Here is a 113,185-nt window from a genome sequence, read left to right on the forward strand (position 1 = left end):
CCGTACCAGCGGTCCTTGAAGAAAATGTGGCCGCTCATTTCGCCGCCCAGCGGGGCGCCGGTTTCCTTCAGCTTGGCCTTCACCAGCGAGTGGCCGGTCTTGTACATCAGCGGCACGCCGCCGCTCTTCTCGATGAACGGCGCCAGGTGGCGCGTGCATTTCACGTCGTACAGGATCTGCTCGCCCGGATGGCGGCTCAGCACGTCCTGCGCGAACAGCATCATCTGGCGGTCCGGGTAGATGATCTGGCCGTCCTTGGTGACGATGCCCAGGCGGTCGCCGTCGCCGTCGAAGGCCAGGCCGATTTCAGCGTCGGTCTCTTGCAGCGCGCGGATCAGGTCCTGCAGGTTCTCGGGATGGGCCGGGTCCGGGTGGTGGTTGGGGAAGGTGCCGTCCACTTCGCAGAACAGCTCCACCACCTCGCAGCCCATGCCGCGGTACAGGTCGCCGGCGAAGGCGCCGGCCACGCCGTTGCCGCAGTCGACCGCGATCTTGATCGGACGCGCAAGCTTCACGTCGCCGATGATGCGCGCCAGGTATTCGGCGCGGATGTCGTAGGTGCTGTAGGCGCCCGGCTCGGCGGCGACTTTATCGGCATTGGCCAGGATGGAGTCGTACAGGCCGGTGATGGACTCGCCGTGGATCGCCTCGCCCGCCAGCACCATCTTGAAGCCGTTGTAGTCCGGCGGGTTGTGGCTGCCGGTGACCATGATGCCCGAGGCGGCGTCCAGCACGTTGGTGCCGAAGTACACCATGGGCGTGGCCACCACGCCCAGGTCGATCACGTCCACGCCGGCCGACTGCAGGCCCTGCGCCAGCGCGGCGGTCAGCTCGGGGCCGGACAGGCGGCCGTCGCGGCCGATCACCACGCGGCGCTCGCCCTTGGCGGCGGCGGCCAGGCCGAAAGCGTGGCCGATCTGGCGGGCGACGCCCGCGTCCAGGGTTTTGCCGATGATGCCGCGGATATCGTAAGCTTTGAAGATCGATTTAGACAGGGAGACCATAGATGAGTTCGCGTGGTGCCGCCGCCGGGCGCGGACGCCAGCCGGTTGCGTTGTAGGGAATGAGTTGCGCCAAAAAAGCAGCCCGCACAAGTGCGGGCACGGTGACCAGTATAACAAGTATACCCGGTATGGTAAGGGCGATGCTGGCGGCAGGCAAGTACCGGCCATCCGCGCCGCCTTGGCGGCGGGCCAGGCCCGCCTGGAAGCGTGGTAAGCCTTAGATACGCAGACCGTCCAGCGCCTTGCCGGAATCGACCCATTCCTTGACCCATTTCGGCTGGCGGCCGCGGCCGGTCCATTGCTGGGTCGCGTCGGCCGGATTGCGATAGCGCGCCGCCACCGTATTGCCGGTTTTCACGCGCACCGCATTGCCGATCAGGTCTTTCACCGGAACGCCCACGGATTGGGCGATGGCCAATATCTGCTCGCGGGCTTTTGCCAGGTCTTCGCTTTCGCGTTTTTTTAATTCGCGCTCCAGTTGCTTCTGCAAGTCGCGCAATTGGGCGGAAGACAGATTCGACAGATCCATGACTTTATCCTTTTTAATGAGGTAATGAGATTCTGATCGAAATATACTACAACCACGATTTTTTTCTAGTGTTTCTTGTGCCGTATCATCCAGCGTGGCGCTTTAAATCGGACAATGCGCACATATAACCAAATGTAGCTAATCATAAACAACAGGCAGAAGAACATCAGCACCCAGGTGTGACGCCAGAACATGGTGGCCGGAATTACCGCCATCAGCGAAAACATCCACAGATAAGGCGACGTCAATGAATTGCGGCGCAATAAGGCGCGCCCTTCCTTGCGGCCCACCGCCCATTGCACGATGCGGCGGAATATCAGGCTGTGTAAATGTATGCCGTCCGGCATGGTGGGCGATTTGCCGCGCACGAACATGCGGCGGTAGGCCGAGAACAGGGTCTCAAAGGCCGGATAGATCAGCAGCAGCGCGGCATACCAGGTCGACACCTGCGGGTTGCGCACGACCAGCAGCAGCGCCAGCTCGCCCAGCATGAAGCCGATGAAATAGGCGCCGCCGTCGCCCAGGAAAATCAGCCCGACCGGGTAGTTCCAGACCAGGAAGCCGGCCGTGGCGCCGGCTACCATCAGGGCCGCCACCAGCACGAACATGTCGTTCACCTGCAAGGCCACATAACCGAGCGAGAGCAGCATGCAGATCGTGACCACGCTGGCGAGGCCATTGAAACCATCGATAATATTAATCGCATTGGCAATGCCGGCCACCGCCAGCACGGAAATCGGCAGCGCCAGCCAGATATACGGCACCGACCAGACCGAGAATGGCCAATCGATGCGGTCGATGCGGGCGTCGAGCAGGAAATAGGCCAGCAAGGCGGCCGCCATGGTCAGCACCAGGCGGCGCATGGCGCTCACCTTGCCGGTATAGTCTTCAACGATGCCGCCGGCGAAGGCGATAAAGGAGCAAGCCATCAGCGACAGCATCCAGCTGGTCATGGCGGGTACGCGCCAAATGGAAATGCAGGCGCTGATCGCAACCGCGAAGAATATCGACAGGCCGCCGATGCGGGCCACTGAATGCACGTGGTTCTTCTGCACGCCGCCGAAATCGGAATCGAGCGCCGGTCCGTGCAATTTGACCTCTTTAATGACCAGCAGAGTCAAGAGCGCGGACGCGATAAAGCTCACTAAGAATGAAAACATTATTATTTATCAATACAAGATACCGGAGCGTGTGATATTCCGCCGCGCGGCAGTAGCATCACCTTATCTGCACGCCAACCCGCGATTGTACCGGATTCAGCGCAGGCACAGGCCGAGTGCATCGCGCCAGTGCGGCAATTGGCAGAACTGCTCCATCAGGCGCTGCGAGGACAGTACCGAATACTGCGGACGGCGCGCCGGCACCGGGTAGTCGGCGCTGGTGATGGGCTGCAGGCGGCACTCGATGCCGGCTTCTTCGATAATGGCCCGGGTAAAATCGAACCAGGTGGTCTGGCCCTGGCTGCTCAGGTGGTAGACGCCGCTGTGTTGCGCCCACCAGCCGGCGCCGGCTTCGCTGGCCGGCGAACCTGCCCGGGCCAGCGTCAGCGCGGTGGCGTCGGCGATGGTGCGGCTCCACGTGGGCGCGCCGTGCTGGTCGGCCACGATGCGCAGTTCGTCGCGCTCGCGCGCCAGCTTGAGCATGGTCAGCAGGAAGTTCTTGCCGCGCATGCCGTACACCCAGCTGGTGCGGAAGATCAGGTGCGGCACGCCGGCCGCCGCGATGGCTTGCTCGCCGGCCAGCTTGCTGGCGCCGTACACGTTGACGGGCGCGGTGGCGTCGGTTTCCACGCGCGGGGCCGGATCGTCGCCGGGAAACACATAGTCGGTGGAATAGTGCACCAGCGCCGCGCCCAGCTTTTTCGCCTCCCCGGCCATGACGGCGGGCGCCTCGGCGTTGATGCGGTAGGCCAGCGCCGCTTCGCTTTCGGCCTTGTCGACCGCCGTGTAGGCGGCCGGATTGACGATCAGCCCGGGCCGCACCGCGCGGATCACGGCGCGCACCTGGTCCAGGTCGGCCAGGTCCATGCGGCTGCGGTCCACTGCCACCACCTGGCCCAGGCCCTGCAGGCTGCGCTCCAGCTCGTAACCGACCTGGCCGCTGCATCCCGTCAGCAGGATTTTCATGCGAACAGTTCCGCCTGCGCCAGCGGCACCCCGGCCCTGTCCTTGGCCGACAGCAGCGGCTCGCCGTCCAGCGGCCATCGCACCCCCACCGCCGGATCGTTCCAGATGATGGAGCGCTCGAATTCCGGGGCCCAGTAGTCGGTGGTCTTGTACTGCACTTCGGCGATCTCGCTGGTGACCACGAAACCGTGCGCAAAGCCCGGCGGCACCCACAGCTCGTGCTTGTTCTCGGCCGTCAGCGGCACGCCGTGCCACTGGCCGAAGGTGGGCGAACTCTTGCGGATGTCCAGCACCACGTCGAAAATGGCGCCTGCCGTCACGCGCACCAGCTTGCCCTGCGACTGCTGGATCTGGTAATGCAGGCCGCGCAGCACACCCTTGGCCGAGCGCGAATGGTTGTCCTGCACGAACTGCGCGCTAACGCCGGTCAGCTCGGCGAAACGGCGTGCGTTGAAACTCTCGTAGAAGTAGCCGCGCTGGTCGCCGAACACGGTCGGCTCGATCAGCAGCAAACCGGCCAGGGGCGTCTGGACAACTTTCATCGCGAAATCACCTTGTCTTCCAGGATGCCCAGCAGGTACTGGCCGTAGTTGTTCTTCTTCAGCGGTTCTGCCAGGCGGCGCAGCTGGGCGGCGTCGATATAGCCCTTGCGGAAGGCGATCTCTTCCGGACAAGCCACTTTCAGGCCCTGGCGTTTCTCGATGGTGGCAATGAATTGCGAGGCGTCCAGCAGCGAATCGTGGGTGCCGGTGTCGAGCCAGGCCATGCCGCGCCCCATCACCTCCACGTTGAGCTGCTTCGCTTCCAGATAGGCGCGGTTGACGTCGGTGATCTCCAGCTCGCCGCGCGGCGACGGCTTGATGCCCGCGGCGATGTCGCACACCTGGCTGTCATAGAAATACAGGCCGGTGACGGCATAGCTGGACTTCGGCTTGAGCGGTTTTTCCTCGATGCTGACGGCTTGCTGCTGGTCGTCGAAATCGACCACGCCGTAGCGTTCCGGATCCTGCACGTGGTAGGCGAACACGGTGGCGCCCTCGGTGCGCTCGGAGGCGTTGCGCAGGATGCCTTCCAGATAGGCGCCGTAGTAAATATTATCGCCGAGGATCAGCGCCGACGGCGCATCGCCGACGAACTCGCGGCCGATGATGAAGGCTTGCGCCAGGCCGTCCGGGGACGGCTGCACCGCATAGCTCAGCTGCAGGCCCCATTGGCTGCCGTCGCCCAGCAGTTCTTCGAAACGCGGCGTGTCCTGCGGCGTGGAAATGATCAGGATCTCGCGGATACCGGCCAGCATCAAGGTCGTCAGCGGATGGTAGATCATCGGCTTGTCGTAGATCGGCAGCAGCTGCTTGGAGATGCTCATGGTAATCGGATACAGCCGGGTGCCCGAGCCGCCGGCCAGGATGATGCCTTTGCGATTGCCTGCCGCTTTGCTGCCGGTATTGTTCATTGCCTTGCTCATTGCGCGCCGTCCCGGTTGAAGTAATTGGTTTCCACCCACTTGGCGTAGCTGCCCGACTGCACATCGGCCACCCAGGCGTGGTTCTCGAGATACCACTGCACGGTTTTCTTGATGCCGCTCTGAAAGGTCTCGGCCGGTTTCCAGCCCAGTTCGCGCTCCAGCTTGCGCGCGTCGATCGCGTAGCGGCGGTCGTGGCCCGGACGGTCTTTGACGTAGGTGATCTGGTCGCGGTAGCTGCCGGCCGCCTTCGGCCGCAGCTGGTCCAGCATGTCGCACAGCGTGTGCACCACGTCCAGGTTGGCCATCTCGTTCCAGCCGCCCACGTTGTAGGTCTCGCCCAGGCGGCCGGCGTCCAGCACCCGGCGGATGGCGGCGCAGTGGTCGCTCACATACAGCCAGTCGCGCACCTGCTGGCCATCGCCGTAGATGGGCAGCGGCTTGCCGGCCTGCGCGTTGGCGATGATCAGCGGGATCAGCTTTTCCGGGAAATGGTAGGGGCCGTAGTTGTTCGAGCAGTTGGTGGTCAGCGTCGGGAAGCCGTAGGTGTGGTGGTAGGACCGCACCAGGTGGTCCGAGGCCGCCTTCGAGGCCGAGTACGGGCTGTTCGGCGCGTAGGCCGTGGTTTCGCTGAAGGGCGCGTCGTCCGGGCCCAGGGTGCCGTACACCTCGTCGGTGGACACGTGCAGGAAGCGGAACGCTGCGCGCTCGGCCTCCGGCAACTCGTTCCAGTAGCTGCGCGACGCTTCGAGCAGGCTGAAGGTGCCGTTGATGTTGGTGTTGATGAATTCGCCCGGACCGTGGATGGAGCGGTCCACATGGCTTTCGGCCGCGAAATGGACGATGGCGCGCGGGCGGTGTGCGCGCAGCAGTTCCAGCACCTGGGCCTGGTCGCAGATATCGCCGCGCACGAACACGTGGCGGCTGTCGTTTTTCAGCGTCGCCAGATTGTTCACATTGCCCGCATAGGTGAGTTTGTCGAAATTCAATACCGGCTCGTCGGACTGGGCCAGCCAATCGAGCACGAAGTTGGAACCGATAAAGCCTGCACCGCCTGTCACAAAAATCATTGAGCGTCCCGCGTAGAGCGTTGAATTAGTCGTAGGCATGATTTTATGTGAAACTCGCTGCATTCCGCGAGAAATAAGCATCGCTTACAATTTAATTTTTCGATTGCAACACTTATGAAAACCTATGTTATCGGCGACCTGCAAGGCTGCCACGACCAGACGGTGGCGCTGGTCGACCGCATCCTGGCCGAGGAAGGGCAAGCTCCGTCCATCCTGTTCACGGGCGACCTGATCAACCGTGGTCCGGAGTCGCTGGCCACTTTGCGCTATGTGCACGCGCTGGCGGTGGCCAGCGGCGGGCGCGTCGACACCGTGCTGGGCAACCACGACCTGCACCTGCTGGCGGTGGCCACGGGCATCCGCCCGGCATCGGCCTCGGACACGCTGAGCCACATCCTGGAAGCGCCGGACGGCGCCGAGCTGCTGGAATGGCTGCGCACGCGGCCCATGGCCATCTTGCGCAAGGGCCACTTGCTGGTGCACGGCGGCGTCCTGCCGCAATGGGACGCGCAGCAGGTGATGGCGCTGGCCGGCGAAGTGGAGACGGCGCTGCGCGGGCCGGGCTGGACCGCCTTCCTGGCGCAGATGTACGGCAACGAACCGAACGCCTGGGACGACAGCCTGCAAGGACCGGCGCGGCTGCGCTGCATCGTCAACGCGCTGACGCGGCTGCGCTTTTGCAGCATGGACGGCGTGATGGATTTCAAGCTGAAGGAAAGCGCCAAGGCCGATCCGGCCAGCGGCCTGATGCCGTGGTTCGACGTGCCTGGCCGGCGCACGCAGGACGTGACGCTGGTGTTCGGGCACTGGTCGGCGCTGGGACTGCTGCTGCGGCCTAACTTGATCGCGCTCGACACCGGCTGCGTTTGGGGCGGCTACCTGTCGGCCGTGTGCCTGGACGACCGGTCGCTGATGCAGGTGCAGTGCCCGGAGTTCCGGGAGCACGCGGGCAAATCTGCAACATAGCGGCGCCGCTCCGCATCGGCGGACCGCCGCGCATGCGGGAAGCCATACTCAGCGGATCAGGACGCGGCCTATGGGTCCCCGCGTGCGCGAGGACGACACGCCAGCGACACGGCCAACGTCGGCGGCGCGGTCAAGGACTCCGCGAGTGCGAGGACGACCCTCTTGGCACCGGGCAGCTTGTCCGAATGCCCCCTTGCGCGAGGGCGGCGCGGCTGCGCTTACGCGGCCGGGGCGATGCCCAGGCCGGCGGCGACCGCGTCGTGCGCCGCTTGCGCCAGGTCGCGGCGGTGGGCGCCGGTGGCGTCCATGGCCGGCATGCACTTCAGGCGCGCGGTCACCGGGGCGCCGTTCAATATCCTCACCACGCTCTCGGCGAAGGACATCTCGCCGATGAACTCCACGCTCGGATGCAGTGCGCCGGCGGCGTCCACATAGCTGAGCGCGAAGGGCTGCACCATCACCTTGGCGTCCACCGCCGCCTCGAACAGGTTGGCGTGGAAAGGCAGCACCGTGCCCTGCGGCGCCGTGGTGCCCTCGGGGAAGAAGGCCACGCGCTCGCCGGCTTGCAGGCTGTGCACCAGGCCTTTAAAAATATGGCGCAGGTCGCGCTTGCTGCCGCGCGCGATGAACACGGTGCCGGCCTTGGCCGCCAGCCAGCCCGCCAGCGGCCAGGCCCGGATCTCGGCCTTGGCGACGAAGCGGCACGGGTACAGCGCGTCGACCACGAAGATATCGAGCCATGACACGTGGTTGGCGACGATCATCGCGTGTTCCAGCGGCGCTGCGCTGCCGGGCGCGATTTCGACGGTGACGTTGCAGATGCGCAGCAGTTTGCGCGACCAGCGCCGGGTATGGCGCTGGCGCGCCTCGGCGCCGCTCAAGGGGAACACGGTGGCGCAGATCGCCATGCCGAGCAAGACGTGCAGCAGCACCCGCAACACGCGGAAAATGAGAAATGGATTCACTGTGGGGAAAGCGAGGAAGCGGGGCTGGCTGGCCCCGCGGGGGTTAGCGTGCGTTGCGCTGATAAGCGACGTGGCCGGCGACGACCGTGGCTTGCACCTGGCCGGCCAGTTCGTAGCCGAGGAATGGCGTGTGCTTGCCCTGGCTGGCCAGGGCCTTGCCTTCCACGGTCCAGCGCACGGCCGGGTCGAAGATGCAGATGTCGGCCACGCTGCCCACGCCGAGCTGGCCGGCGTTCAGGCCGCCCAGGCCGGACACGCGCGCGGCGTCTGCGCTGATGCGGCTGACGGCCAGCGCCAGCGCCTGCCCTTCGCTCACGCCGGGCTGCGCCGCGGCGTATTCGTGGGCCCATTTCAGCGCCAGCGACAGCAGCAGTTCCAGGCCGGTGGCCCCGGGCGACGCTTCGCCGAACGGCAGCAGCTTCTCGTCGTCGTCGACCGGCGTGTGGTCGGAGCAGATCGCGTCCACCGTGCCGTCCAGCAGGCCGGCGCGGATGGCGTCGCGGTCGCGCTGGCTGCGGAACGGCGGCGTGACGCGCGCGTTGGAGTCGAAGAAGCCGATGTCGGCGTCGGTCAGGTGCACGTGGTGGGCGCCGACGTCGCAGCTGACCGGCAGGCCTTCGGCTTTCGCCGCGCGCACCAGCTCCAGGCCGGCGGCCGAGGAGATGCGGCACAGGTGCACGCGGGCGCCGGTGGCGCGCATCAGTTCGAAGATGGTGTGCAGCGCGATGGTCTCTGCCATCACCGGCACGCCCGACAGGCCCAGGCGCGAGGCCAGCGGGCCGCTGTGGGCCACGCCGCCACGGCCGATGTGCGCGTCCTGCGGGCGCAGCCAGGTGGTGTAGCCGTAGGTCTTGGCGTACTGCAGCGCGCGCAGCAGCACGGTGGTGTCCTCCATCGGCACTTCGGCCTGCGAGAAGCCGATGCAGCCGGAGCCGGTCAGCTCGGCCATTTCGGTCAGCGCCTGGCCCTTCAGGCCCATGGTCAGCGCGCCCAGCGGATGCACATGCGCCTGGTTCAGGCGGCGCGCGCGGTGCTTGAGCATTTCGACCAGGCCCGGTTCGTCGAGCACCGGATCGGTGTCCGGCGGGCACACCAGGCTGGTGACCCCGCCCTGCATGGCGGCCTGCATTTCCGATTCCAGCGTGGCCTTGTATTCGTAGCCCGGCTCGCGCAGGCGCACCGCCAGGTCGACCAGGCCGGGCGCGACCACCAGGCCGCTGGCGTCGATGGTCCGACCGGCAGTGAAGCCGGCCGCGAACTCAGCCGATACGGAACCCAGCGCGGCCACTTTTCCGTCCTCGATATACAGGTCTTGCACCGCGTCCACGCCATTGGCCGGATCGATCACGCGGCCGTTCTTGATAACCAGTTTCATGCCCATCCCGTTCATTCCTTCGCCCCTGCCAGAATACTCATCACCGCCATGCGCACCGCGATGCCGTAGGTCACCTGCGGCAGGATCACCGCCTGCGGACCGTCGGCCACCGCCGAGTCGATCTCCACGCCGCGGTTCATCGGGCCCGGATGCATGACGATGGCGTCCGGCCTGGCCAGCGCCAGGCGCTCCGGCGTCAGGCCGTAGTTCTTGAAGTACTCCTGCGCCGACGGCAGCAGCGCCCCGTTCATGCGCTCGTTCTGCAGGCGCAGCATGATGATCACGTCCACGCCCTTCAGGCCTTCGTCCATATTGGTGAAGGTGCGCACGCCCATCTGGTCCAGGCCGCCGGGCAGCAGCGTGTGCGGGCCGATGGCGCGCACTTCGGGCACGCCCAGGGTGGTCAGGGCGTGGATGTCGGAACGCGCCACCCGGCTGTGCAGGATGTCGCCGACGATGGCCACCGTCAGATTGGTGAAATCCTTCTTGTAGTGGCGGATGGTGTACATGTCCAGCAGGCCCTGGGTCGGGTGCGCGTGGCGGCCGTCGCCCGCGTTCACCACGTGCACGTGGTGCTGCTTGTGGTCGTTCAGGTGCTTGGCGATCAGGTAGGGCGCGCCCGACTGCGAGTGGCGCACCACGAACATGTCGGCGTGCATGGCCGACAGGTTGTCGATGGTGTCGAGCAGCGATTCGCCCTTGCTGGCCGAGGACGCCTGGATGTTCAGGTTGATCACGTCGGCCGACAGGCGCTTCGAGGCGATCTCGAAGGTGGTGCGGGTGCGCGTGGAGTTTTCGAAGAACAGGTTGAACACGCTTTTGCCGCGCATCAGCGGCACTTTCTTCACTTCGCGGTCGGACACGCCGACGAAGGAGGACGCGGTGTCCAGAATGTGGTTGACGATGGACTTGGGCAGTCCTTCGATCGACAGCAAGTGCTGCAGCTCGCCGTGTTTGTTCAGTTGCGGATTAAGCATGGTCGTTTTCGATGGTAAGCGTGAATTGTCCGGCATCGCTGCGTTTCAGCGCCAGCGCCTGCCCCGGCTGCACCGTGACCTTGGCGGCCACGAAATCGGCCGCGACGGGCAGCTGGCGTTCGCCCCGGTCGACCAGCGCGGCCAGCATGATCTTGGCCGGGCGCCCGTAGTCGAACAGCTCGTTGATGGCGGCGCGGGTGGTGCGGCCCGTGTAGAGCACGTCGTCCACCAGCAGCAGGGTGGCGCCGGCCACGTCGAAGCCGATCTGGGTCGGCTTCACTTCGGCCGGCAGGCCCTTCTTGGCAAAGTCGTCGCGGTAGAAGGACACGTCGAGCACGCCGCAGCGCGCGGACAGGCCCAGGTCGGCCGCCAGCCGCTCGGCCAGCCAGGCGCCGCCGGAGTGGATGCCGACAATGGCCGGCTCGTGCGCGTCGGCCAGGCCGGCCTGCACCTGCCGCAGCAGTTCGGCGTACAGGGCTTCCGCGTCCAGCGCGGAAGGGGCGGAGGAGTTAGTTGGATGGGACATATTCGTCAAAGTATTGTTGCAAAATGATGGAGGCGGCGCGGTCGTCGATGACGTCCCCGCGCTTGGCCGAAATGACGGCCGACGAGTAGCGCTCGTCAACCAGCACCACCGGCAGGTTGAAGCGGCCGTTCAATTGGTTGGCGAACTTGCGGCAGCGCGCCGTCATCTCGTGCGGCGTGCCGTCCGGATGCATGGGCAGGCCGACCACGAACAGCGTCGGTTCCCATTGCTTGATCAGCGCGCCGATCTCGGCGAAGCGCACGTCGTTGCCGATGCTGGAAATGACGGCCAGCGGCGAGGCCTGCCGCAGCACGCCGTTGCCCATGGCGACGCCGATGCGCTTGATGCCGAAGTCGAAGCCGAGGATGGTGTCGAGCTGGTCCACGCTCAGGTCCGCATCAGGCGTGGCCCGCTTCGGACGCGAGCATCAGCGGGTCGAAACCGAGCAGTTTCATGGCGGCGAAATAGCGCTCTTCCACCGGCATGTCGAACAGGATGGCCGCATCGGCGCCCACCGTCAGCCAGCCGTTGCGGCTGATCTCGTCTTCCAGCTGGCCCGGGCTCCAGCCCGAGTAGCCGATCGACACCAGCATGCGCTCGGGACCGTCGCCGCGCGCCACCGCTTCCAGCACGTCGATGGAGGTGGTGAAGGCGACCTCCTCGGTCACCGTCAGCGACGAGGAATAGCGCGCCCCGGGGGTGTGCAGCACGAAGCCGCGGTCGTCCTGCACCGGGCCGCCGAACATGATGGGTTCGTCGACGATGGCGGGCGACAGGTGCGCCTCGGGCTCCAGATCGATGCGCTCGAACAGCACTTGCATCGTCATGTCGGTCGGCTTGTTGATGACCACGCCCAGCACGCCGTTCTCGTTGTGCTCGCACACATAGACCACGGTGCCGCCGAAGACGGGGTCTTGCATGGCGGGCATGGCGATCAGGAAGTGGTTCGCCAGGTTCAGCGCGGATGCGTCCCCGCCTGCGGCGGGCGCCAAGGGGTCGGTGGCCTCCTGGATCAGGCCAGGTGCGGGCAGAGGGTGACCGGCTTTAGTTTTCTTCATACGCGTAGCTCTCTCTGCTGGTCTGCGGGTGTTCTTTTATAGTCTTTACGGTAATATCGCACGGCGGATAGCTGTCGTTCAGGTGACAGTTTACTATGAATTGCCGTTGCGGCCACTTCCGGCGCCGCCGCGCGCGGCCATCAGCCCTATATTAGGCCGGAAATCGGCCCCGATCTTGACCCTGCACACGCATATTTCCTTCCCATGTCCTTGAATGCCACCCTGGTCTGGTTCCGGCGCGACTTGCGCGTCTTCGACCACGCCGCCCTGCACCACGCCCTGCAGCGCAGCCGGCGCGTGTATTGCGCTTTCATTTTTGACAAGGCCATCCTGGACGGCCTGCCGCGCGCCGACCGGCGGGTGGAATTCATCCACGCTTGCATAGCGGAATTGTCGGCGGAATTACAACAGCTGGGCGGGCATTTGATCGTCAGCCATGCGGTGGCCGAAAGGGAGATTCCGCGCCTGGCGGCGGCGCTGGAAGTCGATGCCGTGTTTGCCAACCACGACTACGAGCCGGCCGCCATCGCGCGCGACGGCACGGTGGCCAAGGCGCTGGCAGCGGACGCGCGATCCTTCTTCACGTTCAAGGACCAGGTGGTGTTCGAGAAGCGCGAGGTGCTGTCGCAGTCGGGCACACCGTTCTCGGTGTTCACGCCCTACAAGAATGCCTGGATGCGGAAGATGCTGGCCGAGCCTGCTTGCCTGGCGGCGCTGCCAGTCGAGCCGCTGGCGGCCCGCCTGGCCCCGCCCCCTGCCCGGACCGCCGTTGACGCCGTTGACGCCGTGCCGACGCTGGCGCAGCTCGGCTTCGAGCGCACCAACCTGGCGGAGTTGAAAATCCCTGCGGGGATGAGCGGCGGCGCGCAGCTGTTCGACGACTTCCTGACGCGGATTGCCGACTACGGCAGCGCGCGCGATTTCCCGGCGGTGAAGGGGCCGTCGTATCTGTCGCTGCACCTGCGCCACGGCACGGTGTCGATCCGGCACCTGGTGCGCACCGTGTCCGAGCTGGCGGCGCGCGGGCAGGCCGGCGAAGGCGGCGCGGTGTGGCTGTCCGAGCTGATCTGGCGCGAGTTCTACATGATGATTTTGTACCACCATCCGCATGTGGCCGGCGCGTCCTTCAAGCCGGCCTATGACGCCATTGAATGGGAGACCGGGCCGCAGGCCGATGCGCTGTTCGCGGCCTGGTGCGAAGGCCGCACCGGCTATCCGCTGGTGGACGCGGCAATGCTGCAGCTGAACCGCACGGGGTATATGCACAACCGCCTGCGCATGGTGGCGGCCTGCTTCCTGATCAAGGACCTGGGCCTGGACTGGCGGCGCGGGGAGGCGTATTTCGCGCGGCAGTTGAACGACTTCGACCTAGCGGCCAACAATGGCGGCTGGCAGTGGGCGTCCTCGTCGGGATGCGACGCGCAGCCCTACTTCCGCATCTTCAACCCGGTGACCCAGTCGCAGAAGTTCGACAGTGCGGGGCGCTTCATCCGGCGCTATCTGCCGCAGTTGAAGGAGCTGGACGACAAGGAAATCCACGCGCCGTGGCTAGTGCCGCGCATGCTGCTCGAGCAGAAGGGTGTGCGGCTCGGCGATAACTATCCCGAGCCGTTGGTGATGCACGACGAGGCGCGCAAGCGCACCCTGGCGCGCTACGCGGTGGTCAAGGCAGGGTGATGGCGGGGTGATGCTGGATGAGGTGATGGCGGGTTATACGGGGGCGCCGAGCTGGGGGCGCCGAGCCGGGGGCGCCGAGCTGGGGGCGCCGAGCCGGGGGCGCCGAGCCACTCCGTGCTGAGCCGCCCGACGAACCACCTTCCCTATGTGACCGTAGCGCGGGTCGGCACACCGTGCGTAGCCCGCCGCTGGTCCGCCAGCAGCCCTTCGATCGCGCCCAGCAGCACAGGTTCCTGGAAGGGCTTGCCGAAATAGGCATTCACGCCGAGCTGCATGGCGTAGTTGCGGTGCTTGTCGGCGCTGCGCGAGGTGATCATGATGATGGGGATATCCCTGGTGCGCTCGTCGCCGCGCACGTTGCGGGTCAGGTCGAAGCCGTCCATGCGCGGCATTTCGATATCGACCAGCATCAAGTCCGGGCGGCTTTCCTGGATCTGCTCCAGCGCGTCCACGCCGTCCTTGGCCAGCAGCACCCGGTAGCCTTCGCGCTCCAGCAGCCGCTGCGACACCTTGCGCACGGTGAGCGAATCGTCCACCACCATGATGACGCTGCCTGTCGTCGGCAATGCGGCCGGCGCGGCTTGCGCTCCCGTCCCGTCGGCACGCGCGGCCAGTTCCGGCCGGTGCGCCAGGTGCTGCGCCAGCGCCACCGGATTCAGGATCAGCACGATCTCGCCCGACCCGAGCACCGTGGCGCCCGAGATGCCGGGCATGCGCGCAAGCTGCTGGCCGATGTTCTTGATGACGACCTCGCGGTTGCCCACCACCTCATCGACCTGCAGCGCCACGCGCTCGTTGCCGCTGCGTAGCATCAGCACCGGCGCCGAACGCTGCGCCGGCGGCTGGGCGTTCGCCAGCCGCAGCATCGCGGGCAGATAGTGCAGCGGCGCTTGCTGTCCAAGCACCGTTACGTGGCCGTGGCCGCGCGCTTCGACCAGTGCATGCTCCTTCATCTGCAGCACCTGCTCGACCAGGGTCGACGGCAGCGCGTAGGTGCGTCCGCCAGCGGCCAGCAGTACCACTTGCGTCACCGCCAGCGTGAGCGGCAGGTGGATGGTGAAGCGCGCTCCCTTGCCGCTTTCGGTCGCGGTTTCAACCCGGCCGCCCAGCGCCTGCGCTTCGGATCGCACGATGTCCATGCCCACGCCGCGCCCGGCCAGCTCGGTCAGCGCGTCGGCGGTGGAGAAGCCGGCTTCGAAAATCAGGCCGGCGGTGTCGGCATCGTTCAGCGTTTCCCCTTCCTGCAGCAGGCCGATGCGGCGGGCCTTGTCGCGGATGCGGTCCAGGTCCAGTCCGGCGCCGTCGTCGCTGAATTCCAGTACCACTTCGTTGCCTTGCTGGCTGACCTGCACCAGCAGTTCCCCGGTTTCGTCCTTGCCGGCGGCGGCGCGCTGGGCGCGGCTTTCCACCCCGTGCACGATGGCGTTGCGCAGCAGGTGTTCGAACGGCGCGGCCATGCGTTCCAGCACGCTGCGGTCGATCTCGACGCTGCCGCCACGGATGTCCAGGTTGACGCGTTTGTCCACTTCCTTGGCGCTCTGGCGCGCGACACGGAACAGGCGCTCGGAGATGCTGGCGAAAGGCACCATGCGCACACGCATCAGATCGCGCTGCAGGTCGCGCGTCATGCGAGCTTGCTGGGCCAGGTCGCCGCTGGCGGTGTCCACGCTGCGGGTCAGGCTTTCGTGGAAGGAAGCAACGTCGTTGACACTTTCGGCCATCATGCGCGTCAGTTCCTGCAGCCGCGTGAAGCGGTCGAATTCAAGCGGGTCGAACTCGCGCTCGCTGGAGATGGCCATCCGGGAGGCGATCTGCGACTCGGCCTGCATTTCGATTTCGCGCAATTGGCGGCGCAGGCGGGCCAGGTTGTCCGAGAAGTCGCTCAGCGAGGTGCGCAGCGTACCGACTTCGTTTTCCAGGCGCGAACGCGAGATGGAGACTTCGCCGGCCTGGTTGACCAGGCGATCCAGGATGTCGGCCCGCACCCGCACCAGCGGCGAGCGGGCGGTGGCATCGGCTTCGTCGGCGATTGCGGGGCGAGGGGCGGCGGGACGCACTGCTGCGGCTTGCACCGTACCGGCGCTTCCCGGAGCCGTCAGGCCGGCGGCGTTGATTGTGTCGGCTGTGCCGGCGGTGCCGGCTGCCTCGGCACTGGCATCGGCGCTCGCCCCAACAGCGCCGGCGGCGGCGTCAATTGCCTGGACGGGGTCAAGCAGGCCGCGCGATAACGCTTCGCCGCCAGCATCGGCACCGACCGGCTGAGGCGGCGTACCGCTTGCGCCGTTTAGCGCGTCCGGATGCTGCAGGTATTCGAACAGCAGCAGCGCGTGGTCGTAGTGCGCGAGCAGCTCTTCGAAAGCTTGCGGCGTGGCGCTGTTGGCGTGCACCATGTTTTCGATGTGCGTCTCGATCTCGTGCGCGTGTTGGCCAAGGCGCATTGCGCCGGCCATGCGGGCACTGCCCTTCACGGTGTGCAGCACGCGCTGCAGCATGTGGGCGTGGCTGAAATCGGCGGGGTTGCGCTGCCAGGTACGCAGCGATTTGCCGATCTGCGGCAGCAGGTCGGCGCCCTCTTCCAGGAATACCGGCAGCAGGTCCGCGTCCAACTCGTCGTGGTAAATGCCGGGGACGGCCGCCGACAGTTCGGACGGCGCTTCCGGCAGCGTGACGATGGTGACGTCGGGCTCTGGTTCGGACATCGTCGGCTCGGCGGGGCCGACCGGCTCCAGCAGCTCGGCGCTGTCCGGCACTTCGCTAAGGTCAGGTTCAAGCTCGGCCAGTGCTTGCAGCTGGTCTTCCAAAGCAGGGATGGATTCCGGTGCGATGGGCGCCAGCGCTTCGAGTTCCGGCCCGGGTCCCGGCTCGGCTGCGGGCGCAGACTCCGGTTCAGGCTCTGGCCATGGCTCCGGTTCCAGCTCCGACTCAAGCTCCGACTTAGGCTCCGGCGCCGACGCCGGCTCTGGCTCTGGCTCTGGCTCTGGCTCTGGCTCTGGCTCTGGCTCTGCCTCTGCCTCTGGCAGTGGCTCTGGCTCCGGCGCGAGCGCGGGAACCAGCGTCAGCACGGGGTCGGGGACTGGTTCGGGCGTGGCGAAGGCCAGCAGTTCGGCTTCGGCTTGCGCATCTGCTTCCGTTGGCGCGGTGATCTGCGATAGCGGCGCGGCGAAGGCGTCGTCGAACAGATCATCGAAATCGTCGCTGGCGGCCGGTGTGGACGGTTTGGCGGCCGACAGGCTTTCAAGCGGCGCGCGGGTGGCGAAATCGGATGCGGGCGGCGGGCTGTCGAGCATGCTCTGATAAGTTGCGACAAACAGCGCATCCAGCCGCGTGGCCAAGTCGGCGCCGCTTTCGGCTGCCGGAGCTGGTGCTTCCGCGATCGCTTCAGGCACCGGGGCAGACGTGGCGGCAGGCAGGCCGGCATCGCCGACAATACTGTCCAGCGTCTCGGAGAACAGATTATCGAGGCGCGCATCGAGCTCGCTGCCGGCGTCTTGCGAGGCGGCCAGTTCCTCCCGCAGCTTGTGCAGGGACTTGATCAGTTCGGGCTGTGCGGGCGCAACTTCCCCCAGGGCGAAGCTTTGCAGCATCTGACGGATGCGTTCGACCGTGAAGTCGAGCAGGTCGTGCTGGGCGTGGTCGAGTTGCGGCGCGGGGGCCTGCAGGGTTTCCAGCGTTTGTTCCAGCGCGTGCGCAAGGTCGCGCAGCGACTTGAAGCCGACGGTGCCGGAAGTGCCGGTCAGCGTGTGGGCCGCGTGCAGCGCTTCCGGATTGACAGGCCGGCGCGCTTCGTGGCGCCATTCGCCGAAGTCGCGCGTCAGCACGCGCACCAGTTCGTCGGTTTCGGCGAGGTAGATGTTGTACAGCGGCAGAGGGATGGACAGGGCGCCGATGTGTTTGAGGTTGTCTTCCTCGGGCGGCACCAGCGGCTGCGCGGAGGTGGGGAATTCGATGACGTTACCGCTCGATTGCGGCGCTGCGGGCGGCGCCTCGGCGACGTGATCTACGAGAATCGTGGCCTCGACCAGCTCGCCGGCAGCGTCCCCGTCCGCAGGCGCGTCGACGCCGGCGGGTACGGCAGCCGGGATCTCGGACGGGGCGTCGAACAGCGCTGCAGCGCCGGCTGGGATGTCGAGTGGCGCGCCCGCACTGGAGGCGGCCGGGACGTCGCGCTGGGCGGCGGCACCGGCGCCGGCGTGGATGTCGGTATCGGCGGCCGTGCCGGCGGAGATGCCGGCGTTGGCGGCGGCGGCGTCGCCCAGCGCGGCGGCGGCGGCGGCCGGCGCTTCGAAGGCGCCCCCTTCCTGGACGCGCGCGGCGGCGGCGGCGATGGCGTCGCCGGTGCGGGCCGAGACGCTGCGGGCGATCAATTCTTCAACCCATGCCGACATGTCCTGCTCGGCGTACTCCAGCAAGCCGAACAGAGCGTCGTTGGCGGCGCGTTCGTCGGCCAGCCAGGTGTTCATGGTGCGTTCGACGCCGGCGGCGGCGTCGGCGAACTGGTTCAGGCCGACCATGCGGCCACTGCCCTTGAGCGTGTGGAAGGACCGGCGCAGCATGGTCAGGTTTTCCTGGCTGCCGGCCACCTCGCGCGGCTTGCCCAGGGTCTCGCGCACAAACACGAGCACGTCCTGTGCCTCGGCGATGAAGATCTCCAGCAGCTCGGCTTCAACGGCGGCGTCGGTCGCTTCCGGCACCGCTTCCGGCTCGGGTTCGGGCGTCGGCGAGGTGGTCGGCGAGACCTGCTCTTCGAGCACAGGCACCGGCACCGTGCCGGCGGCGGCCAATTTCTTGAACGGCACGGCGCGGAAGGCGCCCTGCTCCGCGTCGAAGGCGAAACGTTCGCGCGCGCCGGCCGGGTTCTGCGCCAGCATGTCGACAAAGAAGCCCAGCGCACCGACGTTCTGCGCGATCTCGTCCAGCACCCTGGGTTCCTGCGCGGTGTCGCACAGGCCTGCGGCCAGGGTGCGGATTTCGCTGCGCACCTGGCCGGCGGCCTGCGTGGCGTCGTCCTGGTCCAGGATGGCGAGCGCGCCTTGCATCTGGTGCAGCACGCGGTCCAGCTCCTCCAGCGACGGGCGCAGCGACGGGTCGCCGTAGTATTCGTCCAGCACTTTCTCGACCTGGCGCAGGCCGGTCTTCATTTCCATCGCCAGCGCCACCACGGTGTCGTCCTGCTGCATCTGCTGCATTTGCTGAACGATGCCACCCTGCCACTGCGCCGGTTCGGGCGGGGCGTCACCGGCCAGCAGCGCTTGCAGGCGCTCGGCGATGGTGTCGGCGTGGGCCGAGAAGTCGTCCGGCAGATGGCGGATCTGGTCCAGCCCGTGCTCGGCGAACAACAGCGCGGTCGTCATCTCCAGCGACAGCGCTTCGCTGCGGCCGGCCGTGACGGCGGCATTGGCCACCTCGGCCAGTTTGCGCATCAGCGCGGCCAGTCCGGCCATGCCCAGCTTGTCGCTGGCGACGGCCACCAGCGCCAGCGCCTGGCCGAAGGCCGCGTCCAGCGCCGGGTCGATCACCACTTCCGACAATTTGTGCCAGGCCGCCTTGGCGTCGGCCATGCCCTCCCTGGCGCGCGCCAGCACGTCGGCGTCGATCTGGCCATAGCGTTTCGCCTCATAGTCCTTGGGTACGGTGCCTTCCAGCGCGAACACGCTGCCCAGGTGCAGCACCAGCGGCGAGACCTCGTCCGCGTGCTCACCGGCCAGCGCGCCGGCGATGAAGAACAGCGCTTCGCGCAGCATGGCATCCGGCTGCGCCGCGTTGCCTTGCGTGAGGCGGCGCATCTGCAGGTTGACCAGGCCAAAGAGCTGTTTCACATACAAGCCGCCTTCCACGTGGCCGGCGGCGACCAGTTCGGCGAAGGCCTGCAGCGCCAGCCAGAAGGTGCGCGCCTTCGGCTCCTGCTGCGCGTCCGCCACCTGGGCCACCGCGTCGCGCAGGGACGCCGCGTGCGTCCGCTGGGCCGCCGCGTCGGCGCTTTTCAGGTAGGGTAGCAAGGCGCGTTCGAAGCGCTGGCGGCAGGCCGTGTAGTCCGGCGCGGCGGCGGCGAGCGGCGCGGGCATGCGGGCCTGCAGCGTCACATCCGGGAAGAACAGGTCGGCCGGGTGGATGCGCTCGGCGCCCAGCATCTCCTGCAGCGCGCGGTAGTAAGGGAACAGGCGCACCGGCTGGAAGGGCGCGCCCGCCAGCAGCTCCTCCAGGAACTCCGTCACGGCCTGGTACAGATTGGCCACCACCTGCGCGTTGTCGGTGCTGCACTTCAGGGCGCCGGACTTGAAGCGCTCCAGCGCCTCCTCGGCGATCTGGGTCATCATCACCACGCCGTCGGCGTCGACCATCTGCAGCGCGCCATGCGCCTGGTGCAGATGGGACTTGGCGTGCTGCAGCGACGTGGACTGGTCTTCCGGGGCCCGCCCGCCCGCTTCGAACAGGGCGGTCCTGGAGCGGCCCAGCGCCTCGCGGATTTCCACCATCACCCAGGACAACGGGCCGGTGTCGAATTGCGCTGCGGTCGGAAAATCAGGTTTGGTCATGCTGGGACTTTCTATGTGATCAGGATGCCGAGATGCGGAAGCGCGACACCGAATTTTTCAGTTCCTGCGCCAGCACGGACAGTTTGTGGATCGACTGCGCCGTTTGCTGGGTGCCGTCCTGCGCGTGCTCGGTGACCGACAGGATGTGCTGGATATTCTGCGCCACGCCGCTGGCCGATGTCGCCTGCATGCCGGTGGCATAGGAAATACCCTGGATCAGTTCCGCCAGGCGGTTCGACACCTGCGAAATGTCCGACAGCGCCGCGCCGGCCGCGTCGGACAGGCGCGCCCCTTCGACCACGCCCTGGGTCGATTTTTCCATCGCCGCCACCGCGTCGTGGGTGTCGGTCTGGATGGTGCGCACCAGCGCGCCGATCTGCTTGGCCGCCTCGCCCGAACGCTCGGCCAGGCGCTGCACCTCCTCGGCCACCACGGAGAAGCCGCGTCCCGCCTCGCCGGCCGACGCGGCCTGGATCGCCGCGTTCAGCGCCAGCACGTTGGTCTGCTCGGTGATGTCGGAAATCAGTTCGGTGATCTCGCCGATCTCCTGCGACGATTCGCCCAGGCGCTTGATGCGCTTGGACGTCTCCTGGATCTGCTCGCGGATCTCGTGCATGCCCTTGATGGCGTTTTCCACCGCCGTCGAACCCTGGCGCGCCGCCGCCACCGACTGGCGCGCCACGTCGGCCGACTCGGAGGCGGACTTCGACACCTCGGTGATCTCGTTGGCCATTTTCACCACGGTGGCGCTGGCGTCCTGGATTTCGCGCGACTGCTGCTGCGAGGCGAGCAGCAGGTCGCTGGAGATGCTCTGCGCATGGCTGGAGGCCGAGGTGACCTGTTCGGCGGTGGTGGTGACGCGGCCGACCAGCCCGCGCAGCTCTTCCACCGTGTAATTGACCGAGTCGGCGATGGCGCCGGTAATGTCCTCGGACACCGTGGCCTGCACCGTCAAGTCGCCGTCCGCCACTTCCTGCAGCTCGTTCATCAGGCGCAGAATCGCGGCCTGGTTCTGGTCGTTCATGGACTTGGCTTCCTCTTCCTTGCGCTGCGCCTGCTGGCGCATGGCTTCCGCTTCCTGGCGGCGGCGGTCGGCGCCACGGGTGCGGTTGTAGGAGTCCTGCAGCAGCACGCGGCCGATGGCGGCCGCCGCCATCAGGGTCAGCAGGCCGCCGGCCACCATCAGCCAGAAGCTCAGGTTGAGCGAATCCTGCTGCACGCGGTAGGCAGCCAGCACCACGCCCAGGCGTTCGCGCAGGGCCTCGTTTTCGCTGAAGATCTGCTGCTCGGCCACCTTGGCCGCCGTGTAGCGGTCCAGTTTGTCGAGCACCGAGCCGACCAGGGTCTGGTAAGTCTCGAACGGCGTTTTCAATTCCGTAAACAGCGTGCGCAGCTCGGGGTCGCGGGTGACCGGCAGCGCCAAGGTCGTGCTGCCGTTCAGGAAGCCGTCCACGGTGTTGCGGAACACGGTGATGTCGCGTCCCAGCTGGAAAGCGGTTTCCGCGCTGATGCCGCCGGCGGTGACGAATTCGCTCACGCTGCGGTTCATGCGCTGGGTCAGCATGGTCAGCTTGCCGAGGGCGGCCATCTCGCGCGCGCTGCCGCCGCGCAGCAGCTTGAGGGCGGCGATGGTTTCGGTCTGCTCCAGCAGGTCGGGCGACAGGCGGTCGAGCTGCCTGAGCGTTTTTTCCAGGCCGGTCAGCTCGGGTTTCAGGCGCAGGATGGTGTCGGCCGAACGGTCGGCCGCGCTCCACACCTTGCGCGCGGCCGCCACCGCGCTGGCCAGCGATTCGCCGGGCGAACCGATGGTGCGCCCGTGGTAGTCGCCGCCGGACTGCATCAGCTTGATATCCTGGTTCAGCTCCTTGCGGCTGTCCTCGAGCTGGCGGAAGGCTTCGACATTGCCCTGCACCGCGTTCGGTGCGGCCTTGCCGATGCGCTGCGAGTGCATCAGCGCGTCGCTGGCGATCTGGGTCTGGGCCGAGGTGACGCTGCTGTTGCGGATGTTCAGGCCGACTGCGGCGATGCTGAGCAGCAGGCTCAGGCCGAGGGCGGTGGACAGGATGCTCAGCTGGCGCTGCGCGGGCATGTGGCCGATCAGGGGCAGCTTGACGCCGGGGCCGCTGTCGCCGGCCGGGCCGGCGCCACGGCGGCGCAGGGCGTCGCGCAGGCGCAGCGGCGCGCTGGCCTCGCCGCTGTCGGCGGCGGACGGTGCGGCGGCGAGCGAGGAAGCTGCGGCGGCCGTGGTTGCGGCCACGGCCGCGGCGGCGGCGGCAAGCTCCGCCGCGGACGGCGCGCCCACGCCGGCGGCCGTGCTGCCATAGCTGGCGAATTCCGAATCAGGGCCCGCTTCCTGATGAGCGTCCTGCCTGGAGCGTGCGAACAAATTCTTAATGAATCCCATTACACCGTCCCTTATTTGCAAAATGATTACAGACCGACTTGCAGGAACCTTTCTTCCCGCACCAGCAGCGTCAGGTCGAGGCGCGACCAGAGCTGCCCCTCCTGGTCCAGGAACTGCTGCACGCACCAGGCCGGCACGTCCTCCGCCAGCGGGGCCGGCGCCATGTCGTCCAGCTTGCGCAGCCCAAGCACGCGCGCCGCCAGCAGCGCGCAGTTGAAGCCCAGGCCGGGCGAGAAAGTAATGATGCGGCTGTCGGCCGCCGGCGGCGTGGCCGGGTAGTCGAGGTAGCGCGCGAAGTCGATCACGCCGCACAGGTTGCCGCGGATATTGGCCAGGCCCAGATACCAGTCCTGCGCCAGCGGCACCACGCTGACCGCCTGCCACGGCACGATCTCGCCGATCTGGGTCAGGTCCAGCAGGCAGCGGCTGGCGCCGAACTGCACGCCCAACTCGCGCCCGGCGGCCTGGCTGCCGCTCTTGGCGTCGTGCATGCGTTCAAGCAGCTGGGCCTGGTAGCGGCGCAAACGGCTGCGGCGCTCGGCGCCGGCGGGCTCGGCCGAAGGCGCCGGCACGGGATCGAGGGGCAGACCGCTCTCGGCGTTGCTCATCGCTCAGCCGCCGAGGGCGGCGATCTTGGCCAGCAGCGCGGCCGCGTCGACCGGTTTGACCAGGTAGTCCTTGGCGCCCTGGCGCAAGCCCCAGATGCGGTCGGTCTCCTGGTTCTTGCTGGAGCAGATGATGACCGGCACGTCCTGCAGCTCCGGGTCGCGCGCGATGGAGCGCGTGACCTGGAAGCCGTTCGCGCCCGGCATCACCACATCCATCAGGATCAGCTGCGGCTTGTCGGCCTTGATCTTGGCCAGCGCCTCCTCGCCGTTTTCGGCGGTGGAGACGGAAAAGCCGTTCTTGACCAGGATGTCGGTCAGGTAATAGCGCTCGGTCGGCGAATCGTCGACGATCAGTATTCTTTGTATGGCCATGATGCCCTCGCTATGCGTACGATACTCAGACCCCCGCCGCGCCTGCGGTATGCTCGCGCACGGCCGCCAGCAGGCTGTCTTTGGTAAATGGTTTGGTCAGGTAGGCGGCCGAGCCGACCATGGCGCCGCGCGCGCGGTCGAACAGGCCGTCCTTGGAGGACAGCATGAGCACGGGCGTGGCGTGGAATTTGGTGCTTTTCTTGATCAGGGCGCAGGTCTGGTAGCCGTCCAGGCGCGGCATCAGGATGTCGCAGAAGATCAGCGACGGGTGGTGGTCGTTGATCTTGGCCAGCGCGTCGAAGCCGTCTTCGGCCAGCACCACCTGGTAGCCGGCCTGGCTCAGGAAGATCTCGGCCGACCGGCGGATGGTGCTGCTGTCGTCGATCACCATGATTTTCAAACCAGTCGCTTGCGGCGTATTAGTCATATTTACTCACCGATATGTATCGATACGATAGCATAGCGCGCCGCGCCAGCACAGTAATTGCTTTACAGAAATTTTATTACAGCGCCACCATTTCGAAATCGTCCTTGCGGGCGCCGCATTCCGGGCAGGTCCAGTTGATCGGCACGTCGGCCCAACGGGTGCCGGGGGCGATGCCTTCTTCGGGCAGGCCGGCTTCTTCATCGTAGATCCAGCCGCAGATCAGGCACATCCAGGTTTGGAACGGCTGCGTTGTTTCATTGCTACTCACGTTGTATCACCTTCTATAAAGTAAAATGCCGAATCAGGTATCTTAATCTACCAGCCGTGCAAAACCAAACTTCTCCCCTTATCCTGACCTTTGGCGCCGCCGACCCGGTCGGCGCCACCGGCGTCACCGCCGACCTGGCCGTGTTCTCCGCCCTCGCCTGCCAAGGCCTCGCCGTCACCACCGCGTTGCTGATCGGCGACAGCGCACGCATCGAAGACTTGCAGGAGACCGATCCGGACTGGGTATCCGACCAGGCCCGCGTGCTGCTGGAGGACGCCCAGGTGGCGGCCTTCAAGATCGGCGCGCTGCAAAACATGGAGCACGCCTCGGCCATCGCGGAAATCGTGTCCGATTATCCGGACGCGCCGCTGGTGCTGGACCCGTTCAGCTCGCGCCTGCCGGAACCGGGCGAGGACGCCGAGGAACTGCTGACCATCGTGCGCCAGTTGCTGGTGCCGCAAACTTCGGTGCTGGTGCTGTCGCAGGTGGAGCTGGGCCGCATGGCCGAAACCTGGCGCGACACGGACAACAGCGAGGCCGGCAGCGAGACCGACCCGGACGTGGGCGGCGACGCCGGCAGCCCGGGCGCGCTCGAGGAAGACGTGGCCTACCTGATCGAACTGGGATGCGAGTTCGTGCTGGTGACCGGCACCCCGGCCGGCCCCGGCCACGGCGACGCGGTGCGCGCCAACACCCTGTACGGCGCCGACGGCGTGGTGCGCCACGACGCCTGGCAGCACCTGCCCGGCCCCTTCCTCGGCGCCGGCGGCACGCTGTCGGCCGCCATCGCGGCCTACCTGGCGCGCGGCGCGGACACGCCGCAGGCGGTGGGATTGGCGCAGGACTACGTCCAGGGCGCGCTGGCCAACGCCCAGCGCTACGGCATGGGCAAGCTGGTCCCCAACCGTTTTTTCCGCATGCAGTTCACGCCCGACCAGTAAGGCGCGGGCCACCACAACTTACCAAAGAGACATCATGACGACTGAATCGAAGAACGACACGCTGTTCGCACGCGCCCAGAAAACCACGCCCGGCGGCGTCAACTCCCCGGTGCGCGCCTTCCGCTCGGTGGGCGGCACGCCGCGCTTCATCACCCGGGCCGAAGGTCCTTACTTCTGGGACGCGGACGGCAAGCGTTATATCGATTACATCGGTTCCTGGGGCCCCGCCATCGTCGGCCACGCGCACCCGGAAGTGGTGAAGGCGGTGCAGGAAGCGGCCACCCGCGGTTTATCTTTCGGCGCGCCGACGGAAGCGGAAATCGACATGGCAGAGGAAATCTGCCGCCTGGTGCCGTCGATAGAACAAGTGCGCCTGGTATCGTCCGGCACCGAGGCGACCATGAGCGCTTTGCGTTTGGCGCGCGGCGCCACTGGCCGCGACAAGATTATTAAATTCGAAGGCTGTTATCACGGCCACGCCGATTCCTTATTAGTCAAAGCCGGCAGCGGCTTGCTGACTTTCGGCAATCCGACCTCGGCCGGCGTACCGGAAGACTTCGTCAAACACACGCTGGTGCTGGACTATAACAATGTGGAACAGATCAGCGTAGCGTTCGCCAATTTCGGTTCCGAGATAGCCTGCGTTATTGTCGAGCCAGTGGCCGGCAATATGAATCTGATCAAAGGCACGCCGGCATTCCTGCAAGCCCTGCGCGAGCTGTGCACCAAGCACGGCGCTATTCTGATCTTCGATGAAGTGATGTGCGGTTTCCGCGTGGGCCTGGGCGGCGCGCAGGAATTGTATGGTATTAAACCGGACTTGACCGCGCTGGGTAAAGTTATCGGCGGCGGTTTGCCGGTCGCGGCATTTGGCGGCAGCGCTGAATTGATGAGCCAGATGGCGCCGCTGGGTGCGGTTTATCAGGCCGGCACCTTATCCGGCAATCCGGTAGCGGTAGCGGCAGGCATGACGACGCTGAAGATCATTCAACAGCCGGGCTTCTACGACAAGCTGGCCGCATCGGCGAAACGCCTGGCCGCTGGATTAACCGCGGCGGCGAAAGAAGCCGGCGTCACTTTCTGCGCCGATGCCGAAGGCGGCATGTTCGGTTTATATTTCAGTGAAGTACCGCCGAATAACTACGCCGAAATGATGGCCGGCGACCGCGCCAAGTTCAATACCTTCTTCCACGCCATGCTGGACGAGGGCGTCTATTTCGCGCCGGCCGCTTTCGAGGCAGGCTTTGTTTCGGCGCAGCACGACGACACGGTGATCGACGCGACCATCGAAGCGGCCCGCAAGGTATTCGCGACACTGAAGTAATTCATTCCCCAAAACAGCCGCCGCAACGCCTTTCCGGGCTGCGGCGGCTTTTTTTCGCCGCTTTTAAGCCAGGTTTTGGCTTGATCACGCCAAAACCCGGCTCGTATTGCGGCTTGCCCCACCAGTGCGCGCAGCGGCTTCCCTGCAGAGCAATTACCGTATTCACCAGGGAGAGCCCGGCATGGCCGTCGCACGGCGAAGGCAGCACCGGTTCGCGCCGATACTGCTGGCTATGACGGCCAGCTATTATCTCGTTTGCAGTTCCGCCCCGCCTCGGAATGGATGCTACTGCTCGATTTTCACCGTTACCCCGCCGCTGATCCACTGGCGGCTGCAGCGCCCCAAGAAGATATGGTGCACAGCTAATCAGTGGCGATGCTGTTCATTGGGCACTATATTTATCCGGTAACAAAACAAGGAAATAATCTCGCATTCAGAAGGGGCAGCGCGATATTTCACTAGTGCTTGGCGCAGCCGAGATTGTGTTGGGAACGTACCTGACTTCGAATGGCACCTCTAAATACCCGTCACCCCTCACCGGCGGGACTGCCGCATAAGCTTGAACCCATACGTCGCATGCTCAGATGTGCAATATGGGAATCCCGCGGGGCACCGAACCTTGTGCGGTGATTCGCCGGTGTGAAGGAAACATTGGCGATTATTTGAGGCACCCGGAGTTATAGAACATGATGTGCTTGCGGCCGGCGCCCCTTATTTCAGGCGGAGGCTTGGTATTACAGGGCACCTCGAAATACCTGTCGTTCCGTATCGGCGGACCGCCGCGCAGGGTGTAGCAGGGAATTCGTGGGGCACGCCCCACGCCTGCGGAACGACTTGCGGCAGCAAGGGGAACCCATACTTCGCATGCTCAGAGGCGCAGCATGGATTCGCGCGGGGGCGCCGAGCCCTGCGCGGGAATGACAATTTAGCGGTTATTCGAGGTTCCCTACACTATTTGTACGTAATGGAAGGCACCGGCATTTTTCGGTGAACGTCATTTCAACTATGCGGATAATGGACAGTCGCCGATTACAGCTCTACTTTATCGCCCTGTATCCCGAGCAGGGCTCGGCGCCCCCGCGCGAATCTATGCTACGCCTCCGAGCATGCGATGTATGGGTTCCCGCCTACGCGGGAACGACAGGATTTTCGGGGCGGTGGAGAGATTCAAGCGAGTGCTGCGGCGCAAAGCGGGCGTCCGGCGCCATGTCCGACCGTGCCGGGCGCATATCGCCATCCGCCTGAAAACGGGCTGCGAACTGCCCGATCTGTTTGGCCGCCGGTAGCCGCTGAGCAAAATTTACCCGTGTTTGGAGCAAGCGAGAGTGTTTCGTGACTGTTGGATAGAATTCAACAATGTTGGGAAAGGCATACTATCGGAATGAAATTAATTGCCGAAAAACGCTCCAGCAACGACAAGTACGACGTACTTCGCTTCGTCCGCAACAACGGCAGCGCCACCGACGCGCTGATGCCGCGCCAGGGCATCCTGCCGCACGACCTGATCCATTACGTGGTGGAATCCGCCCTGCCCCTGCGCCACGGTTTCCTCAGCCAGGTCGCACTCGGGGCCGACGCCGGTTTTGTCGTGCAGGCCGTGCATGACTCCGGCAACCCTGCCGTGCAGCAGGAGGCGGTGCAGGTGGAAGCCATCGTCGAGGGGCTGCAAACCCAGCTTTGGGCCGGCAGTTTCGACCTCGACGCCTTCCTGCTTGCAGCCAATTCGGCCTGCGAAGCGCGCGGCAAGCCGCCTTTCGACCTGAGCGGCATAGACGTCCACGCCTGCCTCTACCAGCGCGCCCAGGCCCTGCACGCTAAATGGCAGGAAACGCCCTATCACCGCTTCCTGACCCTCGACTTCAGCCCGCGCTTCACATAAAAGGATAAAGGGGCCAGGGTTAATTAATTTGTAATCACAAATTAATTAACCCTGGCCCCTAATGAGATGGTCACCCTCCACCCTATAAGTTACTAAGCTTATAGGGTGTTTTCACTTCTGAAGGAGGCCATCATGGAGAACGTTACCCTCATCGGCATTGACCTTGGCAAGCACAGCTTTCATGTCCATGGTCAGGATCGGCATGGCAAAGCATTGCTGCGCAAGAAGTTCAGTCGCAGTCAGTTGATGGAATTTCTCGCCAAATTTCATCCGTGTACCATTGTCATGGAAGCTTGCGCGGGAGCGCATTTCATGGCCAGGCAGTTGGCGGCGTTCGGTCATGAGGCCAAGCTGATTTCGCCGCAGTTCGTCCGCCCCTTCGTCAAGAGCAACAAGAACGACTTCATCGATGCTGAAGCCATTTGCGAGGCGGCTTGCCGCCCCGCCATGCGCTTTGTCACGCCAAAGAATGAAGCCCAGCAGACATTGTCGGCACTGCACCGTGTGCGCGAATCGCTGGTGCGCGACCGAGTCAAGGCCAGCAACCAGATCCATGGTTTTCTACTCGAATTCGGGATCAGCCTGCCGGTGGGCTACGCAGCGATTCGGCGTTTGCCGGCCATCCTTTCCGAGCGTCCATTGCCGCCACGGCTGGTCGATGTGCTAACCCGGCTGCAAGCTCATTTCAAGTATCTCGACGAACAGATCGCTGACATGGAAAAGGAACTGACGCGTCAAGTGACCGATGACGACCTGGGCCAGCGGCTCATGACAGTGCCCGGAATCGGCCCGATCACGGCCAGCGTGCTCGCGGCCGAAGTGGGCGATGGCAAGCATTACCGTTGCGGCCGCGACTTCGCTGCCGCCGTCGGCTTGGTGCCGCGCCAGTACAGCACCGGCGGCAGAAATAAGCTGCTGGGCATCAGCAAGCGGGGCGACAAGAATCTGCGGCGCCTACTGGTCCAATGCGCCCGGGCGTACATGTTGCACCTGGAGCGCCAGCGAGGACGGCTGGCCGAGTGGGTGCGCGCCATGCTCACGCGGCGCCACTCCAACGTGGTGGCCTGTGCCTTGGCCAATAAATTGGCACGCACAGCCTGGGCCATCGCGGCTCACCATACTGAATTTAAAACGAAAGAGGCCCCCATGGCAACATGAGGGCCCTTTGAGACTCACCGCTTTACAGCACACCTACCGGTTTTGCGACTGCTGACATTGGATGACGTGAACGGCACACCGGCCTGACGGAAACCTGGTACGAAAATCGGCATCGCAGGCCGAGCCCCTTTTTAGGACCGACAGGCGCGACTCTCATCGTGGCGCGGAGACCATCTCCAACCAGACGCCGGATAGATTTAAGCGAGCCTACTCACATCATACAAAATCAGCTTGCAAAAGCGAGGGTGACCATAGATTTTTGCCTTCTGCGTTTTTGAGATTATTTCAGCCAGCCGCGGTGGCGGAAGTAGAGGAAGGGGGCGATGGCGCTGGTGATCATCAGCGCCCAGGCCCAGGGGTAGCCCAGGGCCCATTTCAGCTCAGGGATGTTGTCGAAGTTCATGCCGTAGACGCTGGCGATCAGGGTCGGCGGCAGGAAGGCGACGCTGGCCACCGAGAAGATCTTGATGATCTTGTTCTGGTTGATGTTGATGAAGCCGACCGTGGCGTCCATCAGGAAGTTGATCTTATCGAACAGGAAAGAGGTGTGGCCGTCCAGCGATTCGATGTCGCGCAGAATCTGGCGCGCTTCTTCAAACTGCTCGGAATTGAGCAGCCGGCCGCGCATCAGGAAGCTGACCGCGCGCCGCGTGTCCATCATGTTGCGGCGGATGCGGCCGTTCAAGTCTTCCTCGTGGGCGATGGCGCTCAGCGCGTCGGCCGCGTCCCGGTCGGTGAATTCTTCCTGCAGCACGCGGCCGGACACTTCTTCCAGGTTCTGGTAGATGCCTTCGAGCGCGTCGGCCGAATATTCGGCGTCGGTGGCGTACAGGTCGAGCAGCACGTCCATGTAGTCGACGATGGAGCCGGGACGCGAACGGGCGCGCATGCGCACCAGGCGGAACACCGGCAAGTCGTCGGTATGGACCGAGAACAGCATTTTCTTGGCCAGGATGAAGGCCACGGTGACGATGCGCGACGGGCCGTCGTCCTCTTCGAGCAGGAAGTCGGTGCGCAGGTGCAGGTCGCCGTTTTCCGCTTCGTAGTAGCGGGCCGAGGCTTCGATGTCTTTTACTTCGTCTTCGCCCGGCAGGGTCACGCCGTAGATGGCTTTGACCCACTGGCGCTCGTCGTCGTTGGGGTCGGTCAGATCGACCCAGACCGGTTCGAGCTTCTCCAGGTCTCCCCGGGATTCGATGGGAACCTGGTTGAGACGGCCATTTTGTAAGACGAAGACATTGATCATAGGCACTCTCAGCCGGCGGTGGGAACGAAACAGCGCAAGTGTACCCGCAAGCCCCTTATTCGGCCACCTCTGCGTGCTGTTTTTTGCCCTAGCGGGTGGCCTTTTCTATCATTTTCGCGCGCAGGTCCTGCGGCGCGGCGTCGGCCGGGTCCGGCTTGGGCGCCTTGGGCGCTTCGATGCCCTTTGTTTCATGCACGACAACGTTTTTGGTGGTCGCGTTGCGGTCGCCGCATTCGGTGTCGGAAAACACGGTTTTGCCGTTGATGATGCAGCGGCGCAGCTGGTTGCCCGGGGCTGCGGCCGGCAACACCGGCAACGCGGAAGCCGACGGCATGGCTGCCGGCGGGCTCTTGCCGGTCAACTTGTTGATGCCCTCTGCGAACAGGTTGCGCTCGTAGCGCATCGAGAACAGGGCTGCCATCGCCAACGCGGCCACGCCCGCCATCAGCACCGCCACCAGGATCAGACTCACACCGCGCTGCCGCTGAAGCATGCCGCCTCCGAAACAAATAGATGCCCTATGGTAACTCAGCCGAGCCCATGCGCCTCAAAATAACGCCGGTGCGGCGCGCGAGGTAGCTGGAATCGCGGTGCTTGTCGTAGAAACGGGGGTTGGGCAGCATGACGGCCAGCTTGGCGGCCTGCGCCGCGCCCAGCCTGGCGGCGCTGATGCCGTAATAGTGCTTGGCGGCCGCTTCGGCGCCGAAGATGCCTTTGCCGAACTCGACCACGTTGAGGTAGATCTCGAAGATGCGCTCCTTGTCCATCAGCGCTTCCAGCATATAGGTGATGATCAGTTCCTGGCCCTTGCGCAGATAGCTGCGCGAACCGGACAGGAAGAGGTTCTTGGCCAGCTGCTGGGTGATGGTGGAGCCGCCCGAGACCAGCTTTTTCCTTCTGTTGTTTTTTTCATAAGCCAATTGCAAGGCCACCCAGTCCACGCCTTCATGTTCGGAGAAATTGCTATCTTCCGAGGCGATAATCGCGCGCTTCAGGTTGCTGGAGATGCGCGCGTACGGCACCCATTGCTGCTGGATGTTGGCCGTGGGGTTGACCTCGCGCAGCGCAGCCTGCTGGGCGCGCATGAAGGAGGTGGTGGCCGGATTGTGGCCGACCCACCACCAGATCTGCAGCAGGAAATACAGCTGGACGGCGATGAACAGCAGCACCGGCGCAATGAAGAGCCATTTGACCCACCGCCACTTGCCGCCGGCCGCCGCCGGCTTGCGCGCTTTTGTCATAGTGTTGAACGCAGATGAGCCAGTAATGCCGTCGTTTGCGGACGCATGCCGCGCCAGGCCAGGAAGGCCTCGGCGGCCTGCTCTACCAGCATGCCCAGGCCATCACGCGCGATCGCGCCGTGATCGGCCGCGAACTGCATGAAAACGGTCGGCTCTTTGCCGTACATCATGTCCAGCGCCAGGGTGCCGGGGCCGAACACCGCGGCCGGCACCGGCGGCAGTTCCGAGCTCAGGCTGGCCGAAGTGGCGTTGATGACGATGTCGTAGCGCCCTTGCGGCTCGGTGTAGCCGCAGGCGGACAAGGCGCAGCCGCCGGACAGCGCGGCGAACTGCGCCACCAGCGCGTCGGCGGTCGCCACGGTGCGGTTGGCGATGGTGAGCTGGGCGGGATGATGCTCCAGCAGCGGCAGCACGACGCCGCGCGCGGCGCCGCCGGCGCCCAGCAGCAGCACGCGCTTGCCGGTGACGGCCACGCCGGCGTTGCCGACGATGTCGTTGACCAGGCCGGCGCCATCGGTGTTGTCGCCTATGGTGCCGTCCTCGGTAAACAGCAAGGTGTTGACGGCGCCGGCGGCCTGGGCGCGCATGGTCAGCGCGCCGCACAGCTTGTGGGCCTCCAGCTTGAAGGGGACGGTGACATTGGCGCCCTTGCCGCCTTCGGCGATGAAGCCGCGCACGGCGGCGGCGAAGCCGTCCAGCGGGGCCAGGCGCTTTTCATAGGTCAGCTGCTGGCCGGTCTGCTGCGCGTAGGCGGCGTGGATGTCGGGCGATTTGCTGTGGGCGATGGGGTTGCCGAAGACGCAGTACTTGTCCATGTAATTAATTCGTTCCGCTCAGGTTGGATTCCAGTTTTTCTTCGCGCGTGAATTTGAAACGCGTGATGATGACCCACAGATCGTCGCGCTCGCTCGACAGCATATTGGGCGGGAAACGGCCGAAAGGCGCGGCGCGGCGCACGATGGCCAGCGCGGCGGCGTCCAATGCGTCGTTGCCGGAGCTTTTCTCGATGCGCACGCCGCCATCCTTCTGGTAGATGGTGCCGTCCTGGAAGATGGGGATGTACACCACCAGCTCGCCGTACAGCTTGCGGCCGTTCTTTTGCGGGAAGTTCAGCGTGCCGATCTCTTCGACGCGGCGCTGCAGTTCCTTGTAATAGTTGGCGTAGCCGACTTCGCGCGTGGTCGGGGTGATGAAGGTTTTCTTGGGGCGCTTGTTCTGGTCGTCGATGGTTTGCGTGATCTCGGCGGCCATGCGGGCGATGGCCTTGCTGCTTTCGAGCAGGTCGGCGCCGGTCGGCATCGGGTCGGGCTTGGCTTTTTCGGTCACCGGGGCGGCGGCCAGCGGGCTGGGCTTGACGGCCTGGGTCAGCAGTTTTTTCTGCGTCTCCTCCAGCTCGGCGATGCGGCGCTTGGTCGCTTTCACGCTTTCGCCTGTTTCGTTCTTGCGCATGTCCGGCAGCGGCGACTTGGCGCGGCCGGCATCGGCCTTGCCGCCGCCTTCCAGGTTGGCTTGCGCCAGCGCCTCGGCCTTCAGCGGCGCCTTGTCGTGCTTGGCGTTCACCAGGATCACTTCCAGGCCGGGGTCGGTCGGCTCGACCTTGAAGTTCTTCGGCGCGACAAAGTTCACCGCCAGCAAAACGCCGTGCGCCAGCAGGGAAATGCCAGTTGCAAGATACAGGAAGCGGTTTTCTTGGAAAGACTTCACGCAGGGACCGTCGGCGACATCAAAGGATTGCACATTCTACGACAAGCGCAGGCTCGCGGGGCTGTCGTCGGCGGCCCGGCGCCTTGTCATTCCGGACCGCAGGCCCGCCGCGGCAAGCGGAATCCATGCGTCCGGGCCGCAGCATGCGGCGTATGGACTGCACCGGCGGACCGTCCCGCCTGCGCGGGAACGACAATCGGGGGTCAGGAGGCCTGCTCGGGGGCGGGCTCGGTGACCACCGTTTCGCTGGCCAGTTCGGCCACTTCGGCTTGCTCGTCGGCCGGGGCGACGGCGGGGCCGGCTGCGGCTTCCTCGCCTTCGGCCACGGTTTCTTCCTCGTCCTCGTAGTCCATTTCGGCGTCGGCCGCCGCCGGGGCGGTGACGATTTCGATCAGGCGCGCTTCGATGCCGAGGTCCACTTCGTCCCAGCGCAGGATGTCGAGCTTGACCTGCGCGCCGCGCGCGGCCGGCGGCATGCCGGGCATGCGGATGATCAGCGGGATGTCGGTCAGGCGCAACACTTCATCCTTGAGCACCACCGCTTCGACCTGGCGCTGCTCCTGCTGGCCCAGCCAGCGCAAGCACCAGTAGCGTTCCATATTGCCCTGGTGGTCGTTATAGGCCGAGTAGGCCGCGTCGAACTGGGACACGATGGCGAACAGGTTGGCATCCTTGTGCTTGAACGGCGCCACGAAGGGCGCGGCCACGCCCTTCTCGGCCACGGCCAGGATCTGCCACTGGTTGACCAGGTCGGTGTAGCGGCGCAGCGGCGAGGTGCTCCACGCGTACTGGTCCACGCCCAGGCCCTGGTGCGGCGCGGCGTGCGTGAGCATGCGCACCTGCATCTTGGCGGCCCAGCCGCCCACGCCCTGCCCCTGGCTGCGGTAAATGCCGGGCACGCCGTGGTCGTGCATCAGCTTGCCCCAGGTGCTGTTGGCGAAGATCATCAGCTCGGCGACGATCTTGTCGAGCGGCGCGCCGCGCTTGCGGCGCGTGACGGTGACGACGTCGTCCTCGACATAGAAGTTGTAGTCGACGCGGTTGTTCTGTTCCGGCTTCAGGCCGAAGCCTTCGCGCTTGACCATGCGGCCCGCCTCGAGCTGCAGCGCCCATTGCCACAGCAGCGCCAGCTCGGCCTTGCGCGGATACTCGCCCGCGCCGCTGGCCAGCGTTTCTTCATTGACCAGCTCGTCGAGCGTGTTGTGGCGCAGGTTGTTGGCGATCGGCACCATCTCGGCGCGCGTCTCGGTGGCCACCACGCTCCAGTCGGCCGGGTCCAGCGTGGCGTACAGCGACAGCGCCGGGCAGGTCTTCCCTTCGGCCAGGGTGAACGCTTCGACCACGGCGTCCGGCAACATGGTGATTTTGTCGCCCGGCATATAGACGGTGGACATGCGCGCGCGCGCCATCTTGTCGACCGCGTCGTCCGGGCGGATGCCCAGGCCGGGCGCGGCGATGTGGATGCCGACCTTGACCTTGCCGTCGGCCAGGTGGGTGACCGAGAAGGCATCGTCGATCTCGGTGGTGGTGACGTCGTCGATGGAGAACGCTTCGACGGCCGCCAGCGGCAGGCCGGACGGCGTGGCCGGCACCGGCACGTCGGGGAAGCCCGCGCCTTTCGGGAAATTCTCGAACAGGAACTTGGACATGTGCAAGTCCTTCGGCGTGGCGACGCCGCCCACGGCCAGCATCAGGCGCTGCGGGCTCTGGTGCAGTTCGTTGCAGGCCGCCTCCAGCGCCTTGTATTCGATGGTGTTCTTGTCCGGCTTGAACAGCAGCTGCTGGACCATGGACTTCATGCTGTCGGGCAGCTTGTTGGCCTTCAGCTCTTCCACGTACTGCGCTTGCACCAGCGCCTGCTGCTTCTTCTTCTCGATGCCGGCCAGCGCGGCGCGCAGCGATTGCTCGGGCGCCTTCTTGTAGCGGCCGCGGCCTTTCTTGTAGAAATAGACCGGCGCGTTGTGCAGGCCCAGGATCAGGCCGGCCGCCTCGTGCGGCAGCGGCGCGTGGCCGAAATACTCGGCGCCCAGCTCGGCGAAGCCGAACTCCTCTTCGCCCGCCACTTCCCACAGGAATTCCAGGTCGATGTCGGCGGCCACCGCCTTGGCCTGCTCCAGCAGCTCGGCCGGGGCCGGTTTTTCGTACTGCAGCAGCACGTCCTTGGCTTTGACCTTGTTGCGCTTGCCGCTGGCCATTTCAATCTGGTAAGCCTCGCCAGCGTGGGACATGACGGAGCCGACCTTGAAGTCGCCCGATTCTTCGAAAAATACGTTCATTTTTTATGTTCTGTTCTCTAAAGTCGCGTTTGCCGTGGCTTGCACCAGGTCCAGCACCGCGGGCAGGAAGACCTCGGTGACCAGCAGCAATCCATTGTGGCGCTGGTACAAGCAGCGCCGTGCATACAATATCTGTTCGTCCGGCATGCCGGTGGCCGCGCGCGCGCGCAGCGACAGCGGATGGGTGGCGCGCAGGCGCGCAAACTCCAGTGCGCCGCGCCGCACTTGCGGGTCGCCGAACAAGGTCGAGCCCAGCGAGCGTTCGCCCAGCGCGCTGAACAAGGGCCAGTCGCCGGCGTCCGCCGACATCGGCACCACCGTGTGGCCGAACACCACAGGCGTATTATCACACCGCAGCAGCACCTCGCGTTCCACCACGCGGCTGCCGCGGTGCAGGCCGATGGCGGCCGCCTCGTCGTTCAGGCACGGCGCGGGGTTCTGGTGCAGGCGCTGCACGCGGAAGGCGCCGCTGTGCGCTTTCAGCTTGCCGGTCAGCGAACCGCGGCCGCTGAGCCAGTGGCGCATGGCCGGCGGCGCGTTGACGGCGTTCACGTGGCTGTGCCAGAGCGCGAGCCGCAGCGTGCGGCCCTTCACCGGGAACCGCCGCCGTCCGCGCCGGCGCCGCCTGCACCGATGCGCACGCCGCAGAACGCCAGCACGCCATCCATATAGTCGGCAAATTCGCTGATGCCGTGGTCGCTGCCCTGTATCACCAGCTGGCGCGCATCCCGATAGTGCTCCACCATGTCGCGGTAGTCCAGCACTTCGTCGCCGGTGGCGGCGATCAGGTAGTAGCGCTCCGGCCTGCTGATCCTGGCCACGTCGAGCGCGCGCAGTTCGTCTATATATTCAGGCTTGAACTCGAAGGGGCGGTCCGAATGGTATTCGGTGCTGACGCCGACGTGTTTTTGCAAATCCTGGCGCGGCACGATGGCCGGGTTCAGCAACACGGCGCGGCAGCCCAGGCGCTCGGCCAGCCAGGTGGCGTAATAGCCGCCCAGCGAGGAGCCGACCACGGTCAGCTCCTCGGCCAGCTGCGCGGCAGGCACGCCCGCCACCAGCGACAGCGCCAGTTCCATCGCCAGCCTGGGCGAGGCCGGCAATTGCGGGCAGAGGTAGTCGGCGCTGCGGCCCAGCGCGGCCATGCGCTCGCCCATCAGGCGCGCCTTCATCGATTGCGGCGACGAGCGGAAGCCATGCAGATACAAAATCATCGGGCCAGCGCCTCCAGCAATTTCTGGTGCACGCCGCCGAAGCCGCCGTTGCTCATGACAACGATGTGGTCGCCCGGCTGCGCCCGGGCGGTGATGGCCTGCACCATGGCGTCGATGTCGTCGTGCGCGCTGGCGAGCTCGCCCATGGGCGCGAGCGCGGCGCCCAGGCTCCAGCCCAGCGACTGCTCGCTGCCGTAGCCGAACACCAGGTCGGCCTCGGCCAGGCTGCCGGGCAGCGCGTCCTTCATCGCCCCCAGCTTCATGGTGTTGGAGCGCGGCTCCAGCACAGCCAGGATGCGCCCCGCCGCGCCCAGCTTCTGGCGCAGGCCGCCGACCGTGGTGGCGATGGCGGTCGGATGGTGGGCGAAGTCGTCGTAGACGGTGATGTTGTGCACCACGCCGCGCACTTCCATGCGGCGCTTGACGCTTTCAAATCTGGCCAGCGACTCGGCCGCCTGCGCGACCGGCACGCCGACGTGGCGGGCGGCGGCGATCGCGGCCAGCGCGTTCGAGCGGTTGTGCTTGCCGGTCAGCTGCCATTGCACCTTGCCGGCCACCGCGCCGTTGAAGACGACGTCGAAGCTGCCGTCCGCGTATTCCTGCATGGCCCAATTGGCGCCGGCCTGGCCGCCGAAGGACTCCTGTTCGCTCCAGCAGCCGCGTTTGAGCACGCGCCCCAGCGCGGCCTCGTCGGCGTTGGCGATGACGCGGCCGATGCCGGGCACGGTGCGCACAAGGTGGTGGAATTGGGTCTCGATGGCGGCCAGATCGGGGAAGATGTCGGCGTGGTCATACTCGAGGTTGTTGAGCACGGCGGTTTTCGCGTGGTAGTGCACGAACTTGCTGCGCTTGTCGAAGAAGGCGGTGTCGTACTCGTCCGCTTCGATGACGAAGAAGCCGGAACCGGCTTCTTTTCCGGACAGGCGGGCCGAGATGCCGAAGTTCATCGGCACGCCGCCGATCAGGAAGCCGGGCGCGTAGCCGGCGTCTTCCAGTATCCAGGCCAGCATGGCCGAGGTGGTGGTCTTGCCGTGGGTGCCGGCCACGGCCAGCACCCATTTGTTACGCAATATGTGTTCACCCATCCATTGCGGGCCGGACACGTAGGGCAGGCTGCGGTCCAGGATGGCTTCGACCAGCGGGTTGCCGCGCGAGACAACGTTGCCTATTACATACAGATCGGGATTGAGCGCGAGCTGTTCCGGGCCGAAGCCCTGTATCAGCTCGATGCCTTGCGCTTCGAGCTGGGTGCTCATCGGCGGATAGACATTGGCGTCGCAGCCGGTGACGCGGTGGCCCGCTTCCTTCGCCAGCACGGCCAGGCCGCCCATGAAGGTGCCGCAAATACCTAATATATGAATATGCATGTTGAGAGTGCGCAGGCCTGAGCCGTTAATCGCTGAAATCGTTGGGGCAAGGTGGTGATTTTACCTGAGACGTGGCCTCTTCCGGTTCAGAGTATGATCTCGGACATGACGCTGCCCCCAAACGACGAACTCCAGCTGCTGCGCGCGCAGATCGCGGCGGCGGCCGCGCGCCTGATCGCGCAGGACGGCGCCGACTACGGCTCGGCCAAGCGCAAGGCTGCGCGGCAGATCCTGGGCGAGGCCAGCAACACCGGCGCCAGCATCTTGCCCGACAACAGCCAGGTCGAGGAGGAAGTGCGCCTGTACCACGCGCTGTTCAACGCGGCCACGCAGCCGGCGCGGCTGTTCCAGCTGCGCACCGTCGCCTTGCAGGTGATGGAGGCGCTGGAGCAGTACCACCCCTTCCTGACCGGCGCCGTGCTCAACGGCACCGCCGGGCCGCACGACGACATCCACCTGCAGCTGTTCGCCGACAGCGCCAAGGAAGTCGAGATCTTCCTGCTGAACAAAAACATCAACATCGACATTTCGGAGACGCCGCACTTCAAGGGGCCGCGCTTCGATCCGGTCGAGACGGTCAGCTTCCTGTGGCACAAGGAGGGCGTGCACGCGGCGCTGTACGAGCTGGACGACATGCGCGGCGCCCTGAAGGCGCGCAGCGACGGCAAGGCCATCCGCGCCGACAGCGCCGGCGTGCGCGCCCTCCTACTATCTAGTAGCCACGATATTTAATACTACGAATCAATATAATGTTTAATAAGAAATACTTTGTATACGCGGCAGTCGCTATCGCCTGCGGCGCCGGCGGTGCCTGGTTCAGCGACATGCAGGCGCAGCAGGCGCTGGCCGAGGCCAGCGCGGCCAAGGCGGCCAGCATGGCCGCCCTGCCGCCCCCGGTGGCGGCCCTGTTCCGGCAGCAACTGAAGGACGTCAAGGGCGCGGACCAGTCGCTGGGGCAGTGGCGCGGCAAGGGCCTGCTGGTCAACTTCTGGGCCACCTGGTGCGCCCCTTGCGTGCAGGAAATGCCGGAGCTGTCCGCCCTGCAGGCCGAAATCCAGGACAAGAAACTGCAAATCATTGGCATCGGCATCGATAGTCCCTCCAATATCGCCGAATTCGCCGAAAAGCATAAAATCGCCTATCCTGTGTACGTGGGCGGCATGAGCGGCACCGACTTGTCGCGCGAACTGGGCAACGCCCATGGCGGGTTGCCGTTCACCGTGCTGATCGGGGCCGACGGCCGGGTCAAAAAGACCTATCTCGGCCGCTTGAAGTTCGACGAGTTGCGTGCGGATCTTGCAAGTATGTAAGAATTTCGACAAATTATTTTTACTTGCCAAGGGTCGCTGTTGGCGGCAAAATGCGAAACTTTCGCTGAAAACGGTCTGAACACATGGCAAAAAACCTCCTGCTACTGAATGGCCCCAACCTGAATTTGCTGGGGACGCGCGAGCCCGAGGTCTATGGCGCCAGTACGCTGGCGGACGTGGAACAGGCGGCCCAGGCGCAAGCGGCAGAGGCCGGCGCACAGCTGTCTTGTTTCCAAAGCAACCACGAGGGGGCGCTGATCGACCGCATCCACGCCGCGCGCGGCGAAGGCGTCGACCTGATCGTCATCAACCCGGGCGGGCTGACGCACACCAGCGTGGCCCTGCGCGATGCGCTGGCCGGGGTGGCCATCCCCTTCGTGGAAGTGCACATTTCGAACATTTATCAACGCGAAGAATTTCGCCACCATTCTTTTCTCAGCGCGGTCGCGCAAGGGACGATCTGCGGGCTCGGCATCGACGGGTATCGCTTAGCCATCGACTTTGCACTTAAAAAACGTTAATCTACGCGATCTGCGCGCATTTATCGCGGCCACGCCCCACAAGGGGCCGCCGCCCACAATCATAAACAAAGCTACACAGGGAGTCTCAGATGGATCTACGCAAGCTCAAGACGTTGATTGACTTGGTCGCTGAATCGGATATCGCAGAGCTGGAAGTGACGGAAGGCGAGAGCAAAGTACGCATCGTCAAGTCGTCGGCCATGCCGCAAAACCAGGTTGTGATGATGCAACCGCAAGGCATGCAGCCGCAGTACCAGCATGCCGCGCCGATGGCCGCCGCCCCAGTCGCCAGCGTTCCAGCTGCCCCTCCTGAGCCTACCGGCCACGTGGTGAAGTCGCCGATGGTCGGCACCTTCTACCGTTCCTCGGCCCCGGGCGCCGCCGCTTTCGTCGAAATCGGCCAGTCCATCAAGGAAGGCGACACCCTGTGCATCATCGAAGCGATGAAGCTGCTCAATGAGATCGACGCGGACGTGTCCGGCGTGGTGACCCAGGTGCTGGTGGAAAACGGCCAGCCGGTCGAATTCGGTCAACCGCTGTTTGTGATCGGCTGATCCCCGCCATGTTTGAGAAAATCCTTATTGCCAATCGCGGCGAAATCGCGCTGCGCATCCAGCGCGCCTGCCGTGAAATGGGCATCAAGACGGTGGTGGTCCACTCCGAAGCGGACAAGGACGCCAAATACGTGAAGCTGGCCGACGAGTCGGTCTGCATCGGCCCGGCCGCTTCCGCGCTGAGCTACCTGAACATGCCGGCCATCATCAGTGCGGCCGAGGTGACCGACGCCGAGGCGATCCACCCCGGCTACGGCTTCCTGTCCGAAAATGCCAACTTCGCCGAACGCGTCGAGAAATCCGGCTTCGTCTTCATCGGCCCGCGCGCCGAGTCGATCCGCCTGATGGGCGACAAGGTCTCGGCCAAGCAAGCCATGATCCGTACCGGCGTGCCCTGCGTGCCCGGTTCGGAAGGCGCGCTGCCGGAAGACCCGAAGGCGATCGTGCAGATCGCGCGCAAGGTCGGCTACCCGGTCATCATCAAGGCCGCCGGCGGCGGCGGCGGGCGCGGCATGCGCGTGGTGCACACCGAGGCGGCGTTGATCAACGCGGTGGCCATGACCAAGGCGGAAGCCGGCGCGGCCTTCGGCAACCCGGAAGTCTACATGGAGAAATACCTGGAGAATCCGCGCCACGTGGAGATCCAGATCCTGGCCGACGAACACAAGAACGCCGTCTGGCTGGGCGAGCGCGACTGTTCCATGCAGCGCCGCCACCAGAAGGTGATCGAGGAAGCACCGGCGCCGGGCATCCCGCGCAAGCTGATCGAGAAGATCGGCGACCGCTGCGCCGAGGCTTGCCGCAAGATCGGCTACCGCGGCGCCGGCACCTTCGAGTTCCTGTACGAGAACGGCGAGTTCTATTTCATTGAAATGAACACCCGCGTGCAGGTGGAGCATCCGGTTACCGAAATGATCACCGGCATCGACATCGTGCAGGAGCAGATCCGCATCGCCGCCGGCGAGAAGCTGCGCTTCCGCCAGCGCGACGTGATGCTGGCCGGCCACGCCATCGAGTGCCGCATCAACGCCGAGGACCCGTTCAAGTTCACGCCGTCGCCGGGCCGCATCACGTCCTGGCACGCGCCGGGCGGCCCCGGCGTGCGCGTCGACTCGCATTCCTACGCCGGTTACTACGTGCCGCCGCACTACGATTCGATGATAGGCAAGGTCATCACCTACGGCGCGACCCGCGAGCAGGCCATCCGCCGCATGCAGATCGCGCTGTCGGAAATGGTGGTCGAGGGTATTTCGACCAACATCCCGCTGCACCGCGAACTGATGGTGGACGCGCGCTTCATCGAGGGCGGCACCAACATCCATTACCTGGAACAGAAACTGGCAGCGATGCCCAAGGCGGGCGCATGAACTACGTAGAAATCGTCATCGAGGTCGCGCGCGACCATGCCGAGGCGCTGTCGGACGCGCTGATGGAAGCGGGCGCGCTGTCGGTCTCGGTGGAAGATGCCGATGAGGGCACCGACGCCGAGAAGCCGCTGTTCGGCGAACCGGGCATGGAGCCGGAAGAAGCGGCGTGGGACCATTCCCGCGTCGTGGCGCTGACCGGCGAGGACGCCGACCAGGCGGCCATCGTCGCCGAAGCGGCGGCGGCCATCAGCCTGGCCGCAGTGCCGAAGTTCACGCTGCGCGGCGTGGAGGAGCAGGACTGGGTGCGTTTGACCCAGTCGCAGTTCGAGCCCATCCACATCGGCAAGAACATCTGGGTGGTGCCGAGCTGGCACGAGGCGCCGGATCCGGACGCGCTGATCCTGGAGCTGGACCCGGGCCTGGCGTTCGGCACCGGTTCGCACCCGACCACGCGCTTGTGCATGGAGTGGCTGGAGGCGCACCCGGCGCCGGGCAAGACGGTGCTGGACTACGGCTGCGGCTCGGGCATCCTGGCGATGGTGGCCAGGAAGCTGGGCGCGGGCGCGGTGGCCGGGGTCGACATCGACCCGCAGGCGATCGAATCGGCGCGCGCGAACGCCGAACGCAACCAGGTCGGCGAGATCGAGTACTTCCTGCCCGACACCTTCGCCGTCTCGGCGCACGCCGAGGCCCGTTTCGACGTGGTGGTGGCCAACATCCTGTCCAGCCCGTTGAAGGTGATGGCGCCGATGCTGTCGGGCCGCGTGGCCGACGGCGGCGCGCTGATCCTGTCCGGCGTGCTGGCGCGCCAGGCCGAGGAAGTGGCGGCGGCGTATGCGCCCTTCATCAAGCTGGGCGTCTGGGCAGAGCTCGATGGCTGGGTCGCGCTGCACGGCGTCCTGGGCAGTGATACCGCACCGCCCGCACGCTGAGCCCCCGCTAGCACGATGGCGCTCGCCACCAAATGCCCCCACTGCAGCACGATATTTCGGGTCGCCCACGACCAGTTGAAATTACGTGGGGGCATAGTGCGCTGCGGCGCCTGCAATGAAGTCTTCGACGGCAATGCCGCGCTGGTGGAGCCGGCGCTCAAGCAGCCCGTCATCATCGACCTGCCGGCGTCGTCCCTCGCCGCGCCCACCACCTCCCCCGAACTCGAAGCCCTGATCACCACGCTCGACGCGCGCCATGCGGCTGCGCCGGACTGGCAGGACGACGAGCATGAACCCGGCCGCGATACCGACGCCGGTGCCGATGCCTTGGCAGATGCCGATGCCGATGTTGCAGCCGAATCAGCGGCGCAGTCCCTCGCTGCATCGGAGGACGCCGGCGCGAATGCCGCGGCGGTGCCTGAGGCATCGGCCGACACGCCTGTACCCGCCGCCGAGGACGCGTTCGATCTCGATCTCGACGTGGACCTGGAGGCGCTGGATGGCGAGCCGGCTCCCGCAAATGCCGAAGCGCGTCCCCCGCTGCCATGGGAGGACGATACGGCATCCGGCGCCGACGGCGGCTACGGCCTTCCGGGCGACGACGAAGAGTCTTCCGACGCGCTTTCCATCGGAGACGACGATGCGGCCGAGCCGGCCCGTGCGCCCGAAGCTGAACCGCAACGCCCCGCTTATCCGCCGCTGTCCGCGCTGGACGACGAGGACGCGCCCGCCCCGGCTCAGGAATCCGAATACAGCGACGGTCGCCGCGAGCCCACGCTGGATCTGCCCGACGAGCACCTGACCGCCGTCGCGCTGCACGACAGCTTCGAACTGGACGCCTACCCGCGCAAGACTGGCGACGCCGGGCATGAGGCCGACGGCGATGCCGACGGCGATGCCGATGCCGATGACGATGACGACGATGTCGTCACGCTGTCCAGCGCCGCTGCGGGCTTCGCCGGGACCGGGGCCGGCGGCAGCGCGCTGACAACAGACTCCAACGAGGACGCCGACGGCCGCGGCGATGGCGAAGGCAAGGACGCCGACGACAGCAACGGTGGCAACGGCGCCGCCAGGGACGGCAAGGATGTCGCCAGCGGCCCTGCCACGCCGGTGTCGGCCGGCCTGCCCGGCGCCGACGACGAGCCGGGCTTCGTCAAACGCGACCGCCGCCGCCAGCAGTTCGGCAAGGCGGCCCGCGCCGGCATGGCGCTCGGCATCCCGCTGCTGCTGGCCGCGCTGACCGCGCAGGTGGTGGGCACCTTCCGCAACCCGCTGGCCGCCGCCGTGCCGGCGCTGAAGCCGGCGCTGGTGTCGGCCTGCCAGCTGGCCGGCTGCAAGGTCGACCTGCCGGCGCAGATCGACGCGCTGAGCATCGAGCAGGGCGAGCTGCAGACGCTGGCGGAAAACGTGTTCAGCTTCTCGACCACGCTGCGCAACCAGTCGCGCAGCGCGCAGGCCTGGCCGCACATAGAACTGATCCTCAACGACGCGGCCGACAAGCCGGTGCTGCGCCGCGTGTTCGCGCCGCGCGAGTATCTGGCCAATTCCGTGACCAATGCCGCCGACGTCGACAAGGGCTTCGCTCCACGCTCCGAGCAATCGGTTAAACTGCATTTCGAGCTCGCCCAAGTCAAGGCGTCGGGCTATCACATCGCTGTTTTCTATCCTTAAGACCTATCATGAACCAGACCTCCCTGATCTGCGGATCGCTCGCCATCGACTTCATCATGCAGCACGAAGGCCGCTTCTCCGACAGCCTGCTGGCCGACCAGCTGCATAAAGTGAACGTCTCGTTCCTGGTGCCGACCATGCGCACCGAGTTCGGCGGCTGCTCCGGCAACATCGCCTACAACCTGAAAATGCTGGGCGGCGAAGGCCGCATCGTCGGCGTCATGGGCCAGGACAGCGGCCCTTACCTGGCGCGCCTGCAGAAGCTGGGCATCTCGACGGCCAACATCCTGGTCAAGGGCGACGCCTACACGGCGCAGTGCTTCGTCACGGCCGACATCGAGAACAACCAGATCAACGCCTTCCACCCGGGCGCGATGTCGTTCGCGCACGAGAACCCCGTGGCCAGCGCCGGCCCGGCGCGGGTGGCCATCATTTCGCCGGACGGTCACCTGGGCATGCTCAAGCACGCCGACGACCTGGCCGCGCTGGAGATCCCCTTCATGTTCGACCCGGGCCAGCAGATGCCGATGTTCGACGGCGCGCAGCTGATCGCCTTCATCGACAAGGCCACCTACGTCACCTGCAACGACTACGAGATCGAGCTGCTGATGACCAAGACCGGCTTGACCCTGGACGACATCGCCGGCCGCCTGGAGGCGCTGATCGTCACGCGCGGCGAGCAGGGTTCGGAGATCTACACGGGCGGCAAGCGCATCGACATCCCGGCCGTGGCGGCCGAGGCGGTGCTGGACCCGACCGGCTGCGGCGACGCCTACCGCGCCGGCCTGCTGTACGGCATCACGCACGATCTGGGCTGGGAAACCACCGGCCGCCTGGCCAGCTTGCTGGGCGCGATCAAGATCGCCCACAAGGGCGCGCAGAACCACGTGCTGACGACGGCGCAGATCGCCGACCGCTTCGAGGCGGCCTTCGGCTACCGTTACTAAAAAAAATGGCGGATTACGCGCGCGTGGACTCGGCGTCCCCCGCTAACCCGCCTACGCGGCCGGTGCCGCGCATATATCGGGCGGGTTAGCCGTAGGCGTAACCCGCCATTTTTTATCGGCCGAACAACATGCCCAGCACCAGCTGGGCGATCTGCAGCAGGATCAAGGCCACCAGCAGCGACAGGTCCAGGTTGCCCACCAGCGGCACCACCTTGCGCAGGGGACGCAGCAGCGGCTCGTTCAAGGCCCTGATAAAGGGCGCCAGCGGCGCGTGCGGGTTGACCCAGCTGAAGATGGCCTCGATCACCAGCAAGGCCATGAAGCCGTACAGTATCCATTGCAGGAAGCGGTGCAGCGCCGACAGCAGCACGGCCTGCCACGGGACGCCGGCAAAGAACAGCACCGAAGTGGCCAGGAACACGATCAGGAAGGCACCGATCAGGCTGGCCCAGTCATAGCCGCCCATACCGGGGACCACCCGGCGCAGGGGACGCACCAGCCAGTCGGATAATTGGAAAGTGAATTGCGCCACCGACGTCGGCGGGCGCACGCGGATGGCCTGCATCCAGAAACGTAACAACAGGACGGCGCCGAGCAAACCGGCGATGGTGTCCACAATCAGCATGACAATACTAAACACGAGCTCTCCCCAGAAAAAAACCGCTGTGTGATTGTCTCACACAGCGGCCTGGCCTCATAAGGCTACCTACGACTCAGCTCAGGAAGGGCGCGTGCTGGTCGGGAACGGCCATGCTGCGGCCGGAGCCAGCACGGTCTTGGCTGCTGGCGCGGCTGCCGGTGCGGCGGCCGGTTTCGCTGCTTCCTTCTTAGGTGCTGCTGCCTTCTTCGGCGCTGGCTTTTTCGCTGCCGGAGCGGCAACTACTGGAGCTGCGGCCGGAGCGGCAACAACAGGGGCAGCTGCCGGCGCGGCAACTGCCTTAACCGCCTTTTTTGCTGCTGGCTTGGCGACGCCTTTCGCCGCAGGCTTGGCTGCTGCGTTAACGGCTGGCTTGGCGGCTGGCTTGGCGGCTGGCTTCGCAGCAGGTTTTGCCGCTGGTTTGGCTGCTGCTTTGGCCGCAGGTTTCGCTGCAGGCTTGGCTGCGGCTTTGGCTGCAGGTTTCGCTGCAGGTTTCGCAGCTGCTTTCTTGGCAGCCGGTTTGGCTGCTGCTTTAGCGGCTGGCTTGGCGGCAGGTTTGGCAGCAGCTTTCTTCGCTGCTGGCTTGGCAGCAGGTTTAGCTGCTTTCTTGGCTGCTGGTTTAGCTGCAGCTTTCTTGGCGGCTGGTTTGGCGGCGGCTTTCTTAGCAGCTGGCTTGGCTGTCGCTTTTTTCGCTGCCGGTTTGGCGGCTGCTTTCTTCGCGGCCGGCTTCACCGCTGCTTTAGCTGCTGGCTTAGCTGCCGGCTTGGCTGCTGCTTTCTTCGCAGCCGGTTTAGCTGCTGGCTTGGCGCCCGACTTGGCAGTCGAGCCTTTTTTAGCTACTGGCTTCGCTGCGGCTTTCTTTGCTGCCGGCTTGGCCGCTGGTTTCGCTGCAGCTTTCTTCGCTACTGGCTTGGCTGCTGCTTTGGCAGCTGGCTTGGCTGCCGCCTTGGCTGCTGGTTTTGCCGCTGGCTTCGCTGCAGCTTTCTTCGCTGCCGGCTTGGCCGCCGGTTTGGCCGCTGGCTTGGCCGCAGCTTTCACCACTGGCTTGGCTGCCGGTTTGGCGACGGCCTTCTTAGCGACTGGTTTGGCAGCGGCTGCTTTAGCCGCTGGCTTCTTAACTTCCTTCTTTACTTCTTTTTTTGCTGTAGCCATTTTGGTCTCTCCTTCATCTAGAGATGAGAATTTACGCACAAGATTTAAACCCGTCCGGCCCCATGGCCAGGCGAATTATTCATCGGCGCAAACACGGGTTTGCGCTAATGAATTCGGCACCAGCTGAACTGCTGCAACTCCTCACGTCTGCAGCGCTTCAGCCCCTGACATCGCCGTTCGATGGAACGGCCGACGTACTAAATCTTGTTGCGATGTTCGCGGGTCGCGGGCGTGCGCTCAGCTCCGGTCTTCCACATCGCAGCCACATCACGTTTTGTTTTTCAAAGAAAAAACCGCCCGGCCTGAGTCGATCTCAGGCAAGGCGGCGATGAAAAAACTGTGTGGTCTTGTGCATACTCGTGCGTGTTCGTATCCCATTTTGTTGATCGTTTTGCGGGTGCGTGCGCTTCAAAAATCCGCACTAAAAAAATCACGCAAATTCAATCTCGTAAATTACACGAAAACCTTGTCGGTGCGCAACCGGCACAACTGACTTTCGCACGCTTTTTTGCACGATACGCGTGCTAACGCACATTAGTTCACCAAATGGAGGCGATGCGCGGCACATCCGGTGCGTGCAGAGCGCGTGTGCGAAGCGCGCGGTGCGTGATGAGAACGCGCGATGAAGTGGCCGCGCGGCGCGGCGATCGCGCCGCGCTCACGACGATGCGCGCCTGCGTTTTGCGCGCTCGAAAAATTCAAACAGCAGCATGCCCGCGACCATCGCGGCGACGAACACGAGCGCCTTCATCTGGCCCGCGCCGAGCGAGACAATGGCCGGTCCCGGACAGAAACCGGCGACGCCCCAACCGATGCCGAACAGCACACCGCCGACGACGAGGCGGCGGTCGATGACCCGCGAAACCGGCAGCCTGAACTCGGCGCCGAGCAAGGAAGCCTTGCGCCTGCTGGCGGTCTGGAACGCGACCAGGCCGACGGCGATCGCGCCGGCCATGACGAAGGCGAGCGAAGGATCCCACTTGCCGGCCAGGTCGAGGAAGCCGAGCACCTTCGCCGGGTTCGCCATGCCGGACAAGATGAGGCCAACACCGAACACCAGGCCGGCGGCAAACGCTGTGAATACATACATGCTTATCTCCTTACAGCGCGAGCAGGTGGCGCGCGACATAGACGGTGAGGAAGCCGGCCGACATGAAGGCGAGCGTGGCGGCGGCGGAGCGCGGCGACAGGCGCGAGAGCCCGCACACGCCATGTCCGCTGGTGCAGCCGGCGCCGTAACGCGTGCCGACACCGACCAGCAAACCGGCCATGATCAGCGCGCCGTAGTCCGCGTCGATGCGCGTGGCGGGCAGCGCGGAAAACAACAACCAGGCCGACGGCGCGGCCATCAGGCCGACGACAAAGGCGGCGCGCCACGCGACGTCGCCGCGCGCGGGCGCGAGCAGTCCGGCGACGATGCCGCTGATGCCGGCGATGCGTCCGTTGAAGAGCAGCAGCAGCGCGGCAGCGAGGCCGATCAGGGCGCCGCCGGCAAGCGCGGCGAGCGGTGTGAAGTGGGGCAAGTCGATGGTCATGAAGCTTCCTTGGTTGATTCAGCGCGCGCCGAATTGCTGTTGCACCCAGTGCCGCAGCACGGTGGTGGCGGGCCGCGCCGACGCGCGCGGACTATATACGAGATCGTAACGGAAACTCTCGAGCGACAGTTCAAAAGGCTGCACCAGTACGCCGGCCGCCAGCTCTTCCTCGACCAAGGTGAGGCTGAGCAGGCCGATGCCCTGGCCCGCGATGGTGGCCTGCACCGCATGCAGCTCCTCGCTGAACGAGAGGCCGGTGTCGGCGTCGACGCCGGCCGCGCCCGCGCTGGCCAGCCACTGGCGCCAGCCGACCGCGCGCTCGTCGCCTCGCACCGCGTCGCCCCACTCGAAGTGGATCAACGTCGCCTTGCGCAATTCGCGCATGCTTCTTATATTGAGGAGAGGACTGCACACGGGTGCGAAGCGGTCCTCGAACAGATGCTCGACCAGCAGGCCGGGATAAAGGCCGCTGCCGTAGCGCACCGCCACATCCGCGTCCGCGTCCAGGTCGACCAGTTCGTTCGACGCGTCGAGCCTCAGCGTCCAATCCGGATAGCCATCGCGGAAGGAACCGGCGCGGGTGGCGAGGCGGCGCGCCATGAAGGCGACCGTCGACGACAGCCTTGCCACCTGCCCGCCCTGGACCCGCATCAACTGCCCGATGGCGCGCTCGATGCTGTCGAAGCCGTCGCGCAGCGTCGGAAACAGCTGGCGTCCGGCCGGCGTGAGCGACACCCGGCGCGGCCCGCGCTCGAACAGCTCGACGCCGATGGACTGCTCCAGGTGTTTGATCTGGTGGCTGACGGCGGTCGGCGTCACGTTCAATTCCTCGGCGGCGTCCTTGAAGCTCAGGCGCCGCGCGGCCGCCTCGAAGACCCGCAATGCGCTCAGCGCAGGTAAGTTCCGCATGATGGTGATGGCTTAGTTTTTCTCATCTGTTAGCTGAAAAATGATCGTTTGCCGTACTGGTACGGCGTTCGCATACTGTGCTTAGCTTGATTCTAACTCAACCATCGAAGGGAGCACACCATGCAGCTTGAACAGATCCATACCCGGCCGGACCCGTACGCGCCCTATCTGCTGTCGCAAGCCATCCGGGCCGGAGGTCTGGTGTACGTGTCCGGCCAGGCCGGCGTGGGCGACGACGGTGCCATCGTCGGCGCTGGCGGTTTCGACGCGCAGGCCGCGCAGGCGTTCCGCAACCTGGAGCGCGCGCTGCTGGCCGGCGGCTCGGACATGCGCCACGTCATCAAGGTGACGATCTACCTGACGTCGATGCGGCACTTCCCCAAGATCGTCGAACTGCGGCGGCAGTGGTTCGCCCCGCCCTACCCGGCCGACACTATTGTCGAGGTCTCTGCGCTCTACTCGCCGGACGCGATGATAGAGATCGAGGCCATCGCGGCGGTGGCTAGTGCAGCGAGCTTGGAATGAAACCTTCGGCGGCCAGCGCCTTGACGACGCCGCGCAGCAGGTAGTTGTTGTTGAAGGACAGGGAGTACTGACGTGAGCAGCCTGACCACCCTGGTAGTGGATGTGCTCGACCAGGCTGAGAGTAGTCTGCAAGGCGGCGCTCATGGTGCATTCGGCTGCCGCCATTGTTTCGATAGGGGATGGCGCCACCGGACGGTTTTCCAGTTCGCGCCGCAGCTTGGCGGACACACCCTGTTCTTTTCACCGTGCAAGCGCACCCAAAGGTCGCGCCAGCCGCCGGTCTCGCATCCGATGGCGCCGGCGCAAGGAAGTTGCGCCTAGCGGCGACGGCGCATCAAGCCCAGCAGCGCCAGGCCGGCGGCCACGATGGCCAGCGATCCCGGTTCCGGAACGGTGGCGGCGGGCAGGCCCGGCGCTTGCACCGGCGCCAGGCTGGCGAGCGCATCGCGGCTGAACAGGGTGAGGTTGGAATAGTCGGCGTACTGTCCGCCGTTGTTGAAGATGTTTAAGTCCCAGCCGCCGGTGATGGTGGCGCCGGCACCGATCAGCTGGTTATCGAACAGCCACGCTCCACTGCCGTTCCCCGCGTGCATGGCAAATACCAGGTCCAGCACAAGGTCCTGCGCCGCGTCGTTGTTGGTGACGCTCCAGCTGCCGTGGCGCGCGTCCGTCTTGTTGAACACCATGGTCAACGCCGGCTTGCCGCCCACGGTGGTCAAGGTGGTGCCATTGCCCGCCGACGCGCCGAATTTGGACAGCAAGCTCCAACTGCCTTCGCCGTAGGGACTGAAGGCCGTCTGGAAGCCGGCAGTGTTGCCCTTGCCGCCCTTCTGCGGATTGACGCCGCTGGCGTACTGGAAATAGTCGGAGGAGGCGCCGCCGAGCGTGATATCGCTTACGGCGGCCGTGCCGATCAGGCCGGCATGGGCGGCGGTGGCGAGGGTGAGTGCAGCGGCGGCGAGGCCGCCACGCAATGCGTAAGCCATTGCAGTTCCTGTTCAGAAGAGGTGTGATCTAGTGGACACTGGTGCGGGATGGAGCTGCCACTATCGATGACGGCAGTCCGGGACTGCATCAGGCCAAATGCTACCTTAAATCTTATTCATTGGAAACTAATATTTATAAATGATAACATATTCGTCCGTGGTGACGCTTTTCTCAGCGCCGCTCCCGCGCGCACCGTGCGGACGAAAAAAAACCCGGCAGTGCCGGGCTTCTTGCTACGCAGACAACGATCAGTCCCAGTTCAAGGCGCCGCCGGTCTGGTATTCGGTGACGCGGGTCTCGAAGAAGTTGCGTTCCTTCTTCATGTCTATCATCTCGCTCATCCACGGGAACGGATTCTCGGGCTGGTCGAACAGGGTCTCCAGGCCGATCTGCTGCGCGCGGCGGTTGGCGATGAAGCGCAGGTAGCCCTTGAACATGGCCGCGTTCAGGCCCAGCACGCCGCGTGGCATGGTGTCCTCGGCGTAGGCGTATTCCAGCTCCACGGCCTGCATGAACAGGCCCTTGATCTCCTCGCGGAAGGCAGGCGTCCACAGCAGCGGGTTTTCCATCTTGATCGTGTTGATCAGGTCGATGCCGAAATTGCAATGCATGGACTCGTCGCGCAGGATGTACTGGTACTGCTCGGCGGCGCCCATCATCTTGTTCTGGCGGCCCAGCGCCAGGATCTGGGTGAAGCCGACGTAGAAGAACAGGCCTTCCATCAGGCAGGCGAACACGATCAGCGATTTCAGCAGCTTCTGGTCGTTTTCCACGGTGCCGGTGGTAAAGGCCGGGTCGGTCAGCGTGTTAATGAACGGAATCAGGAACTCGTCCTTGTCGCGGATCGACTTCACTTCGTTATAGGCGTTGAAGATTTCCTGCTCGTCCAGGCCCAGCGACTCCACGATGTACTGGTAGGCGTGGGTATGGATGGCTTCCTCGAAGGCCTGGCGCAGCAGGTACTGGCGGCATTCCGGCGCCGTGATGTGGCGGTAGGTGCCCAGCACGATGTTGTTGGCGGCCAGCGAGTCGGCGGTGACGAAGAAGCCCAGGTTGCGTTTCACCAGGCGGCGTTCGTCTTCGGTCAGGCCGTTCGGGTTCTTCCACAGCTCGATGTCGCGCTGCATGTTTACTTCCTGCGGCATCCAGTGGTTGGCGCAGCCGGCCAGGTATTTGTCCCATGCCCATTTGTATTTGAACGGCACCAGCTGGTTGACGTCGGTCTTGCCGTTGATGATGCGCTTGTCGTCGGCGTTGACGCGGCGGGCGATCTGCTCGGCGGTGACGTCGGCGGCGATGGGTGCTTGGGGGTGTGCGGCGGGCGCCGCGGCTTCTTCGTCCCAGGACAGCATGATATTTCCTTCGATTGTTTGACAGGTGGCGCAGCAACTGGCGGATTACGCGGCCTTGCCGCTAACCCGCCCTACGCGGATGTATACATTGTAGACCGTAGGGCGGGTCAGGCGGCGCCAGCCGCCGTAACCCGCCATCGCCAACTTACTGGCAGGCTTCGCATTCCTCGAAACCGTCGTCTCCGGGACGCAGGTAGCAGGCGGCGCCGTCTTCCTCGGCGGCGGCTGCAGCAACCGGTGCGGGCGCAGCAGCCGCGATCGCGCTGGCCGACATGCCGCCGTCCACGGCCACTGCGTTCAGCGCGCCGGTCTTGGAGGTCGATTTCTCCATGTGCGTCGCGGCAATGGTGCGCAGGTAGTAGGTGGTCTTCAGGCCGCGCAGCCAGGCCAGCTTGTAGGTCTCGTCGAGCTTCTTGCCCGAGGCGCCGGCCATGTAAATGTTCAGCGACTGGGCCTGGTCGATCCATTTCTGGCGGCGCGAGGCGGCTTCCACCAGCCAGGTCGGCGACACTTCGAAGGCGGTGGCGTAGATGTCGCGCAGGTCTTGCGGCACGCGGTCGATCTTCACCAGGGAACCGTCGAAGTATTTCAGGTCGGCGATCATGACCTCGTCCCACAGGCCGCGCGCCTTCAGGTCGCGCACCAGGTAGGAGTTGATCTCGGTGAACTCGCCCGACAGGTTGGACTTCACGTACAGGTTCTGGAAGGTCGGTTCGATGCAGGCCGACACGCCGATGATGTTCGAAATGGTCGCGGTCGGGGCGATCGCCACGCAGTTCGAGTTGCGCATGCCGAACTTGGCAATGCGCTCGCGCACCGGGGTCCAGTCCATGGCCGCCGAACGGTCCTGCTCCAGGTAGCCGCCGCGCTCTTCGGCCAGTAGCGCGATCGAGTCCTGCGGCAGGATGCCGCGGTCCCACAGCGAACCCTTGTACGATTCATAATGGCCGCGTTCCTCGGCCAGTTCGGTCGAGGCCAGGTAGGCGTAGTAGCACACCGCTTCCATCGAGGTGTCGGCGAAGGCCACGCAGGCGTCCGACGAGAACGGCACGCGCATCATGTGCAGGCAGTCCTGGAAGCCCATCACGCCCAGGCCGACCGGACGGTGGCGCATATTGGCGTTGCGGGCCTTGTCGACCGCGTAGTAGTTGATGTCGATTACGTTGTCGAGCATGCGCATCGCGGTGCGGATGGTCTTCTGCAGCTTCACGTGGTCCAGCTTGCCCTCTTTCATGTGGGCCGGCAGGTTGACCGAGCCGAGGTTGCACACGGCGATCTCGTCCGGGCCGGTGTTCAGCGTGATCTCGGTGCACAGGTTGGACGAGTGCACCACGCCCACGTGCGACTGCGGCGAGCGGATGTTGCACGGGTCCTTGAAGGTGATCCATGGATGGCCGGTTTCGAACAGCATCGACAGCATCTTGCGCCACAGGTCGAGCGCGGCGATCTTCTTGAACACGCGGATTTCGCCGGCGGCGGCCTTGGCTTCGTAGCCCAGGTAAGCTTGTTCGAAGGCCTTGCCGACCTTGTCGTGCAGGTCCGGCGTCTCGGACGGCGAGAACAGGGTCCAGTCGCCCTTTTCCATCACGCGCTTCATGAACATGTCCGGGATCCAGTTGGCGGTGTTCATGTCGTGGGTGCGGCGGCGGTCGTCGCCGGTGTTCTTGCGCAGGTCGAGGAATTCCTCGATGTCCATGTGCCAGGTTTCCAGGTAGGCGCACACCGCGCCCTTGCGCTTGCCGCCCTGGTTGACCGCGACGGCGGTGTCGTTGACCACTTTCAGGAACGGCACCACGCCTTGCGATTTGCCGTTGGTGCCCTTGATGTGGGCGCCCAGCGCGCGCACCGGGGTCCAGTCGTTGCCCAGGCCGCCGGCGAACTTGGCCAGCAGCGCGTTTTCCTTGATGGCGTCGTAGATGCCTTCCAGGTCGTCCGACACGGTGGTCAGGTAGCACGAGGACAGCTGCGAGCGCAGGGTGCCCGAGTTGAACAGGGTCGGCGTGGACGACATGAAGTCGAAGGTCGACAGCAGGTTGTAGAACTCGATGGCGCGCGCTTCGCGGTTCTCTTCGCGCAGCGACAGGCCCATGGCCACGCGCATGTAGAAGGCCTGCGGCATTTCGATGCGCACTTCGCGCACGTGCAGGAAGTAGCGGTCGTACAAGGTCTGCAGGCCGATGTAGCCGAACTGCAGGTCGCGGTCGGCGACCAGGGCCTTGGCCAGCTTGGCCAGGTCGTAATTGGCCAGCTCGGCGTCGAGCAGCTCGTTCGCTATGCCCTTGGCGATGTATTGCGGGAAATAGGTCAGGTATTCGGCGGCGGCCTTGGCCTGCGGCACCTCGTGGCCGAACACTTCCTTGCGGATGGTGTGCAGCAGGATGCGGGCCGTCACTTGCGAGTAGGCCGGGTCTTTTTCCATCAGCGCGCGGGCGGCCAGGATGGCGGACTTGTGCAATTCCTCGACCGGCACGCCGTCGTACAGGTTCTTGACGGTCTCGGCCAGGATGGCGTCGGCGTCGACGTGCTTTTCCAGGCCGGAGCAGGCCGCGTTGATCAGGTCGCGCACTTCCTGCATCACCAGCGGACGGCGCACGCCGTTTTCGGTCACGCTCAGCTCGGGTTCGGCGGCGAGGCCCTGGGTGTCCTTCTTGGCGCGGCGCTCTTCCATGTGCTTGGCGCGGTACAGCACGTAGGCGCGCGCGACGTCGTGCTGGCCGGAGCGCATCAGCGCCAGTTCGACCTGGTCCTGCACGTCCTCGATATGGAAGGTGCCGCCCGATGGCTGGCGGCGCACCAGCGCCGACACCACGCCGTTGGTCAACTCTTCGACGATCTCACGCACGCTGGCGGAAGCAGCGCTCTGGCCGCCGTGCACGGCCAAAAAGGCCTTGGTCATCGCGACTTGGATCTTGGAAGGTTCAAACGCCACGACCGCGCCGTTGCGGCGGATGATGCGGTAATCGCCCAGTGCACTTGCAGCTGCGGTCGAGGTGGTTGGGGCACCCGAAGTAGGCGCTGGTGGCACAGGCATAACGCCAGAGTCATGTGTAGATTGCATTTAACCTCCAAATCTAGCAGCGTGCACCGCTGTGATTAGTTGTATTTTAAGAAAGACAAATAAATACAGCCAACTAGTTGCGTAATTGGCTGTGTTGATAGTGAATATGGTACGTCTGCTCTCAAGAAAATTAGTGTGGGAAACAATTCTATTTCACTACATTTAGTTGGCCCAGCGGGGCTCTATACTAATTCTAGTTGCCAAGCATGGCAAGACCATATATTTTTTTCTCTTTCTGGCTTGACATTTCTAGAGGTCAAATGGGAAGCGCGCTTGCCGGTTAGCGGCTACTAACGGACCGATCTTTTTCAAAAAATCAGCATGCAAATTAGCCAATTTTTCCCAGTCAAAACTAGGGCCCGGATCGGTTTTGCGGCCGGGCGCGATATGCTCGTGGCCTACAATATCCCGCAAGGGATAGCGTTTTTGCAATGCCGCCGCCAAGTCCGCCAGCACGGTGTACTGCACTGGCGTAAACGCAACATTGTCGGAACCTTCAAGCTCGACGCCGACCGAAAAATCGTTGCAGTTGTCGCGTCCCCGGAACGACGAGGTGCCGGCGTGCCAGGCCCTGTCGTTGCAAGAAACATATTGCAGCAGGCGGCCGTCGCGCCGCACAAAAAAGTGCGCCGACACTTCCAGCCCGCGCAGGTCGGCGAACGACGGGTCAGCATTATAGTCTACCCGGGCCGTGAACAGGTCCGACACGTGCGGCCCGCCGAAGCGCCCGGCAGGCAGGCTGATATTGTGCACCACCAGCAGCTCGACCTCGGCGCCGGGCGGGCGCGAGTTGTAGTTGGGCGAGTCGTAGCGGGCGGCGCCGGCGCACCAGCCGTCCTCCCCTACTATATAGAGCGCGCTCACGCCTCCGGCTCCTGGATGTTCAGCTTTTGCATCTGGTAGCGCAACTGGCGGAAGCTGATGCCCAGCAGGCTGGCGGCCTGGGTGCGGTTGAACTGGGTCTGCGCCAGCGCGCGCAGGATGATGTCGCGCTCGACCTGGGCCAGGTAGCCCGGCAGGTCGCTGGGCAGGGTGTCGGGCGCCGGCGGCTGTGGCGCTGGCTGTGACGTTGGCTGTGACGTTGGCTGTGATGCTGGCGGTGTATGGACCGCAGCGGCGGACCGTCCCGCCTCCGCGGCGGTCCGGCGATCCGGAATGACAGGCGCCGGCGGCACGACCGGGAGCGGTGTCTGGCTCGGCACGGCGGCATCAGCGTCGCCCTGCCGCTCCCGCGCAAGCGGGACTGCCCGGCGGTCCGGGCCATGCTGAGCCGGCTCCGTCTCGCCCCGCAAGTCCGCCGGCGGCGGCACATAGCCCGGCGGCATCTCGGCGCTGCGCGCGCCCTTCAGCGCCAGGTCGCGCACCTCGATCACGCCGTCGTTGGCGAAGGCCAGCGCGCGTTCCAGGATATTCTCCAGCTCGCGCACATTGCCCGGGAAGGCGTAGCCGCGCAGCGCCTCCAGCACACCCGGCCCGAGCGCGATCTTCTGCTCGAAGGTGCCCAGCCGGGCCAGGATGGCGTCGGTCAGCACGCCCAGGTCGTCGAGCCGCTCGCGCAGCGGCGGCAGGCTCAGCTCGATCACGTTGAGGCGGTAGAACAAGTCCTGCCGGAACTGGCCCAGCTCGACCAGCCGCTCGAGGTTCTTGTGGGTGGCGCTGACGATGCGCACGTCGACCGGCTCCTCGGCGGTGGCGCCGATCTTGCGCACGCGCCGCTCCTGGATCGCGCGCAGCAGCTTGACCTGCATCGCCAGCGGCAGGTCGGCCACCTCGTCGAGCAGCAGGGTGCCGCCGTTGGCGGCCTGGAAGAAGCCGTCGCGCTCGTCGGCCGCGCCGGTGAAGGCGCCCTTGCGGTAGCCGAAGAACTCGGCCTCCATCAGCGCCTCGGGGATGGCGCCGCAGTTGACGGCCACGAAGGGCTTGCCGGCGCGCGAACTCTGCGCGTGGATCTCGCGCGCGGCCAGCTCCTTGCCGCTGCCGGACTCGCCGTTGATGGCGATCGGCGCCATCGAGCGCGCCAGGCGGGCGATCTGCGCGCGCAGCGCCTGGATCACGGCCGACTCGCCCTTCAGGCCGCTGGCCTGGGACGATGCGCCGGGCGCCGGGCCGGCGGCCGGCGCGTTCAGGCGCAGCGCCGACTGCACCATCACGCGCAGCTGGTCCAGCGCCACCGGTTTGCTGATATAGTCGAAAGCGCCCGCCTTCAGCGCCACCACCGCGTTGTCGGCGCTGCCGTAGGCGGTCACCACCGCGATCGGCGTGTTGCGGCAGGCCGCCGACACTTCGCGCACCAGCTCGAGCCCGAGGCCGTCGGGCAGGCGCATGTCGGTCAGCACCAGCGCGTAGGGCGAGGCCGCCTCCGCCATGCGCGCCAGGTGGCCGCGCGCCTGGGCCAGGTTTTCGGCGCTGTCGACGTCCAGGCCCATCTTGAGCAAGGTGATTTCCAGCAGCTCGCGCAGGTCGGCTTCATCGTCGACGACCAGCACGCGCGGGGAACTGCGGGGAGAACTCATGGTGCGTCCTTCTTCTGATAGGGAATCACGGGCCCGGCATGCCGGCCGGCCGGGCAAACGTGATGACGAAACGGCCGCTCGACTTGCGGCTGCCGTCGGCCTGGACCTGGGCGTCGAAACGGTACTCGTAGTCCAGCATGGCCTCGTTATTCAAGCACAATTCGCGCGCCAGATACAGGCCCAGGCCCGTGCCCTTGCTCGATGTTGTATAAAAGGGCTCGAACAAATGGGCCCGCACCCCGGGCGAGATGCCGGGGCCGTCGTCCTGCACGTGCAGCTCCAGGCCGCGGCCCTTGCCGCCGACCACGAACAAACGGATGCTGGCCGGCCCGCCGCTGGCGTAGCGCACCGCGTTGTTCATCAGGTTGAGCACCACCTCGCGCAGGTGCAGCGGGTCGAAGCGCACCAGGGCCGGGCCGGCCGGCTCGCGCCGCACGATGCCGGCGGCCAGCGCGTGCGTGTCCTGGAACTCGGCCACCAGCTCGGCCAGGAAACCGTCCAGCGCCAGCGGCTCGCCGTGCGGCTGCACCTTGCGCGACAGCTGCAGGATGTCCTCGACCATGCGGTTCACGCGCGCCACGTTGTCGCCGACGATCTTGAGCAGGCGCGTGTGCACCGGCGCGGCCAGGTCCTCGCTCAGCAGCGAGGTGGCGTGGGCGATGGCCGACAGCGGGTTGCGCACCTCGTGCGCGATGCTGGCCGTCAGCCGCCCCATCGAGGCCAGCTTCAGTTGCTGCGCCTGGTTCTCGATGGCGGTCACGTCCTGCAGGAAGATCACGCTGCGCTCGACGCCCAGGCCGTCGGTCTCGACCGCCGCGAAGCGCACACGCAAGTGCGCGGCCAGGTCGCGCCGCGCGCTCCAGGCCGCCGTCGTCTCCTGCAGCGCCGGATCGGTGTAGGGCTTGATGGTGAGCAAGGCGGTGGCGCGCGCCGGGTCGGCCAGCCAGTCGCGGTGGGCTTGCGCCAGCGGCGCCAGCGCCGGCGCCGAGCCCAGGTCGAGCCGCATCTCGGCGCCGGCCATGCCCAGCATCTGCTGCGCCGCCGGGTTGCCGGCGTGCACCTGGCCGTCCGCGTCCAGCACCACGATGCCGTCGCTCATGTGCGACATCACCAGGCGGTTGACCGACTGCTGCACGTGGATCTCGGCGCCGCGCCGCACCGCCAGCTCCTCCTGGCCGATCAGCTTGGCGGCCATGCGGTTGACCACCAGCACCGCGGCCAGGAAGGCGCCGCCGAACAAGCCGGCCTGCAAGGTGGTGCTGTCGCCGTCCTGGGTGAAGATCTGCCAGGCGCTGTGGCCCAGCAGGAACAGCGCCACCAGCGAGGCCGAGAACAGCGCCAGCAGCAGCGGCGCCAGGATGGCCATGCCGGCCAGCGGGAACAGGTAGAGGATGGCCAGCCCGCTGCGCAAGCCGCCGGCGCCCGCGTACAGCAGCGAGATGACAGCCAGGTCGCAGGCGATCTGGGTCAGCAGCTGCAGCAGGAAGCGGCGGCGCGTGCGCGCGGCGGCGGCGAAGCCCAGCGCCAGCAGCAAATAGGCGATGCAGACCGGGGCGTAGCCGATGCCGCCGGCCGCGCGCAGGCTGCGGCTGTCCACGCTCAGATAGGCCAGCAGCACCAGCGCGATCACCACCCGCGTCGCGTTCAGCGTCTGCAGCGAGCGCCAGAAGGTGTCGCGCGACTCGGGCGTCAGCGCAGCGAGGCGGAAGCCCACCTCAGGACGCCGCGGGGGGGGCCGGGGCCCGGGCGTGGCCCTCGCAGCAGTAGTCGCGTCCGTCGCGCCGCACGGCCTCGGAGGCGGGGAAGAACACGCCGCAGTGGGCGCAGCCGAGCATGGTTTCGGCCTCGGCCACGGCGGCCGCGCGGGCCTGGGCCTGCGGCGAGCGGGCTTGCGCCTGCGCCTGGGCGGCGGCGGCCGCCGCGCGCTCGGCGGCCACGCGCTCGGCGTGGCGCCGCGGGTCGTCGCGCATGTGCTGCTCGCGCGCCGCGGCGCGCAGCTTGCTGCGGATGGCGGCCACCACCAGGAAAGCGAGCGCCAGCCAGAACAACAATCGTGTCATGCCATACCCCGATGCAAAACCACTTCAAGGACGAACCGGCTGCCGACATAGGCCAGCAGCAGGGTCGCGAAACCGGCCAAGGTGAAGCCGAGCGCGGTCTTGCCGCGCCAGCCGCGGAAATGGCGGCCGGCCAGCAGCGCGGCAAACAGCAGCCACGACAGCAGCGTAAACACCGACTTGTGCTCCCACTTCAGCGCCTTGCCGAACAATTCTTCCGAAAACACGATGCCCGACAGCACCGTCAGGCTGAGCAGGACGAAGCCGAAGGCGATCAGGCGGAACAGCAGCTTTTCCATGGTCAGCAGCGCCGGCAGCTGGTCCAGCGCGGCGCTGAAGAAGGTGGCGCGCCCGCCGCGCGTGTGCAGGCGCGACTCCTGCAGCGCCATCAGCACGGCGTGGAAGGCGGCGATGGTCAGGGTGGCGTAGGCCAGGGTGGCGATGGCGATATGCCAGCCCAGCATGGGCGCGCCGCCGCCGAGGGCGACCAGGGCGCCGGGGAACAGCGCCTGCAGCGCCACCGCCAGCGCCGCCGGCGGCATGACGATGCGGCGCAGGCCGTCGAGCGAGAAGTTGCGGTTCTCCAGCCAGTAGGCGCCGACCGAGATCCACAGCGCGGCCGACAGCATGGCGGCGAAGCCGATGCGCAGCGAGCCGGGCCCGACCACGCCGAACCACAGGCCGGCGCCATGCAGCAGCCAGGCCGCGGCGGTGGCGGCCGAGATCAGCGCGGCCCGGCGCGGCGGCAGGACGGCACAAAGGACATACAGCAACGCGGCTGCGATCAGAAAATAAGTCTGCATGGAGGAAGAGTTTACACTATCGCCGAAGCTGGGGTCAGGCCTGCATTCGTGCATTCGGCAAATGCCGAATGCACGAATGCAGGCCTGACCCCAGCAATTAGTCCACCGCCGCCATGCGCAGCTCGTCGTTGTGGTGGCGCTGCTGCTCCTCCATCACCAGCATGCCCAGTTCGCGCTTGAGGGCGTTGAACTCGGGCGCGGCCGGGTCGCGCCCGCGCGGCAGTTCGACCAGCAGGTCGCGCTTGACGGTGCCGGGCCGGTAGGTCATGACCACGATGCGGTCGGCCATATAGATGGCTTCCTCGATGCTGTGGGTGACGAAAATAATGGTCTTCTTCAGTTCGGACCAGATGCGCAGCAGCTCGTCCTGCAGGTTGCGCCGGGTCAGCGCGTCGAGCGCGCCGAACGGTTCGTCCATCAGCATGATGGGCGAATCGAGCGCCAGCACGCGCGCGATCGCCACCCGCTGGCGCATGCCGCCCGACAAGTCCTTCGGAAAACGGTTGCGGAAGTCGCCCAGCGACAGCATGGCCAGCAGCCGCGCCACGGTGGCCTCGATGTCGGCCTTGGGCAAGCCCTTGATCTGCAGCCCGAAGCCGATGTTGTCGGCCACCGTCATCCACGGGAACAGCGCATACTCCTGGAACACCATGCCGCGCTCGGGGCCGGGCCCGGCCACGGGCCTGCCGTCGGCGACGATGCTGCCGCTGCTGGGCGGCGCGAAGCCGGCCACCGCGTTGAGCAGGGTGGACTTGCCGCAGCCGGACGGCCCCAGCAGGCAGACGAACTGCCCCTGCGGGATGGTCAGGTTGATGTCCTTGAGCGCCACCACGTCGCGCTCGGCGGTCTGGAAGACCTTGCCGACGCCGCTAATGACTATGTGTTCCATCAATTCTCCAGGCCGCGGTGCCAGCGCAGCAAATGGTTGTTCAGGCGGTTCATGCCGACATCGATCGCCAGCCCCAGCATGCCGATGGTGATCATGCCGGCGATGATCTTGTCGGACCAGAAATACTCGCGCGCCTCCAGGATGCGGAAGCCCAGGCCGTTGTTGACGGCGATCATCTCGGAGACGATGACGACGATGAAGGCGGTGCCGATGCCGATGCGCACGCCCGACAGGATGTAGGGCACGGCGGCCGGCAGCATCACGCGGACAAACATGGTGGAACCGGAGGCGCCCAGGTTGCGCGCGGCCCGGATATAGATGTTGTCGACCTGGCGCACGCCGGCGATGGTGTTCATCAGCACGGGGAAGAAGGCGCCCAGCGCGATCAGGAACACGGCCGGCGGGTTGCCCAGGCCGAACCACAGGATGGACAGCGGGATGTAGGCGATGGGCGGAATCGGCCGCAGCAGCTGGACCAGCGGGTTCATCCACGCGTACACGCGCGGGCTGGCCCCCATCACCAGGCCCAGCGGCAAAGCCAGGCCGGCGCCGATGGCGAAGCCGACCACCACCCGGTACAAGCTGCCCAGCGAATCGCCGATCAGCTCGCCCGACAGCGCCCAGGCCAGCCAGTTGCCGCCGGCGTAGGGCTGCATCGGCAGCAGGTAGGCGATCCACTTCTCGACCACCGCCAGCGGCGAGGGCAGCACCTGCGGGTTGACCCAGCCCAGCATCGCCACCGCCTGCCAGACGGCGATCACCACGGCCGGCACCACCATGCCGACGCCCACTTCGCGCCAATCGATTTTTGCCATGCACCCTCCCCGGGCTGAGTTGACGGCTTATTTGACGTTCAGGCTTTTCTTGGCCGCGTCCAGCAGGTCGGTCTTGACCCAGTCCTTGGCCAGCGGCGGCTTGGCCATCTTGCCCACGCCGGTCTTCACCATCACGTCGGTGGTGATCTGGATGTGCTCGGGCGAGATGTCGTAGGAGTAGGGCGAATTGCTGATCGCGTCCTGAAAGTCGTCGCTGCTGATCTGGCCCTTGAACACCACGTCGCGCACATATTTTTCGGCCACGGCCGGCTGGTCGATGAAGGTCTTGGTGGCCTCGACGAAGCAGCGCATGAACTTCTCGGCCAGCGGGCGGCGCTCCTTGTAGAATTTCTCCGTCATCACCATGGTGCGGATCGGCTCGCCGATCGGGGTGTCGTAGGGCTTGAGGATCTCGCTGCCGAAGCCCTTGTTGAGCGCCTGCGAGGATTGCGGCTCGGACTGCATCATGGCGTCGATGTTCTTGCCTAGCAGCGCCTGGTTCAGATCGGCATAGGCCAGGAAGATCAGCTGCACGTCCTTGCCCGGCTGGTCCGACACGGTCAGGCCGGCCTGCTGCAGCTCGGCCAGCAGCAGCACCTCCTGGATGCCGCCGCGCGTGACGCCGACCTTCCTGCCCTTCAAGTCCTTGACCGACTTCAGCTTCAGGTCGGCGCGCCCCACCAGGCGGGCGCCGCCCTTGGCGAAGCCGGCCACCACCACGATGGGGGCGCCGCCGGCGCGGCCGGAAATGGCGGCCTCGGAGGCGGTGGTGCCGACGTCGAGTTCACCGGCGATGATGGCCTGCATCACGTCCAGGCCCTTGGCGAACATGTGCTCCTCGACCTTGATGCCGCACTTGGGGGCGATCTCCTTGATATAGGACACCGCGCCGTAGTGGGCGAACTTCAGGTTGCCCAGCCTGACCACTTCCTGGGCCTGGGCCGGCATCAGCGCCGCGCCCGCCATGACCAGTACCGCCGATGCCACCACCTTGCCGAACGAATTCAGTTTCATGCAGTCTCTCTCCTCAGTAGTCCTGGCCGGCGGCCATCGATATTGTGCCTAGATCATACCAAGCAACATTATGAAAAACAGCAAATATTATTGCCGCCCCGCGCGCCACGCAGCCGCGCGCGCCCGGCGCCGTGGCGCGGCGCCGCGTTTCCGCGCCGCCCGGATAAGGTAAAATGCTTGTCCTTGCCGGCGCCCTGCCGGCTCACGCATTCTATATAGTAGGCTGACCATGCTAGACAATCTGACTCAACGCCTCGCCAAGGTCGTCAAGACCATGCGCGGCGAGGCGCGCCTGACCGAGGCCAACACCGCCGAGATGCTGCGCGAAGTGCGCATGGCGCTGCTCGAGGCCGACGTCGCCCTGCCCGCCGTGCGCGACTTCATCGCCAAGGTCAAGGAAAAAGCCATGGGCGAGGAAGTGCTGTCCTCGCTGTCGCCGGGCCAGGCCCTGGTAGGCGTGGTGCAGCGCGAGCTGGCCGCCCTGATGGGCGCGGACCTGGGGCCGGAAGCGTCGCAGCTGTCCTTCGCGCAGCAGCCGCCCGCCATCATCCTGATGGCCGGCCTGCAGGGCGTGGGCAAGACCACCACGGTCGGCAAGCTGGCAAAGTACTTGAAGGAAGAGAAGAAGAAGAAAGTGCTGACCGTGTCGGCCGACGTCTACCGTCCGGCCGCGATCGCCCAGCTGCAATCGGTGACCGGCCAGGTCGGCGCCGACTTCTTCCCCTCCACCGCGCAGGACAAGCCGGTCGACATCGCGCTGGCCGCGCTGGACTGGGCCAAGAAGCACTACCACGACGTGCTCATCATCGACACCGCCGGCCGCCTCGGCATCGACGAGGAGATGATGCGCGAGATCGCCGCCGTGCACGCGGCCGTGAAGCCGATCGAAACCCTGTTCGTGGTCGACGCCATGCTGGGCCAGGACGCCATCAACACGGCCAAGGCCTTCAACGACGCGCTGCCGCTGACCGGCATCGTGCTCACCAAGCTGGACGGCGACTCGCGCGGCGGCGCCGCGCTGTCGGTGCGCCACGTGACGGGCAAGCCGATCAAGTTCGCCGGCGTGTCCGAGAAGCTCGACGGGCTGGAGGCCTTCGACGCGGCGCGCATGGCCAGCCGCGTGCTGGGCATGGGCGACATCATGGCCCTGGTGGAAGAGGCGCGCAAGGGCGTCGACACCAAGGCGGCGGCCGACCTGGCGGCCAAGGTCAAGTCGGGCGGCAAGTTCGACATGAACGACTTCAAGGCGCAGCTGGGCCAGATGAAGAAGATGGGCGGCATGGCCAGCCTGGTCGACAAGCTGCCGGCGCAGTTCCAGCAGGCCGCCGGCGGCGCCAATATGGACCAGGCCGACAAGCAGGTGCGGCGCATGGTCGGCATCATCGACTCGATGACCAAGGCCGAACGCGCCAAGCCGGAGCTGATCAAGGCCACCCGCAAGCGCCGCATCGCGGCCGGCGCCGGCGTGCAGGTGCAGGAAGTAAACCGCATGCTGAACCAGTTCGAACAGATGCAGACCATGATGAAAAAGCTCTCCGGCGGCGGCATGATGAAGATGATGCGCTCGATGAAGGGCATGATGCCGGGCCTGCGCTAAGCCGCTCCCCCGTCCTGGAAAGCCGGCCGCGCGCCGGCTTTTTTATCGCCATTTTTCCCTATGGCGCCGCGCGGACCCAGCGTTGGCGGGCTTTACGTGGCGTTTCCGAGAAAAAACACGAAAAACACTTGCATAGTCGGCAAATCCCCACCAATATTAGCCGTGCGATTGAATTGCGCAACTTTTCCCTGTGTTCGTTAAGGAGGCTCGAATATGGCAACAGCCAAGAAAACCCCAGCAGCACCAGCAAAGAAAGCAGCAGTAGCAGCGAAACCTGCCGCGGCCAAGAAAGCAGCTCCGGCCAAAACCGCCGCCGCCAAACCAGCCGCAGCGAAAAAAGCAGCAGCGCCGCGCAAGCCCAACGCCGCCTTCATGAAGGAACTGACGCCGTCGGCATCGCTGGCCGCCGTGGTAGGCGCAGCCCCGCTGCCACGCACCGAGGTGACCAAGAAAGTCTGGGACTACATCAAGAAGCTCGATCTGCAGGACGCGGCCAATCGTCGCATGATCAACGCGGACGACAAGCTCAAAGCTGTTTTCGGCGGCAAAGCCCAAGTGTCCATGTTCGAAATGACCAAGCTGATCTCCGATCATCTGAAATAAGAGCCTGCGCGTTGCGCAGCGCACAGCAAAGCCCCCGTCGCACACGCGGCCGGGGCCTTTTTTTCGTCCGCCGTTCCTGCCGCCACGCCTAGAAGCCGAAGGCCGCCTTCATCAATTCGAACACCCTGGTGTTTTCCATGGTGCCCTTGAAGGCCTGCGCGCCGGCGCCCGTGGCGTACAGCTTGACGTCGCCGCCGCCGTGCGTCTCGCCCTTGAGGCGGATGCCGGTCTCCTGGCGGTAATGGTCGCCCAGCGCGGTGTCGCTGGCGACGTCGGCGCGCGCGCTGGGGCGGTTCGGACCGTTGCCGAAGGCGAGCGCCGTGTAGGTGTGGCCGTCGGCGTCGCGTGCCGGGCTGCCGTCCGCGCCGCGCACGATGTCCAGTATCGGATTGCCGCGCCGCGCGGTGCCGTTGAAGGCCAGCGTGTGGTCGTGGTCCGCCGTGACGACGATGAGCGTGTTGCGCAAGCCCGGGTCGAGCAGCTGCATGCGGTCGATCGCGGTCTGGACGGCGTCGTCGAAGGCCACGAGATCGACCAGCGCGTGCTTGGCGTTCGAGTCGTGCAGGCCGTGGTCGATCTTGCCGCCCTCCACCATCAGGAAGAAGCCTTCGGGCCTGGCCGACAGCAGCGCGATGGCCTTGGACGTCATCTCCGACAGCGAAGGCTGCGTGGCCGCCTCCCCCTTCGGATTGTGCGCGGCGCGTTCCAGCTCGTAGGCCAGGTGGTCGTCCTTCGAATACAGGCCGACGAACTTGCGGCCCGGCCTGGCTTCGGCCATCTGCGCCTTGTCGGTGGCGACGGCGTAGCCGCGCGCGGCCAGTTCGGCCAGCAGGTCGCGGCCGTCGGCGCGGCCCTTGGGGTTGCCGGCCCCGTAGGGGGTGAAGTGGTGGCGGCCGCCGCCCATCAGGACGTCCAGGCCGTCGCCCAGCGCCGGGTTGTAGCCGGCGCCGCCCGGCACCGCCTGCGCCGCGATGGCGTAGCCGCTGCTGCGGTGGCAGCTGTGCGCATAGGTCGACGCCGGCGTGGCGTGGGTCGCCTCGGTGGTGCTGACGGCGCCGACCGCCTTGCCGTGCGCCTTGGCCAGTTCCAGTATCGTGACGGCGGCGCGGCCGTTGGACGCGGCGCAGGTGTCCACCGTCAGGTTGCCGTGCGCGTCCTTCTTCGGCATGCTGGCCCTGGTGTCCGACGACATAGCGATCACTTCGTTCTGGATCTTGATGCCGGTCATATAGGAACCCATGGACGGCGCGCTGTCGGTGGTCTGCGCGTCCTGCGAATAGGTCTTGATGCGGGCTACGCGCTCCAGGCGCTCGAACTTGAGCAAGCCCTCTTCGCGGTACTGGTAGATGCGCGCGGCGGTGATGGCGGTCGGGCCCATGCCGTCGCCGAGGAAGAAGATAACGTTCTTCGCTTCGGCGGCGCAGGCGGCGACGTTGCAGGAGGCGGCCAGCAGCAGGCCGGCGAAGGTGAGCGGGTTGGCGATGTAGTTCATGTCTTCTTTCCTTACCAGCCGGCCGCGTTCATGATCAAGGTGTGCACCTGCGTGTTCTCCAACGTGCCCTTGAAGTCGGCCGCGCGCGCGCCGACGGCGCCGAGGTAGACGTCGGTGCCGCCGTTGCTGGTGGCGCCTGGCGCCATACGCACCGTCGCCTCCTGGCGGTAGTTCGGCTCCGTCACGATGGCGTCGCTCAGCAAGGAACCGCCCGCGCGGCTGCCGTTGACGCGATTGACACCGTTGCCGTAGCCGATGATGGTGTAGGGGACGTCGTCCAGGTCCTTGTAATAGCTGCCGTCCGTGTACTTGCGCACCAGGCCCAGCACGCCCGGTTCGGTGGCGGTGGTCTTGCCGGTGCGGATAGAGTAGCCGTTCAGGACCAGAGTGCTGTCGCTGCTGGCGGTCATGACGATCAGCGTGCGCTTCAGGCCGGGGTCGATCGCGCGCATCTTGTCGATGGCGGTTTGCAGCGCGCTGTCCAGCGCTACGGTTTCGTCCAGCGCGCGGCGCGCGGTGGAGGCGCGCTGGGCCTGGCCTATCAGGCCGTTGCCCACGACGAGGAAGAAACCCTTGCCGCTGCCGGCCAGCAGGTCGATGGCGGCGGCCGTCATCTGCGGCAGCGACGGCGGGCCGCCCGCAGCTGCCGGCGCGGCACCGGCAGTGCTGGCAGCTGCGGCGGTGCTGGCCGCGGCGGCGGTGCCCGGCGCCGCCGGCGCGCTAGCGACACCGCTGAAAATGCCGAATACACGGTGGCCCGCAAGCGGTGCCGAATAGGACGGTTGGGACGGTGTCGTCGATCCGGCCGATCTGGCCGGTGCGGCCGGTGCGGCGGGCGCGGTCGCTGCGGCGACGGCCGTAGCAGCCGGTGCGGCTGAGGCGGCGGTTGCGGCCGATGCCCGCGCCAACGCCATCAGCGCGGCGGCGTCGGCCGCCTGTACATAACCTTGCTTGCGCAATTCGGCCAGCAGGTCGCGGCCGTCGGCGCGCTTGTTGAAATACTGCCCGCCGCCGCCCAGCACGACGTCCAGGCCGCCCACCAGCTGTTCGTTGTAGCCGGCGCCGTCCGGCACCAGCGCCGCCGCGATGTCCTCGCTGCGCGAGGCTTGGCAGGCGTGGGCATAGCCGGCAGCGGTCAACGGATCGGTGACGCTGGCCGCATTTACCACGCCGGCCGACCAGCCGCGCTTGCGCGCAGCCTCCAGCAAGGTGAGCGGCACGCGCGGCGCGGCAAAGCCGCCGGACGCGGCGGGCGCGGCGGCGGGCCCGGCCGTCATCGTGCGCGCGCCTGCCGGTGCGCAGCCCGTCATCGCCAAGTGTCCGTTGCTGGTTTTCACGCCCGTCATGTAGGCCGACATGGCCGCAGCCGTGTCGGTGACCTGCATGTCGTTGGAATAGGTTTTCACGTAGGCCGACTCCGGCAGCGTATCGATGGCCAGGTCGCCGGACTCGCCGACGGCGTAATTGCGCGCGGCGGTCAGCGTGTTGAAGCCCATGCCGTCGCCGACGATGAAGATGATGTGCTTGAGGGACTGCGATGTGGGCGGCATGGCCGGCGGCAAGGGGACGCCGGCTTGCGGGACGGACGGTGTTCCCGGGCCGGCGCAACCGGCCAGTAGCGTGACAATCGCGGCAATGCCGGCCGCAGCATGAATCCGATATTCCATAGCCCACCTTCGTGTCGCAAAGGCAACCATCTTATCTGAAATTATGTGTCCCGGAGTGCCATTCCCATGGGAAGGGCGGCCGCTAAATCGGCGGGGTGTATTTCCAGTTGTTCCATGCCGTGAGCACGGCGTTCGGATAGTCGGGCCGGCCGCGCGAACCGTTGTAGCGGCCCAGCGCCAGGAACAGGTTGCCGCGCTCCATGTCGATGTACATGCGCAGTATCGCGCAGCCGTAGCGCAGATTGGTCTGCATATTGAACAGCTTGCGCCGGTCGCTGTCGCCGATCACATTGGTCCAGAACGGCATGACCTGCATATAGCCGCGCGCGCCCACCACCGACACGGCGTACTTGCGGTAGGCCGACTCCACCTGGATCAGGCCCAGCACCAGTCCCGGCTCCAGCCCGGCGCGGCGCGCCTCGTACCACGCGGTCTCGAGGAACTCGGTGCGCATCTGCTCGTCGGGCAGCTTGCGCTTGAGCCGCGCCGACATCTGCGCCAGCCACAGTTCGAAGCGCTGGCGTTCAGTGGCGTTGCTGAAGGAAGGCTTGGGCGGACGGGCGTCCAGGATGGCGTTCGACAGCGCCAGCCGCATGCTGTCGGCCAGCGCCTCCTCCTGCTGGTTGCCGGCGAAGCCGAACGGCGCGCTCAGCACGCCGGTCGAAAACGCCAGCACATGCCACCAGCGCAGCGGCAAGGCCCAGAGACGGCGCCGTTCCGCGCCTGCGCGCTGATGGGTCAGGGGTTTCACGGCGCCATCTTGCCCTGGATGAAGGCCACCACGTCGGCCAGCGGCACGGCGGTCGCTTCGGTGTCGCGGCGGCCCTGGTATTCCAGGTTGCCCTCCTTCAGGCCGCGCTCGCCGATCACCACGCGGTGCGGCACGCCGATCAGTTCCCAGTCGGCGAACATGGCGCCCGGACGCAGGCCGCGGTCGTCGACGATGACGTCGATGCCGGCTGCCTGCACGGCGGCGTACAGCTTGTCGGTCTCTTCCTTGACCAGCTCGCTGCGGTCATAGCCCATCGGGCACAGCACCAGTTCGAACGGCGCCAGCGAGGCCGGCCAGATGATGCCCTTGTCGTCGAAGTTCTGCTCGATGGCCGCGCCCAGGATGCGCGTCACGCCGATGCCGTAGCAGCCCATCTGCAGCGGCGCCGCTTTGCCGTTCTCGTCCAGGAAGGTGGCCTTCATGGCTTCCGAGTAGGCCGTGCCCAGCTGGAACACGTGGCCCACTTCGATGCCGCGCTCGACCGCCAGCACGCCCTTGCCATCCGGCGAAGGGTCGCCCTCGACCACGTTGCGCAGGTCGGCCACGATGGCAGGCTCGGCCACGTCGCGGCCCCAGTTGGCGCCGGTGTAGTGGAAGTCCGCCTCGTTGGCGCCGGTGATGAAGTCGGCCATGTTGGCCACGGTGCGGTCCGCAACAACGGTCACGGGGGCCTTGGTGCCGATCGGGCCCAGGTAGCCCGGCACGCAGCCGTACACTTCCAGGATTTCCGCCTCGGTCGAGAAGCGGTGGCCCGCCAGGCCGGCCACCTTGCCGACCTTGATCTCGTTCAGTTCATGGTCGCCGCGCAGCAGCAGCATGAAATAGGTCTTTTTGCCGTCTTCCTGTTCCACCGTCAGCGCGATGGTCTTGACGGTGTTTTTCAGGTTGGTGCCCAGCAGCTTGGCGACGTCTTCGCACTTCTGCGCCTTCGGGGTCGAGGTCTTGACCAGCGCGGCGGCGGCGGCGGCGCGGGTGCCGGTCGCCAGCGCCTCGGCCGCTTCCATATTGGCCGCGTAGTCCGAGTCCGGGCAGTACACCAGCGCGTCCTCGCCGGTGCTGGCGATCACGTGGAACTCATGCGAACCGGTGCCGCCGATGGCGCCGTTGTCGGCCGCCACCGCGCGGAACTTCAGCCCGAAACGGGTGAAGATGCGGGTGTAGGCGTCGAACATCACCTGGTACGACTGCTGCATGCCGGCCAGGTCGCGGTCGAAGGAGTAGGCGTCCTTCATGGTGAACTCGCGCCCGCGCATCAAACCGAAGCGCGGACGGCGCTCGTCGCGGAATTTGGTCTGGATGTGGTAAAAATTCAACGGAAGCTGCTTGTAGGATTTAATTTCCGAACGGACAACGTCGGTGATCACTTCCTCGGACGTCGGCTGGATCGCGAACTCGCGGCCGTGGCGGTCCTTGACGCGCATCAGTTCGGCGCCCATCTTGTCCCAGCGTCCGGTCTCCTGCCACAGCTCGGCCGGCTGCACCAGCGGCATCAGCAGCTCTATGGCGGCGGCGTTGTTCATCTCTTCACGCACGATGGCTTCGACCTTGCGGATGACTTTCAAGCCCATCGGCATATAGGTATAGATACCCGAGCCGAGGCGCTTGATCATGCCTGCGCGCATCATCAATTGATGGCTGACGATCTCCGCGTCGGACGGCGCTTCTTTGAGAGTTGAAATAAAAAATCGGGAGGCACGCATACGGTGAATTCTTTTTAAAAAGAGAGAGTTATAATCAACCTAATTTTAAAGGATTAGCTGGCTGATGCGTCCATACTTTATACAAATGCGTTCATTAGATGGCCCGCCGACGGTTTTCGTACCCCGAAAACCGGGCTGGCGCGCAGGTTTGTGGGCAAAAATATAAGAAGGACGCACTGCGAGCAGAAAGTTTGAGGTGCACTATGCTCGACCGTGAAGGGTTTCGGCCCAACGTCGGCATCATCCTGCTCAACGCCCATAACGAGGTGTGGTGGGGCAAGCGGGTGCGCGAGCACTCATGGCAGTTTCCGCAAGGCGGGATCAAATATGGAGAAACGCCCGAACAGGCGATGTACAGGGAGCTCGAGGAAGAAATAGGATTGCGGGCCGAACACGTCAAAATCGTGGGCCGCACGCGCGACTGGCTGCGCTACGAGGTGCCCGACCACTTCATCAAGCGCGAGATCCGGGGCCATTACCGTGGCCAGAAGCAGATCTGGTTTCTGCTGCGCATGTGCGCGCGCGACAACGACGTGAACCTGCGCCTGACCGACCATCCGGAGTTCGACGCCTGGCGCTGGCACGAGTACTGGGTGCCGCTGGACGTGGTGATCGAGTTCAAGCGCGACGTCTATCAGCGCGCCCTGCAGGAGCTGTCGCGCTTCCTGACGTGGCCGCCGCATGGCAACGGGCACCGCCACCACACGTCGCGCTACCTGCGCCAGCCGCACGCGCCGCGCAGCGCGAACGGCAACAATGGCAGCAATGGCAATAATGGCGGCCCCGCCAACGTTGCCGGCATGGCAAGCGAAGGCGGCATCCTGGCCGCCGGGCCGGAACTGGCCACCGCCAGCGCCGACCCTTGCGCCTGCGACGATCCGCCGCGGATCGTGCTGCCGGGCCAGGACTAAGTCCTGGACCAAGACAGAACGGACGCCTCGGCGTCCGTTCTGCCGCCAAGGTACAATGGCGCCTTATCCGCAGCCCTCGCCTTCCCGCTTATGTTCAATCCGTCCTCCGACGACGTGCGCCGCTTCTTCTGCACCGTGTTCCAGAAACAGCGCGCCAAGGAAATCCTGACCCCGCTCGAACTGATGGCGGCCGACTGGATCGGCCACCATCCCGAGTACGAAGACGCGCTCAGCGACGTCGACGCGGCCATCGCGCGCGACTATTCGGTCGACACCGGCCAGGCCAACCCCTTTCTGCACCTGTCCATGCACTTGTCGATCGACGAGCAGATCTCCATCGACCAGCCGCCCGGCATCCGCGCCGCGGCCACCGCCCTGACCCTCAAGCTCGACTCGGCGCACGAGGCGCAGCACCAGATCATGGAATGCCTGGGCGAAATGATCTGGAACGCCCAGCGCAACGGCCAGCCGCTGGACGGCGATGCCTACATCGAAGCGGTGAAACGCCGCGCCTCCAGGTAAAGCCGCCAAATAAAAAAAACGCCCCGAAGGGCGTTTTTTATTTGGCGGCCGGCAGTTACCAGCTGGCCGTCAGCGTGTACTTGCCGCTGGTGGCGCCGGTGCCGCCGCTGTAGTAGATCACTTTGGCGTACAGCGTGCCGGCGGTGCTGTAGGTCACGGTGTCTGCCAGGCCGGTGCCCTTGACGCTGGAGGCGACCTTGGTGCCGGCGCTGTTGTACAGCTCCAGGTCGTAGTCCGAGGTCGCGTTCGGGGTCATCTTGACGGTCAGCGTTTTGCCGGCCGGCAGCGCCACCGAGAAGTAATCCACGTCCGTGCTGGCGCTGAACGTGCCGTTCACCGTGGTGCCGGACGTCGTGATGGCGTTCGCGGTGGCGGTCGTGTTGTTGCTCTCGGTTTCGTTGATGACCGGGCCGACCGGCGTGCTCGACAGGATGCCCTGCGCTTCGAACTTGGCCTGGAAGGTGTTGGCGTACGTCAGGTCGGCCGGATACAGCGTCTTGGCCGCGTTCACGATGGCGGTCGCCATGGCCGGCATCTTGATGTTGCTGCCCAGGCCGAAGTGCGCTTCCAGGATGATCTGGTCGATATTGGCGCGCGGCTTGCCGGCGGCGATCAGCGCCACCATGGACTGGTACAGCGGCGCCGACCACAGCTCGTCGGACTGGAACGTCACGCCTGACTCGGTCACCGACTGGTGCGCCGCGTAAGTCTTGCCGCTGTTGTATCTGGCGTCCGTGCGGTTCAGCATGCGGCCGGCCCAGCAAGCGCCGTGGCCGTCCCAGCTGAAGGCCCATTCCGGATGGTAGAGCTGGCCGTTCGGCGTGCTGTAGGAGTAGGACGCGGCCCAGTAGTCGCCGAAACCCTCGCCCATGGCGCCGGTGTCGCCGCCGGTCCAGCTGGCGCTGATGTTGGCCTGGATGCCATGGCCGTATTCATGCAGGATCACGTCCGCGTCCTCGCTGTCGTTCACGCAGCCGTGGCCGAAGGCCAGGTAGTCCGACGAACCGCCGCTGTAGTGCGAATTGTCATCGCCGTTGACGCCGTCGGTGTCGACGTTGAGCGGGCGGTTGATGATGGACTTGGTGCCGGTGAAGCCCAGCGACTGGATGTAGCGCTGACTCTGGTCCAGATGGAAATAGACGTTGGTGTCGTCGAAGGCATTATTGCCGCGCTTGGCCGTCCACACGCCATTGGTGGTAGTCGACGGCGCCGTGTTCGGCGCTTCGATGTTCTTGATGTTCACATACGGGCCGCTCAGCGTGTAGCTGCTGCCCACCACGGTCAGGTCGCGCAGGGTCTTGTTCGAGTAGGCTGCGTCGAAGGCGCTGGCGGCCGAAGTGTCGGTCAGCGCGTCGGTGTTCAGCACGGTGCGCGGGTCCGGGTCGAAGGCATAGCCCGAACCGTTGATGCCGGACGGCACAACCGTGGGGGCAGGCGCGGTGCCGCGCACGGACTGGGTGCCGCCGGCGGCCTTGGTCGCGGCGCCGCGCTCGAGCACCGGACCGCCCACGCTGGCGCGCGAGGCCAGCGTGCGCTCGCCCTTGCGCGGAATCGAGGTCGAGTAGGAATCGATGACGCTGCCGTCGTGCGCATTCAGGAACTGCACGAAGCCGCCGGTCGGCATCTGCGCTTCGATGCTGACCTTGCGCGCCAGTTGCACGCCATCCTTGGTCGCCACCCACACCAGCTCGGTGCGCGGCACGGCCACCAGCGGGTGCTGCACCTTCATATTGTTCCAGCCCTTGTCCAGCGCCTGCTCTTCCGAGATCTGCGCCTGGTTGTGCAGCTGGTTGACGGCGGACGCGTCGACCTTGTCGGAAATATGGCGGGTCTCGTTGAAGATCTTCTGCAGCGCGCCGTTCTTGCCGATCGACACGATGATCTCGGCGCGGTCCACCGGCAGGCCGCGCAGCATTTGCTGGTAGTGGTAATGCTTGCCGGTCAGCGACTCGCGCACCGTGACCAGGGTCAGGTTGTTGAGCGAAGCCGGCAGGCCGAATTCGGCGGCATGCTGGCGCAGGACGGCGTCGGCCGAGGCGGCCGAGGCGCCGGCGAACAGCGTGAGGTTGTCGATCTTGTAGCTGGCCGCCTGCGCGGTGCCGGCGTAGGCGAGGACGATCAGGGAGGCGAGGATGGGGCGGGAAAATTGGCGCATGCTGCGGAAGCTCCTGTCAAAATCGGTGGTGGATACGAACGGTGCGCGACGAGTATAGCCACGGCGATTTCGGCGTTGTAAACGCGGGCCTTTTTAGACAAAGTTTTACCGTTTGTCCCAATTTGGACATTTGAACGGTGCGCGCGCGGCGCCGCGCTAAGATGGGCGTCTTATCGAAGGAGCACAGCATGCGGCACGTGATGACAGTATTCCTGGCCGGCGCGCTGACGGCCGGCTGCGCCTGGTCCGCGCCGGACGCACCGGCCGCCAAGGCCATCGAGGATGTGGAACCGGAAGTGACGAAGGACGTGGCCGCCGCGCTGGCGCGCAAGGCCGAAGAGGCAACGGCGGCAGGCCAGGCCGCCGCGCCGGAAGTCCCCCTGCTGCGCGCCTGCCCGGCCCCGCTCCGGCTGGAGCTGCTGCGCCGCAGCGTCGATGGCGAAGAGCGCAGCTATCTGTACCGTGTACGCTGCCCGGTCCCGCTGCTGGCGAGCGCCACCTACGGCAAGGCCGCCACCATCAAGCGCCTGTCGGTCGTGCCGGAATGGCCAGCCCCCCTTCCATATTGAGCAGCAACGAGGCCGCCGAGGCGGGCGTCAAGGTCAGCCCGATCAGCAGCAGCACCGGCCCGGCCACACCGCCGGTGGCGATGGCGCCGCCCAGCCAGGGCAAGTCGGGCGCGGTCAGCGCCAACGGCCGGTCCTGTTGCTCGCGCCGCACCAGGGCGCGCACCAGATGCCAGGCTAACGCAGCAAACGTAGCCCGTACAATCCGCCCGCCATCGACCCCGGCTTGGCGACGAACTTCACCGTCAGCGACCCGTTGAGCAATTCAGCCGGAATCGCCACATCCTTCGTGTAGAACTCCTGCGTATTCTTCTCCAGCGTGACCGTGGCGATCTGCCGGCCATTGACCAGCACATCGAACGTAGGGCCGGAATCGCCGCCGCTGAAGGTCAACCTCAGGGTCTTCGCTTCCAGCTTGCTGTCGTTCAGCACATAGCTGAACCATCCGCTTGCACGGCGCCAGTGCTTGTCCTTGGCGACGCCAGCGTCGGCGCCCTCGCCCGCAAACGCATGATCGGACTCCGGCTGCTGCTCACCCGGCGCCACCTGATCGATGGTCTGCGCGTCGAGGGCGATGCGCTCGGCTTCGGCCTTGGCCGCCGCTTCGCGTGTGGCCTGCGCGCCGGCCGGGGTCGCATACGGCCAGTAGATCGTATAGCGCGAATCATGCAGCCGGAAGAACGGAATGAGTTTCATGTCCGCCGCACCGCCGCCCTGGATCAGCCCCGGCGCCGTGAACGTCATCGGCTCGCCCTTGACCGCCTTGAACTTCTTCACAAAGTCGCGCGTGTCGCTCACGAACATCGGCGCCGCCGCCGCCGGACACACGGGCCCCCATGCGCCATGCGACCCCGAATCGCCCGCGAACATGTTGAGCTTCTCATTCGCGTGCAGCTGCGTCTTGGCCGCCAACACGATCGGCCCGCGCAGCACCGCATAATAGTTCGACTGGTCCGGCAGGCGCTCCAGGGTCGTTTGCATCGGCACGGTCACGTCGATGCGGTCGCCCTTGCGCCAGTGACGCGTGACGCTCACATAGCTGCCCGGCTTGCCATCGACCTCGACCGGCTTGCCATTGACCTTCACCTGCATGGCTGCGCGCGCAACCCAGCCCGGATAGCGCAGCTTGACGGTAAATACGCCATCGCCATCGAGCGTCAGGCGGCTGGTGTCGGCATCCGGAAAGCGCGTCGTCTGTGTAATGCGCACGCCCTTCTCGCGCCACTCCAACGTCGAGGATGCGTACAGGTTGACGAACAGTGCATCTTTCTCATGGGCGTAGATAAATTCGCCATACTTGGACTGGCTCTCGATGCCCGAGCCGACGCAGCACCACATGGAGTTGTCGACCTCCGAATACACGCGGTAGTGGTTCGGCCGCATCGGCGTGAAGTAAACCAGGCCGCCAGTGTCCGGGTGCTGCGACGACAGGATGTGATTGAACAGCGCACGCTCCATGTAATCGGCGTAGCGCACGCTCGGGTCGCGGCGGAACAGCATTTCCGACAGACGCAGCATGTTGTAGGTGTTGCAGGTCTCGGGGCCTTCGACCGCGCTGATCATCGACGAGAAGTCTTTGTCGTCGTGGAAGTGCTCGCGGACGCTGTTGCCGCCGATGGCCACGGTGCGGTGATCGTGTACCGTGCGCCAGAAAAATTCCGCGGCCTTGTGCAGCTTCTGGTCGCCGCCCAGCGCGGCGATGCGCTCGAAGCCGATCACTTTCGGAATCTGCGTGTTGGCGTGCATGCCGGTCAGCTTGTCCTTGCCCTCTTCCAGCGGCTGCAGCAAAACCTGATGCGAGAAGCGCTGCGCCAGCGCCAGGTATTTTTTGTCGCCGGTCAGTTCGTACACATCGGCCAGCACTTCGTTCATGCCGCCATGTTCGGCGCGCAGCATGGACTGCATCTGCTCATCGCTCAGCGCGGCCGTCAGCTTGAGCGCCCAGTCGGCCATTCCGACCAGCATGGCGCGCGCGTCCTGGTTGCCGCCGTAGCGATAGGCGTCGCGCAGGCCGGCGTAGGTCTTGTGCAGGTTGTACCAGGGGACCCACTTGCCGTTGACCCCGAAGTTGTCGGACTTGATCGCGCCTTGGGCGACGTCCTGCCACGCCTTGCTGCCTTCCGGGATGCCGCCGATGTAACCGTTGCCGTTGGCCTGCTGGCACTTCTTGAGTTCATTGACGAAGTAGTCGAGGCGCTCCTTGACCTTGGCGTCGCCGGTCGACGCATACAGCAGCGCCAGCGCCGACAGATAGTGGCCGCCGATGTGGCCGTCCAGGCCGTGCGATTCCCAGTTGCCATAGCTCGGCGCTTTCAGCGGCAAACCGGCTTCTCGCTGGAAGGGCGCGAGCAGTTTGTCCGGATCGAGCGACATCAGGTAATGCAGATTGCGGTTCTGGGCATCGAGGAAGGGACCGGCGCCAAGACGGACGTCGGCCAGCGGAAAGCGATCCGCGGCCGACGCCGTCAATGCTGTTGCTGCCAGCAGAAGGCTGGCGAGGAGTTTGCTCATGGTAGTTCTTTACCTTTACTTTGATAGCGGTTCAGTTCTTGGGGGCGACCAGCGGCCCATCCGCCCCGTTTTTCATGCGGCGCCCGTACCAGTCGCCAAGCTCAGGCTCTCACTGCGTAAATTGCCAAATCAGTTAGATAAATTGAAGGTACGCCGTTACACCATGCCCGGATACCATCAAATTCGAGGGAGTGCATTTGGCCAGGAAGGCGACGTTGGTGTATCGGCGCCGGGCAAGCGCCCGCGGCGAACTGCACGGCCGGCGGCGCCCGGATTATTTGACGTAGGTGCCGAGCTTCACTTTCAGCACCTGCGCCCTATCGAAATTCAACAGCATGGAAGGCGGTCAGGCATGAAAGCGCGACGGCGGCGCGTAACGGGGGGGCCGCGGGCATGAGATATATCCTATTCAGCAATTCTTGAGCCGGCAAGTTTCTCATTGGATGCACGGCACATGCAATACCTGAAATCACCAACTATGCGAACAATTTTCACGCACCTGCCCCACTCTTTTGCCGTATCCATATGGGCAAGAGTTCGTCGGCGTAAGCCCGCGACGGTATATTCAATAATTTCGAGCGCCAAAGTCAGGCCGTATCGCCAGCAGCATGAAACAGGCAGCGCCGAGCTGGTGTGCGGTGCCCTAATAGTCACCTCATTTTTATGGTCGCGTCACAGCAATCCGTGAAGAACCAAAAAAAAAGCCACGCGATGCGTGGCTTTCTCGGGATGCCGCTGTCGGATCAGCGGTGCACTGCCAGGGTGCCCGGCAGGCTGTGCAGGTAAGCGGCCAGATCCTTGATGTCCTGGTTGCTCAGCGGTTTCACCTGGCCGGTCATGATGGCGTTGCTGCGGCCGTTGGCGGCGTCGCCGCGCTTGTAGGCGGTCAGCGCGTGCTGCAGGTAGTCCTTGTGCTGGCCGGCCAGCTTCGGATACGACGGGTCGATCGGCGAATTGTAGTCCTTGCCGTGGCAGGCGGCGCAGCTGTACTTCTCGGCCAGCGCCTTGCCGGCGTCGATGTTGCCGCCGGCGGTGGCGGCGAAGGAAGCGCTGGCGCAGACCAGGGCGATAATCAGTTTTTTCATGGTGTCCGGACTCATTTCTGCTTTTGTTCAGCGTAGTAAGCGGCGATGTCGGCCATGTCCTGGTCCGACAGGCTGGTGGCGATGCCCTTCATCGAAGGATGCTTGCGCTCGCCCTTCTTGTAGCCTTGCAACGCGTTCTCGATGTATTTAGCCGACTGGCCACCGATCTTGGGCACCTGGAACACTTCCGGGAAGGTGGCTTTGTAGCCTGGGATGCCGTGGCAACCGATACACATTTCGATCTTGGCTGGAGCGGCCTTGGCGTTTCCAACGATGTCCGCCGCTGCGGCAACTTGAGCGATGCCTGCGAGCACGAGAACTGCGTAGATTTTTTTCATGGTGAATGGCTAGGTTAACGTCAGTAATATTATTGATACTGCGTGGTACTGCGAGGGCGCAAAAGTTGACTTTTACACTACCAGCCAGCGATTCTAACTCACAACACTGGTCGAGTCCACATTCGCGGGGCGCAGTGTGGTATAGCGTTCTGGCATATACTCAAGAGATTCTTTTTCAACTATGAGACGTGTACTTATGCAAGCAAATAAAGGGCAAGGCCAGCGCTTCGAGGGTTCGGACAACTACGTCGCCACCGGCGACTTGAAACTGGCCGTGAATGCGGCGTTGACGCTGCAGCGTCCATTGCTGATCAAGGGCGAGCCGGGCACCGGCAAGACCATGCTGGCCGAGGAAGTGGCCGCCGCGCTGGACATGCCATTAATGCAATGGCATATCAAATCGACCACCAAGGCCCAGCAAGGCCTGTACGAGTACGACGCCGTGTCCCGCCTGCGCGACTCGCAGCTGGGCGACGAGCGCGTGCGCGACATCCACAACTACATCGTCAAGGGCGTGCTGTGGCAGGCGTTCACCGCGCCGGAGCCGGTGGTGCTGCTGATCGACGAGATCGACAAGGCCGACATCGAATTCCCGAACGACCTGCTGCGCGAGCTCGACCGCATGGAATTCTACGTCTACGAGACGCGCGAAATGGTGCAGGCCAAGCACCGCCCGCTGGTCATCATCACTTCCAACAACGAAAAGGAATTGCCGGACGCCTTCCTGCGCCGCTGCTTCTTCCACTACATCAAGTTCCCGGACAAGGACACGATGGAGCAGATCGTCAAGGTGCACTACCCGACCCTGAAGCAGGACCTGCTGGCCACCGCGCTGCAGACCTTTTACGAAGTGCGCGACGTGCCCGGCCTGAAGAAAAAGCCGTCCACCTCCGAGTTCCTGGACTGGCTGAAACTGCTGCTGGCCGAGGACATCCCGCCCGAAGCGCTGCGCAGCAAGGACGCCAAGGCCGTGGTGCCGCCGCTGCACGGCGCGCTGCTGAAGAACGAGCAGGACGTGCACCTGTTCGAGCGCCTGGTGTTCATGAACCGGACCAACCGCTGATGAACGCCCTGCTGGCCAACTTCACCCCGGTGACGCTGGAACTGAACGGCGTGCGCCTGGAGCCCCTGGGTCCGCAGCACGCCGACGGCCTGCGCGCCGCCGCCCGCGACGGCGAACTGTGGAAGCTGCGCATCACCTCCGTGCCCGAGCCGGACCAGGTGGAAGCCTACATCGCCGCCGGGCTGGACATGCGCCCGGGCCGCTTTGCCTTCGCCGTCGTCGACATGCACAGCGGCGCGGTGATCGGCACCACCAGCTACCACGACATCGTGCCCGCGCTGGACCGCGTGGAAATCGGCTATACCTGGTACGCGCGCAGCCGCCAGCGCAGCTACGTCAACACCAGCTGCAAGCTGATGCTGCTGACGCACGCCTTCGACACCCTGGGCTGCGCGGTAGTCGGCTTCCGCACGGACAACTTCAACCACGCCTCGCAGGCGGCCATCGAACGCCTGGGCGCGAAGAAGGACGGCGTGCTGCGCCACCACGGCATGCGGCGCGACGGCACCGTGCGCGACACCGTCGTCTACAGCATCGTGCGCGGCGAGTGGCCGGAGATAAAAGCGCACCTGCGCTACAAGCTGGACAGGGAATGAGGGACTGAGCATGCTGATCGATTTTTTCTTCACGCTGAAAGACGCGAAGATCCCCGTTTCCATCAAGGAGTTCTTGACCTTGCTCGAAGCGATGCAGAAGAACGTCATCGACGCCTCGATGGACGACTTCTATTATCTGTCGCGCCTGACCATGGTCAAGGACGAGGCCCACTTCGACAAGTTCGACCGCGCCTTCGCCCAGTATTTCAAGGGCATCAACGGCGCCTTCGACACCAACAGCGCCATTCCCATGGACTGGCTGATCAAGCGCATGGAGCGCGAGCTGTCCGAGGAGCAGAAGGCCGCGCTGCAGAAATTCGGCTACGACAAGCTGATGGACCGCCTGAACGAACTGCTGAAGGAACAGAAGGAACGCCACGAAGGCGGCAGCAAATGGATAGGCACCGGCGGCACTTCGCCGTTCGGCAACGGCGGCACCAATCCGGAAGGCGTGCGCATCGGCGGCAAGGGCGGCAACCGCACGGCGGTCAAAGTGTGGGAGGCGCGCGCCTACAAGGACTACGACTCCGAGCGCGAACTGGGCACGCGCAACATCAAGGTCGCCTTGCGGCGCCTGCGCAAGTTCGCGCGCCAGGGCCACGAGGACGAGCTGGCGCTGGACCAGACCATACGCGCCACCGCCAACAACGCAGGCTTCCTCGACATCAAGATGCAGCCCGAGCGCAAGAACAACATCAAGGTGCTGATGCTGCTCGACGTCGGCGGCACCATGGACGACCACATCGAACGCACCGAGGAGCTGTTCTCGGCGTCCAAGACCGAGTTCAAGAACATGGAGTTCTTCTACTTCCACAACTGCGTCTACGACTACCTGTGGAAGAACAACCGGCGCCGCAACGCCGAGCGCTTCCCCACCTGGGACGTGCTGCGCAAGTACACGCCGGACACCAAGGTCATCTTCGTCGGCGACGCGACGATGAGCCCCTACGAGATCCTGCAGCCGGGCGGCTCGGTCGAGTACAACAACGAGGAGGCCGGCGCCGAATGGCTGGGCCGCTTCACGCACGCCTTCCCGAAATTCATCTGGCTCAACCCCGAGCCCGAAGGCCTGTGGCAGTACCGGCAATCGATCGCCGTCATCCGCCAGCTGATGAACAACCGCATGTTCCCGCTCACCATAGAGGGGCTGGAACGGGCGATGCGCATGCTCAGCAAGTGATAAGAAGGCCGGGGTCAGTTATTTTTTCCCCTTCCTGTAAGAAACCCCGTGCGGAAGTGACTATCTGATCAAGAACAGCTCACTTCACGCCACCATGACAGCACAAGCGCCCCTCGCGCCGCCCGGCCCCGGCCAGGACCACCGCTACCGGCACGCCATAGAGCGCTATGGCCCCGATATCGCGCGCTTCGCGATGGGCTATGAACGCGACCCCGCCAAGCGCCAGGAACTGCTGCAGGACATCCACGTGGCCATCTGGCAAAGCTTCGCCACCTTCAGGGACCAGTGTTCGCTGCGCACCTGGGTGTACCGGGTCGCCCACAACGTCGGCACCAGCCACATCCAGCGCTCCTTCCGCGCCGCCGACCGCATCAGCCTGGAACTCGACGCCGCCGAGCTGGTGGCGGACGACGGCGCCGACATCGGCCTCACCGAACGCAGGCTGGACCTGCAGCGCCTGCTGACCCTGATCCACCGGCTGGGCGCACTCGACCGCGAAGTGATGCTGCTCTATCTGGAGGACATGGACGCGGCCGCCATCGGCGACATCACCGGCCTCTCCGCGCGCAACGTGGCCACCAAGATCCACCGCATCAAGGCCGTGCTGGCGGCGCAACTCGGGAGCAAAGAATGAACGACGACGACCTGAAACAGCTTTGGCGGATGCAGCCGGCCAGCAGCGCCCCCTTGCCGGAGGAAGTGCTGCGCAAGCGCGCCAGCAAATTTCAGCGCCGCGTGGCGCTGCGCAACCTGATCGAGGTGCTGGCGGCCGTGCTGGCGGTGGCCGGGTTCTCGCGCTATCTGTGGCTGTACCCGCAGCCATTGATACGCTTGGGCAGCGTGCTGATCATCCTGGCCGCCGCATTCGTGGTGTACCAGCTCTACCGCCGCGCCTCCAGCCGCCCGCTGCCGGGCGCCGAGAGCGCCCTGCCCTGCCGCGACTTCCACCGGGCAGAGCTGGTCCGCCAGCGCGACGCGCTGCGTTCGGTCTGGCTCTGGTACATCGGCCCCTTCCTGCCCGGCATGGCCGTGTTCCGCTGGGGCGTGGAGACCCAGCTGGACGCCAGCGCGCCCTTCGCACGCGGCTGGCAGGCCAACCTGCTGATCGCGGGCGTGCTGCTGGCGATCGCCATCCTGAATCTGTATGCCGCACGGAAAATGCAGCGCCAGATCGACCGGCTCGACGCTGAACCCAACTGAAAGAAAACCCATGAAAAACCGAACCATCATCGCCGCCGTGGCGGGCGTTTTGCTCAGCGGCGCCCTGCACGCGGCGGCGCAGCTGGACGACAATGTGCGCAATATGATCGCCGCCCGCATCGAGAAAGGCGAGCTGGCCAGCGTGGTGGTCGGCATCATCGACGGCAAGGAGTCGGCCGTCTACGGTTTCGGCGTAGCCGACGGCCGCGCGCCGGACGCGCGCACCGTCTACGAGATCGGTTCCGCCACCAAAACCTTCACCGCGCTGCTGCTGGCCCAGGCCGGCGCCGCCGGCGCCAAGCTGGACGAGCCGGTCGCCACGCTGCTGCCAGGCTTGACGATACCGAGCTACGCGGGCCAGCCCATCACCTTGCTTGACCTCGCCACGCAAAGCTCGGGCCTGCCGCGCCTGCCCGGCAACATGCCCATGCGGCAGCCGGACAACCCCTACGCCGACTACACGCAGGAAAAGCTGGAATTGTTTCTGCGCAACCACCAGTTGGCGCGCCGGCCCGGCAGCGCATATGAATACTCCAACCTTGGCTTCGGCCTGCTCGGGCAGGCACTCAGCGCGCAGGCCAAGCTTCCCTACGCGGCCTTGGTGCGCGAACGCATCACCGCACCGCTAGGCATGGAATCGACCGCGGTGGAATTGACGGCGGACATGCGCGCCCGTCTCGCCCCCGGCCACAGCGCCACAGGACAGCCCGCCGCCAACTGGGATATGGGCGCCCTGGCCGGTGCTGGAGCGCTGCGCTCCGACGCCCAGGACTTGATCCTGTATCTGAAAGCCCATATGCAGGCGGGCGCCGGCTCGCCCTATGCGCGAGTCCGGCAGGCGCAGCGGCCTGCGCCGGGTCCCGACATGCGGATCGGCCTGGCATGGCATCTGAATCCGGTGCGGGGCCGGCCCGTCGTCTGGCACAACGGCGCCACCGGCGGCTACTCCAGCTTCCTCGGATTCACCGCCGATGGCCAGCGCGGCGTCGTGGTACTGGCCAGCACCGCCACCGCCATCGACAGCATCGCCCTGGCCAGCCTGGTGCCGGGCGCGGCGGTGGAACCGCAGGCCATCGCCATGACGGCCGAGGCGTTGGCAGGATACGCGGGCCGCTACCAGTTGGCGCCGAATTTCATCCTGACAGTGAAGCCTGCAGCCACCGGCCTGCAAGTGCAGGCGAGCGGCCAGCCGGCCTTCATCGCCGGCGCCAGCGCGCCGGACGAGTTCTTCCTGACCGTGGTGGACGCGCGCCTGAGCTTCAAGCGCAGCAAAGATGGTGCGGTCGACCGCCTGGTGCTGCACCAGAATGGGCGCGCCATGCCAGCGGACAAAATAGACTAGCCTGTATCATACCCAAGGCTGGTAGTTGATACCGTCCGCGATTTGGCCGATCAGCTGCGCGTAGTTTTCCGTACTCTCGCTGAAACCGCTCAACACGCCGGCCACGGTGTCCTGATGGGTGTTCAGCACGTTCACCCAGTAGTTCAAGCCGCCCTGGTCCGGCGCGCGGTGCAGCACATTGGCGTAGAGGCGGACCACGATGTCGGCGTTGCTGGCGTTGGCGCCATAGGTGGCGGCAAATTCGCCCGAGCCAACGAAACCTGCCGCGACCGTACGCAGGCTGGCGCCGTTGTCCATCTGCGCGATCCAGTATCCCAGGCCCTGCTCATCCGGCGCGCGGTTGAAGGCAGCCTGGTAGAGCCGGTAGGCCTCGCCGCCGTTGCCGTCCACGTCCAGCGCGATGGCGCCGTCCTTGAAGTTGAGGCGTTCGACGTTCACCAGCTGGTCCAGACCGTCCGCGCCGACCTTGTCGTCGACCCAGAACCGGCCGCCGTCGGCGCGCACCGTGTACTCGTCGCGGTAGCCGTTGTAGAAGGCCTCGTCGAGGCCAGAGCCGCCGTTCAGATAGTCGTCGCCACGCCCGCCGAACAGGGAATCGTAGCCAGCGTAGCCGTAGATGTCATCGTTGTCAGCGGTGCCGTCCAGATTGTCATCCCAGTCCGTGCCGTTTATTACATAAGCCATCATGCTCTCCTCGTTCGTTCGATGAGGAATCTTAGGCCGGCGATTTGACGTGGATGTGAAGAATTACAATTTGTTTCGCGCGGTAACCGCGTAGCAGCGTGCGCCTAGCCAACGGTGGCGTTCATCTTGCCGATGAGCGTGCAGCCGCACTCCGTCTTGCAGCCGTGCACAGCGACGGGCTTGCCGCCAGCGGTCAGTGTTTCGTGTGCGGTGACAATCTTGTTGACGCCGTGGGGTTTGCCGCCGGGATAAACCTGGGGGCACGCAACCGTATCGCCCAACCGCGCGACGGCCTTGCCGCCGATGTCGTGCGTCAGCGACCCGCTGATCACTTTGCCGCCATGGTCGGTGCTGTCGCCGACGACGATGATTTTGAGTGCCATCGAGGGGCTCCTTCAATAGGTTGGCGGACCTGGCGGCTCAGGGTCCATCGCGCCTTCGACGCCTGGCCATGCTGGCAATTTGGCTGGTGGCAAGGGCAAGAACAAATCCAATCGGCTAAATTTGAGATCCGGATTAAGGTCCAGTGCTTCGCCGATTTCTGTATAGCGCCGAGTCCGCTCGGTGTCTTGACCAAATCCTAGCGGCGTAAGAGCTGCCTCTTGAATCATCCTTCCGACGCCGTCACCAAAAGCCAGATACAGATGCGCTGCACTCTCCTCGCTGCCAAATTTCACGGCCTCCTGATGGAGACGTAACGCATCCATATATCTCTTTTCTATCTCCGCTATTACGGCGAGCTTATGCGCCGCAGGGCCGTGCCCCTGCTCGTAGGCACATTTCATCATCTGTGCCTCCGCGTCCCTACGCCCCGCTTCGCCGTATGCTTCGGCCAAAGCCATTTGCGCGTCGGGGCTACCCAACTGAGCTGCTCTCAGGTAATACGCCCAGGAGATATCCAAATCATAATACGCCCCACCATATCCGTATTGATGCGCTACCCCCACGTCGTAGTACCCCCAAGGCTGCCCAGCTGCCACTGCCACGCGAGCGATGGCAACCCCTTGATTCTCCTCTTGATCCAACACTTTATTCCATGGCATAGGTCCCAGACCGTGCAGATAAAAATGCGCCAGCAAGGCACGCGCCCCCCAATCGCCTTTGTCTGCAGCGGTTCTCACGTCCGCCAGTATTTTCAGCAGCTCATCCTTGGTGAACTGCCATGCAATCTTGCTGCGCCATTGCTTCCGGGCTTGAATGTAGAGCCGATATGCTTCGGGGTCTCGCACCTTCGGCATATGCACTTTCCAACGGCCGCAAGCAGGAACCGGGCCGGTTATATCAAAACGCGAAAGTCCTGGTGGAATTGCATGCATGGCTTTGTACCTTAAATGGTCAATATAGAAGTAAGTGCCTATGGAAATTGCAAGAATCATCAGGGCTAGCGCGCCCCAGCGTTTCTGTCTCGTGCCCATCGCTACACCACCGGTTCGCCGGGCTTACGATCCACATGGAATTTCAACAACTGCCCCTCGAGGGATTCTCCGCGCAACTTTCTGTCAGAATTTTTATCCATCACGGTTCGCCACACATTGAAAGTCGTGGCCATATTTGCAAATTGCCCGGGCCCGGTATCACCTGTGCATTGGCAAAATAAGTCGCAGCGCAGCTTGTACGCGATATCCATGGCCTCGCTCAACACATTAAGTTCGCTGTCCAGCACCATGCTACGCAAATTAAGATTCGCCGACCCCATGGTGAAAGCAGCGTCGTCGACGATTGCCACTTTGGCGTGGATGTATATTTCCTCATACTCGTCAGCCCTCAGCACCCCGACCTTGGGCGGCGCGGCGCAACTCCAGAGAGATCCCATCACAACATTGATGCCCGATTCGGCCAAATCCTTCGGGGTGGCTGGCCTCGCCGCTTGGCCCTTCTTCGCACGCTCCAAGGCTTCGTTGTGCTCAACCACCATCGTTTCGCTCTGCCCCAGTTTGCTGGCCGCCTCATAAGTCGGCAGGTCCATACCGTCGCTCTCAGGCGTCGAGGTCAAGATGAAAACGTATACGGGCTTCAGATAACCACCGGCCCGCAGCCGCTGCACACATTCCTTCAGGTGCTCGGACCATGGTCCGTATTGGATATACTGGTTCTGGATAAAAATATAGTGCTGCAGTTGCCGCGTCAGGTTGGCATAGCATTCCTTGATCGCCTTCTCCCCATGCAATGGCTGTGTGCGCAGCAATTGAACGCTGTGGTGGCCACGAGCCAACTTGAACAAGGACCAATGCATCATGTTGCGAGCATCAACAAAGTCAGGCTCGTTCCTAGAACTCCCCCACAACACGACGGCGTCGGAAATCTCCCGCGCCAGCGTCACTCCAGGCATGATCAACGGTGTCAACTCAGCCAGTAGCGACTTGGGCCGCCCCGACTCCGTCCACGCTTGGCAGAAATTGTGATTGAGATCCCAAAGCACCGGCCCGCGCAAACGGCACGAAACATCCTGATAGGGCTTCGCAACCCAGCTATCCCTGTCCAGGTAAGCCTGCACCGCGCGCTGCTTCCGAAGGATCTCATCCGCTGTCGGCTGGTATCCAGGAATGTAAGGGCCGGCATCGGAGGCTATATTGGGACCTTGCGTCCAAGCCTTTGAAGGATCGCTTTTGTGGAAGCGCTCGCGGCGCGGATCGCGGAACAAATGTGCCTCGGTGTCCCAGAAGTCTGTGACAAAATTGTGCCCCATCACATAGCCAACGGCTTTCGGAGGGTCCACGTAATCGATCAGTATCATCTTTTGATGATGGGTAGCATAGACCTTACCGGCGAATGCGGCGGCCCCGCCCGGCGAGAACTCTCCGGATAGAGATTGCTTGAGAAAACTCACCGGCACTTTTCGGACCCGGAACTCGATATTGGGCAAGCCGTTGGAGCACGCCTTGTCAAACCATTCAGCGTTGTAGTACTGATGGTCTTCGCTGTAGTAGCCGGTCCGACAACATCCAATCGCGGGAAACTGCAAACCGTAATAACCAGGTACATTCTTCATCAATAGCTGTGCCGCGACATCATCATGCCAAATCACAATACGAACCTTCACTGGATGATTCTCGCGCTTTGCAATCTCCTGCAATAAGTCTCCCACGCGCTGTCCCGCCTGGGCGGCGGCGCCGCGCACCAGCACCATCCCTGGGTCGAAACCCCAACTGATGATGTCGACGCAATGGCGGGCATTGCGAATGTCCTGTTCGACCCGCAGAAACACCTGCTCGCCACAGATCAGCGGTTCCAGTTCACAGCCATGACGCGGGCCGTAGACCTCCTGCGGCGTACGCACCCACCACGGCAAAGACAGCGATTGATAGGGGCCGATATTTCGGTTGTAACCTAGTTTTTGCTGATAGAGCTTGGCGTTGTCATTCATGCTCATAGCTGCTCCTCATTTCGGTCGCGCGTTGTTGGATTTGCCTGCAGCCGTTCCTCCTCCATTGATGGGTGCGGCACACCCAAGCCACCACCCGGATTCTCATACCCATGAAACCCTATCCCCGCGTTCATCTCGTGCGGCTCGGATTGATCCTCAGGATCAATGGCATAGCGCTGTCCGTTAGCTAGTTCAATCTGATAACCAGCCTGCGCATCCAGATTGTGCATAAATACCAGAGCCCCCTCATCGTCGAATTTTCCTTCCTCAACCAATGCATCTCCCTTGAATAACTTGTATGGGAAACCGGCGCTCGCCATACCGGCCGCACTCGGGTGACTCCCCAAGTTGAATGCCCCTTGCCCTTCCAGTTTGGATATTGGGGGCATGGTGAATTCCACCTTGATATTCTTCGGACCAGGCAGGCTATGCTTGGCCGCGTGCGCGACGTAATTGCCGTTCGTGCCATGCTCGATGCCGCCGGCGGTGAATTTGGCGTAGCTGCCGCCTCCATTGATCACTACTTCTTCCTTGGCCGTGATGGTGATGCGGTTCGCCGTGTGCGTGATCTCCAGCTTGGCCAGCAATTTGATGCTGTCCGATAGCGCCTGCAGATCGATATCCCCCGCCGCCGCGATCATCTTCATTCCGGCTTGATGGACAAACAGCCGCAGTGCGCGGCGGGCGCTGGCAAACAGCCCGCCGCCGCTGGCCAGCGAAATGCTGTGGCCAGCACTGACCGCCGCGTGCTGGTCGCTGGCCAGATGGGTGCTGCCTGCGGTCGTCGCTGCGATGCCTGCAGGACTGGCAAGTAGCAGATGCGGGGCCGACAACGAGTGCGAGCCGCCACCGGACTTCCCCTTGACTTCCTGCTGCTGCCGCTCAAGGGCCTTCACCGCATCGGCCTGCTGCGATTGCGCATCCGAAGCGTCATATGGCTTCGCCAGCGCAGCGAGATCCGCGTGGCTGCGCTGCGCAACGCTGAGGCGCCGGGCAGTTTCATCCAGGCTGGTGACGTGCGAGCGGGAGGCCGGGCGCGCTTCCGTCGTCAGCAGCATGCCCTTGGCCGCCCGCGCAACGCCATGGCCGTCGGTGCGCAACTCCCAGCCATCGCCGCGCGCCTCCTGCCGCCCCGCCGTGTCGTCCACCCGCACGATGTGGCCCAGCGCCAGCTGGCTGTGCAGATGGTCGCTGCGCAGTTGCGCCTGGAGCTGGCCGCTGGTGTCGTCCAGCAGCAGGTAATTGCTGCGCTGGCCGCCATTGAGCTCACGGCTGCGCCAGCCCGTCAGCGCGCTTTGCGACGGCAGCCCCCACGGCGGCTGGCTGCGCGCGTTGTAGGCCGCGCCCATGATGATGGGATGGTCGATATTGCCGTCGACGAACTGCACCACCACTTCCTGTCCCACGCGCGGCAGCGCGATCTGGCCCAGGTTCGGTCCCGCCATCGGCATCATCACGCGCGTCCACGGCGTGCCGCCCGCGTCGTACTTGCCGGCGCGGTCCCAGTGGAACTGTATCTTCACGCGGCCGTAGCCGTCAGTGTGGATCTCGTCGCCGGCCGGGCCGACCACCAGCGCCGTCTGCACGCCGGGATGGGCGCAGGGTTCGCTGTTGTAGTGGCGGCCGGGCCGCCAGCGCTGCTCCTGCCGCACGCATTCGAAACGGTTCTCGTAGTGCGAGGCCGCGTTCCGCCCGACGTGGTAGTTGTTGCTGGCGGTGTGCTCCACCGACAGGACCAAATACTTGCGCGCGGCGATGCCGGCGCGGCGCGCTTCGCCCGGCTCGGGCGGGCGCGGTTCGGCGCTGAAGTGGCCATCAAGCTTGAACACGCGTCCCGCCTGCGCATTGCGGTCGTTGCCGCTGGCCTCGAAGTACTGCGTGCGCTGGTCCTGTCCCTCCATCCTGCGGCGCGCCACGACTTCGCCGGCGTCCTGGTTGGGGTAGGCGTACGCGCCGCCATCTTCGTACAGTTCATAGGCGAACACGTCGCCCTGCTGGTTGCGCGAATGGCCGACGGCGTGTTGCGGGCGCGGGCATTTGTAGTCGAAGCTGGCCAGCGTCAATTGCCCCGAACCGAGGCGCCGCACGGCCTGCCACTGGTGCACGCCGTCGTCTTCGAAGGAGCCGGACTCGCTGCGGAAGGGCATGCCATCCGGCACGGGGGTGAATTCGCGCTGGTCGATGGATGGGCACAGCGTGCTGTCGTCGCCCAGCCACAGGGTGTGGCCGTCGGCGCGGTGCTCGTACCAGTAGAACAAACCCAGCGCCTCCCAGCGCCGGTGCAGATGGTTGTAGTCGGTTTCGTTGTGCTGGTGCGCGCAGCGCAGTTCCGGATCGGCACTGCAGATCCGCGTGCGCCAGTCGCGCTTCAGATAGGGTTCGAGCGTGCGCTCGGTCAGGTCCCTCACGCTCAGACCGTAGAAGGCGGCGTTGTTCTTGCGCAGCCTGGCGAAGGCCAGCCAGGGCTCCAGCACCATCCGGTAATGGGCGAAGCCGCCGTCCGTGCCGGCAAAGCGGAACTCGGCGACGTAGCCGTTGAAGTAGCGCAGCGAGCCGTCGTTGCGTACCAGCGAAATCGTCACCATCTTGCCCATCATGGACTTGAGCGGGATGCGCGCGTCGTCCGACAGTACCTCGACCTCGAAGCGGAAGTCGCGCGACATTTCCTCGCGCGCCTTCAAGGTATTGACCAGCATGACGCTGTATTTCGGGCCGTCGCCGCGCGGGAAATCCATGCGCAGCAGGCGCCCGCCCTGGCTCTCGCGGCTCAGTGCCGACATCTCCATCACTGTTTTCAACACGGTTCCTGCATTCATGGTCGCCTCCAGGCATTGTCAGGGTTGCAGCAGATAGCGCACTTCCGGCTTCGACACCGTGCCGTCGCGGCTGGGCAGGAAGCTGTCCCAGCCCAGGCGGCGCCGGGCGCCGAGCACCACCGGGCGGATGCAGGAGCGCGCAAGGATCAGGCGCACCTCGTAGCGCAGACTGGGCGCACCCAGCAGCTTGAGCATGCGCAGCAGCGCGGCGGCACCTTCGCCGTGCGGCAGGAAACGCTCCAGCTGCGCCGCGTTCAGCGGGCCGATATCGAGCCGCACCTGGCGGTCGTGCCGCCATATGCGCTTGCCCAGCACCGCGCCATGCCCCAAGCTGGGCTGCGTGCGTCCCAGCGTGCTGCGGCAGCCCTCCCGCAAATAGTCCCAGCTGCCCGCGAGCTGCTCCAGCTTCACCGGCAAGCAGAAGTGGCCGGCCAGCACACGGCCGATGCTGTCGGCATTGACCGGGCGGCTCCGCAGCAGTCCGGCGTAATAGGCGGCCGCATGCTGCTCGCCGTCCCGCGCCAGATGGCGCGCGCCGCTCAGCGCCAGCAACAGGGGCAACTGGGTGTCCCTGCCTTGCGTGTCGAGCGTGTACTCGAGGCGGTGCTTGCCCCAGGCTTGGTGGAACAGCGCCACCATGCGGCCCGAATACATGTCGAAAAAGGCGCGCGTGCTGGCTTCGGCCTCCCCCGCCGGCATCGCGGCGATGCCCTGCGTGACATGCAGGGGCAGTGCGCCATTGGCGCCGAGCAGGCCGATGAAAGCCGGCGTGATGCGGATCCGGCGCGGCAGTGAATTGGCGTTATCGCCTCCCGGTTCCATCTTCAGCTCCGCTATTTCGCTGGCGGGGAAGGACAGCGAGAGACTGTTATCGAAGCGCAGCACGTCCGCGTAGGCCTGCTCGTAGGACACGCCGTGCCGCCGCAGCCAGCGCAGCAGCAGGCGCACCGCCTGCGTGCACCGGAAGCTGTGCGGCTCGGCGAGCAGCCGCTCGATCACATCAGGGCGGCCTGACCGTTGCGCGCTTTGCATCGCACCAGCTCCTTTCCCGATTGTTTGGCCAGCACCACCAGTTCGATGTAGCTGTTGACCTGCACATGCATGGCCAGGAATTGGTCGACCACCTGCACGAACAAATGCGTGCCGCTGCCGACGAAGGCATCCTCGTCCAGCGTCATGCGCACCTCCATGCCGTGCACCAGGGACGCGCCGCGCACGCAGCGCATCCAGCGCGTGGCGGGAACATGCTCCAGGCCGGCCACACCGCCGATCTGGCGCCGCGACACGGCGCTCTGCCGCAGGTCGTACAGGGTGAGCATCTCGCGGAAGGCGGCCAGGCCTTCCGGCGCCAGCCCATGGTGGTTCAAGGCCAGATGGGAGATCAAACGCCACTGCAGGCCGGGACCGGGATCGAAGCGGCAAGGCTGCGACGGCCGGCGCGCAAAGCAGATCGCGACGTCGCCCGCGCCCTGCGGGTTGGTCAGCTCGCCGGCCCGCAGGCTGTCGCGCAGTTGCGTGGGCAAGTCCCGGTTGGTGCAGGTCAGCGCCAGCGACAAGGTGTCTTGTTCGAACTCCAGCGGCGCCATGTCCGCATCGATCAGCGACAATCGCTTCTCGTGGCCGGGGCTGGTCACAGCCAGCGTCGCGTCGTGCCGCAGCACCCAGTAGTGGCCCTGCTGCGCGCCGCCCTCGCCGTGGCGCAGGCAGTAGAACGGGCGGAACTCGGTGACGGTGCCGGCCTTGCCGGTCTGGCTCAACATCGTCACGGAGTCGATCGAATAGACCTCGTATGCCGACGCATGCTCGGCACTCGCCACCACCGCGTAATCGGCCGCGCGCTGGGTGATGGCGATCGGTTCGCCCGGCTTGGAAAACAGGTTGACCACCGGCGCGCAGCCGAGCAGCAGGTTGGCGGCGGACAGGCTGTTGAGCATCCTCGCAGCTTGCGGGGCGGCCATGGCATCGCCCAGCACCAGGTGCAGCGTGAAGCGCTCGCAGCCGGCGGACAGGTGGACACCCAGCGCGGCGGCGTCAAGCTGGAAGAAATTGAACTTTTCGGGATAGGCGAAGTACTCGGTGAGCAGGCGGTAGGCCGGCTGCGAACGGGAACCGAAGGGTATCAGCGCATCGTCCTCCTCGAACCCCACCGGCGCGACCGGGATGGCAGGCATCGCGCTCCAGCCCCCGTCGGTTTCCACGTAGGCCTTGACGATGCGCAGGAAGAGCGCGTCCCGCAGCGCGGCGCAAAACGAGGGTTCGCCGTCGATGAAGATGCGCAGCGCCTGCGGCGGCATCGAACCGCAACCGGCGCCTTCGAACCTTAGGCGCAACACGGCGCTGGCGCCTGCCGGCAGCTGCACATTGGCCGGCGCGTTGACCATGGCGTCGACGCCGGCCTCGGTCAGCCGCAGCGGGCCGGCCGCGATGTCGTAGCAGCTGCGGAATTTGCATTGCACGCCCTGGACCGGGGCGGAGTTCAGCTCCGTCCCGCGCGGGATGAGGCGCCATGGGGCGCCTGGCACGACGCTGCCGGCGCGCGCAATGGCGCAAGAGGGGAAGGGGCGCAGGTAATGCGGGAACAGGGCTTCGAGCAGCGATTCGGTGAACTTCGAATAGTCGTCTTCCAGCCGCTTCACGATCCGCGCGGCCAGCAGCGCGAGCCCCTGGATGATGCGTTCAACCTGCGGATCGGCGCTGCCGTCGCCCCCCATCCTCAGCTCCCCCGCGATCTTGGGAAAGCGCTCGGCGAACTCGCTGCCGTAGCGCCTCAGCAGGATCAGTTCACGTTCGTAGTAAGGCAGGAGGTCTTCCATGTTCGCCTTTCGTCGCGGAGAAGTGCCCATTATTCACGCCCGGCAAAGCGACGACTTGCGTTTGAGCAAACCTTTGGCTAGCGCTGGCAAGCCGGCAATAAGTTGAGTAGCGTCAATACTTTCGCCAGCCAAGGCCGCATGCTCGCTACACCGTCCGACGAAAGGAAACGCCATGAACATGCCATTGAAAGTACTGTGGTCCGAAGGCTTGACGCTGGAACCGCATCAGTTGCAGCAGCTCGACCGCTACCACGAGGCGCGGCTGCAGCGCACCGCCGCCGCCATGCAACCCAATTTGTGGGGCATCCAGTCAGTGGAGTGGAACCGCGACGCGCTGCGCAACAACCTGCTGCAGGCCAACGGCATGTCGCTGATGTTCCCGGATGGGGAAATCTACGACGCGCCCGGCGGCGAAGTGCTGCCGCCGCCGGTGGACTTGAGCCGGCTGGCGGCCGATACCCAGCTGTTCACCTTCTTTGCCTGCATGCCGTCGCTGGAGGCGCATGGCGGCAACCTGTCCACTTCCGGCCTGGCATCGGCGCGCTACGGCCGGATAGACCGGGAAGTCCAGGACTTGTTCAGCGGCGCCGTCGACGCCAACGTGGCCTACCTGTGCAAGACCGTGCGCCTGCTGTCCCACCTCGAGCCGCGCGACGCTTTCGTCAGCTTCCCCGCGATCCGTTTGCGCCGCCTGGCCACCGGCGGCTTTGAGGAGGACCACGACTACCTTCCGCCCGGCGTGTCCATCGGGTCGCCCTATCTGAAACGCATGCTCGACAGCCTGCTGGCCAAGATGCAGGCCAAGATTGCCGCGCTGCAGCTGCGCCACCGCCAGTCGGCCAAGGACGTCCTGGAATTCCACAGCGGGGACATCGCCTCGTACTGGATGTTGAGCACCCTCAGCACGGCCGGTGCGGGCCTGAGCCATGCGGCGAACTACGGCCAGCACCACCCCGAGCACCTGTTCGAACGCCTCGCCGCGCTGGCCGGGGGGCTGATGACCTTTTCCACCAAGTACACGCTGAGCGACCTGCCGTCCTACCGGCACGCCGACGCAGCGCCCGGCTTCGCGAAACTGGACGGCATCATCCGCGAGTTGGCCGACACCGTGCTGTCTTCGCGCTATTTCACCATCCCCCTGGCCGTCGATCCGAAAATGAGCGCCAACCGCATCGCCCGCCTGGATCCGGCGCACGTGGACAAGACCACCATGCTGGGCCTGGCGGTGCGCGCCGACATGCCGCCGCTGGAGCTGGTGGCGAAGGTGCCCGTGCGCTTCAAGCTGGGCTGCCCGGCCGACGTGGACGGCTTCATCCGGAATGCGCTGCCCGGCTTGCCGCTGGTGCACATGGCCCAGGTGCCGCAGGACGTGCCGGTCCGCCCCAACACATACTATTTCTCCATCGAGCGGCTAGCCCCCCTGTACGAAGCCATGCTGGCCGCGCAGATGCTCACCGTGTTCTCGCCGAGCGGCATGGACGGGCTCGAGATCGAGCTGTTCGCGCTCAAGGGACTTTAGCGATCAAGGCAGCTGCAAGCGGTAGCCGACCGCCGTTTCAGTCAGCAAATACCTGGGCTGGGCGGGCTCGTCTTCCAGTTTGTGGCGCAGGTGGCCCATGTAGATGCGCAGGTAGTGGCCGTTTTCACTCTGCGAAGGTCCCCACACGGCGCGCAGCAGTTGCGGGTTGCTCATCACGCGGCCTGCGTTCGCGACCAGAACGGACAGCAGCCGGTACTCGGTCGGCGTCAGGTGCACGCCCTCGCCGCCCCTGGTGACGCGGCGGTTCTGCAAATCCACTTCCACCGCGCCGAAGCGTACGATGCCGCCAGCGTCGGCCTGCGGCTGGCGCTGGCGGCGCAAGGTGGCGCGCACGCGCGCCAGCAGTTCGCCCACGCCGAAGGGCTTGGTCAGGTAGTCGTCGGCGCCGGCGTCCAGCGCCTGGATCTTGTCGGCCTCGTTCACCCGCGCGGACAGCACGATAACGGGTACCGTGGACCACTTGCGCAAATCTGCCAGGAAGGCAATGCCGTCGCCGTCCGGCAGGCCAAGGTCGAGCACCACCAGGTCGGGTTTGCGGGTGCCGGCGTCGATTAGGCCGCGCAGCATGGTGGCGCATTCGTGCACCTGCCAGCCCTCCTGCTCCAGCGCGGCGCGCACAAAGCGGCGGATCTGCGGTTCGTCTTCCACCAGCAGGGCGACAGGAGATGGTTCGTTGGCGTGCGTATTCATTATTCGATGATTTCTTTGGGCGGTTCCGGCGGCGTGCCAAGCGGCAGCGCGATGACGAAGGCTGCGCCGCCCAGCGGCGAGCCGGCCGCCTCGATCCGGCCGCCGTGCGCTTCGACGATGGCGCGGCAAATCGCCAGCCCCAGCCCCACGCCAGGCTTGGTCGATTCGCGCTCGCCTCGCGTGAACTTCTCGAACACCGCCTCTTCGCGGCCATGCGGCAGGCCGGGTCCGTCATCGTACACCATCACATTGATCCAGGCGCCGTGCAGCGTGGCGCCGACGACGACGCGCGAACCCGGCGGCGTGTACTTGGCGGCGTTCTCCAGCAGGTTGCACAGCACGCGTTCGATCAGCACGGTGTCATACCGCAGCAAAGGCAGGTTGCGCGGCAGTTCGGTACTGACGCGGTGCTGCCGCAGTTGCGGCGCGCTGGCGCGCAAGGCGCTGCCGACCACTTCTTCCAGCGGCTGCCACTGCAGGTTGAATTTCACTTCGCCGCTCTGGATGCGCGCCATGTCCAGAAGATTGGACACCAGGGTGCTCATGCGCAGCGATTCGGCGTGCAGCGACTGCGCCAGGTCCAGCTGATGCGGCGCCAGTGCGGGCCTGGAGCCAGCCAGCGATTCGGACAGGCCGACCAACGAGGTGAGCGGCGTGCGCAAATCATGCGACAAGGCGGCCAGCAGGGAATTGCGCAAGCGCTCGGACTCCATGCTGACCAGCGCGCCCTGTGCCACTTCGATGTAGTGCACGCGTTCGAGCGCGATGGCGGCCAAGGCGGCGAAGGTATCGAGCTGCTGCCGCTGTTCGGGGATCAATATCCAGCGCCGGTGCTCCGGTTCGATCGCCAGCACGCCGCGCGTGCGCATCGGCGCCACCAGCGGCAAGTAAAAGATGCGGCTCGACGGCAGGGTATCCGTACCCAGGCCGGCACTTTCGCCGCGGTCATAGGCCCACTGGGCGATCCCGGTGTCCAACACGGACAGGGGAGCGCTACCGATTGAGGCGCCCGGCTGCGATGGCGGCAGCAGCCGGCCCGCGTCGTCGGGCAGCAACAGCGTGGCCCTGGCCCGGAACGCGGCCTGGACGGCGCTGCGGGTGCTGTCGAAGATTTGCTCGGTCTGCAGCGCGCCGGACAACTCGCGCGCAAATTCGTACAGGGCGCGCGACCGCGCCTCGCGGCGCGAGGCAACGCGAGCCTGGAAGCGCAGGCCCGCCATCAGGTGGCCGGTGATCAGGCCGACCGCCAGCATCACGAAAAAGGTGATCACGTACTGGAAGTCGGAGACGGCGAAGCTGAAACGGGGCGGCACGAAAAAGAAGTCGAAGCACAGTACACTGACGCAGGTGGCCAGCACCGAGGGGGCGCGGCCAAAGCGCACGGCGACCAGCATCACCACCAGCAGGAAGAGCATGGCGATGTTGGCCAGGTCGATGTAGTCCAGCAATGGCGTGACCGCCAGCGCCATCAAGATACTGGCCGCAGCAGCGGACAGATAGGGCAGTCCACGCCATTTCCGTAGCGCGCCGAACCCACCTCCCAGGGCGGCGTTGTCCGCGCCGCGGTCGGCCACTTCGCCCGCCATGCCGCCGCCATCGCCCCAGCTGCCCTGTCCACCCGGGCCGGCCGAAAACGGGCTGGCGCGCGTGCGCCCGGACGGGGAGAAGCCCGCCAAGCCCCTGTCCGGGGCGGGCGCGTCATCTTCGCGGCTGGCCGCGCCGATCTCGATCAGGTCGACGTCCGGCGCAAGGCTGGCCAGGCGCTTGATGTGCGCGGCCCGCCAGGGCCAAGTCGGGTGACCGCGTCCCATCGCAATCCTGGACAGGTTGTGGCTGCGTGCATAGTCGATGGCCGTGGCGGCGATGTCGCTCCCGGCCAGCACGGCCGTTGTGGCGCCCAGGTCCTGCGCCAGCTTGAGCGTTTTCAGGATGCGTTCACGCTCTGCCTCGGACAAGCGCTGCAGGACCGGCGTCTCGATGTAGACCGCATGCCAGTCCGTGCCGAGTTGCCCCGCCAGGCGCGCCGCGCTGCGCACCACGTGCACGCCGTCGGAACGCGGTCCCACGCAGCACAGCAGCGAAGCGCCGGTCTTCCAGATCGCATCGATCGACTGCTCGACACGGTAGGCGCGCACGTCGTCCTCCACGCGGTCGGCGGTGCGGCGCAGCGCCAGCTCGCGCAGGGCGATCAAATTCCCCTTGCGGAAGAAGTTCTTCGATGCGCGCTCTGCCTGCGGCCCCTGGTACACGCGGCCGCTCTTCAGGCGCGCCAGCAACTCGTCGGCCGGAATATCTACCAGCACCACCTCGTCCGCTTCGTCAAACACGGTGTCCGGCACGGTTTCGTTGACGCGGATGCCGGTGATGCCGCCCACTACGTCGTTCAGACTGTCCAGGTGCTGCACGTTGACGGTGGTGAGCACGTCGATGCCGGCGTCGAGCAGCTCTTCAACATCCTGCCAGCGCTTGGGGTGGCGCGAGCCGGGCGCGTTGGTGTGCGCCAGCTCGTCCATCAATATCAGCGGCGGACGCCGCTCCAGCGCGGCGTCGATGTCGAATTCCTTCAGCACCTTGCCGCGGTAGGCGACTTCCTTGAGCGGCAGCACGTCCAGGCCATCCAGCAGGGACGCCGTCTCGCCGCGGCCGTGGGTTTCCGCCACGCCCACCAGCACCGTTTGCCCGCCAGCTTGCAGCTTGCGCGCGGCCGACAGCATGGCGTATGTCTTGCCGACGCCGGCCGAGGCGCCGAAATAGATGCGCAGCTTGCCGCGCGCGGCCTTGCGCTCCTGCGCCTGGACCTGCGCCAGCAATGCGTCGGGATCGGGGCGCTGGCCGTCGTTTGGGAACATGGTGCCTCAACTTTTCAGGTCGGTTCAGCGAGTATGCGCGGTTTTGCCATCCAGTGCCAGGTTCAGCGCCAGCACGTTGACGCGCGGCTCGCCGAAGAAGCCGAAGCTGCGGCCGCGCGTCTCCCTGACGATGATGGCCTGCACCTGCGCCGCGTCCAAGGCGCGCGCGGCGGCGATGCGGCCGACCTGGTACTGCGCCGCGGCCAGACTGATCTCGGGATCGAGGCCGCTGGCCGATGCCGTCACCAGGTCCACCGGAACCGATGCCGTATTGCCGGGATCGGCCGCCTTCAGGGCGTCGATGCGGCTCTTGACCGCGTCCACCAATGCCGGGTTAAGCGGCCCCTGGTTGGAGCCGCTCGAGCCGCTGGCGTTGTTGGCCATCGGCGCGGTGGCCGACGGGCGGCCCCAGAAATATCCCGGCGAGGTGAAGGACTGGCCGATCAGCGTGGAGCCGACCGGTTTGCCGCCGGCCTCGACGATGCTGCCGGCCACCTGCGAGGGGAATGCGGCGGCGCCGATGCCAGTCACGGCCATCGGGTACAGCACGCCGCAGACAACGGTCAAGGCGCCGAAGATCACCAGCGCGGGACGAAGGTGGGAATCCATGATTTACTCCAGTGCGTAGGTGTCATTCCCGCGAAGGCGGGAATCCATACGGCGCGGACGGATCCACGTAGGCATGGGTCCCCGCGTGCGCGAGGACGACAAGGGTTAGACGAAGTTGAAAGCCGCCAGCGCCATGTCGATCAGCTTGATGCCGATGAACGGCAGGACGATGCCGCCCACGCCATACAGCAGCAGGTTGCGGCGCAGCAGCGCGGTGGCGCCGATGGCGCGGTACTGCACGCCCTTCAGCGCCAGCGGGATCAGTGCGACGATAATCAGCGCATTGAAGATCACCGCCGACATGATGGCCGACGACGGACTGGCCAGGTGCATGATGTCGAGCGCCTTCAGTTGCGGGTAAGTGCCAACGAACGCTGCTGGGATGATGGCGAAATACTTGGCGATGTCGTTCGAGATCGAGAACGTGGTCAGCGAGCCGCGCGTCATCAGCATCTGCTTGCCGATTTCAACGATTTCCAGCAGCTTGGTCGGATTCGAATCCAGGTCAACCATATTGCCGGCTTCCTTGGCCGCCTGCGTGCCCGAGTTCATGGCCACCGCCACATCGGCCTGGGCCAGCGCGGGGGCGTCGTTGGTGCCGTCGCCGGTCATCGCTACCAGGCGGCCTTCGGACTGGTAGCTGCGGATCAGTTTCAGCTTGTCCTCCGGCGTGGCCTCGGCCAGGAAGTCGTCCACCCCCGCCTCGGCGGCGATGGCGGCGGCGGTCAGCTTGTTGTCGCCGGTGATCATCACGGTCTTGATGCCCATGCGGCGCAGTTCCGCGAAACGCTCCTTGATGCCGCCCTTGACGATATCCTTCAGCTCGACCACGCCCATCACGCGGCCGCCGTCGGCCACCACCAGCGGCGTGCTGCCGCGGCGCGACACGTCGTCCACCGCCTTCGCCACTTCGGGCGGATACGGCAGGCCCAGCGACTCGACGTACGCCTTCACCGAATCGGCCGCGCCCTTGCGCACAGCCCGGATCGACGCCGGCCCGTCCAGGTCGACGCCGCTCATGCGGGTATTGGCCGAGAACGGCACGAATACTGCGTGCAGGGCCGCCATCTCGCGTTCCCGGATGTTGAACTTCTGCTTGGCCAGCACCACGATGCTGCGTCCTTCCGGCGTTTCGTCGGCCAGCGAAGCCAGCTGCGCCACGTCGGCCAGTTGCTGCTCCGTCACGCCGGGTGCCGCGATGAAGGCGGCGGCCTGGCGGTTACCCAGCGTGATGGTGCCGGTTTTGTCGAGCAGCAGCACGTCGACGTCGCCGGCGGCCTCCACCGCGCGGCCCGAGGTGGCGATCACATTGGCCTGCATCATGCGGCTCATGCCGGCCACGCCGATGGCCGACAGCAGGCCGCCGATGGTGGTTGGAATCAGGCACACCAGCAGCGCGATCAGCACCGTGATGCTGACCGGCGTGCCGCTGCCTGCCGCAGCGACGCCGAACAGCGAGAATGGCAGCAGCGTCACCGTCACCACCAGGAACACGATGGTCAGCGCCACCAGCAGGATGGTCAGCGCGATCTCGTTCGGGGTCTTCTGGCGCTTGGCGCCCTCCACCATGGTGATCATGCGGTCGAGGAAGGTCTCGCCCGGATTGACCGTCACCCTCACCACCAGCCAGTCCGACAGCACGCGGGTGCCGCCGGTGACGGCCGAGAAGTCGCCGCCGGATTCGCGTATCACCGGCGCCGATTCGCCGGTGATGGCGCTTTCGTCCACCGAGGCCACGCCCTCGATCACCTCGCCGTCGATCGGGACCACGTCGCCCGCTTCGACCAGGATGACATTGCCCTTGCGCAGATCGGGACCGTCGCACGGCAGCCAGGCGGTGCCGTGCTTCGGGCTGGCCAGCTTCTTGGCCACGACGCTCTTCTTCAGGTCGCGCAGCGAGGCCGCCTGCGCCTTGCTGCGCCCTTCCGCCATGGCTTCGGCGAAGTTCGCGAACAGCACCGTGAACCACAGCCAGATGGCGGTGGCGAGGATGAAGCCGGCGCTGGCCTCGCCCTGGCCGAACAGCGCCTGGACGTACAGCAGCGTGGTGATGATGCTGCCGACGTAGACCACGAACATGACCGGGCTGCGCAGCTGCGTGCGCGGGCTGAGCTTGCGGAACGAATCGGCGACGGCCGGCAGCAGCAGTTCGGAGTCGAGCATCTTCAGCCGCTGGGCCGGCGTCGTAGCGTGCGGCACCATGTCTTGGGGGGGATGATTAGCTTGCGACATGCGATGCTCCTTATTTGTCAAACAGTTGCAGGTGCTCGACCATGGGACCCAGCGCCAGCGCCGGCACGTAGTTCAGCACACCGACCAGCGCCACCACGCCCACCAGCAGGCCGACGAACATCGGGCCGTGGGTCGGCATGGTGCCGGCGTTGGCCTGCAGGCGCTGCTTGCCGGCCAGCGAACCGGCGATGGCCAGGATGGGCACGATCACGGCGAAGCGGCCGAACCACATGGCCACGGCCAGCATGGTGTTGTAGAACGGCGTGTTGGCGGACAGGCCGGCGAAGGCGCTGCCGTTGTTGTTGGCGGCCGAGCTGAAGGCGTACAGGATCTCGGAGAAGCCGTGCGCGCCCGGATTGGCGATGCCGGCCTTGCCCACGTCCAGCATCACGGCGACGGCGGTGCCGCTCAGCACCAGGATGGGCGTGACCAGGATGGCGATCGAGGTCATCTTCATCTCATAGGCCTGGATCTTCTTGCCCAGGTATTCCGGGGTGCGGCCTATCATCAGGCCGGCGATGAACACCGCCATGATGGCGAACACCAGCATGCCGTACAGGCCGGAGCCGACGCCGCCGAAGATCACCTCGCCGAACTGGATCAGCAACATGGGGATCATGCCGCCGACCGGCGTGAAGGAGTCGTGCATGGCGTTCACCGCGCCGCAGGAGGCGGCGGTGGTGACGGCTGCGAACAGGGCCGAGGCGCTGATGCCGAAGCGGGTCTCCTTGCCTTCCATATTACCGCCGGCCTGCAGCGCGCTCATGGCCTGGTCCACGCCCAGTGCCTGCAACGCGGGGTGGGCCTGCTGCTCCGCCACAAGCACCACGACGGTGGTGGCGACGAACAACAGCGTCATCGCGCCCAGCACCGCCCAGCCCTGGCGGCGGTCGCCGACCATGCGGCCGAAGGCGAAGCACAGGCCGGCCGGAATGATGAAGATGGCCAGCATCTGCATGAAGTTCGACAGCGCGGTCGGGTTCTCGTATGGGTGCGCGGAGTTGGCGTTGAAGAAACCGCCGCCATTGGTGCCCAGCATCTTGATCGCCTCCTGCGACGCGACCGGGCCCATGGCAATGGTCTGGGTGGTTGCCGTCATGGCCTCGGTGACCGGCTGGCCGGCCTGGTCAAGCACCGGCTGGCCGTCGGCGCCGGTTTTCGGCACGCTGTAGGCGACCTGGTCGAGCAGCGTCACGTCCTGGTAGGCCGAGAAGTTCTGGATCACGCCCTGTCCCATCAGGAACACCGAAAATAGCAGCGACAGCGGCAGCAGCACGTACAAGGTGGAACGGGTGATATCGACCCAGAAATTGCCGATCGATTTGGCCGAGCGAAAACTGAAGCCCCGGATCAGCGCGTAGGCCACGGCCATGCCGGTGGCGGCCGAGAAGAAGTTCTGGCACGTCAGCGCCAGCATCTGGGTCAGATAGCTCATGGCCTGCTCGCCGCCGTAGCCCTGCCAGTTGGTGTTGGAGACGAAGCTGACGGCGGTGTTGAAGGCCGAATCCGGGCTGATGTTGCCCAGGCCTTGCGGATTGAGCGGCAGCCAGGCCTGCAGGCGCTGCAGCGCGTAGACGAACATGGCGCCGACGCCGTTGAAGATCAGCAGGGCCACGGCATAGCTCCTCCAGCCCTGGCCGCGCTCCCCGGCCTTGGGCGGCACGCCGGCCGCGCGGTACAGCAGGTTCTCGACGCGCGCCAGCCAGCCGAAGCCTGGCACGCGGCCGCCGTCGCCCACGCGGGCCAGGACGATGCCGAGCGGCCAGGCCAGCGCCAGCAGCGCCGCCAGGAAGACCGCCAGCAGCATGAAAGACTGACTGTTCATCACAGCTCCTCCGCTTTCAGCAGGGCCGCCACCAGGTAGGCCAGCAGTCCTGCTGCGGCCACCGCACCGATTATGTAGAAGCTGTTCATTTCTTTTCTCCCAAGGCTTCGCAGCCGGCGGCGAAGCCGCAGGCCGCCACCAGGAAGACCACGATCGCGCCGATAAACACCAGATCCATGTTGCACCCCTCGCAGGTCTTGTTTTGATACTTCCAGCTTATCGGGGGACGCCTAAAAGTGATGTAAAGACTGGTGGGGCGGGTGTAAACAAGGTGTAAAAATCGGCGTTGCTGGTTGACAGTATCGCCGCGCCCGCCTACCCTGAGCGTCGCTCCGGAGACCCCATGAGAAACTACTTGCCCGCCTGGCGCGACGCGCTGCTCCTTGCGCTATGCGCCCCGGCCGCGCATGCCGGGCGCCCCATGGCGGCCGACGACGCCGCCATCCTCGATCCACGCCAGTGCCAGTTCGAGACGTGGGCCCAGCACAGCCGCGCGCAAAACGAATACTGGCTGGTGCCGGCATGCAACATCGGCGCGGGCTGGGAACTGGCGGCGGGCGCGGCGCGCACGCGCGGCCTGCAGGGTGGCGGCCGCAGCACACTGGGGCTGCTGCAGGCGAAAACGCTGCTGCGCGCGCCGCAAGACGACGGCTGGGGACTGGGATTGGTGCTGGCCGGCCAATTCCGCCCCGATGCGGGCGGGCATGGCGACCTGTCGATGAACGTTCCGCTCAGCGTGGAGCTGGCAGGCGAGCGCGTGCAAATGCACGCCAATGTGGGCTGGTTGCGCCAGCGCGGGCAAGCGGACCAGCCCGGGCCGGGCCTGCAGCGCACTTGGGCGCTGGGCCTGGAGCTGGCGGCCGGCGGACGCGGCGCGCTCACGCTGGAGGCTTACGGCCGCCAACGCGAAGCCAGCTACCTGCAACTCGGTACGCGCTACAGCCTGGTTCCGGGCCGGGCCGATATCGATTTCAGCTATGGCGACCGGGCCGGACGCCGCGGCGCCGGGCGCTATCTCGCCGTCGGCCTGACACTGGCCGCTTCGCTGGGCGACTGAGCAAGCCTTAGAACACTTTGCCGACTGTCAGCACCAGCGCCGTCTTGCCGAGGAATTTGCCGTTGTCCGGCGAGGTGTAGCCGCGTGCGAATATTGATATAGGCCAGCACGCCCACATCGCAACCATACATACAGGTCCATGCGGCAAGATTGGCACAGTCAGGCGATGCGCATCAGCTTTTTGAGCACGGCCCGCAGCGTGGCGTCGGACACGGGCTTGTCCAGCAATCCCGCGGCGCCGGCCGCGCCGGCGCGCGCGCTGTCGTAGGCGTAGCCACGCGAGACCAGGAACACCACGGCGGGCACGCCTTCGGCCTGCCCGGCCTGGGCGCGCAGCGCGGCGCACAGCGCGTAGGGGTCGATATCCGGCAGCGAGGTGTTGATCAGCACCACAGCCACCGGCGCCGCCATCTGCGGCGCGTCGGCGCAGGCGGCCAGCGCCGACGCCTCGTCCGAGGCCCACAGCGACGCGATGTTATAGGGTTTGAGCAGCTTGGCCACGTGCTCGCTGAAGCGCGCATTGCGGTCCACCACCAGCACGGCGCCGCGCCTGTCCTTGCCCGGGCGGCGCATGGCCGCGTAGTCGGCCGGGTCGGTCAAGTCGAAATCGAGCCGCTCGCTGGCGCGCCGCTCGGGCAGCGGCGGCAGGCCTGCGCCGGCCAGCCTGGCCAGCGCGTCGGCGCGGCGTTCGACCAGCTGCGCCAGCTCGGCGTACAGGCTGTCATCCTCATAGGGCACGCGCAGGTTCGGGTAAGGCAGCGCCATGTACGGCGCGCCGATCAGCAGCACGGGCCGCGTGTCGCCCTGGCTGAGTGCCGCCAGCGCGGCCAGCGCTGCCAGGTCGGTGCCGTTGGCAATGATCAGGTCCGGCTCTTGCAAACTGTCGCCGGACAGGCAAAAATACGCCGGCCCCGAGCCGGTCTGCGGGGCGCCTTCCAATGCCGCAGCCAAGGCTTCGGCCTGCGCCTCGGGGAAGCCGATCAGGCGCACTGCGAACGGGAATCTGTCTGCTGTCATGGCGGTGTGCTGCGGATTTTTTCCCATTTAACCACAGTTCCCGCGCCTGTCAACCGGCTTGTTTCCCGCCGCCGCCGCCCGTTGCGGATAGAATGCGCAGGCAAGCCCGCCGGCCCGGCTTGCGCAGAAAGCACTGTCAAGACAAAATAACTGTATATAATCACAGCGTTTTGCGTGCAGCACGCCGCACCGATAAAGAATCGCACAAAATCCGCACAACCTAGCTCGATCAAGTATGGCCACTAAAAAACCAGTTTCCGACTACAGCGAATCATCCATCCGCGTCCTCAAGGGCCTGGAGCCCGTCAAGCAGCGCCCGGGCATGTACACCCGCACGGAGAACCCCCTGCACATCATCCAGGAGGTGATCGACAATGCCTCGGACGAGGCGCTGGGCGGCCATTGCAAAAACATCATCGTGACGCAGAATGCCGACGGCAGCATCACGGTGGAGGACGACGGCCGCGGCATCCCGGTCGGCCTGCATCCGGAAGAAAACGTGCCAGTGCTGGAGATCGTCTTCACGCGCCTGCATGCGGGCGGCAAGTTCGACAAGGGTTCGGGCGGCGCCTACGCCTTCTCCGGCGGCCTGCACGGCGTCGGCGTGTCGGTCACCAACGCGCTGTCCAAGCGCCTGGAGATCTCGGTCTGGCGCAAGGACGACAAGGGCAACGGCCTGCACCACCTGGTGTTCGAGCACGGCGATGTGGTTGAACCGCTGAGCTCCATGCCCGCGCCCAAGGACGGCAAGAAGTCCGGCACCCGCGTCACCGCCTGGCCGGACGGCAAATACTTCGACTCGCCGCTGATCTCGCAAGTCGAGCTGCAACGCCTGCTGCGCTCCAAGGCCGTGCTGCTGCCGGGCGTGACCGTCACCCTGGCCAACGCCAAGACCGGCGACTCGCAGACCTGGAAATACGACGAAGGCCTGCGCGGCTACCTGACCGAGGCGCTGGCCCAGGCCTCCGACGGCGAAACGCTGATCCCCCTGTTCGAGGGCGCGCAGTACGCCGGCCCGGACACCGAAGGCTTCGCCGAGGGCGAAGGCGCGGCCTGGGTGGTGGCGTGGACCGAAACCGGCGCCGTGGTGCGCGAATCCTACGTCAACCTGATACCCACGCCGAACGGCGGCACCCACGAATCGGGCCTGCGCGACGGCCTGTTCGGCGCGGTGAAGAACTTCGTCGAAATGCATTCGCTGCTGCCCAAAGGCGTCAAGCTGCTGCCGGAGGACGTGTTCGCGCGCGTCTCCTTCGTGCTGTCGGCGAAAGTGCTGGACCCGCAGTTCCAGGGCCAGATCAAGGAGCGCCTGAACTCGCGCGACGCGGTGCGCCTGGTGTCGACCTACGCCAAGCCGCCGCTCGAACTGTGGCTGAACCAGCACGTCGAATACGGCAAGAAGCTCGCCGAGCTGGTGATCAAGCAGGCGCAGTCGCGCCTGCGCTCGCTGCAGAAAGTGGAAAAGAAAAAATCGTCCGGCGTGGCCGTCCTGCCTGGCAAGCTGACCGATTGCGAATCGAGCGATGTGCACCGCACCGAGATCTTCCTGGTCGAGGGCGACTCGGCGGGCGGCTCGGCCAAGATGGGCCGCGACAAGGAATTCCAGGCCATCCTGCCGCTGCGCGGCAAGGTGCTCAACTCCTGGGAAACGGACAAGGACCGCCTGTTCGCCAACAACGAGATCCACGACATCTCGGTGGCCATCGGCGTCGACCCGCACGGCTTTGGCGACTCGCCCGACCTGAGCGGCCTGCGCTACGGCAAAATCTGCATCCTCTCCGATGCGGACGTGGACGGCTCGCACATCCAGGTGCTGCTGCTGACGCTGTTCTTCCGCCACTTCCCGGCGCTGATCCAGAACGGCAACATCTGCATCGCCCGCCCGCCGCTGTACCGCGTGGACGCGCCGGCGCGCGGCAAGAAGCCGATCCAGAAGCTGTACGCGCTCGACGAGGGCGAGCTGGTCGCCATCGAGGACAAGCTGCGCAAGGACGGCCTGAAAGAGGGCAGCTGGTCGATCTCGCGCTTCAAGGGCCTGGGCGAGATGAACGCCGAGCAGCTGTGGGAAACCACCATGAACCCGGACACGCGCCGGCTGCTGCCGGTGAAAGTGGGCCGCCCCGGCCACAGCACCTCCTCCGCGCGCTTCAACATGCTGATGGGTAAAGGCGAAGCCGCCGCCCGCCGCGCATGGATAGAGGAACACGGCAACGAAGTCGAAGCCGATATTTAACACAGTATTGTCATTCCCGCGCAAGGTGTAGCAGGGGTTTCATGGAGCATGCTCCATGCCTGCGAAACGACTTGCGGCAACAAGGGGAATCCATAGGCAGCATGGGTCCCCGCGTGCGCGGGGACGACCAGTAACCAATCAAGCAGACACACGATGACTCAAGCAAACCTCTTTGACGAACCGAAGCCGGCCGAGCCGGCCGGTAAGCAGGACGCCGACGGCGGCGTGGCCACGGCGGCCGAAGCCGGCATCGATACCGGCACCGACACCGCTGCCGATGAAATCGACGCGATCGCGGACGTGATCGCCGAAGGCGGCGGTGACGGAGGCGGCGGCGATGGCGGCGGCGGCGATGACGGCCAGGGCGACGACGGCGATGGCGGCGACGGCGGCGAAACGCTGATCCTGTCCACCTTCGCCGAGCGCGCCTACCTCGACTACGCGATCTCCGTGGTCAAGGGCCGCGCCCTGCCGGACGTGTGCGACGGCCAGAAGCCGGTGCAGCGCCGCATCCTGTACTCGATGAACGAACTGGGCCTGGCCCACACCTCCAAGCCGCGCAAGTCCGCCACCGTGGTCGGCGACGTGCTGGGTAAATTGCACCCGCACGGCGACCAGTCGGTGTACGACGCGCTGGTGCGCATGGCGCAGGACTTCTCGCTGCGCTACCCGCTGATCGACGGCCAGGGCAACTTCGGCTCGCGCGACGGCGACGGCGCCGCCGCGATGCGGTACACCGAAGCCCGTTTGACGCCGATCTCGCGCCTGCTGCTCGACGAGATCGACCACGGCACGGTGGACTTCCAGCCGAACTACGATGGCTCGTCCGAGGAACCGAGCCTGCTGCCGGCGCGCCTGCCCATGGTGCTGCTCAACGGCGCCTCCGGCATCGCCGTCGGCCTGGCCACCGAGATCCCGTCGCACAACCTGACCGAAGTGGCGCAGGCGGCGGTGGCGATGATACGCAACCCGAAGATCACCCACGACGAACTGATGGCCCTGGTGCCCGGCCCGGACTTCCCGGGCGGCGGCCAGATCATCACCCCGGCCTCGCAGATCCGCGACATGTACGCCAGCGGCCGCGGCTCGATGAAGGTGCGCGCGCGCTGGAAGATCGAAGAACTGGCGCGCGGCCAGTGGCAGGCCGTGGTCACCGAGCTGCCGCCCGGCACCTCCTCGCAGAAGGTGCTCGAGGAGATCGAAGAGCTGACCAACCCCAAGGTCAAGATGGGCAAGAAGGCCCTGTCGGCCGACCAGCTGGCGCTCAAGCAGCTGATCCTCGGCTCGCTCGACACCATCCGCGACGAATCCGGCCGCGCCGCGCCGGTGCGCCTGGTGTTCGAGCCGAAGTCGAAGAACCAGGACCAGACCGAATTCATGCTCATGCTGCTGGCCCACACGTCGCTCGAGTCGTCGGCCTCGATCAACCTGGTGATGATAGGCAGCGACGGCCGCCCGCGCCAGAAGGGCATCGGCGACATCATCAGCGAGTGGATCGGCTTCCGTTTTGAAACCGTCACGCGCCGAACGCAGTTCAAGCTGAAGAAGGTGGAAGACCGCATCCACATCCTGGAGGGCCGCGAGACCATCCTGCTCAACATCGACGAGGTGATCCACATCATCCGCAATTCGGACGAACCGAAGGCGGCGCTGATGGAGCGCTTCAATCTGTCGGCTATCCAGGCCGAGGACATCCTTGAAATCCGCCTGCGCCAATTGGCGCGCCTGGAAGCGATCAAGATCCAGCAGGAACTGGCCGAACTGCGCAAGGAAAAGCAGACCCTGATGGACCTGCTGGAAAACCCCGCGTCGATGAAGCGTTTGATCATCAAGGAAATCGAGAGCGACGCCAAGACCTACGGCGACGCGCGCCGCACCGTGATCGAGGAAGCGCAGAAGGCCGTGGCCGAGCAGAAGGTGGTGGACGAACCGGTCACCGTCATCATCTCGGAAAAAGGCTGGATACGCGCCCGCACCGGCATCGGCCACGACAAGACCCAATTCACCTTCAAGGTGGGCGACTCCCTGCACGACGCCTTCGAATGCCGCTCGGTCGACACCCTGCTCGGCTTCGGCGACAACGGCAAGGTGTACTCGGTGCCGGTGGCGGCGCTGCCGAACGCGCGCGGCGACGGCGTGCCGGTCACCACGCTGGTCGACCTGTCGGGCGGCGTGCGCATCAAGCACTACTTCGCCGGTCCCGCGTCCACCCAGCTGCTGCTGTCCTCCAGCGCGGGCTTCGGCTTCATCGCCAAGGCCGGCGACATGGTCAGCCGCCTGAAGGGCGGCAAGTCCTTCATCACGCTCGACGAGGGCGACCTGCCGCTGCCGCCGTCGGTGGTGGCGGACGACGCCAGCGCCGTCGCGGCGCTGTCCGAGAAGGGCCGCCTGCTGGTGTTCGGCATGAGCGAGATGAAGACGCTGACCAACGGCGGACGCGGCGTGATCCTGATGGAACTCGATCCGAAAGAGACGCTGCTGTCGGCCGCCGCCATCAGCCAGAAGGGCGTGATCGTGCACGGCATCATGGCGGCCAAGCCGCGCGAGCTGGAAATGTCCGGCAATGTGCTGGCGCCGCACTTCGGCAAGCGCGCCCGCAAGGGCAAGGAACTGGTGCAGCGCATCAAGCCGTCCACGCTGGCGCCGAAGTAAGCAGCGATCCCGTGGCGGCCTCCCACGCCGCCACGGCCCCTCCGCTTCGATTGACTTGCGCTATCGACTTGCGCACAATGGGCTGATTCAGGTGGAGGTAGCGCATGCGTATCAGCCGGGCCGCCAGCGACGAGCGGCCAGTTTCCGGTTTTGACCTCACAGACGCGCTGTTTGTCGGCGCGGTGGTCTACCTGTGCTCCATCTTCGGCATCTACACCGCGCCGCCCGGCGTGCTGGCGGCCTTCTGGCCCACCAACGCCGTGCTGCTCGGCCTGATGCTGCGCCGCACCCATCCCCCCAAGCTGCTGCACTGGCTGGCCGCCGCCAGCGGCTACATGCTGGCCTCCCTCTACATGCAGCACGGCTGGCCCAAAAGCGCCATGCTGGCCTGCACCAACCTGATGGGCGTGTCGGTCGGCTACTTCCTGCTCTCGCGCATGAGTGCCGAGCACCAGGGGCTGCGCCATCCGCGCTCCATGCTGCATTTCGTGCTGGTGGTGGTGTGCGCGGCGGCGGCGGCGGGCCTGGCCGGCATCTTCGTCCACCCGGTGCTGTTCGGCGGCAGCGCGGCCTACGGCTTCGCCTTCTGGTTCTCGACGGAACTGGTGAACTACATCGCCATCCTGCCCGTGATGCTGACGATGCCGGATGTGCGCCGCTGGCTGAAGGACCACAAGCGGCGCGCGGACTGGCCCGGCCTGCACATCGAACAGGTGGCGCCGCTGGCGGCCTTCGCCGGCAGCCTGTGGCTGGGCACGCAGCTCGGCGGGCCGGGCGTGATCCCCTACCCCATCCCGGCCATGCTGTGGTGCGCGCTGACCTACAGCCTGTTCGCCACGGCCGGCATCACGCTGTTCTTCTCGATGTGGACCCTGCTCGCCATCTCCAGCGGCACGCTGGTGATCGGCGCCAATTTCGACACGCAGCAGGCCATCATGTCGCTGCGCGTGGGCGTGACGCTGACCGCGCTGGCGCCGCTGACGGTGGCCAGCGTGATGGTGGCGCGCAACGAGCTGCTGGCGCGCCTGAAGTACGCCGCCTCGCACGACCCGCTGACGCATGTGCTGAACCGGGGCGGCTTCATGATCAACGCCGAGGAGCTGCTCGTCACGCCGCAGCTGATGCGGCGGCCGGTGGCGGTACTGATGATGGATATCGATTTCTTCAAGAAGGTCAACGACAGCTACGGCCACGCCGCGGGCGACGTGGTGCTGACCAGCTTCGCGCGCGTCGTCGAAGGCTGCTTGCGCGGCGGC

Annotated in this window: 97 protein-coding genes and 1 pseudogene (2 of these 98 running past the window's edge); 31 read left to right on the forward strand and 67 right to left on the reverse strand. The window is 65.4% G+C overall.

The window, feature by feature from the left end; translation table 11 throughout:
- The 7 genes from ACSQ8Y_RS19925 to rfbB form a co-directional block, all read right to left on the reverse strand.
- Positions 1-1,004, reverse strand: partial view of a phosphomannomutase/phosphoglucomutase gene (locus tag ACSQ8Y_RS19925; RefSeq protein ID WP_436268166.1) — the 5' portion only. The gene continues 379 nt to the left of window position 1, outside the view; only the first 1,004 of its 1,383 coding nucleotides appear in the window; its start codon is at positions 1,002-1,004; its stop codon lies off the left edge, out of view.
- Positions 1,005-1,221: 217 nt separating this feature from the next.
- Positions 1,222-1,533 (reverse strand): H-NS histone family protein, encoded by a 312-nt coding sequence (locus ACSQ8Y_RS19930; protein ID WP_436268167.1) that lies wholly within the window; start codon positions 1,531-1,533, stop codon positions 1,222-1,224.
- A gap of 65 nt (positions 1,534-1,598) precedes the next feature.
- The gene (locus tag ACSQ8Y_RS19935; RefSeq protein WP_436268168.1) at positions 1,599-2,693 is read right to left on the reverse strand and encodes a glycosyltransferase family 4 protein; all 1,095 of its coding nucleotides are present in this window, start codon (positions 2,691-2,693) and stop codon (positions 1,599-1,601) included.
- A 96-nt stretch (positions 2,694-2,789) separates the two neighbouring features.
- Positions 2,790-3,659, reverse strand: coding sequence for a dTDP-4-dehydrorhamnose reductase (gene rfbD / locus ACSQ8Y_RS19940; RefSeq protein WP_436268169.1), 870 nt, complete (start codon positions 3,657-3,659; stop codon positions 2,790-2,792).
- A complete protein-coding gene (gene rfbC / locus ACSQ8Y_RS19945) occupies positions 3,656-4,201 on the reverse strand; it encodes a dTDP-4-dehydrorhamnose 3,5-epimerase (RefSeq protein WP_436268170.1) in 546 nt (181 codons plus the stop codon). The genes rfbD and rfbC overlap by 4 nt, the downstream gene beginning before the upstream one ends.
- Complete coding sequence (gene rfbA / locus ACSQ8Y_RS19950; protein WP_436268171.1) at positions 4,198-5,112, reverse strand: glucose-1-phosphate thymidylyltransferase RfbA; 915 nt, start codon at positions 5,110-5,112, stop codon at positions 4,198-4,200. The genes rfbC and rfbA overlap by 4 nt, the downstream gene beginning before the upstream one ends.
- A gap of 8 nt (positions 5,113-5,120) precedes the next feature.
- Entirely contained in the window at positions 5,121-6,191 is a 1,071-nt protein-coding gene (gene rfbB, locus ACSQ8Y_RS19955; RefSeq protein ID WP_436268172.1) for a dTDP-glucose 4,6-dehydratase, read from the reverse strand.
- A gap of 114 nt (positions 6,192-6,305) precedes the next feature.
- Here rfbB and ACSQ8Y_RS19960 point away from each other — a divergent pair, with 114 nt between their 5' ends.
- Positions 6,306-7,157: a symmetrical bis(5'-nucleosyl)-tetraphosphatase gene (locus ACSQ8Y_RS19960; RefSeq protein ID WP_436268173.1), complete on the forward strand. Its 852-nt coding sequence runs from the start codon at positions 6,306-6,308 to the stop codon at positions 7,155-7,157.
- Positions 7,158-7,375: 218 nt separating this feature from the next.
- Here ACSQ8Y_RS19960 and ACSQ8Y_RS19965 read toward each other — a convergent pair whose 3' ends face one another.
- The 6 genes from ACSQ8Y_RS19965 to ACSQ8Y_RS19990 form a co-directional block, all read right to left on the reverse strand.
- Positions 7,376-8,122 carry a lysophospholipid acyltransferase family protein gene (locus tag ACSQ8Y_RS19965; protein WP_436268174.1) on the reverse strand — a complete coding sequence of 249 codons (747 nt, stop codon included), beginning with the start codon at positions 8,120-8,122 and terminating at the stop codon, positions 7,376-7,378.
- 43 nt (positions 8,123-8,165) lie between these two features.
- Positions 8,166-9,497: a dihydroorotase gene (locus tag ACSQ8Y_RS19970; protein ID WP_436268175.1), complete on the reverse strand. Its 1,332-nt coding sequence runs from the start codon at positions 9,495-9,497 to the stop codon at positions 8,166-8,168.
- Between the two features lie 11 nt (positions 9,498-9,508).
- Positions 9,509-10,474, reverse strand: a complete 966-nt coding sequence (locus tag ACSQ8Y_RS19975) for an aspartate carbamoyltransferase catalytic subunit (RefSeq protein ID WP_436268176.1) — start codon at positions 10,472-10,474, stop codon at positions 9,509-9,511.
- On the reverse strand, positions 10,467-11,000 hold the full coding sequence (gene pyrR / locus ACSQ8Y_RS19980; RefSeq protein WP_436268177.1) for a bifunctional pyr operon transcriptional regulator/uracil phosphoribosyltransferase PyrR: 534 nt from the start codon (positions 10,998-11,000) through the stop codon (positions 10,467-10,469). The genes ACSQ8Y_RS19975 and pyrR overlap by 8 nt, the downstream gene beginning before the upstream one ends.
- Positions 10,984-11,325, reverse strand: a complete 342-nt coding sequence (gene ruvX / locus ACSQ8Y_RS19985; RefSeq protein WP_436269868.1) for a Holliday junction resolvase RuvX — start codon at positions 11,323-11,325, stop codon at positions 10,984-10,986. The genes pyrR and ruvX overlap by 17 nt, the downstream gene beginning before the upstream one ends.
- Positions 11,326-11,398: 73 nt before the next feature.
- Complete coding sequence (locus tag ACSQ8Y_RS19990; RefSeq protein WP_436268178.1) at positions 11,399-12,058, reverse strand: YqgE/AlgH family protein; 660 nt, start codon at positions 12,056-12,058, stop codon at positions 11,399-11,401.
- Positions 12,059-12,262: 204 nt separating this feature from the next.
- Between ACSQ8Y_RS19990 and ACSQ8Y_RS19995 the strand changes: the two genes are divergently transcribed.
- The gene (locus ACSQ8Y_RS19995; RefSeq protein WP_436268179.1) at positions 12,263-13,735 is read left to right on the forward strand and encodes a cryptochrome/photolyase family protein; all 1,473 of its coding nucleotides are present in this window, start codon (positions 12,263-12,265) and stop codon (positions 13,733-13,735) included.
- A gap of 143 nt (positions 13,736-13,878) precedes the next feature.
- On the opposite strand, the gene ACSQ8Y_RS20000 is transcribed toward ACSQ8Y_RS19995, so the two are convergent.
- The 6 genes from ACSQ8Y_RS20000 to ACSQ8Y_RS20025 all read right to left on the reverse strand — a co-directional run bounded on the left by ACSQ8Y_RS20000 (position 13,879) and on the right by ACSQ8Y_RS20025 (position 24,308).
- On the reverse strand, positions 13,879-20,268 hold the full coding sequence (locus ACSQ8Y_RS20000) for an Hpt domain-containing protein (protein ID WP_436268180.1): 6,390 nt from the start codon (positions 20,266-20,268) through the stop codon (positions 13,879-13,881).
- A 19-nt stretch (positions 20,269-20,287) separates the two neighbouring features.
- Positions 20,288-22,672: a methyl-accepting chemotaxis protein gene (locus ACSQ8Y_RS20005; protein ID WP_436268181.1), complete on the reverse strand. Its 2,385-nt coding sequence runs from the start codon at positions 22,670-22,672 to the stop codon at positions 20,288-20,290.
- Positions 22,673-22,698: 26 nt separating this feature from the next.
- Complete coding sequence (locus ACSQ8Y_RS20010; RefSeq protein WP_436268182.1) at positions 22,699-23,280, reverse strand: chemotaxis protein CheW; 582 nt, start codon at positions 23,278-23,280, stop codon at positions 22,699-22,701.
- Between the two features lie 3 nt (positions 23,281-23,283).
- Positions 23,284-23,652, reverse strand: a complete 369-nt coding sequence (locus ACSQ8Y_RS20015; protein ID WP_436268183.1) for a response regulator — start codon at positions 23,650-23,652, stop codon at positions 23,284-23,286.
- Between the two features lie 25 nt (positions 23,653-23,677).
- Positions 23,678-24,079, reverse strand: coding sequence for a response regulator (locus ACSQ8Y_RS20020; RefSeq protein WP_436268184.1), 402 nt, complete (start codon positions 24,077-24,079; stop codon positions 23,678-23,680).
- 76 nt (positions 24,080-24,155) lie between these two features.
- The gene (locus ACSQ8Y_RS20025; RefSeq protein ID WP_436269869.1) at positions 24,156-24,308 is read right to left on the reverse strand and encodes a rubredoxin; all 153 of its coding nucleotides are present in this window, start codon (positions 24,306-24,308) and stop codon (positions 24,156-24,158) included.
- A gap of 95 nt (positions 24,309-24,403) precedes the next feature.
- Between ACSQ8Y_RS20025 and thiD the strand changes: the two genes are divergently transcribed.
- The 4 genes from thiD (at position 24,404) to ACSQ8Y_RS20045 (ending at position 29,649) form a co-directional block, all read left to right on the forward strand.
- Positions 24,404-25,288 carry a bifunctional hydroxymethylpyrimidine kinase/phosphomethylpyrimidine kinase gene (gene thiD / locus ACSQ8Y_RS20030; protein ID WP_436268185.1) on the forward strand — a complete coding sequence of 295 codons (885 nt, stop codon included), beginning with the start codon at positions 24,404-24,406 and terminating at the stop codon, positions 25,286-25,288.
- Between the two features lie 34 nt (positions 25,289-25,322).
- Positions 25,323-26,612 (forward strand): glutamate-1-semialdehyde 2,1-aminomutase, encoded by a 1,290-nt coding sequence (gene hemL / locus ACSQ8Y_RS20035; protein ID WP_436268186.1) that lies wholly within the window; start codon positions 25,323-25,325, stop codon positions 26,610-26,612.
- A 1,381-nt stretch (positions 26,613-27,993) separates the two neighbouring features.
- Positions 27,994-28,491: a hypothetical protein gene (locus tag ACSQ8Y_RS20040; RefSeq protein WP_436268187.1), complete on the forward strand. Its 498-nt coding sequence runs from the start codon at positions 27,994-27,996 to the stop codon at positions 28,489-28,491.
- 132 nt (positions 28,492-28,623) lie between these two features.
- Positions 28,624-29,649, forward strand: a complete 1,026-nt coding sequence (locus tag ACSQ8Y_RS20045; protein ID WP_436267588.1) for an IS110 family transposase — start codon at positions 28,624-28,626, stop codon at positions 29,647-29,649.
- Positions 29,650-29,929: 280 nt separating this feature from the next.
- Here the strand turns inward: ACSQ8Y_RS20045 and corA are convergent, their stop codons facing one another.
- From corA to mpl, 9 genes are all read right to left on the reverse strand, one after another.
- Complete coding sequence (gene corA, locus ACSQ8Y_RS20050; RefSeq protein ID WP_436268188.1) at positions 29,930-30,895, reverse strand: magnesium/cobalt transporter CorA; 966 nt, start codon at positions 30,893-30,895, stop codon at positions 29,930-29,932.
- Between the two features lie 88 nt (positions 30,896-30,983).
- Positions 30,984-31,367: a DUF4124 domain-containing protein gene (locus tag ACSQ8Y_RS20055; RefSeq protein ID WP_436268189.1), complete on the reverse strand. Its 384-nt coding sequence runs from the start codon at positions 31,365-31,367 to the stop codon at positions 30,984-30,986.
- Between the two features lie 46 nt (positions 31,368-31,413).
- Positions 31,414-32,136 carry a monofunctional biosynthetic peptidoglycan transglycosylase gene (mtgA, locus tag ACSQ8Y_RS20060; RefSeq protein ID WP_436268190.1) on the reverse strand — a complete coding sequence of 241 codons (723 nt, stop codon included), beginning with the start codon at positions 32,134-32,136 and terminating at the stop codon, positions 31,414-31,416.
- Positions 32,133-32,951 carry a shikimate dehydrogenase gene (aroE, locus tag ACSQ8Y_RS20065; protein ID WP_436268191.1) on the reverse strand — a complete coding sequence of 273 codons (819 nt, stop codon included), beginning with the start codon at positions 32,949-32,951 and terminating at the stop codon, positions 32,133-32,135. The genes mtgA and aroE overlap by 4 nt, the downstream gene beginning before the upstream one ends.
- Positions 32,952-32,955: 4 nt before the next feature.
- Positions 32,956-33,840, reverse strand: coding sequence for a TonB family protein (locus ACSQ8Y_RS20070; protein ID WP_436268192.1), 885 nt, complete (start codon positions 33,838-33,840; stop codon positions 32,956-32,958).
- 203 nt (positions 33,841-34,043) lie between these two features.
- Positions 34,044-36,116 carry a ribonuclease catalytic domain-containing protein gene (locus tag ACSQ8Y_RS20075; RefSeq protein ID WP_436268193.1) on the reverse strand — a complete coding sequence of 691 codons (2,073 nt, stop codon included), beginning with the start codon at positions 36,114-36,116 and terminating at the stop codon, positions 34,044-34,046.
- A gap of 3 nt (positions 36,117-36,119) precedes the next feature.
- On the reverse strand, positions 36,120-36,710 hold the full coding sequence (locus ACSQ8Y_RS20080) for a chorismate--pyruvate lyase family protein (RefSeq protein ID WP_436268194.1): 591 nt from the start codon (positions 36,708-36,710) through the stop codon (positions 36,120-36,122).
- A complete protein-coding gene (locus ACSQ8Y_RS20085) occupies positions 36,707-37,330 on the reverse strand; it encodes a YqiA/YcfP family alpha/beta fold hydrolase (RefSeq protein ID WP_436268195.1) in 624 nt (207 codons plus the stop codon). Before ACSQ8Y_RS20085 ends, ACSQ8Y_RS20080 begins: the two co-directional genes overlap by 4 nt.
- Positions 37,327-38,697, reverse strand: coding sequence for a UDP-N-acetylmuramate:L-alanyl-gamma-D-glutamyl-meso-diaminopimelate ligase (gene mpl, locus ACSQ8Y_RS20090; protein WP_436268196.1), 1,371 nt, complete (start codon positions 38,695-38,697; stop codon positions 37,327-37,329). Before mpl ends, ACSQ8Y_RS20085 begins: the two co-directional genes overlap by 4 nt.
- A gap of 105 nt (positions 38,698-38,802) precedes the next feature.
- On the opposite strand from mpl, the gene ACSQ8Y_RS20095 reads away from it, so the two are divergent.
- The 8 genes from ACSQ8Y_RS20095 to ACSQ8Y_RS20130 all read left to right on the forward strand — a co-directional run bounded on the left by ACSQ8Y_RS20095 (position 38,803) and on the right by ACSQ8Y_RS20130 (position 46,002).
- Complete coding sequence (locus tag ACSQ8Y_RS20095) at positions 38,803-39,429, forward strand: hypothetical protein (RefSeq protein WP_436268197.1); 627 nt, start codon at positions 38,803-38,805, stop codon at positions 39,427-39,429.
- A 17-nt stretch (positions 39,430-39,446) separates the two neighbouring features.
- On the forward strand, positions 39,447-40,007 hold the full coding sequence (locus tag ACSQ8Y_RS20100; RefSeq protein ID WP_436268198.1) for a TlpA disulfide reductase family protein: 561 nt from the start codon (positions 39,447-39,449) through the stop codon (positions 40,005-40,007).
- 83 nt (positions 40,008-40,090) lie between these two features.
- Positions 40,091-40,528 carry a type II 3-dehydroquinate dehydratase gene (gene aroQ / locus ACSQ8Y_RS20105; protein ID WP_436268199.1) on the forward strand — a complete coding sequence of 146 codons (438 nt, stop codon included), beginning with the start codon at positions 40,091-40,093 and terminating at the stop codon, positions 40,526-40,528.
- An 89-nt stretch (positions 40,529-40,617) separates the two neighbouring features.
- Positions 40,618-41,082 carry an acetyl-CoA carboxylase biotin carboxyl carrier protein gene (gene accB, locus ACSQ8Y_RS20110; RefSeq protein ID WP_436268200.1) on the forward strand — a complete coding sequence of 155 codons (465 nt, stop codon included), beginning with the start codon at positions 40,618-40,620 and terminating at the stop codon, positions 41,080-41,082.
- A gap of 8 nt (positions 41,083-41,090) precedes the next feature.
- Positions 41,091-42,449, forward strand: a complete 1,359-nt coding sequence (gene accC, locus ACSQ8Y_RS20115) for an acetyl-CoA carboxylase biotin carboxylase subunit (protein ID WP_436268201.1) — start codon at positions 41,091-41,093, stop codon at positions 42,447-42,449.
- Positions 42,446-43,381 carry a 50S ribosomal protein L11 methyltransferase gene (prmA, locus tag ACSQ8Y_RS20120; RefSeq protein WP_436268202.1) on the forward strand — a complete coding sequence of 312 codons (936 nt, stop codon included), beginning with the start codon at positions 42,446-42,448 and terminating at the stop codon, positions 43,379-43,381. Before accC ends, prmA begins: the two co-directional genes overlap by 4 nt.
- 15 nt (positions 43,382-43,396) lie before the next feature.
- Positions 43,397-45,055: a DUF3426 domain-containing protein gene (locus ACSQ8Y_RS20125; RefSeq protein WP_436268203.1), complete on the forward strand. Its 1,659-nt coding sequence runs from the start codon at positions 43,397-43,399 to the stop codon at positions 45,053-45,055.
- An 8-nt stretch (positions 45,056-45,063) separates the two neighbouring features.
- Positions 45,064-46,002 (forward strand): carbohydrate kinase family protein, encoded by a 939-nt coding sequence (locus ACSQ8Y_RS20130; RefSeq protein ID WP_436268204.1) that lies wholly within the window; start codon positions 45,064-45,066, stop codon positions 46,000-46,002.
- 112 nt (positions 46,003-46,114) lie between these two features.
- Here the strand turns inward: ACSQ8Y_RS20130 and ACSQ8Y_RS20135 are convergent, their stop codons facing one another.
- The 5 genes from ACSQ8Y_RS20135 to ACSQ8Y_RS20155 form a co-directional block, all read right to left on the reverse strand.
- Positions 46,115-46,627 (reverse strand): YggT family protein, encoded by a 513-nt coding sequence (locus ACSQ8Y_RS20135; RefSeq protein ID WP_436269870.1) that lies wholly within the window; start codon positions 46,625-46,627, stop codon positions 46,115-46,117.
- Between the two features lie 93 nt (positions 46,628-46,720).
- Complete coding sequence (locus ACSQ8Y_RS20140) at positions 46,721-47,791, reverse strand: transcriptional regulator (RefSeq protein WP_436268205.1); 1,071 nt, start codon at positions 47,789-47,791, stop codon at positions 46,721-46,723.
- A 658-nt stretch (positions 47,792-48,449) separates the two neighbouring features.
- Complete coding sequence (locus tag ACSQ8Y_RS20145; protein ID WP_436268206.1) at positions 48,450-48,881, reverse strand: DUF6691 family protein; 432 nt, start codon at positions 48,879-48,881, stop codon at positions 48,450-48,452.
- A 10-nt stretch (positions 48,882-48,891) separates the two neighbouring features.
- Positions 48,892-49,326, reverse strand: coding sequence for a YeeE/YedE family protein (locus tag ACSQ8Y_RS20150; protein ID WP_436268207.1), 435 nt, complete (start codon positions 49,324-49,326; stop codon positions 48,892-48,894).
- 18 nt (positions 49,327-49,344) lie between these two features.
- Positions 49,345-50,235, reverse strand: coding sequence for a LysR substrate-binding domain-containing protein (locus ACSQ8Y_RS20155; RefSeq protein ID WP_436268208.1), 891 nt, complete (start codon positions 50,233-50,235; stop codon positions 49,345-49,347).
- Between the two features lie 120 nt (positions 50,236-50,355).
- Between ACSQ8Y_RS20155 and ACSQ8Y_RS20160 the strand changes: the two genes are divergently transcribed.
- Positions 50,356-50,760, forward strand: coding sequence for a RidA family protein (locus tag ACSQ8Y_RS20160; RefSeq protein WP_436268209.1), 405 nt, complete (start codon positions 50,356-50,358; stop codon positions 50,758-50,760).
- Between the two features lie 317 nt (positions 50,761-51,077).
- Here ACSQ8Y_RS20160 and ACSQ8Y_RS20165 read toward each other — a convergent pair whose 3' ends face one another.
- From ACSQ8Y_RS20165 to ACSQ8Y_RS20215, 11 genes are all read right to left on the reverse strand, one after another.
- Positions 51,078-51,746 (reverse strand): PEP-CTERM sorting domain-containing protein, encoded by a 669-nt coding sequence (locus ACSQ8Y_RS20165; protein WP_436268210.1) that lies wholly within the window; start codon positions 51,744-51,746, stop codon positions 51,078-51,080.
- A gap of 249 nt (positions 51,747-51,995) precedes the next feature.
- Positions 51,996-53,099 carry a ribonucleotide-diphosphate reductase subunit beta gene (locus ACSQ8Y_RS20170; RefSeq protein ID WP_436268211.1) on the reverse strand — a complete coding sequence of 368 codons (1,104 nt, stop codon included), beginning with the start codon at positions 53,097-53,099 and terminating at the stop codon, positions 51,996-51,998.
- A 145-nt stretch (positions 53,100-53,244) separates the two neighbouring features.
- Positions 53,245-56,130, reverse strand: a complete 2,886-nt coding sequence (locus ACSQ8Y_RS20175; RefSeq protein WP_436268212.1) for a ribonucleoside-diphosphate reductase subunit alpha — start codon at positions 56,128-56,130, stop codon at positions 53,245-53,247.
- A gap of 276 nt (positions 56,131-56,406) precedes the next feature.
- Positions 56,407-57,021 carry a 1,6-anhydro-N-acetylmuramyl-L-alanine amidase AmpD gene (gene ampD / locus ACSQ8Y_RS20180; protein ID WP_436268213.1) on the reverse strand — a complete coding sequence of 205 codons (615 nt, stop codon included), beginning with the start codon at positions 57,019-57,021 and terminating at the stop codon, positions 56,407-56,409.
- Positions 57,018-58,670: a sigma-54-dependent transcriptional regulator gene (locus ACSQ8Y_RS20185; protein ID WP_436268214.1), complete on the reverse strand. Its 1,653-nt coding sequence runs from the start codon at positions 58,668-58,670 to the stop codon at positions 57,018-57,020. The genes ampD and ACSQ8Y_RS20185 overlap by 4 nt, the downstream gene beginning before the upstream one ends.
- Before the next feature lie 25 nt (positions 58,671-58,695).
- Positions 58,696-60,384 (reverse strand): sensor histidine kinase, encoded by a 1,689-nt coding sequence (locus ACSQ8Y_RS20190; RefSeq protein ID WP_436268215.1) that lies wholly within the window; start codon positions 60,382-60,384, stop codon positions 58,696-58,698.
- A 1-nt stretch (position 60,385) separates the two neighbouring features.
- Entirely contained in the window at positions 60,386-60,730 is a 345-nt protein-coding gene (locus tag ACSQ8Y_RS20195) for a PP0621 family protein (RefSeq protein WP_436268216.1), read from the reverse strand.
- A complete protein-coding gene (locus ACSQ8Y_RS20200) occupies positions 60,727-61,530 on the reverse strand; it encodes a cytochrome C assembly family protein (RefSeq protein WP_436268217.1) in 804 nt (267 codons plus the stop codon). The genes ACSQ8Y_RS20195 and ACSQ8Y_RS20200 overlap by 4 nt, the downstream gene beginning before the upstream one ends.
- 97 nt (positions 61,531-61,627) lie before the next feature.
- Positions 61,628-62,419 (reverse strand): ABC transporter ATP-binding protein, encoded by a 792-nt coding sequence (locus ACSQ8Y_RS20205; protein ID WP_436268218.1) that lies wholly within the window; start codon positions 62,417-62,419, stop codon positions 61,628-61,630.
- Complete coding sequence (locus ACSQ8Y_RS20210) at positions 62,419-63,234, reverse strand: ABC transporter permease (RefSeq protein WP_436268219.1); 816 nt, start codon at positions 63,232-63,234, stop codon at positions 62,419-62,421. Before ACSQ8Y_RS20210 ends, ACSQ8Y_RS20205 begins: the two co-directional genes overlap by 1 nt.
- A 27-nt stretch (positions 63,235-63,261) precedes the next feature.
- Complete coding sequence (locus ACSQ8Y_RS20215) at positions 63,262-64,248, reverse strand: ABC transporter substrate-binding protein (RefSeq protein WP_436268220.1); 987 nt, start codon at positions 64,246-64,248, stop codon at positions 63,262-63,264.
- 229 nt (positions 64,249-64,477) lie between these two features.
- Here ACSQ8Y_RS20215 and ffh point away from each other — a divergent pair, with 229 nt between their 5' ends.
- Both ffh and ACSQ8Y_RS20225 read left to right on the forward strand, forming a co-directional pair.
- Positions 64,478-65,845: a signal recognition particle protein gene (ffh, locus tag ACSQ8Y_RS20220; protein WP_436268221.1), complete on the forward strand. Its 1,368-nt coding sequence runs from the start codon at positions 64,478-64,480 to the stop codon at positions 65,843-65,845.
- A gap of 213 nt (positions 65,846-66,058) precedes the next feature.
- Complete coding sequence (locus ACSQ8Y_RS20225; protein WP_436268222.1) at positions 66,059-66,448, forward strand: SWIB/MDM2 domain-containing protein; 390 nt, start codon at positions 66,059-66,061, stop codon at positions 66,446-66,448.
- 88 nt (positions 66,449-66,536) lie between these two features.
- Here the strand turns inward: ACSQ8Y_RS20225 and ACSQ8Y_RS20230 are convergent, their stop codons facing one another.
- The 4 genes from ACSQ8Y_RS20230 to ACSQ8Y_RS20245 form a co-directional block, all read right to left on the reverse strand.
- Entirely contained in the window at positions 66,537-67,940 is a 1,404-nt protein-coding gene (locus ACSQ8Y_RS20230; protein ID WP_436268223.1) for an alkaline phosphatase, read from the reverse strand.
- An 11-nt stretch (positions 67,941-67,951) separates the two neighbouring features.
- A complete protein-coding gene (locus ACSQ8Y_RS20235) occupies positions 67,952-69,607 on the reverse strand; it encodes an alkaline phosphatase (protein ID WP_436268224.1) in 1,656 nt (551 codons plus the stop codon).
- 82 nt (positions 69,608-69,689) lie between these two features.
- Complete coding sequence (locus ACSQ8Y_RS20240) at positions 69,690-70,298, reverse strand: lytic transglycosylase domain-containing protein (RefSeq protein WP_436269871.1); 609 nt, start codon at positions 70,296-70,298, stop codon at positions 69,690-69,692.
- Between the two features lie 56 nt (positions 70,299-70,354).
- Complete coding sequence (locus ACSQ8Y_RS20245; RefSeq protein ID WP_436268225.1) at positions 70,355-72,079, reverse strand: proline--tRNA ligase; 1,725 nt, start codon at positions 72,077-72,079, stop codon at positions 70,355-70,357.
- Between the two features lie 203 nt (positions 72,080-72,282).
- Between ACSQ8Y_RS20245 and ACSQ8Y_RS20250 the strand changes: the two genes are divergently transcribed.
- Both ACSQ8Y_RS20250 and ACSQ8Y_RS20255 read left to right on the forward strand, forming a co-directional pair.
- Positions 72,283-72,990 carry an RNA pyrophosphohydrolase gene (locus ACSQ8Y_RS20250; RefSeq protein WP_436268226.1) on the forward strand — a complete coding sequence of 236 codons (708 nt, stop codon included), beginning with the start codon at positions 72,283-72,285 and terminating at the stop codon, positions 72,988-72,990.
- A 90-nt stretch (positions 72,991-73,080) separates the two neighbouring features.
- Positions 73,081-73,512: a DUF1841 family protein gene (locus ACSQ8Y_RS20255; protein ID WP_436268227.1), complete on the forward strand. Its 432-nt coding sequence runs from the start codon at positions 73,081-73,083 to the stop codon at positions 73,510-73,512.
- Positions 73,513-73,567: 55 nt separating this feature from the next.
- Here ACSQ8Y_RS20255 and ACSQ8Y_RS20260 read toward each other — a convergent pair whose 3' ends face one another.
- A complete protein-coding gene (locus ACSQ8Y_RS20260; protein WP_436268228.1) occupies positions 73,568-75,667 on the reverse strand; it encodes a M36 family metallopeptidase in 2,100 nt (699 codons plus the stop codon).
- A 200-nt stretch (positions 75,668-75,867) separates the two neighbouring features.
- On the opposite strand from ACSQ8Y_RS20260, the gene ACSQ8Y_RS20265 reads away from it, so the two are divergent.
- Positions 75,868-76,236 (forward strand): hypothetical protein, encoded by a 369-nt coding sequence (locus ACSQ8Y_RS20265; RefSeq protein ID WP_436269872.1) that lies wholly within the window; start codon positions 75,868-75,870, stop codon positions 76,234-76,236.
- On the opposite strand, the pseudogene ACSQ8Y_RS20270 reads toward ACSQ8Y_RS20265, so the two are convergent.
- The 4 genes and pseudogenes from ACSQ8Y_RS20270 to ACSQ8Y_RS20285 all read right to left on the reverse strand — a co-directional run.
- Positions 76,217-76,363, reverse strand: a pseudogene (locus tag ACSQ8Y_RS20270) (EamA family transporter); the annotation flags it as partial. The gene ACSQ8Y_RS20265 and the pseudogene ACSQ8Y_RS20270 overlap by 20 nt on opposite strands.
- A 47-nt stretch (positions 76,364-76,410) precedes the next feature.
- The gene (locus ACSQ8Y_RS20275; RefSeq protein WP_436268229.1) at positions 76,411-78,744 is read right to left on the reverse strand and encodes a beta-L-arabinofuranosidase domain-containing protein; all 2,334 of its coding nucleotides are present in this window, start codon (positions 78,742-78,744) and stop codon (positions 76,411-76,413) included.
- 743 nt (positions 78,745-79,487) lie between these two features.
- Positions 79,488-79,829, reverse strand: coding sequence for a c-type cytochrome (locus ACSQ8Y_RS20280; RefSeq protein WP_436268230.1), 342 nt, complete (start codon positions 79,827-79,829; stop codon positions 79,488-79,490).
- 11 nt (positions 79,830-79,840) lie between these two features.
- Positions 79,841-80,167, reverse strand: a complete 327-nt coding sequence (locus ACSQ8Y_RS20285; RefSeq protein ID WP_436268231.1) for a c-type cytochrome — start codon at positions 80,165-80,167, stop codon at positions 79,841-79,843.
- Positions 80,168-80,363: 196 nt separating this feature from the next.
- Between ACSQ8Y_RS20285 and ACSQ8Y_RS20290 the strand changes: the two genes are divergently transcribed.
- The 6 genes from ACSQ8Y_RS20290 (at position 80,364) to ACSQ8Y_RS20315 (ending at position 85,548) form a co-directional block, all read left to right on the forward strand.
- Positions 80,364-81,230: an AAA family ATPase gene (locus ACSQ8Y_RS20290; RefSeq protein WP_436268232.1), complete on the forward strand. Its 867-nt coding sequence runs from the start codon at positions 80,364-80,366 to the stop codon at positions 81,228-81,230.
- Entirely contained in the window at positions 81,230-81,826 is a 597-nt protein-coding gene (locus tag ACSQ8Y_RS20295; RefSeq protein WP_436268233.1) for a GNAT family N-acetyltransferase, read from the forward strand. The genes ACSQ8Y_RS20290 and ACSQ8Y_RS20295 overlap by 1 nt, the downstream gene beginning before the upstream one ends.
- 10 nt (positions 81,827-81,836) lie before the next feature.
- Entirely contained in the window at positions 81,837-83,006 is a 1,170-nt protein-coding gene (locus ACSQ8Y_RS20300; protein WP_436268234.1) for a vWA domain-containing protein, read from the forward strand.
- 94 nt (positions 83,007-83,100) lie between these two features.
- Positions 83,101-83,640: an RNA polymerase sigma factor gene (locus tag ACSQ8Y_RS20305; RefSeq protein WP_436268235.1), complete on the forward strand. Its 540-nt coding sequence runs from the start codon at positions 83,101-83,103 to the stop codon at positions 83,638-83,640.
- Positions 83,637-84,206, forward strand: coding sequence for a hypothetical protein (locus ACSQ8Y_RS20310; RefSeq protein WP_436268236.1), 570 nt, complete (start codon positions 83,637-83,639; stop codon positions 84,204-84,206). Before ACSQ8Y_RS20305 ends, ACSQ8Y_RS20310 begins: the two co-directional genes overlap by 4 nt.
- A gap of 10 nt (positions 84,207-84,216) precedes the next feature.
- The gene (locus tag ACSQ8Y_RS20315; RefSeq protein WP_436268237.1) at positions 84,217-85,548 is read left to right on the forward strand and encodes a serine hydrolase; all 1,332 of its coding nucleotides are present in this window, start codon (positions 84,217-84,219) and stop codon (positions 85,546-85,548) included.
- Positions 85,549-85,554: 6 nt separating this feature from the next.
- Here ACSQ8Y_RS20315 and ACSQ8Y_RS20320 read toward each other — a convergent pair whose 3' ends face one another.
- The 7 genes from ACSQ8Y_RS20320 to tssF form a co-directional block, all read right to left on the reverse strand.
- Positions 85,555-86,235 (reverse strand): DUF4214 domain-containing protein, encoded by a 681-nt coding sequence (locus ACSQ8Y_RS20320; RefSeq protein WP_436268238.1) that lies wholly within the window; start codon positions 86,233-86,235, stop codon positions 85,555-85,557.
- A 101-nt stretch (positions 86,236-86,336) separates the two neighbouring features.
- Complete coding sequence (locus ACSQ8Y_RS20325) at positions 86,337-86,615, reverse strand: PAAR domain-containing protein (protein ID WP_436268239.1); 279 nt, start codon at positions 86,613-86,615, stop codon at positions 86,337-86,339.
- Between the two features lie 12 nt (positions 86,616-86,627).
- Positions 86,628-87,647, reverse strand: coding sequence for a DUF6396 domain-containing protein (locus ACSQ8Y_RS20330; RefSeq protein ID WP_436268240.1), 1,020 nt, complete (start codon positions 87,645-87,647; stop codon positions 86,628-86,630).
- Positions 87,648-87,649: 2 nt separating this feature from the next.
- A complete protein-coding gene (locus ACSQ8Y_RS20335; RefSeq protein WP_436268241.1) occupies positions 87,650-89,602 on the reverse strand; it encodes a phospholipase D-like domain-containing protein in 1,953 nt (650 codons plus the stop codon).
- Positions 89,599-92,412, reverse strand: coding sequence for a type VI secretion system Vgr family protein (locus ACSQ8Y_RS20340; protein WP_436268242.1), 2,814 nt, complete (start codon positions 92,410-92,412; stop codon positions 89,599-89,601). Before ACSQ8Y_RS20340 ends, ACSQ8Y_RS20335 begins: the two co-directional genes overlap by 4 nt.
- An 18-nt stretch (positions 92,413-92,430) precedes the next feature.
- Positions 92,431-93,444, reverse strand: a complete 1,014-nt coding sequence (gene tssG, locus ACSQ8Y_RS20345; RefSeq protein ID WP_436268243.1) for a type VI secretion system baseplate subunit TssG — start codon at positions 93,442-93,444, stop codon at positions 92,431-92,433.
- On the reverse strand, positions 93,408-95,225 hold the full coding sequence (gene tssF / locus ACSQ8Y_RS20350) for a type VI secretion system baseplate subunit TssF (protein WP_436268244.1): 1,818 nt from the start codon (positions 95,223-95,225) through the stop codon (positions 93,408-93,410). The genes tssG and tssF overlap by 37 nt, the downstream gene beginning before the upstream one ends.
- Positions 95,226-95,397: 172 nt before the next feature.
- Between tssF and tssK the strand changes: the two genes are divergently transcribed.
- Positions 95,398-96,744: a type VI secretion system baseplate subunit TssK gene (gene tssK / locus ACSQ8Y_RS20355; protein WP_436268245.1), complete on the forward strand. Its 1,347-nt coding sequence runs from the start codon at positions 95,398-95,400 to the stop codon at positions 96,742-96,744.
- 3 nt (positions 96,745-96,747) lie between these two features.
- Here tssK and kdpE read toward each other — a convergent pair whose 3' ends face one another.
- From kdpE to kdpF, 6 genes are all read right to left on the reverse strand, one after another.
- Positions 96,748-97,455, reverse strand: coding sequence for a two-component system response regulator KdpE (kdpE, locus tag ACSQ8Y_RS20360; RefSeq protein WP_436268246.1), 708 nt, complete (start codon positions 97,453-97,455; stop codon positions 96,748-96,750).
- On the reverse strand, positions 97,455-100,304 hold the full coding sequence (locus ACSQ8Y_RS20365; RefSeq protein ID WP_436268247.1) for a DUF4118 domain-containing protein: 2,850 nt from the start codon (positions 100,302-100,304) through the stop codon (positions 97,455-97,457). The genes kdpE and ACSQ8Y_RS20365 overlap by 1 nt, the downstream gene beginning before the upstream one ends.
- A 24-nt stretch (positions 100,305-100,328) precedes the next feature.
- Positions 100,329-100,913: a potassium-transporting ATPase subunit KdpC gene (gene kdpC, locus ACSQ8Y_RS20370; protein ID WP_436268248.1), complete on the reverse strand. Its 585-nt coding sequence runs from the start codon at positions 100,911-100,913 to the stop codon at positions 100,329-100,331.
- Positions 100,914-101,018: 105 nt separating this feature from the next.
- The gene (gene kdpB / locus ACSQ8Y_RS20375) at positions 101,019-103,115 is read right to left on the reverse strand and encodes a potassium-transporting ATPase subunit KdpB (RefSeq protein ID WP_436269873.1); all 2,097 of its coding nucleotides are present in this window, start codon (positions 103,113-103,115) and stop codon (positions 101,019-101,021) included.
- Positions 103,116-103,155: 40 nt separating this feature from the next.
- Positions 103,156-104,970, reverse strand: a complete 1,815-nt coding sequence (gene kdpA, locus ACSQ8Y_RS20380; protein ID WP_436268249.1) for a potassium-transporting ATPase subunit KdpA — start codon at positions 104,968-104,970, stop codon at positions 103,156-103,158.
- Positions 104,970-105,059, reverse strand: coding sequence for a K(+)-transporting ATPase subunit F (gene kdpF, locus ACSQ8Y_RS20385; RefSeq protein WP_436268250.1), 90 nt, complete (start codon positions 105,057-105,059; stop codon positions 104,970-104,972). The genes kdpA and kdpF overlap by 1 nt, the downstream gene beginning before the upstream one ends.
- Positions 105,060-105,313: 254 nt before the next feature.
- Here kdpF and ACSQ8Y_RS20390 point away from each other — a divergent pair, with 254 nt between their 5' ends.
- On the forward strand, positions 105,314-106,027 hold the full coding sequence (locus ACSQ8Y_RS20390; RefSeq protein ID WP_436268251.1) for a hypothetical protein: 714 nt from the start codon (positions 105,314-105,316) through the stop codon (positions 106,025-106,027).
- Positions 106,028-106,186: 159 nt separating this feature from the next.
- Here the strand turns inward: ACSQ8Y_RS20390 and ACSQ8Y_RS20395 are convergent, their stop codons facing one another.
- A complete protein-coding gene (locus ACSQ8Y_RS20395; RefSeq protein WP_436268252.1) occupies positions 106,187-107,044 on the reverse strand; it encodes a response regulator in 858 nt (285 codons plus the stop codon).
- A gap of 235 nt (positions 107,045-107,279) precedes the next feature.
- Here ACSQ8Y_RS20395 and ACSQ8Y_RS20400 point away from each other — a divergent pair, with 235 nt between their 5' ends.
- The 3 genes from ACSQ8Y_RS20400 to ACSQ8Y_RS20410 all read left to right on the forward strand — a co-directional run.
- Positions 107,280-109,277 carry a DNA topoisomerase IV subunit B gene (locus ACSQ8Y_RS20400; RefSeq protein ID WP_436268253.1) on the forward strand — a complete coding sequence of 666 codons (1,998 nt, stop codon included), beginning with the start codon at positions 107,280-107,282 and terminating at the stop codon, positions 109,275-109,277.
- 153 nt (positions 109,278-109,430) lie between these two features.
- Entirely contained in the window at positions 109,431-111,929 is a 2,499-nt protein-coding gene (parC, locus tag ACSQ8Y_RS20405) for a DNA topoisomerase IV subunit A (protein ID WP_436268254.1), read from the forward strand.
- A gap of 104 nt (positions 111,930-112,033) precedes the next feature.
- On the forward strand, positions 112,034-113,185 hold the 5' portion of the coding sequence (locus tag ACSQ8Y_RS20410; RefSeq protein ID WP_436268255.1) for a diguanylate cyclase. Its footprint extends 273 nt past the window's final position; the window shows 1,152 of its 1,425 coding nt (coding positions 1-1,152); its start codon is at positions 112,034-112,036; the stop codon falls past the right edge of the window.

Origin of the sequence: Pseudoduganella sp. LjRoot289 (genome assembly GCF_964252925.1) — a bacterium.
In the GTDB taxonomy this organism is placed as follows: domain Bacteria; phylum Pseudomonadota; class Gammaproteobacteria; order Burkholderiales; family Burkholderiaceae_D; genus Rugamonas.

Excerpts from the sequence above, each read along its gene's own strand:
- ACSQ8Y_RS19930 (WP_436268167.1), bottom strand. The coding sequence starts at position 1,533 with ATGGATCTGTCGAATCTGTCTTCCGCCCAATTGCGCGACTTGCAGAAG.
- ACSQ8Y_RS19935 (WP_436268168.1), bottom strand. The coding sequence starts at position 2,693 with ATGTTTTCATTCTTAGTGAGCTTTATCGCGTCCGCGCTCTTGACTCTG.
- rfbD (WP_436268169.1), bottom strand. The coding sequence starts at position 3,659 with ATGAAAATCCTGCTGACGGGATGCAGCGGCCAGGTCGGTTACGAGCTG.
- rfbC (WP_436268170.1), bottom strand. The coding sequence starts at position 4,201 with ATGAAAGTTGTCCAGACGCCCCTGGCCGGTTTGCTGCTGATCGAGCCG.
- rfbA (WP_436268171.1), bottom strand. The coding sequence starts at position 5,112 with ATGAACAATACCGGCAGCAAAGCGGCAGGCAATCGCAAAGGCATCATC.
- rfbB (WP_436268172.1), bottom strand. The coding sequence starts at position 6,191 with ATGATTTTTGTGACAGGCGGTGCAGGCTTTATCGGTTCCAACTTCGTG.
- ACSQ8Y_RS19960 (WP_436268173.1), top strand. The coding sequence starts at position 6,306 with ATGAAAACCTATGTTATCGGCGACCTGCAAGGCTGCCACGACCAGACG.
- ACSQ8Y_RS19970 (WP_436268175.1), bottom strand. The coding sequence starts at position 9,497 with ATGAAACTGGTTATCAAGAACGGCCGCGTGATCGATCCGGCCAATGGC.
- ACSQ8Y_RS19975 (WP_436268176.1), bottom strand. The coding sequence starts at position 10,474 with ATGCTTAATCCGCAACTGAACAAACACGGCGAGCTGCAGCACTTGCTG.
- pyrR (WP_436268177.1), bottom strand. The coding sequence starts at position 11,000 with ATGTCCCATCCAACTAACTCCTCCGCCCCTTCCGCGCTGGACGCGGAA.
- ruvX (WP_436269868.1), bottom strand. The coding sequence starts at position 11,325 with ATGGGCAACGGCGTGCTGCGGCAGGCCTCGCCGCTGGCCGTCATTTCC.
- ACSQ8Y_RS19990 (WP_436268178.1), bottom strand. The coding sequence starts at position 12,058 with ATGAAGAAAACTAAAGCCGGTCACCCTCTGCCCGCACCTGGCCTGATC.
- ACSQ8Y_RS19995 (WP_436268179.1), top strand. The coding sequence starts at position 12,263 with ATGTCCTTGAATGCCACCCTGGTCTGGTTCCGGCGCGACTTGCGCGTC.
- ACSQ8Y_RS20000 (WP_436268180.1), bottom strand. The coding sequence starts at position 20,268 with ATGACCAAACCTGATTTTCCGACCGCAGCGCAATTCGACACCGGCCCG.
- ACSQ8Y_RS20005 (WP_436268181.1), bottom strand. The coding sequence starts at position 22,672 with ATGGGATTCATTAAGAATTTGTTCGCACGCTCCAGGCAGGACGCTCAT.
- ACSQ8Y_RS20010 (WP_436268182.1), bottom strand. The coding sequence starts at position 23,280 with ATGAGCAACGCCGAGAGCGGTCTGCCCCTCGATCCCGTGCCGGCGCCT.
- ACSQ8Y_RS20015 (WP_436268183.1), bottom strand. The coding sequence starts at position 23,652 with ATGGCCATACAAAGAATACTGATCGTCGACGATTCGCCGACCGAGCGC.
- ACSQ8Y_RS20020 (WP_436268184.1), bottom strand. The coding sequence starts at position 24,079 with ATGACTAATACGCCGCAAGCGACTGGTTTGAAAATCATGGTGATCGAC.
- ACSQ8Y_RS20025 (WP_436269869.1), bottom strand. The coding sequence starts at position 24,308 with ATGTGCCTGATCTGCGGCTGGATCTACGATGAAGAAGCCGGCCTGCCC.
- hemL (WP_436268186.1), top strand. The coding sequence starts at position 25,323 with ATGACGACTGAATCGAAGAACGACACGCTGTTCGCACGCGCCCAGAAA.
- ACSQ8Y_RS20040 (WP_436268187.1), top strand. The coding sequence starts at position 27,994 with ATGAAATTAATTGCCGAAAAACGCTCCAGCAACGACAAGTACGACGTA.
- ACSQ8Y_RS20045 (WP_436267588.1), top strand. The coding sequence starts at position 28,624 with ATGGAGAACGTTACCCTCATCGGCATTGACCTTGGCAAGCACAGCTTT.
- corA (WP_436268188.1), bottom strand. The coding sequence starts at position 30,895 with ATGATCAATGTCTTCGTCTTACAAAATGGCCGTCTCAACCAGGTTCCC.
- mtgA (WP_436268190.1), bottom strand. The coding sequence starts at position 32,136 with ATGACAAAAGCGCGCAAGCCGGCGGCGGCCGGCGGCAAGTGGCGGTGG.
- aroE (WP_436268191.1), bottom strand. The coding sequence starts at position 32,951 with ATGGACAAGTACTGCGTCTTCGGCAACCCCATCGCCCACAGCAAATCG.
- ACSQ8Y_RS20075 (WP_436268193.1), bottom strand. The coding sequence starts at position 36,116 with ATGAACGTATTTTTCGAAGAATCGGGCGACTTCAAGGTCGGCTCCGTC.
- ACSQ8Y_RS20085 (WP_436268195.1), bottom strand. The coding sequence starts at position 37,330 with ATGATTTTGTATCTGCATGGCTTCCGCTCGTCGCCGCAATCGATGAAG.
- mpl (WP_436268196.1), bottom strand. The coding sequence starts at position 38,697 with ATGCATATTCATATATTAGGTATTTGCGGCACCTTCATGGGCGGCCTG.
- ACSQ8Y_RS20095 (WP_436268197.1), top strand. The coding sequence starts at position 38,803 with ATGACGCTGCCCCCAAACGACGAACTCCAGCTGCTGCGCGCGCAGATC.
- ACSQ8Y_RS20100 (WP_436268198.1), top strand. The coding sequence starts at position 39,447 with ATGTTTAATAAGAAATACTTTGTATACGCGGCAGTCGCTATCGCCTGC.
- aroQ (WP_436268199.1), top strand. The coding sequence starts at position 40,091 with ATGGCAAAAAACCTCCTGCTACTGAATGGCCCCAACCTGAATTTGCTG.
- accB (WP_436268200.1), top strand. The coding sequence starts at position 40,618 with ATGGATCTACGCAAGCTCAAGACGTTGATTGACTTGGTCGCTGAATCG.
- accC (WP_436268201.1), top strand. The coding sequence starts at position 41,091 with ATGTTTGAGAAAATCCTTATTGCCAATCGCGGCGAAATCGCGCTGCGC.
- prmA (WP_436268202.1), top strand. The coding sequence starts at position 42,446 with ATGAACTACGTAGAAATCGTCATCGAGGTCGCGCGCGACCATGCCGAG.
- ACSQ8Y_RS20125 (WP_436268203.1), top strand. The coding sequence starts at position 43,397 with ATGGCGCTCGCCACCAAATGCCCCCACTGCAGCACGATATTTCGGGTC.
- ACSQ8Y_RS20130 (WP_436268204.1), top strand. The coding sequence starts at position 45,064 with ATGAACCAGACCTCCCTGATCTGCGGATCGCTCGCCATCGACTTCATC.
- ACSQ8Y_RS20135 (WP_436269870.1), bottom strand. The coding sequence starts at position 46,627 with ATGCTGATTGTGGACACCATCGCCGGTTTGCTCGGCGCCGTCCTGTTG.
- ACSQ8Y_RS20140 (WP_436268205.1), bottom strand. The coding sequence starts at position 47,791 with ATGGCTACAGCAAAAAAAGAAGTAAAGAAGGAAGTTAAGAAGCCAGCG.
- ACSQ8Y_RS20145 (WP_436268206.1), bottom strand. The coding sequence starts at position 48,881 with ATGTATGTATTCACAGCGTTTGCCGCCGGCCTGGTGTTCGGTGTTGGC.
- ACSQ8Y_RS20150 (WP_436268207.1), bottom strand. The coding sequence starts at position 49,326 with ATGACCATCGACTTGCCCCACTTCACACCGCTCGCCGCGCTTGCCGGC.
- ACSQ8Y_RS20155 (WP_436268208.1), bottom strand. The coding sequence starts at position 50,235 with ATGCGGAACTTACCTGCGCTGAGCGCATTGCGGGTCTTCGAGGCGGCC.
- ACSQ8Y_RS20160 (WP_436268209.1), top strand. The coding sequence starts at position 50,356 with ATGCAGCTTGAACAGATCCATACCCGGCCGGACCCGTACGCGCCCTAT.
- ACSQ8Y_RS20165 (WP_436268210.1), bottom strand. The coding sequence starts at position 51,746 with ATGGCTTACGCATTGCGTGGCGGCCTCGCCGCCGCTGCACTCACCCTC.
- ACSQ8Y_RS20170 (WP_436268211.1), bottom strand. The coding sequence starts at position 53,099 with ATGCTGTCCTGGGACGAAGAAGCCGCGGCGCCCGCCGCACACCCCCAA.
- ACSQ8Y_RS20175 (WP_436268212.1), bottom strand. The coding sequence starts at position 56,130 with ATGCCTGTGCCACCAGCGCCTACTTCGGGTGCCCCAACCACCTCGACC.
- ACSQ8Y_RS20185 (WP_436268214.1), bottom strand. The coding sequence starts at position 58,670 with ATGAGTTCTCCCCGCAGTTCCCCGCGCGTGCTGGTCGTCGACGATGAA.
- ACSQ8Y_RS20195 (WP_436268216.1), bottom strand. The coding sequence starts at position 60,730 with ATGACACGATTGTTGTTCTGGCTGGCGCTCGCTTTCCTGGTGGTGGCC.
- ACSQ8Y_RS20200 (WP_436268217.1), bottom strand. The coding sequence starts at position 61,530 with ATGCAGACTTATTTTCTGATCGCAGCCGCGTTGCTGTATGTCCTTTGT.
- ACSQ8Y_RS20205 (WP_436268218.1), bottom strand. The coding sequence starts at position 62,419 with ATGGAACACATAGTCATTAGCGGCGTCGGCAAGGTCTTCCAGACCGCC.
- ACSQ8Y_RS20210 (WP_436268219.1), bottom strand. The coding sequence starts at position 63,234 with ATGGCAAAAATCGATTGGCGCGAAGTGGGCGTCGGCATGGTGGTGCCG.
- ACSQ8Y_RS20215 (WP_436268220.1), bottom strand. The coding sequence starts at position 64,248 with ATGAAACTGAATTCGTTCGGCAAGGTGGTGGCATCGGCGGTACTGGTC.
- ffh (WP_436268221.1), top strand. The coding sequence starts at position 64,478 with ATGCTAGACAATCTGACTCAACGCCTCGCCAAGGTCGTCAAGACCATG.
- ACSQ8Y_RS20225 (WP_436268222.1), top strand. The coding sequence starts at position 66,059 with ATGGCAACAGCCAAGAAAACCCCAGCAGCACCAGCAAAGAAAGCAGCA.
- ACSQ8Y_RS20230 (WP_436268223.1), bottom strand. The coding sequence starts at position 67,940 with ATGAACTACATCGCCAACCCGCTCACCTTCGCCGGCCTGCTGCTGGCC.
- ACSQ8Y_RS20235 (WP_436268224.1), bottom strand. The coding sequence starts at position 69,607 with ATGGAATATCGGATTCATGCTGCGGCCGGCATTGCCGCGATTGTCACG.
- ACSQ8Y_RS20245 (WP_436268225.1), bottom strand. The coding sequence starts at position 72,079 with ATGCGTGCCTCCCGATTTTTTATTTCAACTCTCAAAGAAGCGCCGTCC.
- ACSQ8Y_RS20250 (WP_436268226.1), top strand. The coding sequence starts at position 72,283 with ATGCTCGACCGTGAAGGGTTTCGGCCCAACGTCGGCATCATCCTGCTC.
- ACSQ8Y_RS20255 (WP_436268227.1), top strand. The coding sequence starts at position 73,081 with ATGTTCAATCCGTCCTCCGACGACGTGCGCCGCTTCTTCTGCACCGTG.
- ACSQ8Y_RS20260 (WP_436268228.1), bottom strand. The coding sequence starts at position 75,667 with ATGCGCCAATTTTCCCGCCCCATCCTCGCCTCCCTGATCGTCCTCGCC.
- ACSQ8Y_RS20265 (WP_436269872.1), top strand. The coding sequence starts at position 75,868 with ATGACAGTATTCCTGGCCGGCGCGCTGACGGCCGGCTGCGCCTGGTCC.
- ACSQ8Y_RS20275 (WP_436268229.1), bottom strand. The coding sequence starts at position 78,744 with ATGAGCAAACTCCTCGCCAGCCTTCTGCTGGCAGCAACAGCATTGACG.
- ACSQ8Y_RS20280 (WP_436268230.1), bottom strand. The coding sequence starts at position 79,829 with ATGAAAAAACTGATTATCGCCCTGGTCTGCGCCAGCGCTTCCTTCGCC.
- ACSQ8Y_RS20285 (WP_436268231.1), bottom strand. The coding sequence starts at position 80,167 with ATGAAAAAAATCTACGCAGTTCTCGTGCTCGCAGGCATCGCTCAAGTT.
- ACSQ8Y_RS20290 (WP_436268232.1), top strand. The coding sequence starts at position 80,364 with ATGCAAGCAAATAAAGGGCAAGGCCAGCGCTTCGAGGGTTCGGACAAC.
- ACSQ8Y_RS20295 (WP_436268233.1), top strand. The coding sequence starts at position 81,230 with ATGAACGCCCTGCTGGCCAACTTCACCCCGGTGACGCTGGAACTGAAC.
- ACSQ8Y_RS20300 (WP_436268234.1), top strand. The coding sequence starts at position 81,837 with ATGCTGATCGATTTTTTCTTCACGCTGAAAGACGCGAAGATCCCCGTT.
- ACSQ8Y_RS20305 (WP_436268235.1), top strand. The coding sequence starts at position 83,101 with ATGACAGCACAAGCGCCCCTCGCGCCGCCCGGCCCCGGCCAGGACCAC.
- ACSQ8Y_RS20310 (WP_436268236.1), top strand. The coding sequence starts at position 83,637 with ATGAACGACGACGACCTGAAACAGCTTTGGCGGATGCAGCCGGCCAGC.
- ACSQ8Y_RS20315 (WP_436268237.1), top strand. The coding sequence starts at position 84,217 with ATGAAAAACCGAACCATCATCGCCGCCGTGGCGGGCGTTTTGCTCAGC.
- ACSQ8Y_RS20320 (WP_436268238.1), bottom strand. The coding sequence starts at position 86,235 with ATGATGGCTTATGTAATAAACGGCACGGACTGGGATGACAATCTGGAC.
- ACSQ8Y_RS20325 (WP_436268239.1), bottom strand. The coding sequence starts at position 86,615 with ATGGCACTCAAAATCATCGTCGTCGGCGACAGCACCGACCATGGCGGC.
- ACSQ8Y_RS20330 (WP_436268240.1), bottom strand. The coding sequence starts at position 87,647 with ATGGGCACGAGACAGAAACGCTGGGGCGCGCTAGCCCTGATGATTCTT.
- ACSQ8Y_RS20335 (WP_436268241.1), bottom strand. The coding sequence starts at position 89,602 with ATGAGCATGAATGACAACGCCAAGCTCTATCAGCAAAAACTAGGTTAC.
- ACSQ8Y_RS20340 (WP_436268242.1), bottom strand. The coding sequence starts at position 92,412 with ATGAATGCAGGAACCGTGTTGAAAACAGTGATGGAGATGTCGGCACTG.
- tssG (WP_436268243.1), bottom strand. The coding sequence starts at position 93,444 with ATGCAAAGCGCGCAACGGTCAGGCCGCCCTGATGTGATCGAGCGGCTG.
- tssF (WP_436268244.1), bottom strand. The coding sequence starts at position 95,225 with ATGGAAGACCTCCTGCCTTACTACGAACGTGAACTGATCCTGCTGAGG.
- tssK (WP_436268245.1), top strand. The coding sequence starts at position 95,398 with ATGAACATGCCATTGAAAGTACTGTGGTCCGAAGGCTTGACGCTGGAA.
- kdpE (WP_436268246.1), bottom strand. The coding sequence starts at position 97,455 with ATGAATACGCACGCCAACGAACCATCTCCTGTCGCCCTGCTGGTGGAA.
- ACSQ8Y_RS20365 (WP_436268247.1), bottom strand. The coding sequence starts at position 100,304 with ATGTTCCCAAACGACGGCCAGCGCCCCGATCCCGACGCATTGCTGGCG.
- kdpC (WP_436268248.1), bottom strand. The coding sequence starts at position 100,913 with ATGGATTCCCACCTTCGTCCCGCGCTGGTGATCTTCGGCGCCTTGACC.
- kdpB (WP_436269873.1), bottom strand. The coding sequence starts at position 103,115 with ATGGTGCCGCACGCTACGACGCCGGCCCAGCGGCTGAAGATGCTCGAC.
- kdpA (WP_436268249.1), bottom strand. The coding sequence starts at position 104,970 with ATGAACAGTCAGTCTTTCATGCTGCTGGCGGTCTTCCTGGCGGCGCTG.
- kdpF (WP_436268250.1), bottom strand. The coding sequence starts at position 105,059 with ATGAACAGCTTCTACATAATCGGTGCGGTGGCCGCAGCAGGACTGCTG.
- ACSQ8Y_RS20390 (WP_436268251.1), top strand. The coding sequence starts at position 105,314 with ATGAGAAACTACTTGCCCGCCTGGCGCGACGCGCTGCTCCTTGCGCTA.
- ACSQ8Y_RS20395 (WP_436268252.1), bottom strand. The coding sequence starts at position 107,044 with ATGACAGCAGACAGATTCCCGTTCGCAGTGCGCCTGATCGGCTTCCCC.
- ACSQ8Y_RS20400 (WP_436268253.1), top strand. The coding sequence starts at position 107,280 with ATGGCCACTAAAAAACCAGTTTCCGACTACAGCGAATCATCCATCCGC.
- parC (WP_436268254.1), top strand. The coding sequence starts at position 109,431 with ATGACTCAAGCAAACCTCTTTGACGAACCGAAGCCGGCCGAGCCGGCC.